This window comes from Sphingomonas changbaiensis NBRC 104936 (assembly GCF_000974765.1).
GTDB classification, from domain to species: Bacteria; Pseudomonadota; Alphaproteobacteria; order Sphingomonadales; family Sphingomonadaceae; genus Sphingomonas_B; species Sphingomonas_B changbaiensis.
Genome location: NZ_BBWU01000021.1, coordinates 1 through 115083 on the forward strand (window position 1 = coordinate 1; position 115083 = coordinate 115083).

Genomic DNA, 115083 nt, shown 5'->3' on the forward strand with positions numbered 1-115083 from the left:
CGGGGCGCCGAAGGGCTCGCTTCGCTCGCGACCCCTCCACCATCCCCGGCTTGAGGCCGGGGCTGGTCCCCCTCCCCGTTCCGGGGAGGAGTTGCGGCTCCATTCCGCAGCGCCTCCAGCGCGGCCTGGCACGCCGCCTCGTCGCGCGCAGCCTTCATGCGGTTGATGCGGGCGATCTGCGCTTCCCTCACGCGGTGGTTGTCGACCTCGAGGATCTCGATCTCGCTCTCTTCCGCGGGCCGGTACTTGTTGACGCCGACGATCACGTCCTCGCCGCGGTCGACGCGGGCCTGTTTGGCGGCGGCGGCTTCCTCGATCATCGCCTTGGGCCAGCCGGCGGCGACCGCCTTGGCCATGCCGCCTTCGGCCTCGACCCGCTCGATAATCTCCCACGCCTTTTCGGCCAGTTCGTTGGTCAGCGCTTCGATGTAATAGCTGCCGCCCAGCGGATCGACGACCTTGGTGATCCCCGTTTCCTCCTGGATCACCAGCTGCGTGTTGCGGGCGATGCGGGCGGAGAAGTCGGTAGGGAGCGCGATTGCTTCGTCCAGCGCGTTGGTGTGGAGGCTCTGCGTGCCGCCCAGCACCGCCGCCATCGCCTCGATCGTGGTGCGGATGACATTGTTGTATGGGTCCTGCTCCTGGAGCGACACGCCCGACGTCTGGCAATGGGTGCGGAGCATCTTCGAGCGCTCGTCCTGCGCGCCGAGCTTGGTCATTACCCGGTGCCAGAGCAAACGTGCGGCGCGGAGCTTCGCCACTTCCATGAAGAAGTTCATGCCGATCGCGAAGAAGAAGCTGAGCCGACCTGCAAACTTGTCGATGTCGAGCCCGCTCGCCATTGCCGCGCGAACATATTCGGCGCCGTCGGCGATCGTGAAGGCGAGCTCCTGGAGCTGCGTCGCCCCGGCTTCCTGCATGTGATAGCCGGAAATCGAAATGCTGTTGAATTTCGGCATGTTGGCCGAGGTATATGCGATGATGTCGGAGACAATCCGCATCGAGGGCTCGGGCGGATAGATGTAGGTGTTCCGCACCATGAACTCTTTCAGGATGTCGTTCTGGATCGTGCCGTCCAGTTTCTCCTGAGGGACGCCCTGCTCTTCCGCCGCGACGATAAAGAAGGCGAGCACCGGGATCACCGCGCCGTTCATGGTCATGCTGACCGACATCTGATCGAGCGGGATGCCGTCGAACAGAATCTTCATGTCCTCGACGGTGTCAATCGCGACGCCCGCCTTGCCGACGTCGCCGGTGACGCGCGGGTGGTCGCTGTCATAGCCGCGGTGGGTGGCGAGATCGAAGGCGACCGACAGCCCCTTTTGCCCGGCGGCGAGGTTGCGGCGGTAGAAGGCGTTCGATTCCTCGGCGGTCGAGAAACCGGCGTACTGGCGGATGGTCCAGGGGCGGCCGGCATACATCGACGCGCGCACGCCGCGGGTGAAGGGCGCGAAGCCGGGGAGACCGGGGTCCGGGGCGTCCTCGGCCGTGTAGAGCGGCTTGACGTCGATCCCCTCCGGCGTGTGCCAGATGAGGTCGCGGCCTTTCACTTCCTTAGCGGCGAGAGCGGACCAGTCGTCCACGGTGGGTTTGTTGCTCATCGGTCGATCTCACACACCGGTTTGGGCTGAGCTTGTCGAAGCCCTCCCTTTCTTTCCACACGCCCTAAGAAGAAGGGAGGCCTTCGACAAGCTCAGGCCAAACCGGGTGTGGGTTCAACGCCCGCTGGATTACCGCCCCTTGAACTCCGCCTTGCGCTTCTGGAGGAACGCCATGCCGCCCTCCATTGAGTCCTCGGTCCCACGCATGTCGCGCTGCACCTCTGCCTCGCGCTGGAGTGCTTCGGCGTAGGAGCCGTCCAGCGCGGCGTGCAGGTTGCGGCGAATGCCGCCGAGCGCGCGGGTTGGGCCGGCGGCGAGGCGTGTCGCCAGCGCCAGCGCCTCGGCGTCGAGCGCGTCGTCGGCGACGACCTTGTGGACCATGCCCCAATCGAGCGCCTTGTCCGCCCCCACGCGCTCGCCGAGCATCATCATCTCCGCCGCCCGCGCGCGACCGATCAGGCGCGGCAGCATCCAGCTCGCGCCGCCGTCGGGCACCAGGCCGATATTGACGAAGGCCTGGAGGAAATAGGCCGTCTCGCTGGCGACCACGAAATCCGCCGCCAGCGCGAGGGAGCAGCCGATCCCGGCCGCCGCGCCGCGCACCGCGCTCACCACCGGCACGTCGAGCTCGGCCAGCGCCAGCATCGCCGGGCTGTAATGGTCGGTCAGCGCCTTGTAGGTCGCCTCGCCCGGGTCCTGCCCCGGCGCGAGGGCCCCGCCCATCAGGTCCGCGCCGGAGCAGAACGCCCTGCCCTCGCCCGCGATCAGTACCGCGCGGGCGCCGCTCAGGTCGGCGATCGCGGCGCGAATCTCGTCGAACATCGCCGGCGGCGCGGCGTTCAGCCGGTCGGGGCGGTTGAGCGTGACGACGAGCACGTCGCCGTCGCGGTGGGTGCGGATGGTTTCAAAAGTCGACATGTGCCCTCCCATTTTCCTCTCCCTTGAGGGGAGAGGAACAGCGAAGCTTGGTAGCTTGCTGCCTAGCGCAGCTAGGAGAGGGTGGTTGGCCGTGTACCACAGGAACCCTCTCCCCGCTCAGCCCCGCAGGGCTGAGTCGCCCTCTCCCCTGAAGGGAGAGGGGCTAATGTTTCGGCGTTTCCATGATCTCGGTCAGCACGCCGCCCATATCCTTCGGGTGCACGAAGAAGATCAGCGTACCGTGCGCGCCGATCCGCGGTTCGCCGAGCACCTTGCAGCCCCTCCCCTCGAACCAGGCCTTGGCCTCGTGAATGTCGGGTACTTCGTAGCAGACATGATGCTGCCCGCCCGCCGGATTCCTGGCGAGGAAGCCGTGGATCGGCGAGCTTTCGCCCAAGGGCTCGATCAACTCGATCTGGCTGTTCGGCGTGTCGACGAAGCACACTTTCACGCCCTGCGTCGGCAGATCAAACGGCTCCCGGACCACCTCCGCCCCCATCACGTCGCGGTAGAAGGCGATCGAGTTTTCGATTGAAGGGGTGGCGACCCCGACATGGTTCAGACGGCCGAGTTTCATCAGTCTTTCCACAGTTCACAGTGATTGAGATGCACGTTTGCCGCTTCCGTCGTTCCGGAAACCATACAGGTTGCGCTAACGGGCTCACCTTTTCGCAACTGCGTCATCCCGGGTGCGGCCGGGTTGTCGAACGTGAGGAATATTCCCTTATATTCGCTGCCGGTATCGAGGGTTAGGGTCATGTCATCTTGCCCGGCACTACCTTCAAGAAAGTACTGAATAATGCCGACCAGCTTGACAGGTCTGCCCTGAAATTTGCTGCGGAATAACTGAGGGTTAGCATCGAGCGCCTTTAGCAACTCGCTGCCCGTGACTATTTCAGCGCCCGTCAATCTCCTTCTGTCGAACTTAGGCGGGTCGACCACGGCAGTTTCGGGGAATACCCTCGATCGTATGAGATAATTTACATAACCGGCAGGAAAGAATGATCCGACCAGATAACCGCTCATCCCTATGAGCAAGACTTTTAGCGATATGGCGAGTCGCTCTCTCCTGACAGACGAGCGCTGCTGGATGCCAGCATCTTCAGCTATCTCAGAGGGGGATGTTATCATGCTTTTTCCACGGATTCTCGAGCTGCTTGTTGCGCAGCTTCCGTAATCCCAGCGCGATCCGCCGGCGCGTCGAGTGCGGCATGATGACTTCGTCGATGAAGCCCTTGCTCGCAGCCACGAAGGGGTTGGCGAAGCGGGCCTCGTATTCGCGAGTGCGCTCGGCGATTTCCTCCGGCGTCTTGCCGCGGAAAATGATCTCGACCGCGCCTTTGGCGCCCATCACGGCGATTTCGGCGGTGGGCCAGGCGTAGTTGAGGTCGCCGCGCAAATGCTTGCTCGCCATGACGTCGTAGGCGCCGCCATAGGCCTTGCGCGTGATGACGGTGATCTTGGGCACGGTCGCCTCGGCATAGGCGAACAGCAATTTCGCGCCGTGCTTGATGATGCCGTTATGCTCCTGCGCGACGCCGGGGAGGAAGCCGGGCACGTCGACGAAGGTGACGATCGGGATGTCGAATGCGTCGCAGAAGCGGACGAAGCGGCCGGCTTTCTTGGACGAGTTGATGTCGAGCACGCCGGCCAGCACCATCGGCTGGTTGGCGACGATGCCGACGGTGCGCCCCTCGATCCGGCCGAAGCCGATGATGATGTTGCCCGCATGCGCCGGCTGCAGCTCGAAGAAATCGCCCTCGTCGACCGTCTTCCGGATCAGCTCGTGCATGTCATAGGGCTGATTTGCGCTGGCCGGGATCAAAGTGTCGAGGCTATCGTCGGTGCGGTCCCAGGGATCGGTGGTCGGGCGTTCCGGCACATGCTCGCGGTTGGAGAGCGGCAGGAAGTCGATGAAGTCGCGCGCGGCGAGCAGCGCGTCGATGTCGTTCTCGAACGCGACGTCGGCGACGCCGGACTTGGTGGTGTGCGTGATCGCGCCGCCCAGCTCTTCCTGCGTCACGACCTCGTTGGTGACGGTCTTCACCACGTCCGGGCCGGTCACGAACATGTAGGACGAGTCCTTCACCATGAAGATGAAGTCCGTCATCGCCGGCGAATAGACCGCGCCGCCCGCACAGGGACCCATGATCAAGCTGAGCTGCGGCACCACCCCGCTCGCGAGCACATTGCGCTGGAACACCTCGGCATAGCCGCCGAGGCTCGCGACGCCTTCCTGGATGCGGGCGCCGCCCGAATCGTTCAGGCCGATCACCGGCGCGCCGACCTTCAGCGCCATGTCCATGATCTTGCAGATCTTCTGCGCGTGGCGCTCGCTCAAGCTTCCGCCGAACACGGTGAAATCCTGGCTGAACACGAACACCAGCCGGCCGTTGATCGTACCCGATCCGGTGACGACGCCGTCGCCGGGGATGCGCTGCTCCTCCATACCGAAATCGACGCAATTGTGCTCGACATACATGTCGAGCTCCTCGAACGAGCCTTCGTCCAATAGCACCTGGAGACGCTCGCGTGCGGTGAGCTTGCCCTTGGCGTGCTGCGCATCGATGCGCTTCTGCCCGCCGCCCAGCTTTGCGGCGGCGCGGCGCCGTTCCAGTTCCTCGAGGATCGTCTGCATGGGGCCGCGTCATTCCAAGCTTTGGCGCGGAAGGCAATGGCGGCGCTGCTTGCGGTTGTTCACGCGAAGACGCGAAGACGCGAAGGGAAAAATTGTTCACGCGGAGGCGCGGAGGCGCGGAGAGTCTGTTCCAAGCGACGAAGTCGCAACCAATCCCTACCGAGAGCAATTTTGCGCTACGCGCGCGCGAGATGCGCACTCCCTCCGCGCCTCTGCGCCTCCGCGCGAACCAAATCTTTTTTCTTCTTCGCGTCTTCGCGGCTTCGCGTGAACCGATCAGACGTTCACTATCCCCTGATCGATCAGGCTGCGCGCGGTGTCGACGATCGTCTCCTCCACCGGGCGCGGTTCCCAGCCGAGCACGTCCCTCGCATGCGCGGCCGTGCTGACCTTCACGCGCCCGAGCTCGCTCGCGACCTGGCCGAGCTCGGGGATGAAGCGGCCGAGAATGCGGACCATGAAATCGGGCAGGCGGCGGGTCGGCACTTTCCGTGCCTCGGGGCCGAGCCGGTCGCGCAGGATATGCGCGATGTCGATCAGCTTCAGGAACGGGCCCGAGGCGATGAAGCGCTCATCGGCAACATCGTCGGCGGTCAGGCAGCGGACGTGCAGGTCGGCGACGTCGCGCACGTCGACGATGCCGAACCCGAGGTCCGGCACGCCCGGCATCGCGCCTTCAAGCAGCTTCTTCACCGCCTCGATCGAAGGGGAGAAATCGCGGCCGAGCACGGGGCCCAGCACGGCCGCGGGATTGACGGTCACGAACGCCATCCCCTGCCCTTCGGCCTCCATCCACTCTCGCGCGGCCCGCTCGGCAATCGTCTTGGACTTGGGGTAGGCGTAGGTGCGCGGGCTTTCGAGGTTCGACCAGTCAGCCTCGGTGAATTCGGTGCGGGAGCTGTGATGGCCATAGGCGATCGCCGCGACCGACGAGGTCATCACGAACCTCTGCACGCCCGCCGCCTTGGCGAAGCGCAGCGCGCGGAGCGCACCGTCGCGGGCGGGCACGATCAGCTCATCCTCATGGCGCGGCGCGCCGGGCGGGATCGGCGAGGCGATGTGCGCGACATGGGTGCAGCCGTCGACCGCCTCGGCCCAGCCCGGATCGCTCGTCAGGTCGGCGGCGAAGAAGCGGAGCCTGGCATTGTCGACCGCCAGCCAGTCGCGCACCTCGCTCTCCCGCGTCAGGGAGCGGACGGTGGTGTTCACGTCCCAGCCTTCAGCGATCAGCTGCCGGATGGTGAAGCCCGCGATATAGCCGCTGCCGCCCGTCACCAGCACCCGCGCCATGCCCGCCTCCCCGGCAATTAAGTTGCGGATTGAGACCCGTTTCAGACCCGCCGTCAAGACGTCTGTCGTCCGGGATCGTTTCGGAGTAAAACCGATGCGTCGCGAGAAAGCGCGGCATGGGTCCGCGCCGGCGACAGGGGAGGACCACATGCGGTCATTGGCTCTCGGCAGCATCGCTGCCGCCGTCGTGATGTACGTGTTGGGTTTCGTCTTTTTCGGCCTGCTGAGCGACCTGGCATTCGATCCGCTCGATCCGGCGAACGCGGCCGCGATTCAGGACACGCTGGGCAGCAGCCTTGCGCGTACCGGCACTTACCTCGTCCCGCACGACGAAGCCGCGTGGCGCACCGGTCCCGGCGCGATGGTCAGCTTCGTGATCGCCGGCGGCGCGCCCGGCGCAGCTGCCGCGATGATCGGCGGCTTCGTCCATATCCTCGTCAGCGCCGTGCTGATCGGCCTGGGCGTGAAGGCTGTCGGCGGCGATTTCTCGCGCCGGAGCCGGGCGGTGCTGTGGCTGGGCATTGCCGCCGCGGTGATGATGCACCTCGGCGATCCGGTGTGGATGGGCTTCGGCTGGCGGTACAGCCTCTATGCGTGCGTCGCCGACGCGGTGATGTTCGTCGCCGGCGGGCTGGTCCTCGCGCGCTGGTTCACCAGCAGCGAGGCGCCGCGAGCCCCGGTCGGGGCCGCCGCCGCCGCCGAATAACAGGGACCGGGGCGGCTTCGCGCGGCCGCCCCTTGCCTTCCATCGCCCCGCCCGCGAAAGAGTTGGTAAACACGAAGGGGGTGTGGATGGCCGATCTTTATCCGGTTCCGCCGGACTGGGCGAAGCGGGCTCGCGTCAACGCCGAGAAATATGCACAGCTCTATGGCCGCGCACTCGCCGATCCCGGCAGCTTCTGGCTGGAGCAGGCGCGGCGGCTGGACTGGATCAAGCGCCCGGAAATCGCCGGCGACTGGTCGTTCCGCCAGGAAGACTTTCACATCAGCTGGTTCCCCGACGGCAAATTGAACGCATCGGCGAACTGCATCGACCGGCATCTGAAGACGAGGCCGGACCAGGTCGCGATCCTGTGGGAGCCGGATGAGCCGGGCGAAGAGGCGCGGCGCTTCACCTACGCCCAGCTTCACGCCGAAGTCTGCCGCTTCGCCAATGTGCTGAAGGCGCAAGGGGTCGAGAAGGGCGACCGCGTCACGATCTACATGCCGATGATCCCGGAAGCGGCGTTCGCGATTCTCGCCTGCGCGCGGATCGGCGCGATCCACTCGGTCGTGTTCGGCGGCTTTTCGCCCGAAGCGCTCGCCGGCCGCATTCAGGATTGCGATTCGAAGATCGTCGTCACCGCGGACGAGGGCCGGCGCGGCGGCAAGCGCATTCCGCTGAAGGCCAATGTCGATGCCGCGGCCGCGCATGCGCCGAGCCTGCAAAAGGCCATCGTGGTCCGTGCGACCGGCGGCGATGTAGCGATACAGCCGGGCCGCGACGTCTGGTATCACGACGCGGCACGCGAGGTGGAGAGCGAGTGCCCGTGCGAGCCGATGGGCGCCGAGGACCCGCTGTTCATCCTCTACACGTCGGGCTCGACCGGCAAGCCGAAGGGCGTGCTGCACACGACCGGCGGCTATCTGGTCTGGGTCGCGCTGACCCATGAGCTGGTGTTCGACTATCACCCCGGCACGATCTATTGGTGCGCGGCCGATATCGGCTGGGTGACCGGCCACAGCTATATTCTCTACGGCCCGCTGGCGAACGGCGCGACAACGGTCATGTACGAAGGCGTGCCGAACTGGCCGACGCCCAGCCGCATCTGGGAAGTCGTCGACCGGCACGGGATCGAGATCGTCTACACCGCGCCGACGGCGCTTCGGGCGCTGATGCGGGAAGGCGACGCGCCGGTGAAGCGCACGAGCCGGGCGACGCTGAAGCTGCTCGGCACGGTCGGAGAGCCGATCAATCCGGAGGCCTGGCGCTGGTATTATGACGTAGTCGGCGACGGTCGCTGCCCGATCGTCGACACTTGGTGGCAGACGGAAACGGGCGGCACGATGATCGCGCCGCTGCCCGGCGCCACCGACCTGAAGCCGGGTTCCGCCACCAAGCCGATGCCCGGCGTCGATCCGCAGATCGTCGACACCGAGGGTGAGGTCCTGCAAGGCGCGGCCGAGGGCAATCTGGTGATCGCGAAGAGCTGGCCGGGGCAGATGCGCACCGTCTGGGGCGATCATGGCCGCTTTTTCGAGACTTATTTCAGCACCTATCCGGGCAAGTATTTCACCGGCGACGGCGCGCGCCGGGACGAGGACGGCTATTACTGGATCACCGGCCGCGTCGACGACGTGCTGAACGTGTCCGGCCACCGCATGGGCACCGCCGAGGTGGAAAGCGCGCTGGTGCTGCACCCCAAGGTGGCCGAGGCGGCGGTTGTCGGCATGCCGCACGACATCAAGGGCCAGGGCATCTACGCCTATGTGACGCTGAACGCAGGCGAAGAGCCAAGCGAGGAATTGCGCAAGGCCCTTGGTCAATGGGTGCGCACCGAAATCGGGCCGATCGCGATGCCCGACGTGATCCAGTTCGCTCCGGGCCTGCCCAAGACCCGCAGCGGCAAGATCATGCGCCGCATCCTCCGCAAGATCGCCGAGGGCGACGTGTCGAACCTGGGCGACATCTCGACGCTCGCCGATCCGTCTGTAGTCGACGACCTGCTCGCCAACCGCGCGTCATGATCGACGGGGCGGGCACGGCCCAGCGCGTGCTGCGCATCGCGCTGGTGGTGGCGCTCGCGCTGCTCGGCCTGTGGGTCGCGCTGCCGTTCGTGCCGGCGCTGCTCTGGGCCGTCGTGCTCGCGATCGCGGTGTCGCCCGTTTATGCGCGGGCCGAAGCGCGGTGGCCTGCGGGCAAGGCGGTGTGGCTGCCTTTGCTGTTCACGGCCGCGATCGGCCTGGCCGTGCTGATCCCGCTCGGGCTTGGCATCGTCCGCGCCGCGCAGGAGGCGCACGACCTGGCGGCGTGGCTCGCCTCGGCGCGCGCCAATGGCGTGCCGGAGCCGGGCTGGGCCACCGGCCTTCCCTTCCCGCACCAGGCGCTGGACGATTGGTGGGTCGCGAACCTCGGCACGCCGGAGGCGGCGCAGCGCCAATTCGGTCACTTGACCGATCCAGAGATGATCGCCCGCTCTCGCACGATCGGCGGGCATGCCGTGCGCAAAGCGATCGTGTTCGCCTTCACCCTGCTCGCCTTCTTCTTCATGCTGCGCCACCAGGACGACATCGCCGCCCAGGCGCGGCGTGCCGGCGACCGGCTGTTCGGGCCGGCCGGCGAACGGATCGGCGCGCAGATGATCCGGTCCGTCCGCGGCACGATCGACGGACTGGTGCTGGTCGGCATCGGCGAAGGCGTGCTGATGGCGATCGGCTACATCGCGGCCGGCGTGCCGCACCCGGTGCTGATGGGCGCAGCGACGGCAGTGGCAGCCATGATCCCGTTCGGCGCCGCGATCCTGATCGGCCTCGCCGCGCTGATGCTGCTGGGCCAGGGCGCGGTCGGCTGGGCAACCGCGATCGTCATTCTCGGCGCAGCGGTGGTCTTTGTCGCCGACCATTTCGTGCGGCCGGTGCTGATCGGCGGCGCGACCCGCCTCCCCTTCCTCTGGGTGCTGATCGGCATATTGGGCGGGGTCGAAGCGTTCGGCCTGCTGGGCCTGTTCATCGGCCCGGCGGTGATGGCCGCGCTGATCCTGCTGTGGCGGGAACTGGTTGCGAGCGACTGATCAGCGGCTCGCGACCTGCCGCGCGTCGAACCCATCCCTGCCATAAGCATCGTCGAGATACATGACCCTGCCATTGTCGCCCGCCTGAGCGGTCAGGTAGGTCAGATAGACCGGCACCGGCCGGGGAAGCGCCACATTCTGTTCGGGCGCGTCGCTCTCCGCCACCAGGGGCTTGCCGAACAGCCATTCGCCGAGGCGTTGCGCGTCTTCCAGGCGCACGCAGCCGGAACTGAAATAGCGCGGATTCTTGTCGAACAACGCGCGCTCCGGCGTGTCGTGGAGATAGATGCCAAGATCGTTTGGGAACATGAATTTGACCTTCCCCATCGCGTTCGACGGCCCCGGCAGCTGCCGCACGCGAAGCTGCTCCGCGCCCGACGCGACCGCCTTCCAGTCGATCGCTTCAGGATCGAGCAATTGCGGCCGGGCGCTCCAATCCGACAGCGCCTCGAAACCCGCCTTCTGCAGCGTTGCGCCGCTGAACACGCCCGATGCGGCCTTATGCTGGACCAGATCGGGCGGAACGTTCCAATAGGGATTGAGAATCGCGTATCGCACCATGCCGGCCAGCAAAGGCGTCTGCTCGCTTGGCTTGCCGACGACGACCTTCATCCGCCCTTCTTCAGTGCCGTGATCGTAATAGACGAGCTGCTGGGCGGCGGTGTTGACGGTGATGTGGCGCACGTCCGGACCGGGCAGGACGCGGGCGCGATCCAGATTGAGCGCAAGCACGCGGTCATAGAAGGTCGGGCTGCGGTTCAGCGCCGCGATCGTGCCGGCGCCGGCGACACCGTCCGGCTTCAGCCCGTGCGCAGCCTGGAAATCGGTCACGGCAGCCGCAAGCGCCTTGTCGAACCGGTCGCCGGGCGCGAGGCCCAGCCGATCGCGGAGCAGGCGGACCCGCTCGCCCTTTGCACCGGCCTTCAGCATCGGTCCATCGGAGATATCGACCGGAGGCAGCCGATTCCAGCGCGCGCGGCGATCGGCAAGGGCGCCGCGCAGGCCGGCATAGGCCGGGTCCATCCAGCCCATCTGCATCATATAGCTGTCGATGTCGGTCGCGAGGCTGGCGCCGCGCAGCGCATCGGCTTCGCTCAGCTTCTGCGGAACCAGCTCTTCGTCCAGATAGCGAATCTTGGCATTCGGTGCGCGGCGGACGTCGCGGACATAGCGTGCGAATGCCTCAGACAAGGCGAGCTCTGCCCTGGCGAGTGCTTCGGGCGAGCCGTCGCGCGCGCGATCGACCGCGCCGCGCACATCCCGCACATCGTAATTTCGCGGCTCGAGTCCGTCGAGATCGGCCGATTCCAGATACGCAATCAGCCTGTCGGCAGCCGGCGAGATCGCGCCGTCTTTCACCCAGAGCGGCCAGAAGCCGCGCGCAGCATAAACGGATTTCAGCTTTCCACCGGCTTCCGACCTGATCGCGAGCGCGACGGAATCCGGGGTGGACCGGGCCATTACGGCCGCGGGCAAGCCGCCCAGCATCAACGCGGCAAGGAACGCGCCGCAAAACCTGTTGTGCAACGTATCGACACTCCGCTTCGGACGGGAAGCGAGCGCCGCCCCCGCGAAGGGACAACGCTCGCTCCGGCGATTAGATGCCGCGCTCGCCCGACGGGGCCGGCGGCGGGGGCGGAGGCGGCGGCGGCGGGCACGGCGGCGCCTGGAACGGCACGTACATCCCGTCCCTGGTGTAATAGCCGTCCACGATGCCGTTGCCGTCGCGATCGGCGGCCGTGGTTCCCAATATCGCGCCAGGCCCGACCGGCGGCGCCGGCGCGACGGCGACTTCGTCCCTGTTGGCACATGCGGTCAGGCCGCCGGCGGCAGCTGCGAGCAGCAGAGCTATGCTTAGGACCCTCATTTTCTGTCTCCCGGAACAGCGGTCCGGCGCAAGGACGTCGGCCCGCATCAGGCGAACGTCACGCAACGAGTCTCGTTCCCAAGCGGCAACGGTGTTTCGTGCCGTTTCAGCGACGGGGCGCGACGGACGGCCTCATCGTCCAGGGCCCGTTCGGGCTGGAGATCGACGGCGAACGGTGCCAAGGGGGACCCAACAGCAGATTTTCACGTCAGAATGGCCCAAGTCCCCCTCCATCCGATGCTGCAGCAGGCGGTGCAACTCTCGGTTGCGGGCCGCAATGCGGAAGCCGTGCTGATCGTCACCCGGCTCGCCGCGCAGAACCAGCCACAGGCGCTGGCGATGCTCGCCGAGATGAAGTGGCGCGGCGGAATGGTGCCGCAGGATCCGCCCGCCGCGCGCGAACTCTATCGCCGGGCGAGCGCGCTCGGTCACGCGCAGTCGGCCGAGATCACGACCAACCTGATGGCGAACGGCGTCGCGGGCCCGAGAGACTGGCAAGGGGCGCTCGCGCGGCTCCGGACGGAAGCGCGGAAAGGGGGTGGGCGCAAGCTTGCCCTGTCATTGATCGACAAGATGGCGCTGACGGATGACGGCGATCCGGCCCGAATGCCGGAGGCTCAGACGCTCAGCGAACGGCCGGATGTGCGGCGGATCGAGCGGCTCTTCACCGCGGCCGAATGCGATTATCTCCGCCAGATCGCCGAGCCGCAGTATATGCCGTCGGTCGTCAATGATGGGATGGGCCGGCAGGTGCGCGACCCGATCCGCACGTCGGATGGCGCAACCCTTCATTGGCTGATCGAGGACCCAGTCGTCCACGCCCTCAATCGCCGGCTGGCGGCCGCGAGCGGCACCAGCTTCGAGCAGGGCGAAGCGACGTTGATCCTGCGCTACAAGGGCGGGCAGGAGTATAAGCCGCATTTCGACTTTGTCCGGTCCGAGCAGAACCAGCGGTTCAAGACGGTGCTCGTCTATCTGAACCACGATTATCAGGGCGGCGAGACCGTGTTCCCGGAGATCGGCCTAAGCGTGAAGGCCCGCAAAGGCGATGCGCTGATCTTCACCAGCGCCCTTCCCGACCGATCGGTCGACCCGCTTTCCAAGCACGCCGGCATGCCGATCACCGGCGGCGTCAAATATCTCTGCACCAAGTGGATCAGGGAGAAACGGTGGGTGGCTTAGTCCGAGCCTAAAGCCAATCGTCCGGCACCGTTGCCTGGTGCAGGATACGAGCCACCGTGATTCGTTGTCCGTCGAAATCGTAGAACAGGTGATGGCTGCCAACGCTCAGGTAGCGCACCGGCGGGCGTATGCCGGGATAAAGCGGTCCCGATTCCGGATAATCCAGCAGTCGATCGAGCGCACGTTCGATGCGATTCATATACTCGTCGGCGACGGCCACGCCGAACTCTTGGATGCTGTAATGCTCGATTGCGCGAAGATCGTCGCGGGCATCGGGTAGAATCGTCAGCTGCCTCATGCCGCTATGGAGCGGGCAGCTCGAAGTTCAGCAAAGAACTCTTTGTAATCCTGCCCCTCTCCAGACGCCCTGCCCTTATCGATTTCCGCCTGCAACCAGGCGAGTTGAGCCGCGCGCTCCTCGTCGGCCCGCAGGATCTCGCGGATATAGTCGCTGGCGCTGCTGTAGCGTCCGGTGGCGACTTGGTCGTCGACCCATTTTTTTAGGCCGTCGGGCAGCGAAACGTTGATCTGGGCCATGGCGAGCACTCCTACATTTCTGCGCAATATAGCACGCTAACGCAGCAGCACCAATTCCTCCGCCATGCTCGGGTGCAGGGCGACGGTGTCGTCGAACGCCTTTTTGTTGAGGCCGGCCTTCACCGCGACAGCGGCGGCCTGAAGGATTTCGGGCGCGTCGGGGCCGATCATGTGAAGGCCGAGGATGCGGTCGGTCTCAGGCTCGCAGATCATCTTGTAGAGCGCACGCTCGTTGCGGTTGGCGAGCACGTTCTTCATCGGCCGGAAATCCGACGAATAGACCCGCACCGCGCCGTGCTTCTGCTTTGCCTGGCTTTCGGTGAGGCCAACGCCCGCGAGCGGCGGGTGGCTGAACACGGCTGAGGGAATGCAATGATAGTCGACCCGCCAGGGCTTCTGGCCGAACACGGTGTCGGCAAAGGCCTGGCCCTCGCGGATCGCGACCGGGGTCAGCTGCACGCGATTGGTGACGTCCCCTACCGCGTAGATGCTGTCGATGCTCGACTTGCTGTCCTCGTCGACCACGACGGCGCCCTTGGCGTCGAGCGTCACCCCGGCTTCCTCGAGCCCGAGGCCCTTTGTGTGCGGCACGCGGCCGGTCGCAAAGAGGATCAGGTCCACCTCGAGCGGCTCGCAGCCGTCGAACGTCACGTGAAGACGATCGTCCGCCTTCTCGATGCTCTTGAAGCGCGAGTTGAACTGGAACTTGATGCCCTTCGTCATCGAGATCTGGAGCAGTCGGTCGCGAATGCTCTCGTCATAGCCGCGCAGGATCACGTCGGTGCGGTTGACCAGAGTCACGTCGGAACCGAGCTCGTGGAAGATGCCGGCGAACTCGTTGGCGATATAGCCGCCGCCCGCGATCAGCACGCGCCGCGGCAGGCGTTCGAGGTGGAAGACTTCGTTGGAGGTGATGCCGTGCTCCGCGCCCGGCACGTCGGGGATGGCCGGCCAGGCGCCCGTCGCGATCAGGATCACGCGCGCGGTCACCTCGCGGCCGCTCGCCAGCCTGACCTTGTGCGAACCGGCGACAGTCGCGCGCTCCAGGATGATCTCGACATGATTGTTGTTGAGCGTGGTCGTGTAGGCGTGGTTCAACCGGTCGACCTCGGCAAGCACATTGTCGCGGAGCGTCGGCCAGTCAAACGCGCATTGCGGCACGTCCCAGCCGAAGCGGCGCGCGTCCGCCAGGTCCTCCGCGAAATGGGCGCCGTAGACGAGCAGCTTCTTCGGCACGCAGCCGCGGATCACGCAGGTGCCGCCCACCTTGTGCTCTTCGGCCAGCGCAACCTTCGCGCCGTGCGCAGCCGAAACACGCGCCGCGCGCACGCCGCCGGAGCCGCCGCCGATCACGAACAGGTCATAGTCGAAGTCAGCCATGTCTCGTCCTCTGTTACCGGCGCTGGAGCCAGACCGCCTTTTGCGGAAAATCGGTCACGATGCGAAAATGCCTTAGCAGCTTCACGCCGACATTGGCGTCGGCGGCGTTGGGCTGTTCGTCGATCGCGGCGCGAACGTTACGAAAGGTGACGCCTGCCAGCCGCAACGATCGCAGGATGACGATCTTGCGCTTCACCGCTCCGCCGATCCCGCCGCCTTCTTCATGGGCCTGCGCACGATCGAGCAGCCCCAATCGCGCTGCATAATTCTTCCCGATCAGCACGTCGGAGCCGTTGCCCAGATCGAATTCCGCCCTGACGGGCCGATGGCCTTCGACGGAAATCGGGATGGTTTCGTTGCCGTGAAAGCTCTGGAGCGGCAGCTTCACGCCGCTTGGCTCGGCGCGATCGGCAACGGCGTGGATCGTGCCGCCGTCGATATCGATCGCGAGCCGCGTCGCGTCGAACAGGTCGCGGCCGACAATCGCGTCGAGCTTGCGGCCGAACAGGCGCGCGCCGACATCGTCCAGATCCATGACGGCAAGGGTGGCATCCGGCACCGCGACGCCGATGGCGTCGATCCGGACACCTTTCACCAGCCGCGCCTTGGCCGCCCCTGCGCCCGACCCGCGCGCATCGACGTTCCGGCCCCCGTCGACCCTGGCGTGCGCGGCGAATTCGTCGTCGAGCAATGAAACTTCCGCCGCCGAATCGAGCACGGCCTCGGTCTGGACGCCGTTGATCCGCGCAGGAATGTAGAGCCGGTCGCCGCGCACGGTCAGCGCCGCGGCGGCCGCAAGCAATGCTATCATCCGAATGCCCGTGCGATCAGGGCCTGGGTGGACGGATCGAACCCCTCCGTCCCTTCCTGCTCGATCGACTTCGCGATCTGCTTGCCAAGCTCGACCCCGAACTGATCGAACGGATTGATGCCGAGCAAGACGGCGTTGGCGAAGGTCCGGTGCTCGTAGAACGCGATCAGCGCGCCGAGACTCGCCGGATCGACGGCGTCGAGCAGGATCGTCGACGACGGCCGATCACCCGGATAGGCCCGCTGCGGATCGTCACTGGTCTTGCCCGCCATCAGCGCCGCGCCTTGGGCGAAGCAGTTGGTCAGCAACGCCTGGTGATGCGCTTCGTCCTGGTGATGTCCGGCCTCGACAGCGGCGACGAACTCGACCGGCACCAGCCGCGTGCCCTGGTGAAGCAGCTGGAATACCGCGTGCTGCGCGTCGGTGCCGACGCCGCCCCAGGTGATCGGCGCGGTCGGCCAGGCGATCGCCTCGCCCGCCGGGGTCACGCGCTTGCCGTTCGATTCCATCTCGAGTTGCTGAAGATACGACGGCAGCAGCCGCAGCCGCTCGTCATAGGCGAAGACCGCGCGCGTCTCGCAGTCGCGGAGCTGCGTGTAATAGAGATCGGCAAAGGCAGCGAGCACAGGCGCGTTGCGCGCCGGCTCGGCGAAGCGGAAGTGCCGGTCCATTTCCGCCGCCCCTTCGAGCAGGCTTTCGAAGGCGTCCCAGCCGAGCCCCAGCGCGACCGGGAAGCCGATCGACGACCACAGCGAATAACGGCCGCCGACGCTCTCGGCGAACGGCAGGATGCGGGTTTCGTCGACGCCCCATTCCATCGCCTTGTCGGGTGAGGCGGTGAGCGCAATTACGCGCCCATAGGGGTCTTCGACCCCCGCCTGCGCCATCCAGGCGAGCGCGCTGGCCGCATTCAGCATCGTCTCGCTGGTCGTGAACGTCTTGGAGGCGATCACCAGCAAAGTCGCGTTCGGGTCGAACCGGCGGGTCGCCTCCTCGAGCGCGGCACCGTCGACGTTCGAGACAATCGCGACGTCATAACGCCCCGTATCGCGGCCGAGCGCGTCGATCAGCAGGTCCGGCCCCAGCGCCGATCCGCCGATCCCGATGTGCAGCACATGCCGAATATCGCCGAGCGCACCGGCCTCGATCGCGTCGATCAGCGCGCGCATCCGGTTGTGGAAGGCGCGCGCGCGGGCGACGCTTTCGGGGGCGCCTTCGCCCCGCTCGGCCGTGTGTTCGGCGGGGCGGCCTTCGCTGGTGTTGACGACCTTGCCCGCGAACAGCGCATCGCGCGCGGCAGTGAGTCCGCGCTCATCCGCCAGCTGCGCGAAGTCGCCGACCAGTTGCGCGGTCAGATGAGTCTTCGACCAATCGAAATAGATGCCGGCAGCTTCGAGCGTCAGCTGCTGGAGCCGGTCCGGGTCCGCGAAAAGCTGCGTGAGCGTGTGCGGCTCGCGCGCGGTCGGCCAGGTCATCCCCATGAACAATCTCCTCGCCCGCGGCTTCTAGACAGGAGCGACGTTCATGCAAGGAGGCTCAAATGGCCAAGGAAAACGACCCCGACATCATCATCGGACGGGAGGACGCTGAAGTCGACCCGGACAAGCGGCCGCCGGATGCGAACCCGCACGGCCATCCACTGCCCGCTGCTGGCAATGCGCGGCACGGCACGATCCCCGAGCATCTGGAAAAGGACCGCGGCCACGGCGACAACTGAACGGCTGGACGCAGGCGAACCCTGGACTTAGCCTCCCCTCAAACAAGGAGGGGCAGGATGAGCGACTTGAATCGGCGGGCAGTGTTGCAGGGCGCGGCAGCGGGGGCGGCGTTGCTGTCGCCCGCATCGGCGCTGGCGCAATCGGGCGACGAGAAGGCGTTCCGCGCCGCGGTCGAGAAGGGGCATGACGCGGCGATCACGCGGCTGCAGGACTGGATCGCCCTCCCCTCTATCGCGGCCGAAAACCGCGACATGCAGAAGGGTGCCGAATATATGGCGGCGCTGGCGAAGGACGCCGGCTTCCAGACCGCCGAGATCGTCCAGACCTCCGGCCATCCGGGAGTCTTCGCCACCCTGGATGCCGGGGCGCCGAAGACGATCGGCCTGTATTTCATGTATGACGTCAAGCAGTTCGATCCCGCCGAATGGAGCTCGCCGCCGCTCGAGGCGCGGATCGTCGACAAGCCGGGGATGGGACGCGCGATCGTCGGGCGCGGCGCGACCAACCAGAAGGGGCCGGAAGCGACCTTCCTGGCCGCATTGCACGCGATCCGCGCCGCCGGGCGCAAGCTGCCGGTCAACCTGGTCCTGGTCGCCGAGGGCGAGGAAGAGATCGGATCGCCCCATTTTCACGAAATCGTGCGCAGGCCCGATATCGCGGCGCGGCTGAAGCAGACGCCATGCGTGTTCATGCCGTTCAACAGCCAGGGACCGGACGGCGAAGTCACGGTCAATCTGGGCGCGAAAGGCGTCATCGAGTGCGAGCTGGTCGCGAGCGGCGACGCGTGGGGGCGTGGACCGGCAAAGGACGTGCATTCGTCGCTGAAGGCGATGATCGACAGCCCGGTCTGGCGGCTGGTCGAGGCGATGAAGACGCTCGTCTCCCCTGACGGCAACACCGTCGTGATCGACGGCTGGGACGAGCATGTCCGCCCGCTGAGCGCGCGCGAAAAGGCGCTGATCGCGGCCGATGCGCGCGCGTCGAGCGAAGCGGACATGATGAAGGCGCTGGGCGTCAAGCATTGGATCGGCGACCTGGAATGGCTCGCCGCGAACGAGCGGCTTGTCGCCGCGCCGACCGCGAACATCGAAGGGCTGGTGGCCGGCTATACCGGGCCCGGCGGCAAGACGATCCTGCCGCACAAGGGCGTTGCCAAAATGGATTTCCGGCTGGTGCCGAACCAGACCCGCGACGATTGCGTCGCGAAGCTGAAGGCGCATCTGGCCAAGCGTGGCTTCGGCGACATCCAGGTGAACGTCTCCGGCGGCTATGATCCCACCGAGACGGCCGAGGACAGCCCGCTGATCCGCACCACGCTCGCGACCTATCAAAAGCTCGGCATCACGCCGACACTGAACCCGCGGCTGGCCGGATCCTGGCCGGGCTATGTCTTCACAGGCGCGCCGATCAGCCTGCCCGCCGGCCATTTCGGCCTGGGCCACGGCAGCGGCGCCCATGCGCCCGACGAATATTACCTGATCGAGCCGACGAATCCCAAGATCGCCGGATTCGATCAGGCCGTGATGAGCTATATCGATTTCCTCTACTCTCTCGCCGCTTCAAAGGCTTAGGCCGGGGCGGCAGGGTTTCGTTAAGCCTGTCTCTGGGCGGCCGGTTAACCCTTGGCGAGATACAAGCATCGCCATGTTCGCCGCCCGAGTTCAGCCCGAAAGACGCCAGAGCGAGCGTGACGAGGTCTTTTACCGCACCCGCGCGAGCGCGGTGGGGCTCGGCAGCTTTTCGGCACAGGTCGTCAATATCTCCGCCAACGGCTTCATGGCGCGTACCGAGGCCGAGGTCGCGATCGGGCAGACCCTGTCGATCCGGCTGCCGGTGATCGGCGAAGTGAAGGCCGAGGTGCGCTGGTCGCTCGGCGGCCGCATCGGCTGCCAGTTCGTACGGATGATCGACCTCGCCTCCTATCTCGAGCTGCTGGGCACCTTGCTCAAGGAAGCGCGCTAGCGTTCGCGCCATGTCTATCGGGGGAGGTCCGTCATGGCACTGAGACGCATCGCGCCGGAGCAGGTCCAGCTCGGGATGTATATCCAGGGCTTTGACGGCTCGTGGCTTGATCACCCGTTCTGGCGCACCCGTTTCGTGCTCGACAAGGAGCGTGACCTGATCCGGGTCCATGAAAGTGCGGTGGACGCGGTGATCATCGACGATGCGCTGGGGATCGCGCCGGAGCCGCCGCCGGCGATCCAGCGCGAACCGAGCGCGTGGCAATCCCCTGCGCGCCCGGCCGCACCGGCATGGCGTCCGGCTGCCGCGCCGGCGGCGGCCCAGCCGCAAAGCTTTGCGAGCAGCTATGCCCGCGCCGGCCGGGTGTTCGGCAAGTCGAAGCGAGTCATCAGCGCCGTGTATTCGGACGTGCGGCTCGGCAAGGCGATCAAGACCGAGAAATTGATGCCGATGGTCGACGAGATCACCAGCTCGATCGACGAGAATCCCCGCGCCTTCATTAGCATCGCCCAGCTGAAGAGCGGTCACGAATACACGTACATGCATTCGGTCGCGGTCTGCGCGCTGATGATCAACCTCGCCCGCGAATTGCGCTTCAGCGAGGCGGCGGTGCGCGACGCCGGCATGGCCGGGCTGCTGCACGACATCGGCAAGGCGCTGATGCCGGTCGAGATCCTCGACAAGCCGGGCGAGCTGACCGAGGAAGAATTCGAGATCATGAAGACGCACCCGATGCGCGGGCACGAACTGCTCGCGAAGAGCAGCGGCGTCTCTCACAACGCGCTCGAAGTCTGCCTGCGCCACCACGAGCGGTTCGACGGCCAAGGGTATCCGGACGGCCTGGAAGGCGATCGGCTGAGCCTGTTCGCGCGCATGTCGGCGCTGTGCGACGTGTATGACGCGGTCACGTCCGAACGCGCCTACAAGCGCCCCTGGACCCCGACCGAATCGGTCGCCCGGATGCGCGAATGGACCGGGCATTTCGACCCCGAGATGTTCGAGATCTTCATCCGCAGCGTCGGCATCTACCCGATCGGCGCGCTGGTGCGGCTGAAGTCCGGCCGCGTCGCGATCGTGACCGGTGAGAATCGCGAGGACCCGACCCGGCCGCCGCTGGCCTCCGTGCCGGATGCGCTGCACCCCGAGAGCGAACGGCTCGATTCCGCAGTGGAAGAGATCGTCTGCATGGAAAGCGCCGAAGGACTGAGTCTCGAAGGCTGGGAGTCTCAGCGCACCAAGCTGATCAGGCGCTTCCGTTCCTGACCTGAGACATCAGCGCCAGCGGCCGGCCTTCATTGTCGTTGAAGAAGGCCATCCATTCCTCGGTCCCATCCTCGTGCCGATGCACCAGATGCGGCGCGTTCAGGAACGTGACTCCGGCGCTTTCGAGCGCGGCGTGGCTGTGGCGGATATCGTCGACCCTGAAATAGAGGATCGATTCGCCGTCGGCGGGTTGGTCGGTCTGCGACAGGAACAGCCGCACGCCGCCGCAGTCGAAGAAGGCGAGATCGCCGAACGAGTAGAGGTGTTTGAGGCCCAGCACCTCGCCATACCATGTCTGGGCGGCGGCTATGTCGCGCACCTGGCGGGAAATCTGTCCGATCGGTCCCATAGCGAACTCCTGTTGCAGGTCGTTGGATTGGCAAGCGAGCGCGGCGCCGCGGCGGATGCCGGTCCAGTGGCGCAGCTCCATCCGGCTCGGCAGACCGAGTTTCACGAGAATGTTGGCGACGTGGAATTTGACCGCGTCCGTGCTGGTGCCCATCCGCGCCGCGATCGCCGGATTGGTGAGCCCGTGGCGGACGAACTCCACCACCCGCCATTCGCCGGGTGTAAGAACGTCGTCGTGCGGGGGGCGGCCTCGCTGCGTCATGGGAGCAAGGCTAGCCGAGTCGGCAGCGATTTACCCTACCCGCTCCGCAGCAGGTTCACGCCCGCATCGCGTTCGAACAAATAAAGCGCCAGACGCGCTGCCTGGCCGCGTTCGCCTTCGAGGCCGCCGTCGCGATCGACCAACAGGCGCGCGTCCTGCGAAGCAATCGGAAGCAGTTCGTTCAGTAGTTCGGGCGTCGCGAGGCGGAAGACGTGCTCGCCCGACTGGCGCGTACCGAGGATCTCGCCCGGCCCGCGGAGCCGCAGGTCCTCCTCGGCGATGCGGAAGCCGTCGTTCGTTTCCCGCATCAGCGCCAAGCGCGAGCGCGCCGTTTCGCTGAGCGCACCGGAGCGGAGCAGCAGGCACACCGACTTGCCCTCCCCGCGTCCGACGCGCCCGCGCAACTGGTGGAGCTGGGCGAGGCCGAACCGGTCGGCATGCTCGATGATCATCAGAGTCGCGTTCGGCACGTCGACGCCGACTTCGATCACCGTTGTCGCGACCAGCACCGACAGCCGTCCGCTGGCGAACGCCGCCATGACGGCGTCCTTCTCCGGCCCCTTCATCCGGCCGTGGACCAGCCCGATCTTGTCGCCGAAGCGCAGTTTGAGCGCCGTCGCCCGCTCCTCGGCGGCGGCGAGGTCGCTCTTCTCGCTCTCCTCGACCAGCGGGCACACCCAATAGGCCTGCCCGCCCGCCGCGATGTGCCGCCCGAGCCCCTCAGCCACTTCGGGCAGCCGTTCGTCGGAGATTACGCGCGTCTCGATCGGTTGGCGGCCCGGCGGCATCTCGTCCAGCCGGCTGACGTCCATCTCGCCATATTGGGTGAGCGTCAGCGTGCGCGGGATCGGCGTTGCGGTCATCACCAGCAGGTGCGGCGGCCGCTCCGCCTTCTGGCTCAGCATCAGCCGCTGCGACACGCCAAAGCGATGCTGTTCGTCAACGACCGCAAGGCCCAGGCGCTTATAGTTCACACTCTGCTGGAAGATCGCGTGCGTACCGACCAGAATGTCGATCGAGCCGTCGGCGAGGCCCATCAGCGTCGAATCGCGCGCGCGTCCCTTCTCGCGCCCGGTCAGGATCGCGACGTTGACCGGCAGGCCGGCGAGCATGCGGCTCAATGACTCGAAATGCTGACGGGCGAGGATTTCGGTCGGCGCGAGCAGCGCCCCCTGCGCCTCCGCCTCGACGGCGACCAGCAGCGACATTAGCGCCACCAAGGTCTTGCCGGAGCCGACATCGCCCTGAAGCAGCCGCAGCATCGGTGATTGCTGCGCCATGTCGCCCTCAACCTCCGCGATGGCGCGCCGTTGTGCCCCGGTCGGCGTGTAGGGCAGCTTGAGCTGGTCGCGCAGCCGCCCGTCGCCTTGTAGCGGCTGGCCGCGGCGTTTTCGCGTGGACGCGCGCACCAGCATTAGCGCGAGCTGGTTCGCGAACACCTCGTCATAGGCGAGTCGCGCGCGCGACGCGGCATCGGCCGGATCGGCATGTACCGAGGCGAGCGCGGCGCGCCACGGCTGCCACCCGCGCTGCTGCAGCACGCTCGGCTCGATCCACTCCGGCAGCTCCGGCGCGCGGGCGATCGACTGTTCGGCAAGCTGGTGAAGCCGGCGCGAGGTCAGGCCTTCGGACAAGGGATAGACCGGCTCGCGTGCAGCCGGCAGCTCCTCGTCCGGCTTCAACACCAAATCCGGGTGGACGATCTGCAGTTCCTGGCCGTAGCTTTCCAGCTTGCCCGACACGATCCGCTGCTCACCCAAGGGGAACAGCTTGCGGGCCCAACCGGGATTGCCGCCGAAATAGATCAGGCTGACATAGTCGCCGCCCGCATCGGTCGCGTGGACGCGAAAGGGGCCGCGTCCGCTGCCCGATTGGCGGTAGTCGACGGCCGTCAGCGGGATCGTGATTGTCCGCCCGACATCGCCCATGTCCAACCGCTCGACGCGCTTGCGATCGATCCAGCCGGTCGGCAGGTGAAAGGCAACGTCGATCGCGCGGGCGAGGCCAAGGCGCTCGAGCGGCTTCTTCAGGCCCGGCCCGATTCCCTTCAGCGCCTCCACTTCGGCGAACAGCGGATTGAGGATTTCGGGTCGCATGCCTAAGTGCCGTGTCTAACCACATTGCCGGAGCGCCCGCCAGCGCTGTCCGGCCGCTTTGCATTGGAGTTTTATGGATCGAGACGCCCGCCTGAAACGCCTGCGCTTCCGCGCCTGGCATCGCGGCACCAAGGAAGCGGACCTGCTGGTCGGCGGATTTTTCGACGCGCACGCGAGCGGCTGGAACGATGAGCAGATCGGCTGGTTCGAGGCGCTGATGGAAGAACAGGACGTCGATATCATGGCCTGGGCGATCGGCACCGCGCGGGTGCCGGAGCGGTGGCAGGGCGAAATGATGGAAGCCCTTAAGCGCCTCAACTACATTCCGATTGCCCGCTGACGCATGCCTGACCTGAAGAAAATTTTGTCGGCTGCCCAGCCGCTCACCCTCGCCTCTGCGCCCGCGGGCTTCCTTCCCTGGCTGATGGCGGATCTGGCGCGTGCGTCCCCCAAGCGCGCCGTATTCATCGCGTCGGACGAGGCGGCGATGCGGGCGCTGGTCGATGCGACGGGCTATTTCGCGCCCGAGCTGGAAGTGCTCAGCTTCCCGGCCTGGGACGTGCTGCCCTATGACCGCGCATCGCCCAGCTTGCGCATCCAGTCCGAACGGCTCGGCACGCTGCACCGGTTGCAGCAGAAACCCGGCGCCGCGCAGTTGGTCGTAACCACCGCCAATGCAGCGATCCAGCGCACGCTGACGCCGTTCCGCATCCGCCAGCTCGTCGCAAGGCTCACGCCCGGCGAGCGGATCGACCGCGACCAGCTCGCGGCGAAGCTCAACGCCAACGGCTATCAACGGGTCGATACGGTGGCCGAGGCCGGCGAGTTCGCGATCCGCGGCGGCCTGATCGACTTGTTCCCGACCGGCGAGGAATACGCGCTCCGCCTCGACTTCTTCGGCGACGAGATCGAGAGCGTCCGCCAGTTCGATCCCGCCGACCAGCGCACGATCGGCCGCATCGACGGCTTCACGCTGATGCCCGCCTCCGAAGCCTTGCTGGACGAGGACAGCATCAAGCGTTTCCGCAGCCGCTATCGCGAGGCGTTCGGGGCGACGGCGACTGGCGATCCGCTCTACGAGGCCATTTCCGATGGCCGCCGCCTCGCCGGCATGGAGCATTGGCTGCCGCTGTTCGAAGACAAGCTCGGCACGCTGTTCGATCATCTCGGCGATGACGCGGTGGTGGTGCGCGATTTCGGCTCCAGCGCCGCAGCGGACCAGCGCTTCGAGGCGATCGACGATTATTACGCCAACCGCCAGAAGGCGATGGTCGCCCAACCGGGCGGCTACCGGCCGATCGAGCCCCATGCCCTGTACCTGAGCGCCGATGAATGGCGCGAGGCGATCGAGACGCAGCCGGTGCACCTCGCCACGCCATTTGCGGCGCCTGAGAGCGAAAAGAGCCTCGACTTCGCGGTCGAAGGCGCGCGCGATTTCGCGCCGGAGCGAGCGCAGAACGCGAACGTCTACGAAGCCGTCGTCAAGCACGCGGGCAAGCTGAAGAAGGGCGGCCACAAGGTCATCCTCGCCAGCTATTCGACCGGCGCGCGCGAGCGGCTGGGGAATCTGCTCGCCGATCACGGGCTTACTGACGCGCGCCATGCCGCAAGCTGGCAGGAGGCACTGGGCATCGCCGCCAATCCTCCCCGGAACGGGGAGGGGGATCAGCCGAAGGCTGGTGGAGGGGGCCCGGACACCCGCTCTGAGACCGGGGCCCCCTCCACCACCGCTTCGCGGCGGTCCCCCTCCCCGTTCCGGGGAGGATCAATCGCGCTGATCGTGCTCCCGCTCGATCACGGCTTCACCACGCCCGACGTCGCCTTGCTGACTGAGCAGGACATGCTCGGCGACCGTCTTGTCCGCAGGCGCAAGCGCCGCAAGCAGGCCGACGCGTTCCTGAACGAACTGGCGACGCTCAGCCCCGGCGATTTCGTCGTGCACGTCGATCACGGCATCGGCCGCTACGACGGGCTGACCCAGGTCCCCGTCGCCAAGACACCCCACGATTGCGTCGCCGTTACCTATGCCGGCGGCGACAAGCTCTACGTGCCGGTCGAAAATCTCGAAGTCCTCTCCCGCTACGGTGCGGAAAGCGACGGCGTGACGCTCGACAAGCTTGGCGGCGAGGCGTGGCAGCGCCGCAAGGCGGCGATGAAGGAGCGCATCCGAGAGATCGCGCACGAGCTGATCCGCACCGCCGCCGAACGCGCGCTCCGCCCCGCCGAAATCGCCGAAGCCGAATCGAGCAGCTATCCCGCCTTCGCCGACCGCTTCCCCTACGAGGAAACCGACGATCAGGACCGGGCAATCGACGATGTGCTCGGCGACCTCTCCGCCGGCAAGCCGATGGACCGCCTAGTCTGCGGCGATGTCGGCTTCGGCAAGACCGAAGTCGCGCTCCGCGCTGCCTTCGTGGCGGCTATGGCCGGCATGCAAGTGGCGCTCGTCTGCCCGACCACTCTCCTCGCGCGCCAGCATTTCAACACCTTCTGCGAGCGGTTTCAGGGCTTCCCGCTGAACATCGGACGCCTCTCCCGCCTCGTCCCGCCTAAGGAAGCGAGGGAGACGAAGCAGGGGCTGGCCGAAGGCAAGATCGACATCGTTATCGGCACGCACGCCATCCTGGCGAAGGGCATCGAGTTCAAGCGCCTCGGCCTCGTCATCGTCGACGAGGAACAGCGGTTCGGCGTCACGCATAAGGAGCGGCTGAAGGCACTGAAGACCGACGTCCACCAGCTGACGCTGACCGCAACGCCGATCCCGCGCACGTTGCAGATGGCGATGTCGGGCCTGCGCGAGCTATCGGTAATCCAGACCCCGCCGGTCGACCGGCTGGCAGTGCGCACCTACGTGATGCCCTGGGACCCGGTGGTGCTGCGCGAGGCATTGCTGCGCGAACACTATCGCGGCGGCCAAAGCTATTTCGTCACGCCGCGCATCGCGGACCTGCCCGACATCGAGGAGTTCCTGCGCGAGGAAGTGCCGGAGGTCCGCTATGTCGTTGCCCACGGTCAGATGGCACCGACCGAGGTGGAGGAGCGCATGTCGGCCTTTTACGACAAGCGCTACGATGTGCTGCTTTCCACCACGATCGTCGAAAGCGGCCTCGATATCCCGAGCGCGAATACGTTGATCGTGCACCGCGGCGATCGCTTCGGTCTTGCCCAGCTCTACCAGCTGCGCGGTCGCGTCGGGCGGGGCAAGATCAGGGCCTATGCCTATCTGACCACGCCCGCCGACACCTCGATCACCGACACCGCAGAGAAGCGGCTGAAGATCCTCTCGGACCTCGACAGCCTTGGTGCCGGCTTCCAGCTCGCCAGCCACGATCTCGACATTCGCGGCGCCGGCAATCTGCTGGGCGACGAGCAGTCCGGGCATATCAAGGAAGTCGGGTTCGAACTCTATCAGTCGATGCTGGAAGAGGCGATCCTGGAGGCCAAGGCCGGCGGGCGTCGCGACGAGCTAAAGCGCGACGAATTCTCGCCAACCATCACCGTCGACGTGCCGGTCATGATTCCCGAGGATTATGTCCCCGATCTCGACCTGCGCATGGGCCTTTATCGCCGCATCAACGAGCTGGATTCGGCCGAGCAGATCGAGGGCTTCGCCGCCGAGCTGATCGACCGCTTCGGCAAGCTGCCATCCGCGACCGAGAACCTGATCCGGCTGATCGAGATCAAGCTGAACGCGAAAGCGGCCTGCGTAGCAAAAATTGAGACCGGCCCGCGCGGCGCCGTCGTCACGTTCCACAACGACACGCCGCCCGACGTGCCCGCGCTGCTCGGCTATGTGCAGAAGATCGGCGCGTCGGCGAAGCTGCGCCCGGATTCGAAGCTGGTGATCAGCCGCGACTGGACCAACCCGAAACAGCGGCTGAACGGCGCGCTGCAATTGTCGCGAGGATTGGCGAAGCTAGCGGCTTAGAGCCCCTCCCCTTCAGGGGAGGGGTTGGGGTGGGGCCTGTGCCCTCCGGAAAGCCTGGAGTTTTGCTCGGCCTATCGGCCGAACCCCACCCATTACCCCTCCCCTGAAGGGGAGGGGCTGGCTAATCCGACCAGCCCCTCCACACTCACAGGCCCCGAGCACAGAAATCCCTGGTACAGCGTGCAGCCCTCAGCCGCGAGCAAGGCCAGTTGCTCCTCCGTCTCCACGCCTTCCGCGATCACACCGAGGCCAAGCGCGCGGGCCATATCGATGACGCTGCGCACCACCACGCGGTCGCGCGCGGAGCCGGCGATGTCCTGACTGAGCCGCCGGTCGAGCTTCAGATAATCGAGCGGCAGTGCCTTCAGATAGGCGAGGCTCGAATAGCCGGTGCCGAAATCGTCGACGGCTGCCCGGCACCCGCCCTGACGCAGCTGCGCGAGCGCGCCCGCGGCGGCGCCCAGATCGTCGATCAGGCCTTCCTCGGTCACTTCGGCAGTCACGCGGTCGCGCGCGAAGCCGCTCGCGTCGATCCGGGCAAGCATGGCTTCGGCAAAGCCAGGCTGGGCCAGGTCTGCGGCGGTGACGTTGATCGACATTCGAAGGCTCGCGAGCTCCGCAGGCCACGCCGCAGCCGCTTCGAGCGCGCAGCGCTGGACCAGTTCGGACAAGGGCAGGACGAGCTGCGCCCGCTCCGCGGCCCCGAACAGCGCCTCGGCGCCCAGTTCGCCGAAGACCGGGTGCCGCCAGCGCGCGAGCGCCTCGACGCCATCGATGCCGCCGTCAGCGATGCGCACCTGGGGCTGGAACAGGATTTCGATCTGGCCGGCTGCCATCGCTTCGCGCAGATCGCCGGCCAATCGCTGCGCCCGTTCGGCCGCCTCCCCTGCCCCCGCATCGAGCAGGCGGATCGCACTGCCGCTCGCCTCACGCGCCTCGGCCAGGGCGGCGCTCGCCCGGCGGAGCAGCGCGCCCGCATCCTCGTTGCTGGCGATCGCACCGCCAATATCGGCGCCCAGCAGCACGGCATGGGGCGCCATCGCGATGCGACGCTCGATGGCGGCCGCGATCCGGTCTGCGACGTCGCCGAGTTCCGCAGCCGCGGCGCCGGGCAGCCCGACCATGAACTCCGTCCCGGCAAGCCGCGCGATCCATGCCTGCGCGTTCACTTCGCGGGCCGCACCCTCGATCCGGCGCGCGGCGGCCTGGAGCAGCGCATCGCCGCCGCCCCGGCCATAGGCGCTGTTGATCATCGGCAGCCGGCTGAGCCCGACCAGCAGCACGCCCGGGATCGTGTGGCCGGCCAACTGCGACGCAAGCCAGCGCCGCGCCGCGGTCCCGTCGGGAAGGCCGGTCAGCGGGTCGCGATGCAGAGGCAGCACCGCATCCTTGTCCAGCGGTTCGAGCAATCCGCTCACATCGCCGTCGCCCATCGTCAGATGATGCGCGACGCGCACGCCGCCGGGCAGCAAATGCGAGAAAGCGGTCGAGCCATAGCCCGCCTTAAGCCTTCGCCGGGCCGCGCGGGCTGCACGCCGGTCGCTCGCGCCGAGCAGCCGGTAGGCACTTCGGACGCTCAGCCGTTCCTCGTCAATCCCATAGCGCTGGCGCAGCGATGCGCTGAGCGTCAGGCCCTCCGCGCCGAAGCTCCAGCGCATTGCCTCCGCCTGCCTCAGTGCCGGGCGGCTGATCGCCCCGCCGCCGAGCCGGCGGGCATAGCGCGCGGCGAAGCGCAGCGCCTGCAACAGCTCGGCCTCGCCGAACGGACTGGCCAGATAATGCGTGCCCCCGGCAGCATAGACCTCGCCCAGCCGCGCGACGTCACCCCGCGACAGGAGCACGAGCAGCGCTGCCGCATTCGCCTCGGCGGGGTCGGCAAGCGATCGGATCGCGCCGATCGCCTCGTCAAAGGCGCCGCGCCCGTCGACGATCGCGAGCCCTGCCCCGCTGTCGATGAAGCGCCGTTCCACGCCGCCCGCGCGCCGCGCCGCGATCGCCCGCCAGCCGGCCCGGCTCGCCGCATCCAGCAGCTCGTCGCGATGCCGGAACGACAGGATGAACAGGGAAGCCCCTTCTCCCGGCGGTCCGGCGGCATGATCGTTCAAGAAGCGCTCCCCTTTTGGGCCATTCTAGCGGCCTGAGCGTTTTCGCCAATGGCTTGCCGCGCCGGACGTCGCCCCATAAGCTCACTGACCATGATCGCCGCCGATCCTGCCCTGGCCCCTTCGCTGGTCGACAGTTTCGGCCGGCGGGTCAGCTATCTGCGCGTGTCGGTCACCGATCGCTGCGATTTCCGCTGCCGCTATTGCATGGCGGAGGCGATGAGCTTCCTGCCCCGGCGCGAGCTGCTGACGCTCGAGGAACTGGCGCTGATCGTCGACCGCTTCGTCGATCGCGGCGTCACCAAGGTACGCCTGACCGGCGGTGAGCCGCTGGTGCGCCGCGGCCTGCCCGAGCTGGCACGGCGGATCGGCCGGCGAATCGGCTACGGCCTCGACGAGCTGACGCTGACCACGAACGGCGCGCGGCTGGCCGAAGCGGCGGGATCGCTCGTCGATGCGGGCATCCGGCGCATCAATGTCAGCCTCGACACGCTCGACCGCGATCGATTCGCCTATATCGCGCGGCGCGACGCCTTCCACGAGGTGCTGGCCGGCATCGCTGCTGCCAAGGCCGCGGGGCTGGCGATCAAGATCAACATGGTCGCGCTGAACGGCCTGAACGACGATGCTTTCGTCCCGATGGCGGAATGGTGCGGCGCGCAGGGCTTCGACCTGTCGATCATCGAGACGATGCCGCTGGGCCGGATCGACGAGGACCGCACCGATCGCTTCCTGCCGCTGACGTTCGTGCGCGACCGGCTGGCGCGGCGCTTCGCCTTGGCGCCATCGGACCACAGCACCGGCGGCCCGTCGCGCTACGTCTTTGTCGAGGAGCTCGGCATCCATATCGGCTTCATTTCGCCGCTGACCCATAATTTCTGCGCGACCTGCAATCGCGTGCGACTGACGGCTGAGGGCAAGCTCTATCTCTGCCTCGGCCAATCCGACTGCGTCGACCTGAAAGCGGCGCTCCGCGAAAACGGCCCCGCAGCGCTCGATGCTGCGCTCGATGAGGCGATGCGGATCAAGCCCAAGGCACATGATTTCCGGATCGATCGCCCGGCCGTCTCCCGTCACATGAGCGTCACCGGCGGATGACGCTCAAGCGCGCGCTGGTCACGTCGACGGCGGATGTCGCCCTCGAAGCCGAGGGCGAGTTGCGCCGGCGCTACGAATGGGTGGCGCTAGAAGACGCCGATATCGTCGTGGCCTTGGGCGGCGACGGGTTCATGCTGCAGACGCTGCACGCGATGCTTGAGCAGCGGCGGATCTGCCCGGTGTACGGAATGAACCGCGGGACGGTCGGCTTTCTGATGAACGACTGGGGCATGGACCGGCTCGACGAGCGGCTTGCCCGCGCCAAGCGGTTCGAGGTGTCGCCGCTCCGCATGGACACCGTCACCGTCGCAGGCGAACGGTCGACCCTGCCCGCCATCAACGAAGTGTCGCTGCTGCGCGAAACCCGCCAGACCGCCAAGCTGGAAGTAACGGTCGGCCGCCGCATCGTGCTCGACGAATTGGTCTGCGACGGCGTGCTGGTCGCGACGCCCGCGGGCTCGACCGCCTACAACCTGTCGGCGAACGGCCCGATCCTGCCGCTCGGCTCGGCGCTGCACGCGCTCACGCCGATCAGCCCGTTCCGGCCGCGCCGCTGGCGGGGCGCGATCCTGCCCGACAGCGCGACGGTTCGGTTCCGCGTGCTCGAGCCCGTCAAGCGCCCGGTCAGCGCCGTCGCCGATCAGCGCGAAGTCCGCGACGTCGCCACCGTCGAAGTGGCGATCGACCGCAGCCAGACGCTCTGCCTGATGTTCGATCCCGAACACGCGCTCGATGACCGCATTACGATGGAACAGTTCATCGCCTGACCCGCTTGCAATGGCCGAAAGGCTTGCTATAGGCCCGGCCTCGCTCGGCATTCCCCGGTAGCTCAGCGGTAGAGCATCCGACTGTTAATCGGACGGCCGCCTGTTCGAATCAGGCCCGGGGAGCCAGCGAGTGTCATCTAAGGTACTGAGAAGCGGTAGCTGACGAACCAAGCGGCGCCGTTAGGCCTCACTCCCAGCTCGCTCTGACGACCGCGAGCGACGACATCGTGTCGCCCTTGGCAGTCCCGATAAGCCGTCGTTCCGCCTATTACGCGCCGGCCATAACCGGCGTTGCATCCAGCGCATCGAATACAGGGTCGTCGAACCTGGCGAACGTGCGCCAGCCGGACAGGCGCTGCTCGGATCGAAGCAGGCAATGTGCGCCGCTGCGACGCGCCGCTTCGCCGTCGCGCTCCGCACGGTCGCCGATCAGCACTGTCTGATGCGGTTTGGCGCCTGCCAACGCCATCAGCCGCTCCAGGCCGCGGGGGTGCGGCTTGAGCATGCCTACCTCGCCGGCGCTGACAATGTGATCGGCCCGAAGCGCCAGCGCTTCAAGCTTGGCGGCGGCTGGATAGTCAGACAGGATGCCAATCGCCCGGCCCGATGTGCGTACGCGTTCGAAAAGCCGCTCGACGCCTGCGTAGCGGCAGGCCGCGAGCTGGCCCAACGGGCGCTCCTCGATCCATTCGGCTACAATCCGCTTGACCGAGTTTTCGCTGAGGCGGTGACGTCGAGCCACTTCGGCGACCAGGGCTATCTCGAACGCCTCTGTCTCCGCCTTCCCCAGCGTTTCGCGGTGTTGGCGGTAACTCTTCAGTACGGCCAGTGTTCGTCGGTCGAAGCGGGTGAGGCTGTGCAGCAATAGCCGAGCGCCCATGCGCAGCCGGAGCGAACGCTGCGCGTAGAGCGTTCCGTCAACGTCGAAGGCGACCAGTTTGATCGGGCGCCAATCAAACGGCTCAATCACCCCGGCTGATCGCGATGAACTGCTGAGAAGTCAGCCCGTCCAGGCTGGGCACGTCAATGAAGGTGAACACGGCGAACAGCATGCTGACGAACGCCACCATCACCAGCAGCCCGCTCTCCCTGAAAAGCCGCTCCGGCTTTTGGGCCGTCGATCCGGGACCCATCGAAAGTGCGAGATATTTTCCGAACAGCAGGATGATTGCCGGCAGGACGAGCAGATATTCGATCCGGTATTTGACGAGGAACACGCCGAGGAACGCCGAGCTCAGCATCGCGTAAATCAGAACCGATGTCGTCAGGCTGATCTCGGTGTAGCCCGAGAAACTTTTCCGATAGCGCGCAAGCAGATCTTTGCCGTGAGAGGCGACGATCTCGCGATATTCGGACAGCCGCTTGGCCCCCATCAGAAAGGCTCCGCCGAACCAATAGGCAAGGATGATCGAGGATGGCGGCAATGTGCTCGGGTCGAGCATCGCCCACCCGATCATCAGCCGAAATGGGTTGTTCACTGCCTCTGACAACACGTCCAGATAAGGCACATCTTTGGTACGGATCGGGCGAACATTATAGAAGATGCCCTGGCTCGCGAACAACAGCGCAATGATGAGCATCGTCAGCGAAGCAGCCCAGGCGGCGCAGAGGCCGATTGCCAGCAAAGCAAGCCATTCGGCAAACACCAGCGTGCCCGACATGGTTCGCTGCACCGCAGACCGAGCCGACTTTGTCGGGTGGTGCTTGTCCGATTCCCGGTCGAGATATTCGTTTATGGCGTAATTGGCCGATGCGATCGTGACCGCGACGACCAAACCAAGAACCGCCATTGAGACGACGCTCTCGGATCGCACGCCGCGAAGCAGCAGCGCGAGCAGGACGCCTGGCACGATGAAGACGTGCTTCGTGACGTGATCGAGACGCGCGATCGATACATAATCGGGCCAATTGGCGCGGTTTAATGCATCCGAAGATGCAAGTGAAATTCCAAGCGCTTGTGTCACACTATTCCCCCCGTTGCCGTCAGAAACCGGTCTGATCCGATCCCCGCAGCCAATTACTAATCGGTCGCTTTCACTCCATTCGCAACAGTTTTAGAGAACGCTGGAGGATGCGAGCTCATCCACGCAATGAGTTTTCAACACGTCCGGATCAACGGCCCGGCCTTCGGGCTACGGTGCTTTCGCCAACTTGCGGGCCGCCAAAAGCTGCGCGACGGCGAGGAACACGAACAGAAGGCTCACACGGGCCTGGAAGCGCCCCAAAGGAGAGGCCAGCAAACCGCAAACGATGGCGTTTGCCAAAATACCGCCGACGCAGAGCAGGACGAAGCGGCCGGTGCTTTGGTGACAGTTGATCAGATCACGACGCCTGGCCCAAAGTGCCACGAACAGCAAGGCTGCCCCGGCGAAGCCCCCGATGGACTGCACCCTGTCAAACGCGGCGAACAGATCCGGCCGTCGAACGGATCTGGTCTGTTCGATCTGCGCCATGACATTGCTGTTAAAGAGCAACCGGAGCGTCGGGATGTGCCGGTCAGGCGCAATCTCGGCCAGGTCGACAACGCCTATCTGGCGTACGCCGTCCCATAGAAACGCGCTTCCGATCTGAAGCGGGTTTGCGCGAAGCGCATCCAGGAATACACGTCCCTGTTCTTCGCTCAGCCGGTCTCTGATTGGTTGTGGCGAGGCAAAGAACACGCCTCCCCGCTCCTTCGTTGCGAACAGAAAATCGATCCAGTTGCCTTGGCTCAGGGCAGGCAGATGGTGGCACAGCTCGTACCCCGCCTGCGGGCATGCCTGAACCAGGAACTTCTCGCCCTCCGGCATGTCGGCCAGATGGGCGGAAAGGAAGGGTAGTCGCATCAACGGGCGCCCGGTCTGTGCTTTGGCGATTGAGCCAAGTAAAACCAGTCCTGCCAATCCGACCACTACCGGAAGGACGACTGCGGAGAGTCTGATACCGAGAACCGGTTCACGCCGGAACAGCGCCACCGACACGCCGGCCACGGCCATAGCGAGCGCGACAGGAATGTGACTGTCGTGGCTGACCGCCGCCAGACAAGCGATTGCGCATAGCAGCACGCGATCCAGCAGGCTCAGCTTCCCCCATCTCAAAATCAGGAGTGCCATCGACAGGATGAGGGCCGGCGCCAGGATGTCGGGCGTCAGAAAGGCGACATACACGCCCGCGCTCGTGAGCGTGGATAGCGACGCCGCCGTGGCATAGTATCGCCAGTCGAAACCAAGCCCGAAGCCGCGAGACCAAGCGAGGGCGAGCACGATCCCGAGCAGCAGGGCTTGAGCCGCCATGATGCCTGTGAACCCGGCGACGGAGTACGTAAGGAAGGCCAGGATTCCCCAATAAGGGGATCGGCCAGCCAACAATGGCGACGCGCCTTCACCCTTTCCGCCTGGAGCCGAGCTCCCGCCGCTCGACGGGTGCTCGGGCGACGCGCTGAAATCTCGGCTGAAGTCGTTGTGAAAAAGCGCTGGCGCAGCTCTGGACAGCAAGTTCGCCGGCCGGCTCAGATAATCGTGCGTGTCCGGGTAGAAGATCGGGCCCTTATTCCAGACGGCAAACAGCAGGAGAAGGAGCGCTGTAAGGGCGCCATGCAGGTAGGCGCTTTGGCGAGCTCTTCGCTGCGGAACGGGTCCGCCAGACATCACTCCAATGGCGGCGTCAGCTCCCCGGTTGCGCTCGACCATGCCCCCCTCCCCCCGCAGTGCCGGACCGGCCAAGGTAACCGGCCCAGCCTCTCGATCGTCCTTCCGCTGCAAGTCGTGATCTAAGAGGTCAGACCGGATCAGGACGGATCGGGAGCCTCTCTCGATTCTGCCGCAAATTCAAACCCTGTTCTCATTGGTACGCAAGCGGAACTTTGCTCGACGTTAAAAGTTGACCGCCTGAACAAACAATCGGCCGCTCGAGCCGGTGTCGGGAGGAATGCGGGTGCGCTGGCAGATGCGGGCGTTCGTCTTGGCGGTGTCGGCGGCGGTTCCGATCGCGCAGGCATGCGCTCAGCCGAATGCGAATGACGACGGGCAATGGACGATGCCCGCGCACGATTATGCGAGCACGCGGTTCAGCCGGCTCGATCAGATCAATCGCGACAATGTCGGCCGGCTGAAGCTGTCCTTCACCTTCTCGACCGGCATCGTGAAAGGGCACGAGGCGGCGCCGCTGGTGGTGGGATCGACGATGTACATCGTCACCCCTTACCCGAATTACATCTACGCGCTGGACCTCAGCCAGGACGGCGCGCCGCTCAAATGGAAATACGACCCGAAGGTCGCCGCCGCCGCGCAGGGGGTCGCCTGCTGCGACGTGGTGAACCGCGGCGCCTTCTATTCGAACGGCAAGCTGTTCTTCAACACGCTCGACAACCAGACGATCGCCGTCGACGCGGCAACGGGCGCCGAGGTCTGGCGCACCAAGCTCGACGACATCAATAAGGGCGCGACCATGACGATGGCGCCCTTGGTCGCCGACGGAAAGGTGCTGGTCGGCAGCTCCGGCGGCGAAATGGGTGTGCGTGGCTGGCTGGCGGCCCTGGATGAAGGTTCCGGGAAGATCGCCTGGCGCGCCTATTCCACAGGTCCGGACAAGGACGTGCTGATCGGCCCCAGCTTCAAACCATTCTATGCCACGGACCGGGGCACAGACCTGGGCGTCAAGACCTGGCCGCCCGAGGCGTGGAAGATCGGCGGCGGCAATGTCTGGGGCTGGATCAGCTACGATCCCGATCTGAAGCTGGTCTATTACGGCACCGGCAACCCTGGTCCATGGAATCCGGACCAGCGCCCCGGCGACAACAAGTGGACGACGGGCATCTTCGCGCGCGACGTGACGACCGGCCAGGCACGCTGGTATTATCAGTTCAGCCCCCATGACCTGTTCGACCATGACGGGATCAACGAGCAGATCCTGATCACGATGAAGATCAACGGCAAGCCGCGCAAAGTGCTGCTCCGGGCCGAGCGCAACGGCTTTTTCTACGTGATGGACCGCGTGACGGGCCAGGTGATCGCGGCCGATCCGTATGGCAACCTGAATGCGGCGCTGGGCGTCGATCTAAAGACCGGGCGGCTGATTCCCAACCCGGACAAGGAAACCAAGCAGGGGAAGGTGGTGCGCGGCATCTGCCCCGCCTCGCCGGGCATGAAGGACTGGAACCCGATGGCGTTCAGCCCCCGCACCGGGCTCGTCTACATCCCGCACCTCAACCTTTGCATGGACTATGGCGCGATGGAGGCGAACTATATCGCCGGCACGCCCTATGTCGGCGCGGATGTGAAGATGTACGCCGGGCCCGGCGGCAACCGCGGCGTCTTCACCGCTTGGGATCCGGGTGCCCGCAAGGCGCGCTGGGAGATCAAGGAAGACCTGCCGCTGTGGAGCGGCGCGCTGGTCACGGCCGGCGACGTGGTCTTCTACGGAACCATGGACGGCTGGTTCAAGGCGCTGGACGCGGTCAGCGGCAAGCTGCTGTGGCAGTTCAAGGCCGGCTCCGGGATCATCGGCCAGCCGATCAGCTATCGGGCTCCCGACGGCAAGCAGCATATCGCGGTGCTGGCCGGCGTCGGCGGCTGGGCGGGCGCGGTGGTCGCGGGCGGCCTCGACCCGCGCGATCCGACCGCCGCGCTCGGTTTCGCCGCCGCGACGCAGGACCTGCCGGGCAAGACCACGGGCGGAGGCATGCTGTATGACTTCGTTCTGCCATAGCTTAATCCTCCCCTCGCCATGCGAGGGGAGGGGGACCGCGCGAAGCGCGGTGGAGGGGCCGACCGCGCAGCGGGCGGAAGCACCCTCCGCTTCGCTCCGGGCCCCTCCACCGCCTTCGGCGGTCCCCCTCCCCAAGCGAGCTTGGGGAGGAATGGCGGTCGCCCTGGTCCTGCTCTCCGCCTGCGACCGTGAAGCGCGGGAGGTGCGCGGGAAACCGCTGCCGGAAACCGCGGTCGCGGCGCAGACCTCGCAGCTTTTCCCCGCCGGCGGCACGGCCGGGCCGATCGACCCGCGCGCCAAGATGTACGAGGGCAACGCCTATCACATCGCCGAAGGCGGGCGGCTCTATCGGCAGATGAATTGCGTCGGCTGCCACGCGAACGGCGGCGGCGGTATGGGCCCCGCGCTGATGGACGATCAGTGGCGCTACGGCGGCCGCATGGACCAGATCGTCGCCAGCATCGACCAGGGCCGGCCGAACGGGATGCCGAGCTGGCGCGGCAAGCTGACGCCGACCCAGATGTGGCAACTCGCGGCCTATGTCCGCACGCTTTCCGCGAACGTGGCGAAAGACGTGGCCCCCAGCCGTTCGGACACGATGTCGGCCACCTATCCGCCCACACTCGCTAAGCCGAAACCGCCGACCGACTCCGACCCAGCCGCGGTGAAGGGACCGGCGCGGTGACACGGGCGCGCCTGAGCGCAGTCTGCGTGGGCCTGTCGACCTCCGGATGCGCCGGCGTGCAGTCGATCGCGCCGTCCGCCGGCGCGCACACGTCCGCGTTCAACTCGCTGTTCGTGGTTTTCCTGGTCGTGTGCGGGTTCTTCTACCTGTTGGTGATCGGGTTTCTGGGCGCCGCGATCCTCAGGCGGCGGCGGCAAGGCGAGGACGGCGTGCCGGCGCTATTCCGGGTCTGGGTAGGACTGGTCAGCCTGTCGCTGGTCGGCCTGGCGTTGGCGAGCTGGCTGACCGACCGGGCCATGGCGAGCTACGGCGACAAGGGGCCGCCCGTGCGCATCCGCCTGACCGCCAATCAATGGTGGTGGGATGTCGAATATCTGGGCGCGAACCCGAGCGAGGCCGTGCGCACCGCGAACGAGGTCCACCTTCCCATCGGCCGACCGACGCTGATCGAGCTTCAGTCGAACGATGTCATCCACAGCTTCTGGGTGCCGAATCTTGCCGGCAAGCAGGACCTGATTCCGGGCCGGACCGAGGATATCGCATTGCTGCCGCGCAAGATCGGTGTGTTTCGCGGCCAGTGCGCGGAGTTCTGCGGGGCCCAGCACGCGCATATGGCGCTGACGGTGGTGGTCGAGCCGGAGGCGCAGTTCCGCAGCTGGTGGCGGCAGCAGCAGGCCGAGGCCCCTGCCCCGCGCACGCCAGAGCAGCTGGCGGGCATGACCTATGTGACGACGCGTGAGTGCGCGACCTGTCATGCGATCGCCGGCACCACAGCCTCGGCTTCGGTCGCGCCGGATCTGACGCATATCGCCAGCCGCAAGACGATCGCGGCAGGCACGCTGCCGATGAGCCGCGGCGGGCTCTATGCCTGGATCGCCGACCCGCAGGGCGTGAAGCCGGGCGCGCACATGCCCTATATCGGCCTGGAGGCGCGGCAGCTCGACGCCGTCGTGGCCTACCTCGAGACGCTCAAATGATCGCGCGCGACGGGCCTGAGCTGCAGGGGGCGGAGCTGCACGACCGGCTGACGCGCACCTGGAGCCGCAAGCCGGGCCTGATCGGCTGGCTTTCGACCGTCGACCATAAGGAAGTCGGCCGTCGCTATATCGTGACGGCGTTCGTGTTTTTCGTGCTGGCGGGTGTGCTGGCGCTGATCATGCGCACGCAGCTGGCGAGACCGGAGAGCGGGCTGATCACGGCCGATCGCTATAACCAGATCTTCACGATGCACGGTTCGACGATGATGTTCCTGTTCGCCGTGCCGGTGATGGACGCCGTCGCGATCTACCTGATCCCATTGATGGTCGGCGCCCGGAACATCGCGTTCCCGCGGCTGCATGCGTTCAGCTATTATATGTATCTGGGCGGCGGGCTGATGCTGTGGATCGCCTTTGCGCTGAACATCGGGCCCGATATCGGCTGGTTCGCCTATACGCCGCTCTCAGGCCCCGAATATGATCCGGGCAAGCGCGCCGACATGTGGGCGCAGATGATCACCTTCACCGAAGTGGCGGCGCTGGCCGTTTCCGCCTCGATCATCGGCACAATCTTCAAGCAGCGCGCGCCCGGCATGCGGCTGGACCGGATGCCGCTGTTCGTCTGGGCGATGCTGGTGGTGTCGTTCATGGTGATCTTCGCGATGCCGGCGATCGCCCTCGCCTCCGGCTTCCTCATCTCCGACCGGCTGGTGGGGACGCAATTCTTCAATCCCGCGGAAGGCGGAGACCCGATCCTGTGGCAGCACATGTTCTGGTTCTTCGGACACCCCGAAGTGTACATCATCTTCCTGCCGGCAACCGGCTTCGTCAGCCAGATCACTGAGACATTCTCGGGCCGCTCCGTGTTCGGCTATCCCTATATGGTGCTGGCGCTGGTCGCGACCGGGCTGCTCGCCTTCGGCCTGTGGGTGCACCACATGTTCGCGACCGGCCTGCCGCGCATGGGCTATGCCTTTTATACGGCGGCCAGCATGACGGTCGCGATCCCGTCCGGCGTACAGATCTTCTGCTGGATCGCGACGATCTGGAGCGGACGGCCGCGCTTCGGGGTGCCGATGCTATACGTGATCGGCTTCATCATCACGTTCGTGATCGGCGGGCTTTCGGGCGTGATGGTCGCAAGCGTGCCGCTCGACCTGCAGATGCACGACACCTATTTCGTCGTCGCCCACTTTCATTACGTGCTGATCGGCGGTGCGGTGTTCCCGCTGCTGGGCGTCGTGACCTATTGGTTTCCGAAGATCACGGGCAGGATGATGTCGGAACGGCTGGGCCGCTGGGCGTTCGGCATCGTGTTCGCATCGTTTCACCTGACCTTCATGCCGATGCACTGGACCGGCCTGATGGGGATGCCGCGCCGGGTCTATACCTATCCCGCCGGCATGGGTTGGGACGCGCTGAACTTCGTCTCCACGATCGGCGCCTTCGGGATCGCGATCGCTGTCATCCTGTTCCTGGTGAACGTGTTCACATCCTACTGGAAAGGTGAGCTGGCCGGCCCGAACCCCTGGGGCGGCACGAGCCTCGAATGGGCCACGACGTCTCCGCCGCCGCCCTATAATTTCGCGCACGTGCCTGTGGTGGAGAGCCGCACGCCGCTATGGGACGCGGATGGCGGCCCCTTGCCGGTCATGACCGGCCTGCGCGTCGACGAACGCGAGACACTGCTGACCACGTTGATCGATGCGGAGCCGGACGTCAGGGAAGCATCGGCCGAGCCCTCGATCTGGCCGCTACTGGCAGCGATCGCGACCTCCATCCTGTTCGTCGGATCAGTGTTCACGCCTTGGGCCGTGGTCTGGGGCGCCATTCCGGTCGCGATTGCCTTGACCGCCTGGTTCTGGCCGAAGCGGAGCAGGGAGCCGGGTGAAGAGCCGGTGATCGCATGAGCGCGCCCTATCGCTTCACGCGCGACTTGGCCGAGCTGCCGACCCACGCCTTCGGCAACCGGAGCCTCACCTGGTGGGGCGTGATCCTGTTCATGCTGATGGAAGGGTCAGGCTTCGCACTCGCCGGGGCGGCCTATTTCATCCTGAAAAGTCATCAAGGCACATGGCCGCCGGCGCCGCTCCAGCCGCCCGGCCTGCTCGCAGGAACATTGTTCACGCTGCTGATCCTGGCCAGCGAGATCCCGAACACGATCGTCAAGAAAAAGGCCGAGGCCGAAGAGATCGCGCCGGTGCGGCTGCTGCTGCCGATCATGGCCGCGATCGGCGGCCTGTTGCTGGTGATCCGCGCGTTCGAGTTCGACAGCTTGAACGTGATGTGGACCGACAACCCTTATGGGTCGATCGTCTGGGCATTGCTGGTGCTGCACACCACGCACATCCTGACCGACTGGTTCGACACCGTGGTGCTGACGGTGCTGATGTTCACGCAACATGGGCCGACGGGAAAGCGCTTCGTCGACGTGAGCGAGAACTCGCTCTACTGGCGGTTCGTCTGGCTGGCATGGCTGCCGATCTATCTGCTGATCTATTGGGTGCCGCGGTGGTGAGGCGAGAGATTGTCGATCGTGCCAAATACCTGCTCACGCCGTGGGCCGGGATGCTTGGGGCGGGTTTCGGTTGGGCGCTGTCTCATCAGGTCGGATCGGACCTGGTGCAGGACAATTGCAACATCGCCAATCCGGTCGTCATGATCCTGATCGGTGTCGTCGGACTCGCGATTGCCGCCTTCGGAGGCCTCGTCAGCTGGCGCGCGGTCGGAAGGGAAGAGGGCGGGCGAAAGTTCGTCTCCTTCGTGGGCGCGCTGATGGCCGCGCTGTTTTCGATCGCGATCTTCATGCAGACGGTGGCCAGCCTGCTTTTGCCGGGATGCTTCGGATGATCGCACTCGCGATCCTTCACGCCGGCGTGCACCACCTGCCGGACGAGGCGCCGGGCTGGACCTGGACGCCGAGCGTGACGCTGCCGCTGCTGGTGTCGGCGCTGATGTATGCGACTGGCTATATCCGGCTGCAACGCCGGGCCGAAGGCGGTCGCGACCAGAATCGGCGCAATGCCTGGAGATTTGCTGCGGGCTGGGCCGTCTTGGCGCTCGCGATCGTGTCGCCGCTGCACGAAGGCGGAGAGCGCAGCTTTACGTTGCACATGATCGAGCACGAGCTGATCATGGTCCCCGCCGCGCTGCTGATCGCGAGCGCGCGGCCATTGGCCGTCATGTTCTGGGCGATGCCTGTCACCCTGCGCCAGAGCCTCGGCGGCGGGGCGCGCTGGTGGCAGCGGCTTGCCGACCCGGTGGTCGCAACCGCGCTGCAGGCAGCGGCCCTGATCCTGTGGCACGCGCCGCCGCTGTTCGATCGCGCTCTGGGGCATGAGGGCTGGCATATTGCGCAACATCTGTCGTTCCTGATCACGGCACTCCTGTTCTGGTGGGCGATGACGCGGGCAGCGGGACGCGGAGCACTGATCGCGGCGAGTTGCCTGTTCGTGACGTCGCTGATCGGTGGCGGGCTCGGAGCTCTGATGGCGTTTTCGACGAGCCCTTGGTACGCGGGCTATGCCGCGATGGGCATGATGCCGTTTGGGCTGACGCCGGCCGAGGACCAGCAGCTTGCGGGCCTGGTCATGTGGATTCCGGGCGGGATGGCGCATGCCGGGGCGGCGCTGATCCTGCTCGCGCGGCTTTTCCGGCCAAGGAGGGAAGCCGATGCGATCGGCTAGCATCCTGGGTTGGTCGGCAGGCATAGCGGTGGTGCTGATCGCCGCCGGCTATGGCTACAACTATGTCGATGCGCAGCGGCAGGTCGCGATCCGCGCTCATCTGCTGACCGGAGGCGACCCCGTGCGCGGATGGCAGTTGATCCAGAATTACGGCTGCGGCGGTTGCCACACGATCCCGCGCGTGCCGCAGGCAGCGGGCAAGGTCGGACCGTCGCTGAAAGGCATCGGCGGCCAGGTCTATATTGCCGGGCGGCTCGAGAACCGGCCCGAAAACCTGATCGCCTGGGTCCAGCACCCGCGCGCGGTCGATCCTTTGACGGCCATGCCGGAGCTCGGCGTGACGCAGCCGCAAGCCCGCGACATCGCGGCTTATCTCTACACGCTATGATGTTCCCGCTGCTGCTGATGCTGGCCGACACCGTCTATGTGTCGAACGAGGCATCCGACGTGGTCCACGTGGTCGATGGCGCGACCGGGGCACGGCGGGGCGACATCGCCGTCGGGAAGCGGCCGCGTGGGCTGACGATGATGCCGGACGGGAAGCGATTGCTGGTGGCTGTCAGCAACGACGACGACGTGGCGGTGGTCGACCTGGCGACCGGCACGGTGGCCCGCCGCCTGCCCTCGGGCGCCGATCCCGAAGTGGTCGCGGTGACGCCGGACGGATCGACGGCGCTGGTGTCGAACGAGGAGGACAATCTCGTCTCTTTCATCGATGTCGCCAGCGGCAAGGTGACGCACGAAGTGCCGGTCGGCATCGAGCCGGAGGGCATTACGGTCAGCCCCGACGGAGCAACGGTGGTGGCCACGTCCGAAACCAGCAGCATGGCCCATGTCATCGATCGTGCCGCGGCGGCGCTGAAGCAGAATCTGCCGGTCGACTCTCGCCCGCGCTGGGCCGCGTTCACGAAGGACGGCAAGCGGCTGTGGGTCTCCTCCGAATTGGGTGGAACTGTTACCGTGTTCAACGCCGCCACGTGGCAGCCGGTCGGCAAGGTGGACTTTACCGGCATCGAGAGCGCCCAGCCCGTCGGCATCGCATTCAGCCCCGATGGCGCCCGGGCCTATGTCGCGCTCGGCCGCGCCAATTCAGTCGCCGAGGTCGACGCGACCAGCTTCAAGATTCTGCGCCGCTTCCCTGCCGGCGAACGGGTGTGGGAGCTGGCGGTCTCGCCTGATGGAACGCGAGTCTATGCGGCGAACGGGCTCAGCGGCGATCTGAGCATCATCGATCTGGCCGCGGCCAAGGTCCGATCGGTCCAGCTGGGAGGGAAGCCATGGGGCGTCGCAGTCTCGCGCTGATCCTGGCGCTCGCCGCAGCGCCCGCCGGGGCTGCAGAGCTGCGTGTGTGCGCGGACCCGAACAACATGCCGTTCTCGAATGCCAAGGGAGAGGGCTTCGAGAACAAATTGGTGGAGCGGATCGCAGCGGATTGGGGACGGACCGTCAAATATACCTGGTGGGCGCAGCGGCGCGGCAATGTGCGGAACACGCTGAAAGCCGGCGAATGCGATCTGATTCCCGGCATCGGCAGCACGGTCGAGATGGTCGCGCCCAGCCGTCCCTATTACCGCGCCAGCTATATGTTCGTGACGCGTGCGGACCGCCGGCTCGACATCGCCGATTTCGACGATCCGCGGCTCAAGACGCTGCGGATCGGCGTGCAGATGATCGGCGACGACGGCGCGAACACGCCCCCCGCGCACGCGCTCACGAGGCGCGGGATCATCGACAACGTGCGCGGCTATCTGATCTATGGCGATTATGCGCAGCCGGACCCGCAGGCCGCGATCGTGCGCGCGGTCGCGTCGGGCGACATCGACGTGGCGCTGGTCTGGGGCCCGGTCGCACGCTGGTACGCGAAAGCATCCCCTGTCGCGCTGAAGCTGACGCCCACACCATGGCTCGACGGTCCGCAGCTGCCCATGCAGTTCGACGTTTCGATGGGGGTGCGTCGCGATGACGAGCAGCTGCGCGGCGATCTCAATGCCTGGCTGGACGCTCACAAAGCCGAGGTGGAGGCGATCCTCTCGCGCTATCGCTAGGCTTTGCTACGGCTTCAGCTCGCGTTCCAGGAAACGCACGCTCGCCTGATCCGCTTTCAGCCAGTCCTGGTGGCGCAGGAAGTCGTGGATTTCGTTCGGGACGACCATTTCCTCATAGCGGACGCCCTGGGCATCGAGGCGCCGGGCCAGATCGATCGTCTGGCTGAAGCGCACGTTACGGTCGTCGTCGCCGTGGATCAGGAGCACCGGCGAGCGCCACGTCGCCACGTCGGCAACCGGTGAGCTGGTGAAGGCGGTCTTCAGCGCCGCTTCCCAATCGCCCTGTTCGTAGCGCTTGGGCGGCGTCTTCCGCTCGGCCAGCGTGCGCGACATGTCATGCACGCCGTGGAAGTCGACGCCCGCCTTGAAGATGTCGCTGTCGCGCGCCAGGGCGAGTGCGGTCAGATAGCCGCCGTACGAGCCGCCCCAGATGCCGATCCTTTGCGGATCCACCTGCTGCAGCGTCTGAAGGAAATGCGCGCCGGCGACGACGTCGCGATACTCGGAGGCGCCCGTCGCGCCGGCATCCTTCGGATGGTGGAACGGCCGCCCATAGCCGATGCCCAGTCGGTAGTTCACCGACAGCACCACGAAGCCGCGCGACGCCAGATACTGGTTCACCGCATATGCGTGGGAGTAATAGAACATGTAGGACCAACCGAGCAGCATCTGCCGCGGCGGCCCGCCATGAACGAAGATCAGCGCCGGCTTCTTCGCCTTGCCGCCGGACGCGTCGAACAGCTGGCCGTGTACGAGCACGCCGTCCGCTGCGCGGAACATGACCTGCTTGGGCACGACCAGCGGGCCGGGCGTGTAGGCGGGCAATGGCACAAGCGCGTGTTCACTGCCCCGGGCGGCCCCGCTCCAGTACACCGCGGGCGGGCGTTTCGCGGTCGCCGAGACGAAGGCGACGCCCGGGCCGGCGGGAACCGGCATCCATTCGAGCCCGTCGCCGCTGCTCAGCGCCTGCGGCGCCGCTCTGTCGACCGGAACACGGAAGATATGCCGCCGATCGTCGTCGCCGTCGGACGTGCCGGTGTTCGCGCTATAGAGCAGCGACTTGCCGTCACCGCTCAACGCGACATGCTCGACCATATAGTTGCCCGGCGTCAGCAACATCGCCTCGCCGCCCGCTGCCGGCACCGAATAGAGATGCGGCCAGCCGTCCATCTCGGCACGGAAGGTCAGGCGGTGGCCCGCCGCCCAGCGGAGCGTCGGTCCGTCCGGGACCGACGTCCAGGAGCCGTCCATCGTATCGGGGCTGCGCCAGACCTGCGCGCCCTCGCCCGTCCTCGCGTCGGCAACCCAGATCGACCAGGGTTGCTTCACTTCTTCGAGCAACGGCTCCGGCGCGCCGCCGACGCCCGGCCGCCGCGTGAAGCCGATCCGGGTGCCGTCCGGCGACCAGACCGGATTGTCGTCGCGGCCGGTCGAGGGCGCCAGCCACAGGATCGGCTGGTCCTTGCCGGTATAGATGCCGACGAAGCTATGGTCGCCACGGCCGGACACGAATGCAAGACGGCGACCGTCAGGCGACCAGGCGAGGTTCTGCACTTCGCCCCGATCGAAGAACAGGCGTTCGGGCTTCCCGCCCGGCTCCGCGACCCAGACCTTGCCGTCGCGCACGAAGGCGATCCGGCCGGCATCGGTGATTGCGGGCGCGTCGCCCTCCCCCACCTCGCGCGGTGCGCCGCCGGCCACGTCGGCGGTCCAGACCGCCAGGTGAGGCTGTTCGACGTCGCTGGCGGGATCGGGCTGGAGGCCGCCTTCGGCTTCCCAGTTCGAATCGTGGTCGCCGCCGCGCACCCAGGCGATGCGCCGCCCGTCCGGCGACAGTGCGATCGATGTGAGCTCCTGCCCGTCATCGTTCTGCGTGTCGGTCAGGCGACGTGGGCTGAAACCAGCGCCGCTTGCGACCCAGATGTTGCGGATGCCGTTCTGGCGCGCGACCCAGGCGATGCTGTCGCCATGCTCCGATGCGGTCAGCTGCTCGGCGAACGGAAAGGCAAGGGTCTGCTCAAGCCCGGGCAGCGCGGGTTCGGCCGCGATTGCGGCACCTGGCGCCAGAGTAACCAGCGCCAGGGAAACCGCCGCCAATGAAACCTGCATCTTCCACATACTGCCCCCTATTCGTTCGATCGTGAGCGCCGGCCTCAGCCGTCGCCGCCTTCTCCTTCGCTTTCGCTCTGGGCCGCATCGGCCTCGTCGTCCCGGTCGAGCTGCTCTTCCGAGACTGCTGGCGGGGTCGTGGTAAGCGCCGGCAGGCCCTTCGCTTCGAGCATCCGGTTGAAGGCCGGCAGGTCCTTGGCCATCAGGCTCGCATAATCGGCAGCGCCGCTCTTGAGCTCGCCTTCCAGCATGTCGATCATCTGCGGCGCCGTCTGGGTCGGCCGCTGTTCGGCGCTGCCCCACACGTCGAGGACGTGCCCGTTCACTTCGGCATACATCCACAGCAGGTTGAAATAGACCTTGTAGGCGGACAGGTAATATTTGTCGTCGCTGGGCGCCATGTCCTTGTTGAACAGCCGGTATTCGACGGTCTGGAGCTTCTGGTCCATCTGGTCGACGGCCTTCTTCAGCCCGGCATTCTTTCCGGTCAACTGCGGCTGCATGTCCTCCAGCTGGCGACGCAGCCATTCGATGCTGTTGACGATATCAGAGGTCTGCTTGACGTCGTCCCGGATGCGCAGCCCCAGCTTCGTGGTCGCGGCCAGATCCTCGACCGTTCCAGGGCTGTTCGGATCGAGCATGATCTCCAGCGGCGCCGTCTGCGTCTGGCCGTCCACCGTCAGCCTGACCTGATAATGGCCCGGCGGCACGATCGGCCCGCTCTGGCGGGTCGGCAAGCCCCATTGCGTCACCGTGCGATAGGCGCGGTTCTTCTTGAAGCGGGGCTCGTCCCAGATGAACGGGTTCTGCGGTGGTGTGGTGCGCAGCCGCACGTTGTCGAGCTGCGGATAGCGCATGTCCCAGACGATGCGGTTCAGCCCCGCCTTGCCCTTCTGATCGAGCGTCCGGATCACCGCGCCGTCGGCGTCGAGGATCTCGGCCTTGACCTCTTTGGCCGGGGCCGATTTCAGCGAATAGTTGATGTAGACGGCCTGGTTCCGCGACAGCCGATAGGTCGGCCGCGGATCGAACAGCCGCACGTCCGGCGACGCCTTGCCGGCGGCAAGGTCTGCCGACATCTGCTCCAGCGGCGTGATGTCCGGCAGGATGTAAAAACCGCGGCCCCAGGTCGACACGACCAGGTCATGGAAGCGCGGCTGAACGACCGTCCAGGTCACGGGCGACGGCGGCAATCCTTCCCGCAGGTGCGTCCAATGGCCGCCATCGTCCAGGCTGTAATAGAGCGCATTGCCCGTCCCTGCGAACAACAGACCCTTGGCATTGGGATCCTCGGAGACGTTGCGGACATAGGCGAGCTCGCCGCGCGGCAGATCGCCGTCGATCCGCGTCCAGGTCTTGCCCATGTCGCGCGTGCGATAGATGTACGGATCGCGATCGTCGTTGATGTGGAAATCGACCGAGATATAGGCCGTGTTCGCGTCAAACGTCGACGGCTCGATGCTGGTGATCGTGCCCCAGGCCGGCAGGCCGGTGATGTTCCTGGTGACGTCGATCCAGCGGCCGCCGCCATCGGTCGTGTACCACAGCTTGCCGTCGTCTGTGCCTGCCCAGATCAGGCCGCGCTGCTTCTTGGACGGTGCAATGGCGTAGACCACTTCGCCGTAAAACTGGCCAAGATTGTCGCCGGTCAGGCCGCCCGACGAAACCAGACGGCTCGGGTCCTGGGTCGACAAATCGGGGCTGATGACCTTCCAGCTCTCGCCCGCGTCGGTGGTTTTGAAGATCACCTGGCAGCCATAATAGACCGACTTGGGATCGAACGGATCGATCGCCAGCGGCGCCGTCCAGTGACAGCGATATTTGGTGTCGTTGGGCGCGGAGCTCAGGATGTGAAGCCACGGGCTGACTGAGCGCGCGAGCTTGGTCTTCCCGTCCCAGCGGGTCACTTCGTTGCCGTAGCAGGTCGCCCAGACGATGTTCGGGTCGCTCGGATCGGGCACGGTCCAGCCCGATTCGCAGCCGCCCATGCCGTGCTCCCAGCCGGCGCCGCTGCCGATGCCCCACGACGTCGAGCCCAGCGGAACGCTGGGGCCCCGCATGGTGCTGTTGTCCTGCATGTTGCCGTAGAAATTGTACGGAATCTGGTCGTCGACCGCGACATGGTAGATCTGGCCGATCGGCAGGTCCGTCTTGTTCCAGCCGCGGCCGCCGACCGTGGTGACGTCGACGCCGCCGTCATAGGTGATGGCGAAGTGCTCGGGGTCCTTCGGGTCCAGCCAGATGTCGTGATTGTCGCCGCCCCACCGCTCGATCTCGAAATTCTTCCCGCCATCGGTCGAGACGTGATAATTGCTGCTGGCAACGTAGACCTTGTTCTCGTCGCCCGGAGAGACGGCGATCTTGATGTAATAGCCGGCGCGCCCGATCAGGGTGCGATCCCAGGTCATCACGCGCCAGTTTTCACCGCCATCGTCCGAGCGCCAGAGCGCGCCCTGGCCGGGCGCTTCCATCAGCGCATAGATGCGCTTCGAATCGGTCGGTGCGATCGCGACATCGACCTTGCCGACCGGCTTCGTCGGCATGCCGTGGCCGACCACGCGCTTCCAGCTCTTGCCGCCGTCATGGGTGATGAACACGCCGCTGCCCGGGCCGCCGCTGAACTCACCCCAGGTGTGCATCACGACCTGCCAGGTGCCCGCGACCAGCGTGTTCGGGTCTTTCGCATCCATCGACAGGCCTGAGCAGCCGGTGTTCGGATCGACGAACAGTGACCGAGTCCAGGTCTTGCCGCCGTCAGTGGTGTGGAAGACGCCGCGCTCCTGCTGCGGTCCGGTCAGGCGGCCGGCAGCGCAGACCCAGACCTCGTCCGCATTGGTGGGGCTCGCGATCATGTGCGCAATGCGGCCGGTGCCCTTCAGGCCGACATGGGCCCAGGTCTTGCCGCCGTCGGTCGAGCGATAGACGCCGTCGCCCATCACATCCATGTCGCGGATCGCCCAAGCCTCGCCGGTGCCTGCCCAGACAACATTGTGGTTGACGGGAGAGACCGCCAGCGCACCGATCGCCGCGACGGACTGCTTGTCGAAAATCGGATCCCACTTGTTGCCGCCGTCGGTGGATTTCCAGATGCCGCCGGAGGCCGCGCCGGCATAATAGGTGGTCTTGTCGCCAGGAATGCCGGCCACGGAGGCGACACGGTTTCCGTGCGCGGGCCCGGCGAAGTGAAAGCCGAATGCGTTTGAATCCGGCGCCTCCTGAGCGTGCGCCGCAGCCGCCCCGACAATCGCCAGCATCGAGGTCGAAATCCGCACCCAGTTCATCTGCACCTGAATCTCCTAGACGAGCCGCATTCATCGTATACTAAATACGGCGACCGGAATGTCGATAGGGAACGCGGATGCGGGTGTGCACGGCCGAAATGGTTCGATCAACCGGGCCCGGTCTCGCTCCTCGTGCCCGGCTGAAATAATGATAACGCTGACGGCCTGTTTGCCTCGCCAAGGGAGTTGAGATGCACCGCGCTTCGATTGTCGCACTGATGTTGGCGGCCGCGCCTGCCACCGCCCAGGCCGCACCGGCCCCCGCTACGACCGACCAGGTCACCGCGCCGGAGGCCGTATTCGGCACCAGGACGGGCACGGATTATTTCCTCGCCGACTATACGATGATGACGCAGTGGCTGCAGAAGGCCGCGACCGAGAGCAGCCGGATGAAGCTTGTCAGCATCGGCAAGACGGCCGAGGGGCGCGAGCAATATATGGCGATCGTCTCGTCGCCCGAGAATCTCGCAAAGCTCGATCATTACCGGGAAATCTCGAAGACGCTGGCCCTGGCCAAAGGCCTGACCGACGACGAGGCTCATGCGCTCGCGAAGGAAGGCAAGCCGATCGTCTGGATCGACGCCGGCCTGCACGCGACGGAAGTCGTCAACGCCCAGACCCATCCGCAGATCATCTACGAGATGCTGACCGGCAACGACCCGGAGACGCTCCGAATCCTGGGCGACGAGATCGTGCTGTTCCCGTTCGCGAATCCCGACGGTCTGGAGCTGGTCGCCGACTGGTACATGCGTCCGGCCGACAAGCTGAAGCGGCGCACGGAAACGATCCCGACGCTGTATCAGAAATATGTCGGCCATGACGATAATCGCGACAGCTACATGTCGAACATGCCCGAAATAACCAACATCAATCGGGCCTCGTTTCGCGAATGGTTTCCGCAGATCATCTATAACGAGCACCAGACCGGTCCGGTCGGCACCGTCGTGTTCATTCCGCCTTTCCGCGACTATCCCAATTTCAACTACGACCCGCTGGTCATCAACCAGACCGATGCGCTTGCCTATCAGATGCACGGCCGGTTGCTCGCGGAAGGCAAGCCGGGATCGACCATGCGGTCCGGAGCGCCCTATTCCACCTGGTTCAACGGCAGCATCCGCACCGTCAGCTATTTCCACAACGCGATCGGCATCCTGACCGAGATCATCGGCAATCCGACGCCGATGGACATCCCGCTGGTTCCCGACAACCAGCTGGCCCGCGAAGACCTGATCGCGCCAATCGCGCCCCAGCCGTGGCACTTCCAGCAATCGATCGACTATGTGAAATCGATGGACCGCGCCGTCATGGACTGGGCGTCGCGCAACAGCTCAACCCTTCTCTACAATCGTTACGTGATGGGCCGGGACCAGATCCGGAAAGGCAGCGAGGACAGCTGGGTCATCACGCCCAAGCGGATCACGGCGCTGAACGAAGCCGCGAAGAGCGCGCCGAAGCCCGTCGACACGGGCGAGTTTCGGGGCGCGCACGTCGTCGATTCCAGGCTTTACGACACGGTGCTGCACGATCCTGTCCACCGGGCGCCCCGCGCCTATCTGATCCCGGCTGACAGCCAGCCGGACATGCCGACGACGATCCGGTTCCTGAACGCCTTGATCAAACTGGGCGTCGAAGTGCAGCAGGCGGACAGGCCGTTCACCTTCGGCGGCAAAACCTATCCCGCGGGCTCGTTCGTGGTCCGCACGGACCAGGCTTTCCGACCGCATGTGCTCGACATGTTCGAGCCGCAGGACCATCCGCAGGACTTCGCCTATCCGGGCGGGCCGCCGAACAAGCCGTATGACGTCACCGGCTACAACCTCTCCTACCAGATGAACGTGAAGTTCGACCGGGTGCTCGATGCGTTTCCCGATCAGTTTCCGGCCGTGCCCGACGAGCTGACGCCTCCGGCCGGGCACGTCATCGGGTCGGGCGGCGACGGCTTCGTCGTCAGCCACGCGACCAACAACAGCTTCACCCTCACCAATCGTCTGATGAAGGCGAAGCAGCCGGTCTATTGGATGAAGACGCCGGTGACGGTCGCCGGACAGAGTTTCGCGCCGGGCGCGCTGTGGATCCCCGCCTCGGCCGAAGCGCGCCGCATCGTGACGTCGAGCGTCGGTCCGCTCGGCATCGACGCCTATGCGGCGCCCAAGCCGCAGGCCGAAACGATAGCGATTAAGCCGGTCCGCATCGGACTGGTCGACGTCTATGGCGGCTCGATGGCGTCAGGCTGGACCCGCTGGATCTTCGAGCAGTTCGAATTCCCCTACACCAAGGTTTTTCCGCAGGAGCTCGACAAGGGCGGGCTCGGCAAGAAATATGACGTGCTGGTGTTCCAGACCGACGTGCTGGGCCGCGAAGGCCGTGCCCGCCGCCAGCCGGACGCCGCCGACATCCCGGCCGAATACCGGCCCATGCTGGGCGCGATCACGAAGGAGAAGACCTACCCGCAGATCGCCGCCTTCGCCAAGGCGGGCGGCACTGTCGTAACGGTGGGCGACGCCGGCTCGCTGGGCGAGGCGCTGGGCCTGCCGGTCAGCGATCCGCTGACCAAGATCGGCAAGGACGGCAAGCGGGTGCCGCTGCCGTCGACGGAGTTCTACATTCCGGGATCAATCCTGAGCGCCAAATTCGATGTCTCGGACCCGCTTGCCTATGGCATGCCGGAGACGGCGGACGTGTTCTACTACAACAGCCCGGTCTTCACGGTCACCAGCCCCGGCGCGAAGAAGGTCGCCTGGTTCGACAGCGAAACACCGCTGCGCTCGGGCTGGGCATGGGGACAGAAGGCCCTGAACGGCACAACCGCGATCGTGGACGCCCAATTGGGCAAGGGTCATGTCTTCCTGCTCGGGCCTGAGGTGACGTCCCGCGCGCAGCCGTTCAGCACGTTCAAGCTGCTGTTCAACGGCATCTATTACGGTCCTGCCGACGTGAAGTAGCAGAGGGCGCCGCCCCTTAGCGGAGGGGCGGCGGCGGCTGGCCATCCGGCAAGTGCTACAGCAGCCGCGGCTGCTCGGGCGGGTAGGTGATCGACCTGCCATCCACGCGTGCGAACGGCGTCAGCGCGTGCATGCGGCAACCGGTCTCGGACATGATCTCGACGACCGGCACGTCGCGCACCTCCAGCGCGTCGGCGACGAGCGACCGGTGGCAGCGCCACGGCACCGCTTCCGCGCACATGATCGCCGTGCGGCTTTGCCGGCCGATGCGCACGAGCTCGTCGACCGCGTCCTGGAACGCAGCGGTCTGCATATAGTCGGCATAACCGCGAAAGCTCTTGTTGCGCCAACCGCTGTTGAGTGAATCCCGGTGCGGGTGCCGCAAGCCGCCGAGCGCCGGCATCGGGACATAGACAATGCCCGCCGCGGCCAGGCTGTCGCCGAGCGCGTCGGCGTTGAATTGCGGATTGTGGCGCGACCGCGGCACAGTCCGGACGTCCCCCAGCCGTTCGATGCTATAAGCCTTCAGCAAGGCGACGAAACTCTCGATCGGCAATGTCGAATGGCCGACCGTGAAAATCGTGCCGTCCGGCCATTGTGCGTCAGGCGGGCATGAAGACATCTCGGTTGATCAAACGGCCGATCAGGGCCGCGGTTTCGCCTGGGTCCGCGCGAGAGGTGCTAAGCGGCGCCCCAGACCTGCAGCAGGATGCGGACAGCGACATACAGGATCAGCACCGCCGTCAAACGCCGTAGCCATGCCGGCGGCAGCAGCTGCACGCCGGCGCGGCTGCCGATCTGGCCGCCGACCAGCACGGCGAGCGCCAGCGGCCAATAGCCGGCCGCGGCGCGGATCAGCTCCGGGTGACCGGCAATCTTGGTCAGCTGCCCGCCAAGCCCGGCCAGCGAATTGGCAAGGATGAAAATCGACGCAGTCGCAGCGACACGCCGGGCGCGGTCCCAGCCGATCAGGTGCAGCATAGGCGCCAGGAAAATGCCGCCCCCGATCCCGACGATGCCGGATAGCAGGCCGAGCGGGCCAGCGACCGCCGGGCCGATGACCGTCGCGCGCCGCTCCGTCATCTCCCGCTCCGGCTGGACCAGCAGCAACACGCCCGCGACCAGCAGCGAGCTGCCGAGCAGGACCAGAAACAGGTGACGGGAGACCGGCAGCATGCCGCCGACCCAAGCCGCAGGCACCGACAGTGCGAGCAGTGGCAGCACCTTGCGCCAGGGGATCAGCCCCGCACGAGCGAAGCGGATCGTCCCGCCGACCGCGACGATCAGATTGCAGACGAGCGCGACGATCGGGAACACCCGGTGATCGACGCCGGCCAGCGCCAGCAGCGCGTTATAGGTCGACCCGCCCGCGAAACCGACGCTCGCATAGAGCACGGCAGTGAGGGCGAAGAGGACGACTAAGACCAGCAAGCGTCACCGCCCTCGGTTTGGGCTGAGCTTGTTGAAGCCCTCCCTTTTTTTCAGACATGGGTGTCTAAAGAAGAAGGGAGGCCTTCGACAAGCTCAGGCCAAACCGCGCTGTTGGACGGCCATAGCGGCCAAATCCTGGCTCAAAGCGCCCCGTGACAGTGCTTGTACTTGTTGCCCGATCCGCACGGGCACGGCGCGTTGCGGCTGACGCGGCCTTCCCATTGAGCAGGATCGTCACCCAGTTCCGCGGCCATCAGCGGCTGAGCGATCTGCAACGGCGGCAGCGTCGAGGTCATCAGCCCGCTCGCCGCATCCTGGTCCCAGCTGTTGTCGTCGCCGGTCAGCGGATCGATGTGCGTGGTCACGAACTCCGGCATCGGCGGCAGCTGCGGCGGCGCGGCCATGAACTGGGCATGGCCGAGCACGCGCGTCACGTCCTCGCGGATCGCTTCCAGCATCCGCTCGAACAACGCGAACGCTTCCTGCTTGTATTCGTTGATCGGCGTCTTCTGCGCATAGGCGCGCAGGTGGACGACCTGGCGCAGCGCGTCGAGCGTCGACAGATGCTCTTTCCAGTGATGGTCGAGCGACTGCAGCAGCACGCTCTTTTCCACCTGCATCCAGGTCGAGGGCTCCAGCTCCGCCGCCTTCGCCGCCATCACCTCGTCGGTCATGGTGCGCAGCCGTTCCTCGATCATCTCGGGATCGACGGCCTGTTCCTGGATCCAGTCCTCGATCGGAATCTCGACCGCGAGCGTATCGCGGGCGCGATCCTTCAGCCCCTGGATATTCCACTGCTCGGGATAGGTGTGCGGCGGGCAGGCTTCGCCGACCAGCGCGTTGACGGTCTCGTGCCGCATGTCCTCGACCACGTCTTCCAGCATGTCGGAGTCCATGATGTCGGTGCGCTGCTCGTAGATCACCTTGCGCTGGTCGTTCATGACGTCGTCATATTCGAGCAGCTGCTTGCGGATGTCGTAGTTGCGCGCCTCGACCTTCTTCTGCGCGGTCTCGATCGCCTTGTTCAGCCAGCGCGATCCGATCGCCTCGCCGTCGGCCAGGTTCGCGTTCATCATCTTCGAGAACATCGTGTCCGGCCCAAAGATGCGCAGCAGGTCGTCGTCCAGCGACAGGTAGAAGCGGGAAAGGCCCGGATCGCCCTGGCGGCCGGAGCGGCCGCGCAGCTGGTTGTCGATGCGCCGGCTCTCGTGCCGCTCCGTGCCCAGCACGAACAGGCCGCCGGCTTCGATCACCTTGCGCTTGGACTCCTCGACCTCGCGCTTGATGCGGGCGATCGCCGCGTCGCGGTCCGGCCCTTCCGGCATGTGCGACAGCTCGTCTTCGACCCTGAATTCGACGTTGCCGCCCAGCTGAATGTCGGTGCCGCGGCCCGCCATGTTGGTCGCGATCGTCACCGCGCCCGGCTGTCCGGCCTGCGCGACAATATGCGCTTCCTGCTCGTGGAAGCGGGCATTGAGCACGTTATGCGGCACATTCAGCTGGCGGAGATATTGCGACAGCAGCTCCGACTTCTCGATCGACACGGTGCCGACCAGCACCGGCTGACCACGCCCGCTATGCTCTTCGATCGATTTCGCAATGGCGGAGAATTTGTCCTTGATATTCTTGTAGAACTGATCGTCCTCGTCGACGCGCTTGACGGGCAGGTTCGTCGGGATGGTGACGACGTTCAGCTTGTAGATGTCGTGGAACTCGCCCGCTTCGGTCGCGGCCGTGCCGGTCATGCCGGCAAGCTTCGGATACATGCGGAAGTAATTCTGGAAGGTGATCGAGGCGAGCGTCTGGTTCTCCGGCTCGATGTTGACGCCTTCCTTGGCCTCGACCGCCTGGTGCAGGCCGTCGGACCAGCGCCGCCCGTCCATCATGCGACCGGTGAATTCGTCGATGATGACGATCTTGCCGTCCTTCACGATGTAATCGGTATCGAGCTTGAACATCGCGTTCGCGCGCAGCGACTGGTTCAGGTGATGGACGACCTGGGTGTTCTCGAAATCGTACAGATTGTCGCCCTGGAGCAGGCCCGCAGCCTCGAGCATCCGCTCGGCCTTTTCGGTGCCGTCTTCGGTCAGGATGATCGTCTTCTGCTTCTCGTCCAGTTCGTAATCGTCAGGGACGAACTGCTTCACGACCGCATCGACCTGCTTGTACAGCTCGGACTTGTCGTCGGTCGGACCGGAAATGATCAGCGGCGTGCGCGCTTCGTCGATCAGGATCGAGTCCACCTCGTCGACGATCGCGAAGTTGAACGGGCGCTGCACCATCGACTCGCGCTCGTACTTCATGTTGTCGCGCAGATAGTCGAAGCCGAATTCGTTGTTGGTGCCGTACGTGATGTCCGCGGCATAGGCGTCGCGGCGCTGCTGGTCCGTCAGGTTGGGGATGATCACGCCCACGGTGAGCCCCAGGAAGCGATAGACGCGCCCCATCCACTCGGCGTCGCGCGAGGCGAGATAGTCGTTGACCGTCACGACATGGACGCCCTGGCCTGGCAGCGCGTTCAGATAGGTCGCGAGCGTCGCGACCAGCGTCTTGCCCTCGCCGGTGCGCATCTCGGCGATCTCGCCCCGATGGAGCACGATACCGCCGATCATCTGCACGTCATAATGGCGCTGGCCGAGCGTCCGCTTGGCGGCCTCGCGCACCGTGGCAAACGCTTCGGGAAGAAGGCTGTCGAGGCTTTCGCCATTCGCGAGCCGCTCACGGAACAAGATCGTCTGATTGGCCAGATCCTCGTCGCTGAGCGCGGAGATATTGGCTTCGAAGCCGTTGATCCGGTTAACGGTCGACTGAAGCGACTTGACGTAGCGTTCGTTCGAAGAGCCGAAAATAGCCTTGGCGACTGCGCCGAGCATGGGAATACCTATCGATAATGGAGATCAGATCGGGCGGATGCCGCGCCCGGCGGTGAAGAATAAGCGCCGCGGGCGCTATTCGATCCGGCGCTCGTCGACCGGGTGCGACTGAGGCGTGAGGACCTGGCGGCCGATATCGGGCGCGTTCGTCGCTTCGACGAAGCTGACCAACGCGGGTGCCAGGCGTCGGACGGCCGCCGATTCGCTTGCCTGCTCGACTGCGCCGGGCAGCGCGGACGCGATCACGATCGGCTCGCTGGCGCGCGCAGCCGCAGGGCCGGCGATCAAGCCGGTGATGCCCGCGATCAGCGCCAGAAGGTGCACCAGAAAACGCAAACGATGTCCGTTCAACAACAAGAATTCGGCAGTGCCGCGTGACATAGTGTCGACCCGCGGGCGCGTCCACTACCCACGATCGACGTTTGCCACGTCTAGCATCGTGGTGGGCGGGTGAGTATCGGCTGAGCCATGCCCGACCGCTCTCCTCTCGCCCGCCCCTTCCCCGACCTGCCGCCGCTTGCCGGCGCCCGCCCAGCGGTCGCGCGGGCGCGATACAAGGAATGGGATCGGTGCGACCTGACCTTCGTCGCACTGGACGAGGGCACGGCGGTCGCGGGCGTGCTGACCAACAGCAAATGCCCGTCGCCCGAAGTCGAATGGTGCCGCAAGGCACTGACGCTCGGCCAGGCGCGGGCGCTGGTCGTCAATGCGGGTAATTCGAATGCTTTCACCGGCAATCGCGGCAGGGCTGCGGTCGAGGCGATCGCCGCGCGGGCGGCGGCGCATCTCGGCTGCCAGCCGTCGGACATATTCATCGCTTCAACGGGCGTAATCGGCGTGCCACTGCCGATCGACAAGGCGGAAGCCGGCCTCGACGCCGCGTTTGCTGCACCCGCGTGCGACTGGCTGGCCGCGGCCGAAGCGATCGGCACCACCGATACTTTCCCCAAAGGCGCGGTCCAGACGGCGGTGATCGGCGGCCGAATGGTCACGCTCGCTGGCATCATCAAGGGCTCTGGCATGATCGCGCCGGATATGGCGACGATGCTCGGGTTCATCTTCACTGACGCCGCGGTTGAGCCCGGCTTCCTGCAGCAGCTGCTGGCGGCAGCGAACCGGCGGACCTTCTCCTGCATCACCGTCGACGGCGACACATCGACGTCCGACACCGTGCTCGCTTTCGCGACGGGCAAGGCGGGCAATGCGCCCCTCGCCTCGTTCGACGATGCCGGCGCGGATGCCTTCGCGGCCGCGCTGGAAGCATTGTGCCTGAAACTCGCCCAGCTCGTGGTGCGCGACGGCGAAGGCGCGTCGAAGTTCATCGAAGTGCAGGTGACCGGCGCCACGACGGACGGCAGCGCCCATCGGATCGCGATGAGCATCGCCAACTCGCCGCTGGTCAAGACCGCAGTCGCGGGCGAGGACGCCAATTGGGGCCGCGTGGTGATGGCGGTCGGCAAGGCCGGTGAGCCTGCCGACCGCGACAAGCTTTCGATCCGCTTCGGCAACACCATCGTCGCAGACGGCGGCTGCGCGGTCAGCGGCTATGATGAAACGCCTGTCGCCCAGCACCTGAAGGGCGAGGAGGTCGAGATCGGCGTGGACCTCGGCCTCGGCGCCGGCCGCGCGACGGTTTGGACCTGCGACCTGACGCACGGCTATATCTCGATCAACGCCGATTACCGGAGCTAAGCGATGGCGGAATGGACGGGCGGCTGCGCGTGCGGAACGGTGCGGTACCGGCTGAACAGCGCGCCCTCCGACGCCGGATGGTGCCACTGCCGCACCTGCCAGCTGAACTCCGGCTCCCCTGCAATGGCGTTCGCGACCGTGCCGTTCGACGATTATGAGATCGTGAAGGGAACGAGCAGCGTGAGCCGCTTCGCCTCAAGCGACTTCGGCTGGCGCATCTTTTGCGGCGAATGTGGCACGCCGCTTGGCATGCATGTGCAACACCAGCCGGATACGATCGACTTCAGCGTGGCGACCTTGGACGAACCGGGCCGCCTCGCGCCTGGCTTCCACATTTTCTACGCCAGCCGCATTCCTTGGGCGGAAGCGTGCGATGACCTTCCGCGCCACGATCGCTTCCGCCCGGATACGCGAGGGCTCAGCGGAACCGAGCCGCCTCTGCAAACACCTCTCCCGTAGGGAGAGGTCGAGTCAGGCGTCAGCCTGACCGGGTGAGGGGATACGGAGGCTGATTTCCAAGCACCGATCCCCTCACCCCGCTCGCGGCATTGCCGCGAGTTCGGATGAGATTGTGTCCCCCGGACACAATCTTCGGCTGTCCGGGGGACAGCCGAAAATCCGAACTCCCTCTCCCTATGGGAGAGGGGATTTTCTTAAAGCTCGCCCTCCAGCCAACCCTTGATGTGGCTCTTGGGCGCGGCGCCGACCTTGGTGGCCGCGGGCACGCCGCCCTTGAACAGGATCATCGTCGGAATGCCGCGCACGCCGTAGCGGACGGGGGCGTCGGGATGATCGTCGATGTTGAGCTTGGCGATCGTCACGCGGTCGCCGAGTTCGCTCGCGATCTCTTCGAGGGCCGGGCCGATCTGCTTGCACGGGCCGCACCATTCCGCCCAGAAATCGACCAGCACAGGCTTGTCGGCCTGAAGCACGTCGGTCTGGAAGCTCGCGTCGGTGATCTGCTTGGTGGCCATGCGTTCAACTCCTTGTTCGCGACCTACTTAGGGATGCCGCGGGGAGCGCTCAACTGCCCCGCGCGGCAAAGATTGTTACACCTCCGCAAAGCCGGGCTTGAACCGCGCCAGTGTGTCGGCATCGAGCGGCAGCAGCACTGGCCCGGCGGTATAGAGCAAAGCCGCCTCGACCGGCCGATCGGGAAAAACACGGGCGAGCGCCGCGGCATAGGCGGCCATCTGTTTCAAATGGGATTCGGGCGCCTCCGCAAGAGTAGCGGGCGCGCGGCGATTGGTCTTGAAATCGACGACCAGCACGCGCTCGTCCGACACGTGCAACCGGTCGACCTTGCCGGCGATGACCTGCCCTTCAACCACGGCTGCCAACGGCACTTCCGCCAGGGCATCGGGCGCGAACACGGCGGCAAAGCGCGGATCGGCGATGACGGCGCAGCTCACCCCGATCAATTCGGATCGAAGCTGCGGATCGGCGACACCGCCCGCCCCCGCCAGCCAGCGCTCGCCGGCCTCGGCGCGGAGCTCGGGTTGAATCGAGGGCAGCCGCTCGAACAACGCATGCAACAGCCGTCCCCGCTCCGCCGCGGCGCGCATTTGCGGCGAAGGCGGCGGATCGGCGGCATCGTCCAGCCCGATCGACGACGGCGCGAGCGGCCGCGGCGGCCGCGCCTCCTGCGGTGCCGGACTGCGGCTCCATCCCGGCAAGGGCGCCGATGGAGGCGCAACCGGTTTTTCCGCGGGCTTCGGCCTGGCCACTGGTTGCGGCGACCGGCCTGCCCATTCGAGCCGCCCGTCATCCAGCGGTTCGGCGCCGAGCGCCTTCAGCCCCCGCTCGACCGCGGCGTACCAGCTGTCCTCCGGCGGCACGCCTTTCGCCCGCGGGCCGAGCGCGCCGCCGACATACAGCCGCTCCTCCGCACGCGTCATCGCCACGTAGAGCAGCCGCCAATGCTCCTCGCGATCCTTTCGCTCGGCTTCGGCAAGATCGTCGGCGAGCGAACCGGCCAGTTCGTCCTTGCGCGGGCGGAACAGCGGCAGCGGCTCGTCCAGCCCTTCGACGCGCCAGTCGAGGCGGTTGCGGCGGTTGGCGCCCGGATCGGTGGTCGCGTCGGCCAGGATCACCAGCGGCGCCTGCAAGCCTTTGGCGCCGTGCGCGGTCATCACCCGCACCGCATCGAGCGGCTGCGACGGATCGCGCACGATATCGACATCGCCGCGATCGAACCAGTCGAGGAAACGTTGCAACGACGGCGTCGCCTGCCGCTCGAACGCGAGCGCCGCGGACAGCAATTCCTCGACCGGATCGCGCGCCTCCTCGCCCAGCCGCCCGAGCAGCTTGCGCCGGCCGTCGAGCGGGCCGGACAGGATGCCTTCGAAGAAGCGGTAGGGCGTGGTGAAATCGGCGGCGTTGAGCATGGTGGTGAGCTGTTCGACTGCACCTTTCATCCGTTCGCTTCGAGCGAAGTCGAGAAGCGCTAGCTCGGAGCAAGTGGATGCACGTTTCTCGACTTCGCTCGAAACGAACGGATGTTTGTTTGCCAGCTCGCGAATGTGCCGCCACAAACTCCCCTTGCGCGGCACGGCGTGCGCCAGCAGTTCCTCCTGGCTCCAGCCTATCAGCGGCGAGACCAGCAGGCTGGCGAGCGTCAGATCGTCATCCGGCTGCAGCGCGAACCGCGCCGCCGCGAGCAGGTCGCGCACGGCGAGCGGCGCGTTCAGCCGCAGCCGGTCCAAACCCGCAACCGGCACGCCCTCGGCATAGAGTCGGGCAACGATCGTGGAGGCAAGGTCGCCGCGTTTCCTGACCAGCACCATGATGTCCTGCGGCCGGAGCGGCCCTTTGCCGAGCATCATCGGCTCGGCGAGCCAGGTCTTGATCTGGCGGGCAAGGTCGGTCGCGAAACGCCGCTGGGCGTCGTCGACCCAGCCCTCCTCACCGTCCTCGTCCTCCGCCTGCTCGGCCGAGACCGGCTTCCAGAGCGTCACCAGCCCCGGCCCCGGCACGCCGCTTCGGTGCGGCTCGATCCGCACGCCCGCTCCGAGTGCGCTTTCGGGCAGGCCGGCGATCGTTGCGTCCACTGCTTCCAGCACCGGGGGCGTCGAGCGGAACGACCGATCGAGCGACAAGTCCTGAAGGCCCTTTCGCTTCTTTACGCCCGCCGCCTGACCCGCGAAGTAATCGCGTGCCGCAGCGAAAAAGATCGGGTCAGTTCCTTGGAAGCCAAAGATCGCCTGCTTGTAATCGCCGACTGAAAAAATCGTGCGAATCTTCAAGCCATCGGCACCGTCCCCGGCGAAGAACTCGTCCGCGAGTGCTTTGATGATGCGCCATTGATTGACGTTGGTGTCCTGTGCCTCGTCGACCAGGATATGATCGGTCGCCTGATCGAGCTTGAAGCGGATCCACTCGCCCATGCCGGGCTCACCCAACAGCCGCACCGTCGCGCGGATCAGGTCGTCAAAGTCGACGACGCCAGCCGCTCGCTTTGCTTCGGCATAGGCGCGGGCATAGGCGCGGCCCGCCTCCAGCGCGGCGGCGAACAGGTCGGCAAGCCGTGCGCGGACGCGGAGCTCGATCAGCTCCTTGCAGCGGCCGTGCAGCCGCGACGCGAGCTCGGCATAGCCGCCGGTCTGCGGCGCCTGCCCCTTGCCGAACGAGCGCGGATCGCCCTTCGCCGTCGCCCAGACGCTGTGCAGTTCTTCCAGCGCCAGCGCGCGGTCGCCGGGCGACAGACCGCGCCAGCGGCCGATGATCCCAGCGCGATCCAGCCCCTTGGCCGTGCCCCAGTCGCGATTGTCGAACGCGACCTGTTCCAGGCTGGCGAGGTCGAACAGCGCGTCGCCGCACTGCTCGGCGATGTGCGCCTCGATGTCGTCGATCGGAATCTCGAGCGCGCGGCGGACGAACGGCGCGATCCCGGATGGCAATTGCTCCATTGCATCCGCGGCGCGGGCGCAGTCGCGAAGGAACATCTCCGCGCCTTCTTCGCCCAGCCGCCGGCTCAGCGCCTGCAGGTCGGCGATCAGCCCGCGGCGCCCTTCGCGCTCCGCCTGGAGCACCAGGTCGGCGAGCACGCGCCGGGCCAGCGCCGCTTCCTCGCGTCCTTCCAGCGGCCGCATGCCGGGCGCGAGGCCGGCCTCCAGCGGAAACGACGCCAGCAGCGCCTGCGCGAAGCTGTGGATCGTCTGGATGCGCAGGCCGCCGCCGCGCGCGTCGAGCACTCGCGCGAACAGCCCGCGCGCCTGGGTCTGCGCGGCGGGTCCGAAATCCTCGCCCAGCGCTTTCAGCTCGGCTGCCAGTTCCGGCCCCGGCAGCCGCACCCAATGCGCCAGCCGCTCACTCAGCCGGTTCGCCATTTCCGCGGCGCCGGCCTTGGTGAAGGTCAGGCACAGGATCGACGACGGATCGGTGCCGGGGCGGAGCAGCAGCCGCAGCACCCGCGCGACCAGCACCTGCGTCTTGCCGGTCCCGGCCGACGCCGACAGCCACACCTGCGCGTGTGGGTCCGACGCAGCGAGTTGCTCATCCTTAAGCCGAGGAAGCGGCCGCATCAGCCCCTCTCCCCTTGCGGGAGAGGGAGGGGCCCGCTCGCCGCAGGCGAGTGGGAGGGAGAGGGACTGAGCTTTTCCACGCTCGCTGCGCTTCGCTCTGCCCCCAGCATCGGGCCGGAACTGCCCCCGGCAGTTCCTGGACCATGCGGGGCATGGTCCACCCGATTGCTCCCGCTCGGCTTCGCCGAGTCGCCCTCTCCCGCAAGGGGAGAGGGGCTAGCGTCCCGCCCATACCATTCGTCCAGCCGCATCAGCTGGTCGTAATCCCCGTACGGGGCATGTTCCGGGTGCAGCTTGGCGGTGAACGGCTCCGCGCCGGTCAGCCAGCGTTCCACCGCGCCCTGCAGGTTGCTCGCCGCACGCGCGACGAACTGGTCGGTGAAGATGCGGCCGCCCTTCCCCGCCGGATCGACCGGCGACACGATCTTGCCGAACCCATCCTGCGTGTTGCGGGCGAGCGACCAATATTCGAACGCGCCCGCGGTGCCCGACACGCCGTCGAACGCGCCGCGTTCCGCCATCAATCCGATCAGCCCAAGCTGCTGGGCATAGCCGCTCGAGACTTGCTTCGGCGACGGCGCATTGCCGGTCTTGTAGTCGATGATGACAAGACTGCCGTCCGGGCGGCGGTCGATGCGGTCGGCGATCCCTTTCAGGGTGACGCCGAACACGTCTAGCTCGCCCTGGCACTCGACCGCGAGCACTTTGTGCCCCTCGGCCTTGCGCTCCGCCATTTCGGCCGCGATCCAGTCGATCGCCTCGATGAGCCGCGGCTCCCACAGCGCGCGCATCAGCGGGTGCGCGTCGGCGCCGGCCAGGAACGCCTCCGCGCGCGGGCGAAGCTTTGTCGGGTCGCAATCATCCTCTTCCGCCCATTGCTGGAGCACGAGGTGAACGGCCGTCCCGCGCCAGGCGGCGGTCGGGTCGGCATCGACCATGTCGAGCGGGAACAGCCGCAGCATCGCCTTGGCGTAGAATGCGAAGGGATCGGCCTTGAGCCGGTCGAGATCGGTGACGGAGAGGCGCTTCGGCCGGTCCCCCACCGGCGGCGCGGGCGCCGGACGTGGTGATGGACGCGGTTCCTCCACGCCGTCGAGCGCCTGCGCCCAATGCTTGAGCCGCTCGGCGCGGGGCAGGCCGCCGGTCAGCGCTTCCAGCCGCAGCCAGAAGCGCGAGGCGACCGCCGGCCCGCGCGCATCGCGCCGGGCGCGCGTGATCAGCACCTGCGGCGCCCCGAGCGCACCGGCGAAACTGTGGGCGGCAAGGCCGATCCGCGTCTCCAGCCCCGGCAGGCCGAGTTCGGCGCGGATGCGGGGCGCCAGCCACGGATCGGGCGACGGCAGCGCCGGCCATGTGCCTTCGTTCAGGCCGGCCAGGATCGTCAGGTCCGCCTGCTGCAGCCGCGCCTCGATAAGCCCCCGGATGAAGATGCGCGGATGCCCACCCTGCGGCGGCCGCACCGCGACGCCGTTCATCAGCTCGGTCAGCATTGGACCGAGCGCATCGGTTTCGATCCGCCCCGGCCCCTCGGGCCCATATTCTTCAAGTCCGGTGAGCAACTCGGCAGCAGCACGCCCCGCCGGCTTGGCCCAGACCTCGTCGCCTGCGAGCCGCTCCGCCGTCTCGCGAACGGCCGCGAGCAGCGAGACCAGCGAGTTCTCGCCGGAGAACGCGTCCTCAAGGGGCCCGAGCCACGCCCGCGCGCGCTCGGTCGCAACCGTCTCCGGCAAATGCGCGAGCCCCGGCGCCGGCCTCGGCCCCCGCAATTCCCGGTCCAGCCGGCGCACCTGTTCCAGCCATTCCGCCCTGCCCTCACCCGCCTGCACGAGCGGATGCTTTAGCAGGGCCAGCAGCGGCACCGGCGCGAACCGCTCGGCCGCTGCTTCGACGATCGCCAGCAGTAGCGTGCCCGGCGGCGTCACCGACAGCGGCACGCCCGCCGAATCGTCGGCGTCGATCCCCCAGCGCTTCAGATGCGCCGATACGCGCTGCGCCAGTCCGCGATCCGGCGTCACCAGCGCCGCCGTGCGCCCGGGCGTCTCGAGTGCCCCGCGCAACGCCAGCGCGACCGCCTGCGCTTCATCGGCAGGCGTTGCGACCTCAAGCAACTCGACACCCGATCGATCGCGCTCCTTGCGCGGCAGATCAGTCCATTCCGTGGTGAAGCGCGCCGGGGCGAGCGCGTTGGAGATCAGCCGGCTTCGCCCGGCGCGCGCAGCATGGCCACCGCCCCACCGCCAGCGCTCGACCTCGCCGCGCGAAACGCCCATCCGGTCGAGCAGCAGCTTCAGGTGATATTGCGGATGGGTTTCGACCGGTCGCTCGGCGATCCCCGTCTCCGGGTCGGGACGATGCGGCCCGAGCGTCGCCCATTGCACCTCCGGCATCGCGGTATCGAGCGCATCGAAAATGAGGCGGCCGTTCGGCATGAAGGCGATCGTCTTGAGCACCCCTGCCACGGCCGGAGCAGCCGTCGAGATACCGGCCGCAACGACGAACCCGGCCGGCGGCGCGGTACGCCAGCGCTTCGCGACCCGCTGCAGCAGCCGATTGCGCCGCTCGGCCAGGTCGATCCGCCCGAGCCGCGCCAGCTCCTTCGGCCAGCGGTCGAGCACCAGTTCGAATAGCTGAAGCGACCGCGCCCAATGCTCGGTCAGTTCGCCGACATCGACCTCACGCAGTCGCTGCGGCGGGACGTCTTCGACATAGAGCTGGTCGAGGGTGCGCGCGAGTTCGGCGGCCAGCCGCATCGCTTCGCCGCCCCGCGCCCCGCCGCTCTCCTCGATCAGGCGGGCGAGGATCAGCTGGCGTTGAAGCGGATCGACGGCCGGCGGGATCGGCTCCTCGTCGATCGGATCGAGGAACGCGCCGATCCGTTCGTCCAGCTCCGGATCGCCGATCGGCACCAGCCGCGGCAGCAAAAGCCCGCCATCCGCTCGCCGCACGAAGGCGTCCTGAATCGCCCGTGCGGCACGATTGTTCGGCACCAGCACCAGCCCGCGCGCGAGCGTCAGCCGGTCCCGTCCCTCGCGCGCCATCAGCCCGGCCGCAAGCGCGTCGGCGAAGCTTCGATGCGGGGGGATGGTATAGACGGACGGACGGATCACAGTGCCAACCGTAGCTGCTCAAACGCCGGTGTCGAGCCGAACAAGTCCTCCCCTTAGAGGGGAGGTGGCGCGCGCAGCGCGACGGAGGGGTGTCAGCGCTTCAGAACAGGACTCCAACTGCGACACCCCTCCACCACGCGCTGACGCGCGCGCTCCCCCTCCCCTTCCAGGGGAGGATTTATCCGCTGGCCAGGATCGCTTCCGTGCGCTTGACTGCCGGCGGCGTGCCGACGTCGAACCACAGGCCATTGTGCACCAGCCCGAATGCGCGGCCTTGGGCAATCGCGCGGTCCCAGAGGATATTCAGCGAGAACGGCTCCGCCTTGGCGCCTTCGAAAAGCCGCTTCGACACGATCTGGACCCCGGTGAACACGAAGGGCGCCACGCGGCCCGGCTTGCGGCGGCTGAGCCGGCCGGAGCCGTCCATGTGGAAATCGCCGCGGCCGGTGTGGCAGTTGGCGCGCGCGAGCGGGACGAGCAGCAGCAGCGCGTCCATCTCCGCGTCGTTCCAGCGCGCCGCGAGCGCCCGAATCGAGTCGGCGGGACCATCGACCCACAGATTGTCGCTGTTGACGACCAGAAACGGGTCTTCGTCGATCAGCGGAAGTGCCTTGACCAGCCCGCCACCGGTTTCGAGCAGCTGCTCACGCTCGTCGGATACAATGATCTCAATGCCTTGAACGCGCCGCTTCAGATGGGCTTCGAGCGCATCGGCCAGATAGTGGACGTTGACGACAGCGCGCTTCACGCCCGCCGCCTTCAGGCGATCGAGCGCGTGGTCGAGCAGCGGCTTGCCGGCTACGGGCACCAGCGGCTTCGGGCGCGTCGCCGTCAACGGCCGCATGCGCTTCCCCAGCCCGGCCGCCAGCACCATCGCCGTATCGAGCGGCGGCGCCTTTGGTTGCGGGCGAAGCGCAAGCGGCTTCTTGTAGCGGCTCATGCGATCGTCGCGCTTCCACGCTTGTCGGCAGGAATGTTGGCGTCGAACCAGGCCTTGACGGGCGCCAGCGCGGGCTGCGCCAGGTCGCGCTCCAGATAGTCCCAGACCCGCGGCAGGTAGGAAAGATAGCGCGGCTTCCCGTCACGCTTGTACAGGCGCGTGAAGATGCCGACGATCTTGGCGTTCCGCTGCGCGCCCAACAGCCAGTAGGCATCGCTGAACCCGTCAGCTGGCCGCGCCGTTTCCAGGTAGCGGTTCAGCATGTCGGCCTCGAGCGCTTCGGGCACGTCGCGCCGCGCGTCCTGCAGCAACGACACGAGATCATAGGCGGGGTGGCCGGCCAGCGCGTCCTGGAAATCGAGCAGGCCCAGGCCGTCGGTCCCCTCCCGGCCGTCGATCAGCATGATGTTTTCGGCGTGATAATCGCGCAGCACCGTCACGGATCGGTCGTGGAGCAGCGGCGCCAGCGCTTCCCTCCAGGCCGCGCGATACCCGTCGGCATCCACATCAAGGCCAAGTGCGGGCGCGTACCATTCGGTCAGCAGGCCGGCCTCGCGCAGATATTCCTTCTCGTCATAGGGCGGCAGGTCGGCAGCGCGGTGCTTGTGCAGCTTTGCAAGCAGGTCGACCGCGTCCGAATAAATGCGCAGCTCTGCTTCCGGCGCGGCGTCGAGCACTTCGCGCATCCGCGCATCGCCGAAATCCTCGAGCAGGACCAGGCCATGCTCCAGGTCCGCGGCGAGCGTGTGCGGCGCCGAGAAGCCGAGCGCGATCAGATGCTCGGCAATCGTCAGGAACGGCCGCGGGTCCTCGTGCGGCGCGGGAGAATCCATCAGCACCGCATGCCGTCCGGGGGCTTCGACGCGGAAATAGCGACGGAACGAGGCATCGCCGGCCAGCGGCAGGATTTCGGCATCGTGCCAGCCGGCGCGCTTCAGGAATTCGGGCGCGGCGGCGGGCGGAGTCATCGGGGCGACCATCGCGCCTCCCATGACGGCGGCACGTCGGCTGTCAAGCGCCGCCCGCCTTCGGGCACGGCTTCGATCCGCAGCTTCAGGGCATCCCGCCACCAATCCGCGCCCAGCCGTTCGGGCCATTCGACCAGCAGCACGTGATCGGCGCTCAGCTCGTCCAGCCCTAGTTCCTCCGCCTCGCCCGCATCCTCGATCCGGTACAGGTCGACATGCGCGACCGGCAGCCGCGTTTCGGGCGGCGCATAGGTCTGGACGATCGCGAAGGTCGGGCTCGGCGCCTCGCCTTCGAGTCCGAGTGCCGCGAGCAGGCCGCGCGCGAGGGTCGTCTTGCCGGCGCCGAGATCGCCGGACAGGGTGACGACGTCGCCGAGGCGCACGAGCGCGGCAAGCCCGGCGCCGAATGCAAGCGTGGCGGCCTCGTCGGGCAGGTTCATATCTGTTCCCCCGCTCGGCTCGGCCTGAGCTTGTCGAAGGCCTCCCTTCCCTTTGGAACAGCCAAGCCAAGAAGGGCGGGCTTCGACAAGCTCAGCCCAAACCGGCATTCGGGTTTCAGACCCGCCACGATCACTTCCGCGGCAGCTCGACCGTGACCGCGGTCCCCTGCCCCGGTTCCGAAGCGAGGGTCAGCGATCCGCCGTGCGCCTCGACGAATTGGCGCGCGAGCGGGAGGCCCAGGCCGAGCGAGCTGCCACGCTCGCCTTCGTCCGTGCTGCGGCTGAACCGGTCGAACGCGCGCGCCTGTTCCTTGGAGGTCATGCCGGGGCCGCTGTCCGAAATGACGATCCGCACCGTCTCCTCATAGCCTTCGCCACGAAGCAGGATCTGGCCGCCGGGTGGCGTGAAGCGGATCGCATTGGCAAGGAGATTGTCCAGCACCTGGCGGATGCGCCGGGCATCGCCGTTCATCGTACCGAGAGTCTTTTCGATCTCGACCGTGAATTCGATCGACTTCTCCGATGCGGCGGCGTCGGTCGCCTTGGCCGCCTCGCGCACGATGCGGCGCACATCGACGGACTTCTTCTCCAGCGGCAGCCCGCCCGCCTCGCTCTGCGTCAGGTCAAGCACGTGATCGATAAGCGTGCTCAGCCGCGCCACCGAATCGAGGATCGCGCGCACATATTCGTCGGCGGTGGGCGCGAGCTCGCCGGCATAGCCGCCCGCCAGCATTTCCGCGAACCCGCCGATCGAGGTCAGCGGAGTCCTCAGCTCATAGCTCATGTTGGCGACGAACGCGGTCTTGACCCGGTCCGCATCCTCCAGCGCCTCGTTGCGGTCGCGCAGCGCCGCTTCAATGCGCCGGCTGTCGGAGATATCCAGCATCGTGAACAGCGCGTTGCCGTCCGGCAGCGGCACCGCGGCGAACTCGAAGTGCCGTCCGTTCTTCAGCGCGACACGGCCGCTCCGCTGCTTCCGGTCCTGGGTGGCAACCCGCACCAGCTCGCGGATGACAGCCGCACGGGAGGGATTGGCGAGCTGGCGTCCGGCCGCTTCGGCCAGCTGATCGACGCGCGGGTGCTTCGACAGGAACGCTTCGTCCAGGTCCCACACGTCGCGGAATTTCTGGTTCCAGAGCTGCAGCCGCCCGTCGGCGGCGAACACGCCGACCGCTTCGAACAGATTGTCGAACGTGGCCGCCCGCACGCGGAGCAGCGTGTCGCGCGCGCTTGCCAGTGCGACCTGCTCGGTCCGGTCCTCGAAAATCAGCAGCAGCCCGCCATCGGGAAGGGGCTGCGCGACGACGCGCAGATGGACGCCGCCCGGCAGCATCCAATTCTCTTCCTGGCCCTCGTCGGCGGCGGTGAACCAGCCGCGCCGCTCGTCGCGCCAGGCGCGGAAGTCGCGGACTTCAGGGAGCCGCCCGGTTTCCCGCATCCGTTCCAGCACGCGGTCGAACTCGGGGCCTTCGGACAGCCATTCGGGCTTGATTGCGAACAGCCGCATGAAGGCCTGGTTATAAAAGCTCAGCGACCGATCCGCCGCGAACTGCGCCACGCCCGCGGACAAGCGGTCGAGCAGATCGCGCTGCGCGTCGGCGAAGCGCCTGAAGGCCAGGCGCGCCTGCTCCAGCTCCTCGACATCGATTGCGTAGCCGGCCACGCCGGCATTGCCGAGCGGCACGTCGACGACCGAAAGGCTGCGCCGTTCGCCGCCGACCGTGGCGGGCAGCACGCGCGAGCTCATCAGGCCGCTTTCCCGCGCGGCCGCCGCTGCGGCGATCGGGTTGCGTCCGGGCGCGGCCTCGACCAGTTCGACCCCGCGCGTGATGACGTCGGCTGCGTCCTCCGCCTCGACCGCCTTCACGTAGGCGCTGTTGACGAGCGTCAGCTTCAGGTCCGGCCCGCGGTGCCACATCGGGATCGGTGAAGCCTCGATCAGTCCCGACAGCGCATCGAACGCCTTGGCCAGCCGATCGGCTTCGTCCGACAGCCGGGCAATCTCGGTCCGGACCTCGGTCGCATCGAAAAGATAGAGAATCGCCGTGCCCGATTCCGCGACCCCAGCCGGCGCCGGCCCGCCTCGCACCGTGAAGTTGCGTTTCGATTGCTGCGGACGAATCGTGCGATGAAAGCTCTTGCCGGTCGATTGGGCGAGGCGAATATCGTCTTCGAGCGCGGAGAGGTCGCTTTCCCACAGCCCGCGCCCCGGCCCGCACAACGCGCCGAGCGTCGCCGGCTGTTCGTCCAGCCCCAGCCAGTCGGCCAATCTCTCGGACCCTTCGAGCGCGCCGTCCGCGTGGACCAGCACGATCAGCGCCGGCGCCGAGCCGATCAGCGCGTGCAGGCGACTGCACCTGAGCTCCGCCTCCTGCGCGCTGCGCCGAAGCCGGAGCCCGGTTGCAAGCGCCCAGACGGCGGCCCCGAGCCACAAGGCCAGGAGCGCGCCGATGATGGCGGCCTCAGGGGTCGTCAGCGCGAGCACGCGAGCGTCTTAGCGGGACTTGGCCGGATCAGATATCCCCATCGCTGTGCGACGCCCCGGCCTTGCCGGCAGACGCGGTTCCGGAGGCTTCCCACCAATAGGGCTGGCGCTTCCACGTGCCGGTCCCGACCTCGTTCATCGTCATCGGGTCGTACATCCGCCCGCCCAGCATCACCCTGCTGATCTTTTCGGTGTTGCGGATGTTCACCGTCGGATCGGCATCGAGCACGATCAGGTCGGCGAGCTTGCCGACCTCCAGCGAGCCGACATCCTTCGCGTAGCCGAGCGACGTCGCCGGCATGATCGTGCCGGCGCGGAGCGCGTCGATCGGCGACCAGCCGCCGCGAACGAACGACCACATTTCCCAATGCGGCCCCATGCCGGCCTGCTGGCCGTGCGCGCCGATCGACACCTGGATGCCCTTGTCGGCCAGCTTCTTCGCCTCGCGCGCACTGTCGTCGTCGACATAATCCTCTTCCGGCGCGATCTCGCGGCGCGTGTTCTGGGAAGCGAGGACGCCGGGCGGAATGTGCCGCATCAGCACCGGCTGGCGGAAGACGTCGGTGTGCGACCGCCAATAGGGATCGCCCGCCGGACCGCCATAGGTGACGACCAGGGTCGGCGTGTAGTTGGTCTTGGTCTGGGTCCAGAACTGGATCAGGTCGTCGTAGAAGATATCGAGCGGGATGTTGTGCTCGACGGTCGAGTTGCCGTCCTGGATGTGGGTGACGTCCAGCGCGTAGAGCGACCCGCCTTCCGGCACGACTTCCATGCCCTCGGCCTGCGCCGCGCGCACGATCATCTGACGCTGCTCGCGCCGCGGCTGGTTGTAGTTCTTGACCGAATGCGCGCCCTGCGCCTTCAGGCGCCGCACGTCCGCCAGCGCATCCTCATATGTGTTGATCTCCGCGTAAACATCGGGCGCCTTGGCGCCATAGATGATCTCGCCGGTCGAGAAGATGCGCGGCGCCAGCACCTTGCCGGCCCGCTGCATTTCCGACGTCACGAAGATTTCCGACGCGCGCGCCGAAGGATCGTGGATCGTCGTTGCGCCCATCGCCAGATTGACGATATCCGACCAATTCTGCTGCGGGACGAGCCCATCCTCGCCCTGCGGCCCATGCGCGTGCGCGTCGACCAGCCCGGGGATGATCGTCTTGCCAGCGACGTCGATCGTCTTGACGCCGGCCGGGATCGGGGTCGAGCCGCGCGGGCCCACCGCGACGATCCGGTCGCCCTGGATCACGATCACGCCATCATCGATGATGCCGCCGTCCTTGCTGGCCATCGTCACGATCTTCGCGCCGGTCAGCGCGAAGGTGCCGGTCGGCTTGTCGGCCGCGACCTGCATCGACAGGTCGGTGCCGGTCCGCGGCGGCTGGAACTTGGGCGCATTCTCGCCCGACGGCGCTGAGTTGAAGAAGCCGGAGGATTCGGCGGTGAACACGGTCGGCCCCATGCTCCAGTGGAGCTGGCGGCCGTCGTTCGACCAATGGATGAAGTCGGCGCCCTCGGCGCTGACGCGCGTGACCGGCATCGGTCCGCCCTTCTCATCCGCCGACACGTCCTGCGTGCCCGGCATCAGCGGCATCACGAACGCCTCATAATTCTGGCGGAACGCGACGAAGCGGCCATCGGGCGAGACTTCATAGTCATTGACCAGATCGCCGGTCGCATGGACGCGCTTCGCCTGGCCGGAAAGGTCGGACGAGACGAGCTGGCGCTTGCCCTTCTCGCTCATGATCATGAACACGCGGTCGCCCGAGGCGCCGAACTGCGGCACGGCCCCGTCCTTCGCGACGCGCACCGGCGCGCCGCCCGAGGCCGCGACCTTGTAAACGCCCGGATCGTTCGACCATATGTCGGAAGTCAGGAAGCCGCCCTCGACGCGCTCGAACACGATCGTCTTGCCGTCGGGCGAGAATTGCGGCCGCGCATAGTGCCCCGGCTGCGTGGTCACGTCCTTTGCCGACCCGCCGCTTGCCGAGACGGTGCGGATGCGGCCGAGACCCAGGTCGGTCCAGTCGACGAATGCGATCGTCCGCCCGTCGCGCGACCAGGTCGGATACATCTCGAAACTGTCGTCCTTGGCACTGGTCAGCCGCCGCGCCGCGCCGCCCGACATCGGCTTGATCCAGAGCTTGCCCAGCGTCTCGAACACGACCTGCCGCCCGTCCGGAGAAACGGTCGGCCAGCGCGGCATCTTGGTCGTGAATCTGTCGGGCGCGACCTCGACCTGCGGATGCGTCGCGTCGATCACCACGCGCGTATCCTGCACATGGAACGGGATGTCCGCAGCGCCCGTGCCGTCCGCGTTCACGCGCCGGATCTTGCCGCCCGCCCAGAAGACGACGCTCTTCGCATCCGGCGTCCACGCCATATTCGGGTACACGCCCGTCACCGCCCAGGTCTCCTGCACGTCCTGGTCGAGATCGTCGTAGATCTTGCGCTCTTCGCCCGAAGCGAGATCGCGGACATAGAGCTTGGACTTGGCCCGCTCGCGCCGCACGAACGCGATCTTCTTGCCGTCCGGCGACGGGGTCGGCCGCACGGACCCGCCGGCGCCTGAGACGGTCGTCGTCACTTCGCCGGTTTCGAGATTATAGTTCTCGATGTGGAACAGGTCGGTGTTCGAGTTCTGCGCATACTCGAAGATCGGCCCCGGCGTGACGTTGCGCTCGTAATAGATGCTCTTTCCGTCGGGCGCGTAGATCGGCTCGCCCAGTTCCTTCTGCAGCACCTCGCTGGCGCGCTTGACCAAGGGCACGCCGCCGCCCCCCGAGACATGGTACAGCCAGACCTCGCCGGTGCCCAATGAACGGCCGGTCGTGAAATGCTTCTTGGCGACGATGAAGCGGCCGTCCGGGCTCCAGCTCGGCTGGTTCAGCAGGCGGAAATCCTCCTTCGTCACCTGCCGCTTGTCGGAACCGTCGACGTTCATCACCCAGATATTGTCGCCGCCGCCGCGATCGGAGACGAACGCAATCCGCTTGCCGTCGGGCGAAAAGCGCGGCTGCTGCTCATAGGCGAGCCCTTCCGCGATCCGCGTCGGCGTGCCGCCCGCGATCGGCATCGTGTAGATGTCGCCCAGCAGGTCGAACGCGATCCACCGCCCGTCGGGCGACACATCGACGTTCATCCAGCTGCCTTCGCTGACATTGATCGGAATCTGGTGCGTGACCATGCCCGGCGGCGCGTTCACGTCCCACTTCTCGGACTTGGCCGGATTGATCGCCGGAGTTTTAGCGCCAGCCGGCGGCAGCGGCGCACTGCGCTGCTCCGGATTGAGGACCTGGTTCTCGGGTGCCTGCGTCTCCTGGACCGGCTGCGGCGGCGTCGGCGTCTGCGCGAAGGAAGAGGTCGTCGCCAGCAAGCCGGCGACCAGCGCGGTCAGTCGAATCGTCATGTAATGAGCATCCCCAGGATTTGTTCTGGTCCAATGCTCTAGAAGCGAACGGTCGCGCCCCACAAGGGACACGACCGCTGCTTTTCGATGAACGTCGTCAATGCGCTTGGAGCATCACGTCAGCCGGCCTGAAGCGGCTTTGCACTCTTGCTGCCTGGCCGAACGCTGAAGATGGCGCGCGCCGCTTCGCGCGGCGTGAGGCCGGGGAGCATCGCGGCCTGCTGCATGTGATCGGCCTCGGTGCCGCAGGCGAATTGCGCGACCGCGGAGATTTCGTCCGTTGGCGATCGCGCGCCACAACGCCCGGTCCAGGTCGCCGTGCTGACCGTCCCGTCGCGCGCGATCCGGACGGCGTTCACGCTGGCAGTCATTCCCGCATGCCGAACCGTATCGCCATCGACGAACACGGCTGCATCATCGCCGGAATCCCCCGCGACCCACCACCAGTCCGCCGCATGCGCCGGGGCGGCAAGCGATGCGGAAAGGAAAAGCGCGGCTGCGATCGTCTTCATGTTCAACTCCCTGGCCCGTGCGGGCATTGTCGGAAGAAGAACGATCGGGCCGCATCGCCCGATCCGTGGCAAGATGGTTAACGCCTTCGAAGCAAACGAGCCCGCCCCCTTTCGGGAATGGGCTCGCCGCCATTCAACGCCTGTCTGCGATCAGAACTTCACAGTCGCGCCGACATACATGAAGCGGCCGACATTGTCGTAGATCGCGTCGTCGCCATTGCCGAGCAGCCCCAAGGGCGGCTGCTTGTTGGTCAGGTTGTCCACGCCGCCATAGAAGGTGAAGCGCTTGTCGACGTCCAGCGACGCCCGGATGTTGTGGTAGACAACGGCCGGATAATAGACCCGATCGGCGTAATAGGGATTGAGCGCCGGCACGCCGTTGGTGTCGTGCTGGGCTTCCCAATCGGTGATCGACTGCTTGCCGATATAGCGGAGCTGATAACCGACCGTCAGGTTCTTGTGGGTGTAATCCGCCGACAGGTTGAACTGATAGACGGGGTCGCCCAGCTCACCCTTTACCCGCTCCGGCTGGGTCGGTGCATCCAGATACGGATAGTCCGTCCGGTTGCGGACCCAGTTGCCGACGAACCGCAGCGCCAGCTTGTTGTCCGCGTCAAAGCTGTGATTGTAGGCGATATCGAGGTCGATGCCCTTGGCCTGAAGCGCCGAGAAGTTCACGGTGCTCTGGAGCAGGGCCGGACGCGCGAAATAGCCGTTCGCCTGGCGCGGATTGATCAGCTTGCAGAACTGGTTGTCGAGCGTCGGCGCGTCGTAACACGCGTCGAGGATCGTCTGCGCGTCGACCGCATTGATCACGTTGTTGATGCGGATATCATAGTAATCCGCCGTGATCGCCAGACCCGGAATGAAGGATGGCTGCACGATCACGCCATAGGTCCAGCTCCGCGACTTCTCCGCCGTCAGGTTCGGATTGCCGCCCGACAGGAACTCGGTCGAGCTTGCCCGCGCAACGTCGTTGACGAAGCCGGCCGGAACGCCCGCCGCCGCACAATTCGCAGCCCGCGTGGATTTGCCCTTGTCGATGAAGTTCACATCGCAAGGATCGTCCAGCAGGTCGAAGTTCTGCGAGGGCGAGTTGTAGAGGTCCGTGAGGGTCGGCGCCCGCACCGAACGCGAATAATTCACACGGAACTTCACGTCGCGGATCGGGGAGTAGATGCCGCCGGCGTTCCAGGCGAACACCGTGCCGGTCGAGCCCTTATAGTCGGCAACGCGGCCGGCGCCGTTGAGCGTCAACTCTTGCGCGAACGGCAGATCGCGAAGGATCGGCAGCTCCAGCTCGCCATAGGCTTCCTTCACCGCGAACGAGGGCGGACGGAAGTCCGGGATCGCGTTGAAGAAGGTGTCGCCGCCCTTGACGCTGTCGTCATAGACGTACGACGCCGTCTCGCGCCGATACTCGCCGCCGATCGCGAAGCGGACCGGCCCACCCGGCAGCTCGAACAGCTGCGAGCTGTCGCCGACCAGGTTCGCCACCACATCGAGCTCGCTCGCGCGGCCGCGGCCATGCGAGGTCGTGTTGATGTAGTTCAGCGCGGCCTGGCTGGGTGCGCCATTGCCGAAGATGTTCAGCGGCACGCACGACGGATCGGTGACGCTGGTCTGGTTGATCCGGCAGACGATCTGGCCATCCGCGTTCCGCACCGCGTCGACCGCGTTCAGGAAACGCGACTCGTAACGGTTGTTGTAGAAATTGGATCGGCTCCAGAACCGGCCGTAGTTGACCGAGACGTCGTACTTCCAGTCGTCGTTGAAATTGCCTTCCACGCCGCCGACGATGCGGAAGGTGTCGCGCTGGTCGAACTCGTCACGCGTACCGAAGTCGACATTGTTGCGGTTGACGCGGAAGAAGGTCGATCCGGCGGGAAGCAGGGACTGGATCGTCGCCGCAGCCGCCGGGTTCAGGAAGGCGTTGTCAAAGAAGATCGGCGTGCCCGAACCCAGATAGGTGTCGGGATCGGCGCCACTGCCCTGGGGTCCGCCCTGACCGAACGTCGGAGCGCCCTGGTTGAAGCTCTCGACCCGGACGAACTTCGCCTCGATGAACGGCTTGAACGCGTCGGACACGTCGAAATGGCCGAGCACGTTCGCGACATAGCGCTTCAGGCGCGGATAGAGCGTGCCGGTATCGTTCAGCGTCGCGCCGTCGCCGCCCTGGTTGTTGCCGGAGCCGGCGGGACGGAAATCGGTGCCGTAATTATACTCGTAGAGCGTCCCGTCCGGATGGAAGCCGAACACGCGCGGCGCGCCGTTGTCGCGGCAGGCGGCGGCGATGCCACCGGCTCCGCACTTGAGCACGCTGCTGCCGTTATAGGCGATGAAGTTGCCGCCATTGTCATAGCCGAAGCTGTGGACGCCGGTCAGGAAGGTGCGATCCGGGATCGTGTTGTCGTTCTTCGGGCTGTCGACCAGCTGGAACTGACGGCGACCGGCATAGGCTCCGGTGAGGCCGGGCCGGTCGGCATAGGTCAGCAGGTCCGACTGGTTATATTCCAGGCTGACGGCGACGTTGCCGCGGCCGTCCGCGAAATTCTTGCCCCAGGTCGTCGACAGCCGATAAGTCGGCCGGTCGCCATGGCTGGTGATGCCGGCCTGCGCGTTGGCCGTGAACCCGTCGAAATCGCGCTTCAGCACGAAGTTGACGACGCCCGCCATCGCGTCCGAACCATAAACGGCCGAGCTGCCGCCGGTGACGACGTCGACGCGTTCGATCAGGTCGGTCGGGATCGTGTTCGTGTCGACCAGGAAGTCGCCGGGCGACGAGGTGATGTGGCGCCGGCCGTTGACCAGCACCAGCGTGCGCGTTGTACCCAGGCCGCGCAGATCGAGCAGGTTGAGGCCCGAGGTGCCGATATACTGGGTCGAGTTCGCCTGGCTGTACGTCGAACGCAGCGACGGCAGGTCGTTGAGCACGTCGCCGACCGCGACCTGGCCGGAACGGGTCAGGTCGGTCGCGGTCACCGTGGTGACCGGAATCGGCGAATCGAGCGTCGGCCGCGAGATGCGCGAGCCGGTGACGACGATGTCCGCGCCCATGTCGGCGGAGGCGTCAGCCGTCACCAGCGGAGCCGCGGCTTCGGGGGTCGCGGTCTGGGCAAAGGCTGCTGATGAAAGAGAGGCAGTTAGGATCGATACACTGGTAAGAAAACAAGCACGCTTACTGATACGCATTCCAAGCTCCTGAACCACCCACGTCCAGTCGCTCCCCGCGCGCCTCCTTGCTGCCGCCGCCCGGTGCGGCAACCGTAATTCCCGCAATCCGAACCGAAAATCGCGAGTTTGGCATGAAAAAGGGGCGGCGCGATCCTTCGATCGCCCGCCCCTCTTTTCAACGGCTTGTCGTCAGTAGCGATAATGGTCCGGCTTGAACGGCCCCTCAGTCGAGACGCCGATATAGTCGGCCTGCTTCTTGGTCAGCTTGGTCAGCTTCACGCCCAGCTTTTCGAGGTGCAGCATCGCCACCTTCTCGTCGAGGTGCTTCGGGAGGACATAGACTTCGTTCTTGTAGTTGGCGTGGTTCTTCCACAGCTCGATCTGGGCGATCGTCTGGTTGGTGAATGACGACGACATCACGAAGCTCGGGTGCCCGGTCGCGCAGCCCAGATTCACCAGCCGCCCCTTGGCGAGGACGATGATCTTCTTGCCGTCCGGGAACTCGACCTCGTCCACCTGCGGCTTGATCTCGGTCCACTTCATGTTCGCCAGCGCGCCGATCTGGATCTCGCTGTCGAAGTGGCCGATGTTGCACACAATCGCCATGTTCTTCATCTCGCGCATGTGATCCAAAGTGATCACGTCGGCGTTGCCGGTCGCGGTCACGAAGATGTCGGCGCGCTTGGCGGCCTCCTCCATCGTCACGACTTCATAGCCTTCCATCGCCGCCTGCAGCGCGCAGATCGGATCGATTTCGGTGACGAGCACGCGCGCGCCGCCGTTGCGGAGCGACGCGGCCGAACCCTTGCCGACGTCGCCGAAACCGGCAACCGCGGCGATCTTGCCGGCCAGCATCACGTCCGTTGCACGACGGATCGCGTCGACCAGCGATTCCTTGCAGCCATAGAGATTGTCGAACTTCGACTTGGTGACGCTGTCGTTGACGTTGATCGCCGGGAACGGGAGCTTGCCCTTCTTGGCGAGTTCATAGAGCCGGTGGACGCCGGTCGTGGTTTCTTCCGACACGCCCTTGATCGTCTGGACGGTCCTGGTGAGGTAGCCCGGACGCTCGGCGAGAAAGCGCTTCAGCGTCGCGACGAAGATTTCCTCTTCATCATTGGTCGGCGCGAACAGCTCCTCGCCGGCCTCAACGCGCGCGCCCCACAGCGCGAACATCGTCGCGTCGCCGCCATCGTCCAGGATCATGTTGCAGGTCTGGTCCTGCCCCCAATCAAAGATGCGGACGACATAGTCCCAATATTCCTCGAGCGTCTCGCCCTTCACCGCGAACACCGGCACGCCCGACTTGGCGATCGCCGCGGCGGCGTGGTCCTGGGTCGAAAAGATGTTGCAGCTTGCCCAGCGCACCTGGGCGCCGAGCGCCGTCAGCGTCTCAATCAGCACCGCGGTCTGGATCGTCATGTGCAGCGACCCAGTGATGCGCGCGCCCTTGAGGGGCTGCTCGGCGCCATATTCCTCGCGCAGCGCCATCAGGCCCGGCATTTCGGTCTCGGCGATCTCGATCTCCTTGCGGCCGAAATCGGCAAGGCTCAGATCGGCGACGACATAATCTTTGGCTTCGAGAACGGTGGCCACGGGCAATCTCCGGCAGAAGAACAAACCGGCCGCCCACACTCTCGCGGACGGCCGGGTTGCCGGTGCCTTTAGCGCCGTGGAGCGCTCAAAGCAAATATAAAGATATCTTTATATGCACCCCAGGGGAAGCCGGGCGGGGCATGTTGTTCAACGGCGCGAAGCGATATCCAGCGGCGCCTTCGTCACGCCGCGGCAGCGCGAACCGTCGAGGGCCGGCTCAAGATTGGCGTCGAGCGCGACCTGATAAAGCTTCTCGGCCGAGCCATTGGCGGCGAGCCCTGCGCGCACCACCGAGGCGACATCGCCGCAGTCCATCCCGTCCGTGCCCGCGCCGTAGCGATTGGCCACCGTCGTCATGTAATTATCGTATGCATTGAGGCCGCCGAAATGGGCCTTCAGCTCCGCATTGGCCTTGATCAGCGCCGGGCGGCTGACCTGGACGAACCGGTTGTAGCTGCTGAGAAAGCTCGCCGATGTCTTGCGGCACCGAAGCGCCTGGACCATCAGCATCGTGTCGAGTTCGCGAACCTGGGCGGCCTGGTAGGCAGCCTGAGTCCAGCAGGCGGCGTTCGCCGAGCCTGCAAGCATCGCCGTCGCCGTGGCAGCAGCGAGCGCCTTGTTGATGATCCCCATAATATTCCCCGATCGTGCGGCCGCATCAGCGCGGCCGATCCCCATCCTGCGGGAGAGAGTTGTCGGGAATCTTTTGAGATCTGGTTAACGGCCCGGAAAACCTGTGTCTTTTCAGGCACTCCGTTCGAGCAGCACCAGCTCCTTGCCGCGGTAGGACCCGCGTTCGAATTCCGCATAGCCGAGCGCTTCGGCCGTGCGGATCGACGGCGTGTTCTCCGGATCGATCATGCACACGGTCCGCGACCAGCGATGTTCCGACTCGCCCCAGCGCAGCGCCGCGTTCATCGCCTCGCGCGCATAGCCTTTGCCGTGCCCGATCGGCAGCAGCACCCAGCCGGCCTCGGGCGCGCCATCGAAGCGCTCGCCCAATCCGCGCCGGCCTTCGAATAGCCCGACATCCCCGATGAAGCGACCGGTCGCGAGTTCTTCAACCGCCCACAGGCCGTATCCATTCACTGCCCAATGGCCGACATAGCGCAGCAACCGGTTCCAGCAGTCTTCTTCCGCGACCGGCTGACCGCCGAAATGCCGCACCACGACCGGGTCCTGCCAAAGCTCGATCAGGCGCGGCGCGTCGTCACGCCGGTGGGGACGGAGGCGGAGCCGCTCGGAGCGGACTTCGGGGGCGCTTCTGTGGATCATCGGCTCTGGCTAGTGGCAAAACAATCACCACATCCCTAAAGAGCGCGCAACGATTCCCGCCAGGAAGCCGCCATGACTCGCATCGCCATCGCCTCCGATCACGCCGCCGTCGAGCTGAAGACGATGCTGCGCGACTGGCTCGGCGAGCGCGGCCACGAGGTCCTGGACCTCGGCACCGCGACCGAAGCATCGGTCGACTATCCCGATTTCGGCTATCGCCTTGCCGCGGCGATCGAAAAAGGAGAAGCGGAGCAAGGCGTCGCGCTGTGCGGATCGGGGATCGGCATTTCGATCGCGGTAAACCGCAACCACGCCTGCCGCTGTGCGCTCGTCTCCGAGCCGCTGTCGGCCCGGCTGGCCCGCGAGCATAACGACGCCAACGTGATCGCGATGGGCGCGCGGCTCGTCGGCCCGGACATGGCAAAGGCCTGCATCGAGACCTTTCTTTCCACCGACTTCCTCGGCGGGCGCCATCAGCGCCGCGTCGACAAACTCTCCGCATCCGCCAGGGAACCCGCATGAGCACCAATCCACAGACGCTTCACGACGTCCAGTTCGAAGGCTTTTTCACACGCGACCTGGCCGACGCCGACCCGCAAGTCTTCGCAGGCGTCCAGCACGAGATCGCGCGCGAGCGGTATCAGATCGAGCTGATCGCGTCCGAGAACATCGTCTCCAAGGCGGTGCTGGAAGCACAGGGCTCGGTGTTCACGAACAAATATGCCGAGGGCTATCCGGGCAAGCGCTATTACCAGGGCTGCGCGCCTTCCGACGAAGTCGAGACGCTGGCGATCGAGCGGGCGAAGCAGCTCTTCGGCTGCGGCTTCGCAAACGTTCAACCGCATTCCGGCGCGCAGGCGAACGGCGCGGTGATGCTGGCGCTGACCAAGCCCGGCGACACGATCATGGGCATGAGCCTCGATGCCGGCGGCCACCTGACCCACGGCGCGAAGCCCGCCATGTCGGGCAAATGGTTCAACGCGGTCCAGTACGGCGTGCGCCCCGACGATCATCTGATCGACTTCGACCAGGTCCGAGACCTCGCCAAGCAGCACCAGCCGAAACTCATCATCGCGGGCGGCTCGGCCTATCCGCGGATCATCGACTTCGCGGCCTTCCGCCAGATCGCCGACGAAGTGGGCGCGCTGTTCATGGTCGACATGGCCCATTTCGCTGGCATCGTCGCGGGCGGGCTGCACCCCTCCCCGTTCGAGCACGCGCATGTCGTCACCACCACCACGCACAAGACGCTGCGCGGCCCGCGCGGCGGCATGGTGATGACCAATGACGAGGCGATTGCGAAGAAGATCAACTCGGCCGTATTCCCGGGCCTTCAGGGCGGGCCGCTGATGCACGTCATCGCCGCCAAGGCGGTCGCGTTCGGCGAAGCGCTGCGCCCCGACTATCGCAGCTATATCGCCGCCGTGGTCGAGAACGCGAAGGTGCTGGCCAGCCGGCTGAAGGAGCGCGGCGCCGATCTCGTCGCGGGCGGCACCGACACGCATCTGGCGCTGATCGACCTGCGTCCGCTGGGCGTCACCGGCAAGGATGCCGACGAAGCGCTGGAGCGGGCGGCGATCACCTGCAACAAGAACGGCATCCCGTTCGACCCACTGCCGCCGGTCAAGACCAGCGGTATTCGCGTCGGCTCCCCCGCCGGCACCACGCGCGGCTTCGGGCCCGCCGAGTTCCGCGAGATCGGCGACATGATCGCCGACGTGCTGGACGGACTACGCCAGAAGGGCGAACACGGCGATTCCGCGGTCGAGGCCGACGTTCGTGCCCGCGTCCGCGCCCTGTGCGAGCGTTTCCCGATTTATCCGGAGCTCTGACCATGGACCTGAAACGCCGCCCGGACGGCAGCATGTCGCCCGACACGAAGGAGCTGATCACCGGCGCCGCGATCGGAGCCGTGATTGGAATGCCGCTGCCCGTCCTCACATGGCTGACCGGCGGCCTGATCGGCGGCGCCATCGCCGCGTATCGCATCCACAAGCGGCGGGGCTGAATTGCGCTGCCCCTATTGCGGACACGAGGACAGCCAGGTCAAGGACAGCCGGCCGACCGATGACGGCGCGGCGATCCGCCGCCGGCGCCAGTGCGAGGGCTGCGCGGCCCGCTTCACCACCTTCGAGCGCATCCAGCTGCGCGACCTGACGGTCGTCAAAAGCGAGGACCGGCGCGAGCCGTTCGACCGGGAAAAGCTCGCCCGCTCGGTCGCGATCGCCTGTCGCAAGCGACCGATCGATCAGGTCCGCGTCGAACGCCTGATCAGCGGCATCCAGCGCCAGCTCGAAACCAGCGGCGAAAGCGAAGTTCCCGCCAAGCAGATCGGCGAATTGGTGATGGAGGGTCTGCGCGGGCTCGACAGCGTCGCCTATATCCGCTTCGCGAGCGTCTATAAGGAATTCGCCGAAGCGCGCGATTTCCACGAATTCGCGGGCGCCGTGGCGGAAGCGGGCGAGAATTGACTGCTCCCGTCATCGTGCTCGTCCGTCCGCAGCTTGGCGAGAATATCGGCAAAGCGGCGCGGGCGATGCTCAATTTTGGGCTCACGGAGCTTCGACTCGTCGCGCCGCGCGACGGCTGGCCGAACCCGTCCGCCGGGCCGGCCGCGTCCGGAGCCGATATCGTGCTGGAGAATGCTCGTGTGTTCGGCACGACCGCGGAAGCGGTCGCCGATTGCGCGCACGTGTTCGCGACAACGGTGCGCAAACGCGGCGTCACCAAACCGGTGCTCACCCCCGAGCAAGCCGCCGGCGATATCCGCTCCGCATCCGGCCGCAGCGCGATCCTGTTCGGCGCCGAGCGATCGGGCCTCGATACCGAAGACGTGGCGCTGTCGCGCGCGATCGTGACGGTCCCGATCAACCCCGAGTTCGGGTCGCTGAACCTTGCCCAAGCCGTGATCCTGCTCGCCTATGAATGGTCGAAAGGTGCGAACCTGATTCAGCCGACCGCGACCGAGGCGCTGCCGCCCGCGCCTCAGGCAGAGCTGGAAGCGCTGATCGAGCATTTCGAGATGCTGCTCGAGCCGACTGGCTATTTCACCCCAGCCGAGCGCGTGCGGGCGACCAAGCGCACGCTGCGCGGCGTGCTGACGAAACCGGGCTGGAACAGCCTTGAAATCCGGACGCTAAGGGGTGTGCTTAGCGCGCTCGCCCGGCGTTAGGCGCGGATGCGGTCGAATTTCTCGAATTCGTAAGCGATCGATGCTTCGATCAGCCGGTCCCATAGCTCCGCGACCGGCTGTTCCGGGATGCCCGCCTCGGCCGCATGGCGCCGCACATTGGCGATCACCTGGGCTTTGCGCGGCTCGTCCCGCACCTGGTCACGCTCCGGTTTGATCCGCGCGGCTGCATCCATGTAGTCGAACCGGCGCTTCAGCAGCTGCACCAGTTCCCTGTCCACCGCATCCACCCCGGCACGCACTTCAGCCATGGTCTGGCAATCCTCGGCGTCGAGCAACTGTTACAATCCCTTTGCGATATCGCGATCTCGCGTTAGCCTTAGCAACGAGAGTCGAAGCAAAACAGGGGTTCCCCATGCGTATTGCGCTTTTGATCGTCGCCGTGGCCGTGAGCGCCCCCGCCCTTGCCGCCGATGCCTCGAAGCCCGCCACGGCCCAACCCGGTGCTGACAAGGACAGGCTGATCTGCCACCGGGAGGTTCCGATCGGATCGCTGATCGCGAGCCGCAAGGTCTGCCTGACCAAATCCGAGTGGGAAGCGCGCGCACGCGACGGCAACGAAGAAGCGCGCAAGCTGGTCTATGACAATCAGACGAAGCCGAGCGGTCAGTAGATTCGCCGGGGACTCGGGGCCGCGGCCCTGCCCGGCTGATGTTATTTCGGCGATAGCCGCCGCCACCCTTGACCTGAAACCCGCGCTCCTATAGGCGCGCGCCCTTCGCAATTGGCCCCGCATTCCGGTGAAGCGGTGGCCCTGCCCTCCTGGAGCCAGCAGGCGAGACCGGAAGCAACGTTAGAGCAATTGGAGATTACGAATGTCGAAGCGCCATAGCGCCAAGCACAAGCTCGACCGCCGGATGGGCGAGAACATCTGGGGTCGCCCGAAGTCCCCGGTCAACAAGCGCGAATACGGCCCCGGCCAGCACGGCCAGCGCCGCAAGGGCAAGATGTCTGACTTCGGCCTGCAGCTCCGCGCCAAGCAGAAGCTGAAGGGCTATTACGGCGACGTCACCGAAAAGCAGTTCAAGAAGGCCTATGAAGAGGCCTCGCGGATGAAGGGCGACACCTCGCAGAACCTGATCGGCCTGCTCGAGCAGCGCCTGGACATGATCGTCTATCGCGCCAAGTTCGCGCCGACGATCTGGGCGGCGCGCCAGCTGGTCAGCCACGGCCATGTCCGCGTGAACGGCGTCAAGTGCAACATCGCGTCGCGCCGCTGCTATGTCGGCGACGAGATTTCGCTGGGCAACAAGGCGCAGGAAATGGCGCTGGTGCTGGAAGCGCAGAGCCTCGCCGAGCGCGACATCCCCGATTATGTGGCGCCCGACGGCAACGCCAAGGTCACCTTCACCCGCGTGCCGACCCTCGACGAGGTGCCGTATCCGGTGAAGATGGAGCCGAACCTGGTCGTGGAATTCTATTCGCGCTGAGGCTCCGATTCGATCGCGCAACGAAGGGCGGGTTTTTCCCCGCCCTTTTTTGTGCCTGCGCTATGTTGCATCGCAGCAACATTGTCGCTCCAAATGTCACATTCGTCGCGCAACCATTTGATTCTACGCTGGCCAGGCGCCATGCCGCACCGCGTCGAAAGACACCCTTCAACAACATCAAAAGAGCATAAGGGGCTTTTCCTAAGATGCGTAAGATTTCCGTTCTGCTGACCGCCGTCGCGGCAGCCGCTTCCGCGCCCGCCTTTGCGGCCGACCTGACCGGCCCGCGCGTCGAGGCGGTGCTCGGCTGGGATCACGTCCGCGCCAACGCTGCTGGCGTCGGCCACGCGAACACCGACGGCTTCCTGTATGGCCTCGGCCTCGGCTATGACTTCGGCGTCGGCAACAACGTCGCGTTCGGACTCGACGCCGAGATCTCGGATTCGACCGCTGATTTCGACGTGACATCCGGCACGACCCGCGCGCGCCTCTCCGCCGGACGCGACCTTTATGCCGGCGGCCGCATCACCGGCGCGGTTTCGGAGAAGTTCAACGTCTACGCCAAGGTCGGCTATACGAACGCTCGCCTGAAGGGCAGCGTAACCACCGGCACGACCACCACGAGCGCGTCGGGCAATGCTGACGGCGTCCGCGCCGGCTTGGGCGCGCAGTACATGCTGGGCACCAACGCCTATTTGGGCGCGGAGTATCGCTATTCGAACTACGAAGCCGGCCTGTCGCGCCACCAGGTCGCCGGCACCATCGGCTACCGCTTCTAAACGACGGCCCATCGGCACAACGAAGGGGCGGCCCGAAACGGCCGCCCCTTTTATTTGATGCGAAGACTCGCCCGCAGGAACGCGTCGCTCTTGGCGAGCATATCGGCGCGAGTGTTCGCGTCTTCGAGATAGTGATCGAGCTTTGGATAGAGCGTCAGCTGGACGTTCTTGCCTGCATCGCGCAGCCGATCCGCCATCAGGCGCGATTCGACCACGCGCACGTTCCGATCGAGCTCGCCGTGGAACAGCATTACCGGAGCCTTGATCGCAGCTGCATTCTGCGCCGGGGAGCCTTCGTGGATATGCGGCCCTGACCCGACAAAGTCGCGGATCACCTTCTCTTCGCCGGTGTCCTGGTACTGCTTCTTCAACTCGTCCAGGTCCGTCACCGGTGCGACGGCGACGATCGCCTTGAATAGGTCCGGGGCGAGAACGCCCGATTGGAGCGCGGCATAGCCGCCATAGGACCAGCCGAAGATCGCCAACTTCGACGGATCGGCGATCCCTTGCGAGACGAGCCAGCGGCCGCTGTCGGCAACGTCGCCGATCGCCGTCTTCCAGGATTGAAAGCCATTATTCTTGAACCACTGGTCGCCATAGCCGGTCGAGCCGCGGAAGTTCGGCTGAAGGACGGCGTAGCCTTTGGCCGCGAAATATTGCGAGAGCCAGTCGAAGCCCCATTCGTCGCGCGCGCCAGGGCCGCCATGCGGCATCACGATGGCGGGCAATCCCTTGCCCGTCGAGCCGACCGGAAGCGTCAGATATGCCGGAATCAGAGCGCCGTCCGATGCCTTCACCTGCACCGCCTTGACCGGCGCCAGCGTGTAGCCCTCCAGCTCAGGCCGGCTGAGCAGCAGCGGCCGCATCTGCTTTGTCGCGCGATCGAGCAGGTAGTAGCGGCCCGGATCGGTGTCGCTGCCGGCCCAGATCAACAATCGTTGTTCGTCATCGCTGGCGCCTTCGAAGCTGATCAGCGGCGATCCGGGCAGGGCCTTCGAAAGCGATGCCGCCAGGCGCTCCATTGCCGGATCGAAGTAATGGGCCTGCCGCTTCTCTGTCGCGAAGCTCGCCCCGATCACGCGCCGCTTCCGGCCGAGCGTCAGCGGACCATCGATGTCGACATCGGGACGCGAAAAGACCTCGGTTTCGGTATTGGTGCCGTCCAATGCGCGCTTGAACAATGCCAACCGGCCATTGTCCTTCTGCAGCCCATAGGCGACGTCGGTCGTCGGATCGACGATATAGGGATTGAAACCCTCGTTGGTCCGCGTGTCGAGCGTTCCGAGATCCTTCCAGTCGCTGCCGCCTTTCGGCCGGTACATGTATTTGACCAGACCGGTTTGGACGTAATCTCCCGTCGTCTGGGAAATCCCGGCAATCCGTACCTCGCCGCTTCCGTCGCTGATGAACTCGGTCGCGCCGATCATGGGGCGCACGACTGGCTTCGTCTGCAGCGTGCGCGTATCGACGCGCTCCACGCCATAGCCTTCCTTGGTCTTGGTGATCAGCGATCCGGCCTTGGATTCCGGCGTGTGCCAGCGCCCCATCAGGATTGTGCCATCTTGGCCAGGCAAGAGGTCAACCACGGCTCCGCCGAAGCCGTTGAAATACCAGGCCATGTCGGAATCGCGCTGGCTCACCATCTTCAGGTTGCTGCCGGTCGCATCGACCGCAATCTGGCGCGACATGCTGACCAGGTAGCCGGATTCCTGACGCAAGGTGAACACATTGCAAACTAGGCGATCGTTGGCGACCCAGCTGCAGCTGGAGAGCCGTTCGGGATCGCCGCTCGCCATGATCGCGCGCGTGGGCGCGGCGCTTCCATCGACGGGCACCGTGAACAGCGCATTGCCTTGCATCGCTGCCGGCGCAAGGAACGCCATCGTCTTGCCATCCGGCGACAGGCTGGCATCGGTGACGGACTCGCGCGCGCCGAACGCCTTTTCGGGCGGGACCTGCTGTGCAAGCGCAAGTGAGGATGCTCCCGCAGCGAGCAGCGCTGCGAGCATCGGAACACGACCAAGCTTCATTCTTTCCCCCCTGAACGGACCTGCCTATAGCAGCCCGTCTTGCGACCGAACGCAACCCCCTCGATCCGTTTCGGAGTTGAAAACAATGGCTAAAACCTCATGAATCGGATCGAACGCCAGCCACCGGAGTGGGCACCGCACGAAAGCGTCTGGATCGGCTTCCCGAGCCATGCCGAGCTCTGGGAAGACGATCTCGATCCGGCGCGCGCCGAGGTTATCGCCTTTGCCGATGCCGTGCATGCAGGCGGCGCAGGCGAGACGGTGCGCCTGGTCGCGGCCGACCGGGAGTCTGCGGAGGTCGCCGCGCGCCTTGCCCCGGCCGGAGTCGAGATCGTCACCGCCCCGTTCGGTGACATCTGGCTGCGCGACACCGGACCGATCATCGTCTCGAACGGCGAACGCCGCGCCGCGCGCTCCTTCCTCTTCAACGGCTGGGGCGGGAAATACCGGCTGGAAGGCGACGACGATCTGGCGCTGCGCCTTGTGGAATCCGGCGGCTTCGGTGAAGCGCGTCGCTGCAAATATGTGCTCGAAGGCGGCGCAATCGACGTCGACGGCACCGGCCTTGCCGTCACCACCGAGCAGTGCCTGCTCAACCCCAATCGCAACCCGGACCTGAGCAAGGCCGAGATCGAGGCGCGGCTGCTCGGCGACCTCGGGCTCGACCGCATCCTGTGGCTCGGGAACGGGCTGCTGAACGACCACACCGACGGCCATGTCGACAATCTGGCGCGCTTCGTCGGCGAAGGGCGCATCGCGATCCCTGAACGGGCCGGAGAAGACGACCCGAACGCGGCGGTCTACCGCGACGCGCAGGCCCGTGCTCGCGCCTTTGGCCTGGACGTCGTCCCGCTTCCCTCGCCTGGCCGCGTGCTCCGCGACGGCGAGATCATCCCGGCCAGCTACATGAATTTCTATATCGGCAATGCCGCCGTCGTGGTGCCGCTCTACGGCGCGCCGAACGATCAGGCTGCTATCGCCGCGATCCAGCAGCTGTTTCCGTCGCGCAGGGTTGTTGGCTTCCGCGCCGACCATATCTTGACCGGCGGCGGCAGCTTCCACTGCATCAGCCAGCAAGTGCCTTCATTGTGACCGTCATGCCGGACTTGATCCGGCATCCACCTTCTTCTTACGGCCGCAGTCAAGGAAAGGTGGACCCCGGATCAAGTCCGGGGTGACGACCTGAGGAGTGAAGATGACCGAACTGACCGTCGCCGCCCTGCAACTCGGGCTGCCCGGCCCCGAGGCCGACAACATCGCGCACGTCTCGGAGCTGGTCCGCGAGGCGGCGGCGAAGGGCGCAAAGGTCATCCTGCCGCCCGAGCTGTTCGAAGGGCCTTATTTCTGCCGGGTCGAGGACGAGGGCCTGTTCTCGAACGCCCGCCCGACGTCGGAGCACCCGTCCGTCGTCGCCATGCAGAAGCTCGCGGCGGAGTTGGGCGTCTACATCCCGACCAGCTTTTTCGAATGCGACGGGCCGCATCATTACAACAGCCTGGCGATGATCGACGACAAGGGCACGATCATGGGCCTCTACCGCAAGAGCCACATTCCGGACGGCCCCGGATATGAGGAAAAATTCTACTTCCGCCCCGGCAACACCGGTTTCAAGACTTGGCAGACGCCGCAGGCGACGCTGGGCGTCGGCGTGTGCTGGGACCAATGGTATCCCGAAACCGCGCGCGCGATGATGCTGATGGGCGCGGAAATCCTGTTTTACCCGACAGCTATCGGCTCGGAGCCGCACGATCCCGATCTCGACACGAGCCGGCTCTGGCGCCGCGCGATGATCGGCCATGCGGTCTCGAACGTCGTCCCCGTGGTCGCCGCCAACCGCATCGGCACCGAGGACGGCCAGCGCTTCTACGGCCACAGCTTCATCTGCGACGAACGCGGCGACATGCTGGCCGAGTTCGGCGCGACCGAAACCGGCGTCCTCACCGCCACGCTCGACCTCGACCAGGTCAAGCGCCACCGCGCCGCCTTCGGCTTCTTCCGCGACCGTAGGCCGGAGCTTTACGGCCGGCTGGTCGAGGATCGGTAGGATAAGATCGCGCGAGAGCGGTTTGCGACAGAACCAACCCGCTCGTCCCGAGCGAAGTCGAGGGGCGCTGCACTGCGCCCTTCGAGTACGCGCTTCGCGCTCCGCTCAGGACGAGCGAGTCTATTTGGGTCCGAACAGCTTTAGCGCCGCCGCGCCCGTTCCTCGCTCACCTTCACCGGGCGGACGCAGCCATTCTCCGTGCGCATGACGGTCAGATAAGCTTCGGCCGGCGGCATTTTGTCGAGACGCTTCAACTTCGCCTGTTCGGCAATATCGACCGGCGTCGGCTTCTCCTGCCCGCAGATCGGCAACGCCTGTGCGCTTTGCGCCAGGGCGGCGGCGGACAGGGCAATCGCAATCAGGCTCATCGCGACTCTCCTTGAGACGTCGCGAAGATATTCCTTTCCGCCGCCTCGGCAAAGTTCAGGGCCGGAGCTGCAGCGCCCGTTCGAACACCGCTTCGAACATCTCGCGCGTCAGCCTCCCGGTGTTCTGATTGTAGCGCGAGCAGTGGTAGCTATCGATCAGCACCTCGCCGCCCGCAAAGCGATACTCGGCCAGATGCCCGAATTTGCACTCCGACAATTTGCCGCCGAGCGTTCGGACCGCCGATTGATGCGCGATCTGGCCGAGCGCTATGTACACGCGCGCGTTCGCCACGGCGTCGATCTGCGTCGCCAGAAATGGGCGGCAGTTCGCGATTTCCTGCGGCAGCGGCTTGTTCTCGGGCGGCAGGCACTTGACCGAGTTGCAGATGATGATGCCGTGCAGGGCCAGGCCATCGTCAGGATCGGCCCGATACGTGCCGCTCGCAAAGCCGTATTTCAGCAGCGTCTCGAACAGCAGGTCGCCCGCATAGTCGCCGGTGAACGGACGACCCGTCCGGTTGGCGCCATGCTTGCCGGGCGCGAGACCGACGATCGCCAGCCACGCATCCGGGTCGCCGAACGCAGGCACCGGCGCGTTCCACCAATCGGGATGCTCGACCCGCAGAGCCTCGCGAAAAGCGACCAGCCGCGGGCAGCGCGGGCAGTCGAGCGGCGGCTCGGTCTCAGGAATGGGGCTGACGAAAGGCACGCGAAGCGGATAGGCGGATTGCCGTGCCCACCTCAAGCTACGTGATCGCGATCGGCTCCAACCGCCCGCACCACCGCCACGGCGATCCGGCCGGCGTGGTTCGGGCGGCGGCGCATGCGCTGGGGGAGTTCGGCACCGTTCGGGCTCGCTCGCGCATTTTTGCGACTGCGCCGCTCGGCCCTGCCGGCCGCAGCTTTGGGAACGCGGTCGCGATTCTGGAAACAGAGCTCGCGCCCCCTGCCCTTCTCGATGTCCTGAAGCAGCTCGAGCGTCGGTTTGGCCGCCGCCGCGGCCGCCGTTGGGGCGCACGCGTGCTCGATCTCGATATCATCCTCTGGTCGGGCGGCAGCTGGGCCGGGACCGGCCTCACCGTCCCCCATCCCGAGTTTCGCAAGCGCCGCTTCGTCCTCGCCCCGCTTGGGCAGGTCGCGCCGCATCTGCGCGACCCGCTGACCGGCCGAACGATACGGCAACTGCTCCACGCGGTTGACCGCCGCCGCCCTCGCGCTTAGGCAGCACCGGCCTCCAGGGGGCCCTTAGCTCAGTCGGTAGAGCAACTGACTTTTAATCAGTAGGTCGCTGGTTCGAATCCAGCAGGGCTCACCATCGTTTCACACCCGCTGCGCGCCGGCCGCACGCACGGCATCCAGCGTCGGATAGCCGTTCACCGCCATCAGCAGGTCCGCTTCGGCGAGGATCGCGCGGAGCACCGCTGCCGCGCCTTCCGCGCCCGCCAGCGCCATGCCATAGGCATAGGGCCGGCCGATGCCGACTGCCGTTGCGCCAAGCGCAATCGCCTTGATCACGTCGGTGCCGGAGCGGATGCCAGAATCGAACAGCACCGGCGTCTTGCCCGCTGCCTCCACGACCCCCGGCAGCATGTCGATCGCGGCGATCCCGCCATTGGCCTGCCGCCCGCCATGGTTTGAGACGTAGATCGCATCAGCGCCCGTATCGATCGCCCGCCGTGCGTCGTCCGGGTGGCAGATGCCTTTCAGCACCAGCGGCAGCTTCGTCATGCTCCTGAGCCAGGGCATGTCGTCCCAGGTCAGCACCTTGCCGAACACGGCCGCCCAGGCGCGGATCGCCGCCGCCGGATCTTCCTCGGGCGGCTTCGGCAGGCTCGCCCGAAAGACAGGGTCGCTGAAATAATTCATCAGCACCGCACCGCGAAGCTGCGGGAAATTGGCCGTGTTCAGGTCGCGCGGCCGCCAGCCGGTCACCCAGGTATCGAGGGTGACGACGATCGCCTTGTAGCCGGCGGCTTCGGCGCGCTTGACCAGACTTTCGGCCAGCGCCTCGTCGCGCGGCGTGTAGAGCTGGAAAAAACCGGGCGTCGCGCCCTGCGCTTCCGCGACTTTCTCCAGCGGATCGTTGGAGAGCGTCGAAGAACAATAAGGCACGCCTGTCAGCGCCGACGCGCGCGCAGCAGCGAGGTCGCCATGCTGGTCTGGCGTCATGATGCCATTGACGCCGATGGGGGCCATGAACAGCGGGCTTTTGAGCTTTTGCCCGAACAGCTCGACCGAGAGGTCGCGCTTCGTGCAATCGACCATCATCCGCGGCACCATGCCCCAGTGGCGAAAAGCAGCCGCGTTCTGGTCCTGCGTCCATTCGTCGCCGCATCCGCCTTGGACGTAGCTCAAGACATGTGGCGGCAGCGCGGCCTGGGCGCGCTTTTCCAGCGTCGCGAAATCGACCGGGATGGTCGGCAGGATGCCGCTCAGCCCCGCGCCGTAGATCGCGTTCTGCAAATCCCCGAAATGCCCCTCGCCGCCCGCATAGGCCATCGCCGTCTCCCGCCTTGTTCACGGCAGGATGGGGGATCGGCAGGAACTCGGCAAGACGGCAGAAAAACAGGCGCGGCGATCACAGTCAGCGTCAACCGACGCGCGTCTCCGAACGACCAGTTTCTTCGCCCGCGATCAGCAATGCGCCCGCCAACCCCGTGTCATCGCCCAGCGCCGGCGGCACGACAAAGCCGGGCGCTTCGACTTCGGGATAGATCGCATAGCCGTTCAAGCTGCGGGCCAGTACTTCCCGCACACGCGCGTGCAGGCCAGCCGCTTTCGCGACACCGCCGCCAAGGACGATGCGGCGAGGCGCGGCGATCGAGACGATGCCGGCAAGCAGCTGGCCAAGATAGCCGGCGATCAGTGCGTGGCCCGGATGGTCCGCCGGCAGCAGATCGAGGCTTGCGCCGAACCGCCGCCGGATCGCCGGCCCGCTCGCCAGCCCCTCGGCGCAATCGCGATGATAGGGGCAGACCGACGGAAAGTCGTCCGCCGGCGCGCGCACCAGCGCGACATGGCCCATTTCCGGATGACTTGCCCCGGGCGCGGGCCGCCCGTTCAGGATCAGCGCGCCGCCGATGCCGGTACCGACGGTCAGGTAGACGCCGCAATCTGCTCCACGCAGCGCGCCCAGCGCCGCTTCCGCCCGTCCGGCGACGTTGACGTCCGTATCGAGCAGGAGCGGCACGCCCAGCACCGCCATCGCCGCGCCGATATCGAAGTCCCGCCAGCCGGGCTTCGGCGTCCCGCGCAACCGGCCATAATCGGGATCGTCCCGGCCGATCGCGACCGGGCCGAATGCGCCAATCCCGATCGCGGCGATCGGGGAGCCACGGCGAAAATAGCCGACGATCCGCGCGAAGCTTTTATCCGGCCCTTCGGTGGCGAACGTCTCGCTTTCGCCGATCCGGCCGTCGGGCGTCCCGCGACCGACGCGGATCTTCGTGCCCCCCAGTTCCACTCCACCGACCAGCACGCTCGCGACCGCTTCCCTTACCGTCCGGCCTCACGGCCTAGCCGCAACAGCGGGGAACGCAAAGCAGACAGGCAACGATCGTCGGACCGGCCGGTTTTGAGCTTATGCAGGATTCGCTTTCCGGACCCAGCACGGCCGGTGACGCCGTGTTTCGCTTGCCCCTGTTCTCGGACCTGACGCCCGAACTGGCCAATCGCCTCCTCGCCCGGGCACAAATGGTTCGCCGCCGCAAGGATGCGATCCTCTTTGCGGAAGGTGCGCCGGCCGATCAGGTCTTCATCCTGATGCGCGGCAGCGTGGAGCTCACGAAGCTCGACGGAGGCAGCGACTGCGGCGTCATGCTGCTGTCGCGCGGCGACATATTCTCGCTGGGCGCCGCGATCAGCGATGAGCCCCACCTCACTTCGGCGCGCGCGCTCAGTCCCGTGATCCTCCTTTCGATGCCGGCCGAGGCTTTGCGCGAGGAAGCGTCGCGCTCGCCCGCGATCGCGCTTCGCCTGCTTATCACCCTCTCGGGACAGTGGCGGACGGCGACACGCCACATCATCGACCTCAAATGCCGCACCGCCGCGCAGCGCGTCGGCGCCTTTTTTCTGCGCCTGGTCGACAATCGTGGCGAAAGCGCCGACCGAGCGGAGTTGCTCGTTCCGAAGTCGCGGGTGGCGGCGCGATTGGGAATTTCGCCCGAGACGTTGTCGCGCAGCCTGCACACGCTCGCGGAGAAAGGTCTGGTTGTGCGCGGTCCCCAGATCCGCGTCACCGATCGAGCGGCGGTCGAACATTTCTGCGCTCTCACTGAACTGGACGGCGGCGAAGCGCACCTTGGCGTCCGCGCGCTTTGAGCGCTTGACCCAGGTCAATTCTGGGAGCGGCCGGGCGCGCCCGCCGTTGACTTAGTGCAAGCCGATAGCGCGGCGTCACGCTGCCGCATGGCGCACAATCAAAGGAGATGTATCATGAACGGACTTCTGTCCGCGATCCTGCTCGCCGCATCCGCCCAGACACCGCCGCTCGCACCGCAAGCGAGCACGGTCGTCGAACCTGTCCTCCCGCCCGCGACCGTGGTCAAGCAGGTGGCACCGGACGCCTTCACGGTCACGAACATCCCCGGCCTGGCCGTCGCCAAGCGCGTCGAGATTCAACGCTTTTCGGACTATGACCTGAACCATGACGGCTCTTACGGCCCGATGGAGTTTGCCCAGGCGGCCTATTTCCTTGCGACCGGCGATCCGGTGCCCGGCACCACAGCCATCCCTCGCCCCGGCCAGTATCTGCCGCACCTCGCCTACGCCCATATGAACCCGAAGTTCGCCGCAGCGCTGCTGAATGCGACGTCCGACGAGTTCACCGCGATCGACAGCAATCACGACTGGCGGGTCACGCCGGCGGAACTGGACCGATACGCGCGGGGCTGAGGGAGGTTTGACATGAAACATGTTCGATTGGCCCTGACGTCGCTCGTTGCCACCGCCGCGCTCTGCGGCTGCAGCGAGGCGAACAAGGCTGCGGCAGCGCCTTCACCGGCGCCGACCGGCAATGCGCAGGCGACCCGGCTGGCGAACTCCGCCAACAACAGCTGGATCACCCTCAATGGCCGCGTGGTCTCGACCACGCCCACCAGCTTCGATCTCGATTACGGCTCGGGCCGTGTCACGGTCGAAATGGACGATTGGGACTGGTTCCAGGAAGGCCGCGCCCTGAAACCCGGCGACCGGGTGATGGTCAGCGGCAAGATCGACAACGATCTGTTCGAAAAGAAGAAGATCGAAGCCGCGAGCGTCTATGTGAAAAATCTGGGCACCCACTTCTTCGCCAATCCCAACGACGAAGAGGATCTTGCGCGGACCACGATCGTGATCCCGAACGAGCAGGCCTTTGTGGGCGCATCCGGCGTCGTGACCGAAAAGGAAGGCACCGAATTCCAGATCGGCGGCCCGACCGGCGTCCGCGTCGACACCGCAAAGATGGCCGATCATCCGCTCGACAACAAAGGGCTGGTGCAAGTGAAGGTCGGCGATCGGGTTCAGGCCTGGGGCGACTTCAATGCCGATCCCGACGAACGGCCGGAGATCATGGCCAAGGGCCTGATCGTGCTGAGCCAGGATCGCGCCAAGACCGCACCGGGCTAAGGCCCCTTCAGACGGGCCAGCACGAGGTCGGAAAGGGCCGCGGCCATGGCGGCAAAGCTCTGCTCGCCTTCGGCCGGGCTGGCCCGGCTCGGGCTGCCGAAATAAGCGTCCGGCCCACCGGCTTCGGCGAAGGTCGTTGCACCCCGGGCGAAAGCCTCGACGAGGCTTGAGGGGTTGTCGGGAAGCGCCGCCCCGGACGGCCGGTCGACCAGATCGGCGCGGTCGGCGAGCACCAGGCTGGTTTCGAACTGACCCGCGTGGCAGGCGCCGGACTGGAATTCGTCGGTGAGCGTCGTCGCCAGTGCGCGGCGCGTGAAATCCGGGAACGCGACCGGCAATCCAAGTTCTTCAATCTCCGCCGCTGCCGCGCGCAGCATCGTGACGTTGGCCGGGTCGAAATGACTGTTGGCGAACGCGAGGCAGGCAAACCCCTGGTCCTTCAACGCGCGAGCGATATCGATCAGCACGGCCTTGGCCGTCGTCGCGCCGATCGAGATCGTGCCGGCGAACTCTGACGCATAGCCTGCCGGCGCATAGGCGATGGGCGGCAACACGAAGGCGTGGACGCCTTGCGCGTTCAGCATCGCCGCCGCGCGCGTGGCCATGCCGTCGCTGATCACGACATCCGTGCAGAGCGGGAGATGCGGACCGTGCGCTTCCACCGCGCCCAGCGGCAGGATTGCGGCAACCGGTCCGCCGCTTGCGAGCGCATCGCGCACGGTGGTCCAGGGTCGTTCGCCCAGATTCATGCGAAACGCGCCCTCAGCGCCTTGCGGTCGAGCTTGTCACGATCGTTGCGGGGCAGCGCCGCCTCGGCGAAGATCACTTCGCGGGGCGCCTTGTAATGGACCAGCCGCTCTCGCGCGAAGGCGATCAGCTCTTGCGCCAGCTCCGGCGATGCCGTGGCCCCGGCGCGCGGAAAGACGATCGCGACCGGCTTCTCCAGCCCCGCGCCATCCTTCTTCCCCGTCACGCAGCACTCGCCGACCGCCTGGTGCTGGGCGAGCACGTTCTCCACCTCGATCGGGCTCACATAGATGCCGCCGCTCTTGATCAGGTCGTCACCCCGGCCCTCATAATACCAATAGCCGTCTTCATCCTGCCGGAATTTGTCGCCGCTGACGATCCAGCCGCCGCGCAAATGCTCGACCGATTTGGCATAGTCGGCATGATAGCAGAGCGCTGCCGATGCCCCCTTCAGCCACAGGGTGCCGACATCCCCTTTCGCCACCTCCCCGCCCTCGTCGTCAAGCAGCCGCGCCTGATAGCCGGGCACCAGCCTGCCCAGGCTGCCGGGCCGGATGTCGTCGGGGTGATTGCTGATGTAGATATGAAAGCTCTCGGCGCTGCCGATACCGTCGATGATCGGGACGCCGAATGCCCGGTCCCAGCGCGCGTGAAGTTCCTTGGGCAGCGCCTCCCCTGCGCTCCACATGAAGCGGAGGCTGGAGAGATCGGCCGGACGCCCGCTTTCCAGCATCTTGTGAATGAGGGTCGGCACGCTGGTGAACACGGTCGGCCGGTGCTTTTCGATCAGGTCGAACAGCTGCTCCGCGCTCGGCTGCTCGCGGAACAGCACGGTGGTCGCGCCGACCGCGAACGGGAACATAAGGTTGGTGCCCGTCGCATAGCCGAAATAAAGCCGCGCGCCGGAGATGGTCACGTCATCCTCGCGCATGCCGATGAAGCGTTTGGCATAGACTTCGGTATTGAAGGGGAAGTGCGCGTGCGTATGGACCGCGCCCTTGCTCTTGCCGGTCGAGCCGCTGGTGAACAGCCACACCGCCGGATCGTCCCTGCGCGTCGGCCAGGGCTCGGCATCGGGCGCGACGGGGCCGGCGAGCCAGGCGCCGAAATCGGCAATCATGTTGCGTCCGTGCCGCGACCGCTTCGCCGCCGCACCGAACGCCTCCGCGCTCGCCGCGTCGACGAACGCGAACTGCGGCTTCACATAATCGAGGTAATAGGAATAATCTGCCTCGGGCAGCAGCGGGTTGATCTGGGTGACCACCGCGCCCGCCTTGATCGCGCCGAACCAGGTATAGGCGAACTCCGGGCAATCGCGCATGCAGACCAACACGCGCTGTTCGGGCAGCAACCCTTCCGTGATCAGCCGCCGCGCGACGCGGTCCACCTTCTGGCGTAGCTCGGCATAGGAAATCCCCTGGTCCTCGAAGAGCATCGCAGTCTTGTCCGGGGCGCCTGCGGCCAGGAACCAGTCGGCCATGTTGAAGTCGTCTGGACAGACGGGATCATCCATGCACCTGCTCCGCATGCTGGTAGTGGCGGCGATTGGGCCGCGCGCGGGCGTTCAGCTCGGCCTGCTTCTCGTTCGCTTTCTCTGCCTCGCGATACAGCTGATATTCGCCGGAACGCAGCTGCACCGGCCAGTCGAGCGGCACGCCGCACGCGGTCCTGACCCCGTAATGCCCCGCCGCCTGCCGGGCGAAGAACGGGTTGTTCAGCATCGGCCGCGCGAGCGCGCACAGGTCGGCCCGGCCGGCGGCGACGATCGCGTTGATCTGCTCGGGCAGCGTGATGTCGCCGACGGCGATCGTCGGGATATCCGCAGTCAGGCGAATGAACTCTGCGAACGGCGTCTGCCACATCCGGCCATAGACCGGCTTCTGCCAGGGCACCGTCTGGCCGGACGAGGCGTGGATGATATCGACGCCCGCCGCCTTGAACGCTTTCGCAATCGTCGCGAGATCGTCGAGGCACAGGCCGCCCTCGGCCCAGTCGCTGCACGACAGGCGCACGGACATCGGCCGATCCTGAGGCCACGCCTCCCGCATCGCCATGAACACTTCGAGCGGGAAGCGCGCGCGGTTGAGCGCGCTGCCGCCATAGTCGTCGGTGCGCCGGTTGGTGAGCGGCGACAGGAAGCTCGCCAGCAGATAGCCGTGCGCCGCGTGCAGCTCGATCATGTCGAACCCCGCGCGCGCGCCGCGCCGGGCAGAGGCGACGAAGCTGTCGCGAATATCGTGCATCGTCGCGCGGTCGAGTTCGATCGGGACCTGCGACGCGTTGTCGAAATAGGGAAGCGGAGACGCCGACCAGACCGGCCAATTGCCTTTTGCCATCGGCACATTCTCGCCCAGCTCCGGCACATTGGTCGAGCCCTTGCGGCCGGCGTGGCCGAGTTGGAGCGCGACCTTGGCGGGGGTCGTCGCATGGATGAAATCGACCAGCCGCGCCCAGTCGGCTTCCTGTTCGTCATTCCACAAGCCAGTGCAGGCGGTCGTGATCCGTGCGTCGGGCGTGGGGCACGTCATCTCGGTGAAGATCAGCCCCGCCCCGCCCAGCGCCCGCGCGGTATAATGGCTGAAGTGCCAGGGCGTCAGATCGCCGTCGATCGCGCTGTATTGGGCCATCGGCGCCATCACGATCCGGTTGGGCAAAGTCAGCCCGCGCAGATCGAAGGGCGTGAACATCGGCGTCGGCCGGTCGGACGTGTCGCGGCCGGTCCGGCGTTCGTAGCGGGCGTAGAATTCGTCCTCGACGTGGGCGAGGAACACCGGATCGCGCAAGGCGATATTGTCCCAGGTCAGCGCCTTGGCCCGCGACATCAACGAGAAGGCGAACTGATAGCGCGGCTTCTCCCAATGAAGCGGCATGTCCTCGAACCAGCGCAGCGACACCTGGGCATTGTGCTGGGTGATCTCGACCGGGGTACGCCTAGCCTTCTCGTAAGCCTTCTCCACGGCCTCGAGATCGTCACCATGCGCCACGACCGCATCCGACAGCGCCGCCGCGCATTCCATGGCGAGCTTGGTGCCGGAGCCGATCGACCAGTGCGCAGTCGCTTTGGCGTCGCCCAGCAGCATCAGCTTGCCCTGCCGCCATGACGAGCAGCTGATCGTCTGGAAACTGCGCCAGATCGAGCGGTTCGTGATGAAGCGGTGGCCCTGCAGCGGCCCGGCGAAGATCGCCTCCAGCGCTCGCGCGCTTTCCTCTTCGCCCATGCCGTCGAAGCCGTGCGCGGCCCAGCTCTCGGGCGTGGTTTCGATCACCCAGGTCGAATGGCCGGCCTCATACTGATAGGTATGCGCGCAGAAATGGCCCCGGTCCGTCTTCACGAAGAAGAAGGTGAAGGCATCCAGCGGACGCGCGGAGCCGAGCCAGCAGAATTTGTTGCGCGTCTCGACCGCGCGCACGCCGAACGCGTCCGCATGGGCAGCGCGGACCGGGCTGTTCACCCCTTCCGCGGCCACAACCAGGTCGCAATCGGCAAAGCGGGTCTCGACCTCGCCCGGATCGACATGGGTCGAGAAATGCAGCCCGACGCCAAGTTCGGCGCAGCGTCCTTGCAACAGGCTCAGCAACGTTTGGCGCGAGCAGCCGGCAAAGCCGTTGCCGCCGACGACAGTACGGTCGCCGTCATGCTCGATGACGATATCGTCCCAATAGGCGAAGCTGGACCGGATCGCGTCGTAGGAATCCGGATCGGCCGACAGGAACTCGTCCAGCGTCTCGTCGGAAAAGACGACGCCGAAACCGAACGTGTCGTCGGCGCGGTTCTGTTCGTAGACGTCGATCGTGCAATCGGGCAGCCGCTTCTTCGTCAGCAGCGCGAAATAGAGCCCACCGGGCCCGCCACCGATCACTGCGATCTTCACGGCACCACCGCCGTCGTTTCGATCTCGACCCGGGCGGCGTCCTCGACCAGCCCGGAGACCTCGACCACCGCCATGCAGGGGAACACCTTCCCCAGCACCTCGCGCCACGCCTCGCCGATCGCCGCGCGGCTGGCGAGATATTCGCGCTTGTCGGTCACGTAGCAGGTCATGCGCACGATATCGGTGGGCTCGGCGCCGCCTTCGGTCAGGATCGCGCGCGTATTGAGCAAGGCCTGACGGAACTGGCCGGCGAGGTCTGCATGCTCGAACTCTTCGTTTGCGTTCCAGCCGATTACGCCGGCGGTGAACACCATCCGCCCGCTCGCGGCGATCCCGTTCGCATAGCCTTTGGGGCGCGGCCAGCCGGACGGTTGAAGCACCTCGCGCATGCTCAATCCCCCTCGAACACCGGCTTCTCTTTCGCGACGAACGCGTTGTAGGCCCGCTCGAAATCCCTGGTCTGCATGCAGATCGCCTGCGCCTGGGCCTCCGCCTCGATCGCCGTCTCCAGGCTCATATTCCATTCCATGTTGAGCTGGTTCTTGGTCATGCCGTTCGCGAAGCTGGGGCCCGTCGCGATCCGGCGTGCCGCCTCCATCGCGTGCTCATCCAGCCGATCGGCGGGCACCACCTCGTTGAACCAGCCCCACGCCTTTCCTTCCTCTGCGCTGAAGCTGCGGCCGAAGAACAGCAGCTCGCTCGCCCGGCCGTGACCGATGATCCGCGGCAGCATCGCGCACGCGCCCATGTCGCAGCCGGCCAGCCCGACGCGATTGAACAGGAAGGCGGTCTTCGCTTCCGGGCTCGCACAGCGAAGATCGGATGCCATCGCGATGATTGCGCCGGCGCCCACGCAAACGCCGTCGACCGCGGCGACGATCGGCTGCGGGCAGGCGCGCATCGCCTTGACCAGATCGCCGGTCATGCGCGTGAAATCGAGCAGTTCCGGCATCGACATGCGAGTCAGCGGCCTGATGATCTCGTGCACGTCGCCGCCCGAGCAGAAATTGCCGCCGGTGCTGCCGAACACCACCGCTTTCACGTTTCGCGCATACGCAAGCGCCCGGAACGCGTCGCGCAACTCTGCATAGGACTCGAAGGTCAGCGGGTTCTTGCGCTCGGGTCGGTCGAGCGTGATCCGGGCGACGCCGGCATCGAAGGACCAGCGAAAGTGCTGGGGCGAAAAGCTCTCCGGATTCATGCCGCTTCCTTTTCGGTCGGCGGCACGATCCCGGCAAGCAGCCGGCGCAGTGCCGCGATATCGCTTGAACCCAGGCCCGCAAAGGCGGAGTCGATCCAGCGCCGGTTCTCCGCCGCCATTGCCGCAAATCGAGCGTGGCCCTCGTCGCTCAACCGGAAGATCGCGACCCGGCCGTCATCGGGATCGCGTGCACGCTCGACCAGCCCGGCCGAGACCAGAGGGGCCGTGACCTGGGTCGTATTGCCTTCGGTCACCCTGAGCCACGCGGTCAGTTCGCCCGCGCTCAATCCAGCCTCGCCCGCCCGGTCCAGGGCGGCGAGCACATCAAATCGCGCGATCGACAGCCCGAAGCGCTGCCTCAAGCGCATGTCGACCCCCTTCTTGATCGCGTTGGCGGTCCCAAGCAGCGCCAGCCAGGCGCGGAGTGCGTCGCGATCATCGCTCATGCGGATTCGCCGCCGTCGATCGGGATGGCTTGCCCGTTCACGCCGGCGGCCGCGTCGCTCGCCAGCCAGAGCGCGGCCGCCGCGACTTCTTCCGGCGCGATCAATCGTCCCATCGGATTGGCCTTGGCGAAGGAGGCTTCCGTATCTGTCCTGCCCGTCTTCGCCGTGACCCGGTCCATGGCCTCGCGCAGCATCGGCGTGTCGGTATAGCCGGGGCAGATCGCATTCGCGGTTACGCCCGTCCTTGCCAGCTCCAGCGCAAGCGAGCGCACCATGCCCAACGCGCCATGCTTGGCTGCCGCATAGGCGCCCGCATAGGCATAGCCCTTGATCGCCGCCGTCGAGCCGATCGCGATGAACCGTCCCCAGCCGCGCTCGACCATCGGCGGGATCGCCGCCCGCGCGCACAGCCAGACGCTGGTCAGGTTGAGCGCGATCATCTGGTCCCAATCCGCAGGCGCCATCTTCAACAGCGGCGCAGTCACTGCGCCGCCGGCATTGGCGACGAAGACGTCGACCGGCGGAACGGATGCGATCGCGCGCTCCACCGCGGCGCCATCGCAGACGTCGAGCTCGACATGCGCAAAGCCGCTTGCTTCCAGCGAAGCACGGTTCCGTCCGGCCACCCAGACGTCGTGACCGGCATCGGCGAAGCCACGGGCGATCGCGAGTCCGATCCCGCTTCCGCCGCCGGTCACCAGCACGCGTCTGCTCTGCCCTGCCATGCCCGTCAGCCTAAGATGTTTTAGGATTAAAGCAAATGGGCGCCAACTTGCGTCGGCTGCGTTGGGTATGCACAAGCGGGTGCGCCGATGCGATCAAGTGCAAGTCTTTGATGCTGAACTTTCTTCAGCCTGTGCTCGAAACCGCGTTGGACGCGGTGGTCGCCATGGCACCGGATGGTACCGTCGCCGCCTGGAACGCGGTGGCAGAGCAGGTCTTCGGCTGGACGGAAGCGGAAGTGCTCGGCAGGCCGCTCGCCGATCTGATCATCCCGCAGCAGCATCGGGAGGCGCATCGAGCGGGACTGGAGCGTTACAATCGGACCGGCCGGGAGACCATTCTCAACCGGCGGATCGAGATCACCGCGGTCGACCGGGCGGGCCGGGAGTTTCCGGTCGAGCTGTCGATCACGACCGCGCCGGACCGGCTGCTGTTCATCGGATTCCTCCGCGACATCACCGCCAGGCGCGAAGCCGAAGCGCGACTGCAGCGGCAAGCGCGCGAAGCCCAATTGCTATTCGAAGTCGCGAGCCTGGCGACGTCCACGAATTCGTTCGAAGACGCGCTGCGCGCCTGCCTCAACGCGATCTGCGATCTCACCGGCTGGCCACTCGGTCACGCCCTTCTGCTGATCGGCACCGAGCTCGTCTCGATGTCGGTCTGGCATGACGACACGAAGGGGGCCGCCGACGCACTGAGGGAAGCGACCGAGCAGATCCGGTTTACGTCCGGCGTCGGGTTGCCGGGCATGGTGCTTGCGGCTGGAGAGCCGATCTGGATCGCCGACGCGGCCGAAGCGTCCCAATTCCCCCGCAAGGGCCTGGGCCTCGGCGCCGCCTTCGGGTTTCCGCTGAAGAGCGAGGGCCGCATCATCGCGGTGCTGGAATTCTTCACCTACGACAGGGTTCGCCCCGATCCGGAACTGATGCTGGTCGTGCGCACGCTTGGCGAGCAGGTCGGCCGGGTGCTCGAACGGAAGCGCACCGAGGATCACCAGGAACTCTTGCTCCACGAGCTCAATCACCGCGTCAAGAACATGCTTTCGATCGTCCAGAGCGTGGCGATGCAGACGTTCAAGGGCGCGGCGCCCCGCGAGGCGATCAGGACGTTCGAGACCCGGCTGGGCGCACTCGCAGCCGCGCACGACCTGTTGATCGCCGAGAATTGGGAAGCGGCGTCGCTGCAGGAGATCGTGAGCAAGGCGGGGCTGGGCTGCGGCGCCGACCGGGACCGGATCAGGACGGAGGGTCCGGAGCTTCGCCTCCATGCGCGCGCCGCCGTGTCCCTGTCGCTCGCGTTGCATGAACTGTGCACCAACGCGGTCAAATATGGGGCGTTATCGACTGAAGGCGGACGCATTCATATCGCGTGGCACATCGTGCACGACGGCACACGGCTGTGTCTCGTCTGGCAGGAACAGGGCGGACCGGCGGTCCAGCCCCCGCAAGCCCGCGGCTTCGGCAGCCGGATGATCGAGCGCGCGCTCGCCGCGGAGCTGGGCGGCAAGGTCGAACTCCACTTCCTGCCGGAGGGGCTCCGATGCGTGATCGAAGCCCCGTTGCCGGCCGAGGATCGCTAGGCCTATTTGCCGTCGATCACCGCCCGCGCCTGATCGAGCCGCGCGGAATAGGCGTCGAGCACCGCGGCCGTGCGCCCGGCATATTCGTTCGCATCGGTAAAGCGCCGTTCCTCGATCGCCTCGCGCACGCCAGGCAGCGTTTTTGCGCCATAGCCGGTGAACCGGCCCGGTGCGTAGACCAGGTTGCGGAACCAGGGCCGCCCCGGCAGCCCGCGCGGATCGAGCAGCAGCTGGTCGATGTTGGCGAGCAGGCTGTTCAGCTTGTTCCGCTGCTGCACCGTCAGGCTGGCGCCCTTGGCCGCATAAGCCGCGTCATACGCGGCGGCACTGGCCTTCAGCCGGTCGACCGAATTCTCGAGCGCAGCCAGCTCGATGTGCGGCGTCGCGGCTTCTGCCTCGGGCGGTCCGACCGGCTTCAGCGGATCGCTCGCCAGCCGGAAATCGCCCGCTGCCTTGAGCTTCACGCGCTTCTCGTCCTCGGCGCGGCGGTCCGCCTCCAGCTTCTTCACTTCGGTCAGGTAGCGCGCGACGGTATCGGCGAAGTCGCCGAACCGCTGCGGCGGCGTGTCCGCGTCGGCCATGCGCATGACAATCCGGCCGACCGTCTTCGACAATGCCGCGCCATATTTCAGGCCGGGATCGTCGAACGTCGTCATGTGGTGGAAGCTGTCGTAGATCGAGTGATAGACGCCGTCGCTCTCGTCCTCGCCGCCATAGCCCATGTTGAGCGCCGGGATGCCGACATGCTGCAGCATGCCCGAATAGTCGGAGCCAGAGCCGAGCGGCCCGATCGGCAGGTCTGCGCCTTTTTCTGCAGCGGCGATCAGCGTCTCGTCGCGCCTACCGATCTTGTCGTAGGCGTTCGCCAGCACCGCGCCGCGCCGCCGTGCGTAGACGGTTGCGCCCGTCTCCGGATCGGTCACGTCGTGCGTGACCTCGTTCACCAGATGCTGGAAGTCGTGGCTGCCGGAGGCATTGAAGAAGCCGCGGCCGTTGCCGTCCGTGTTGATGTAGAGCAGCGCCTTCTGCTTCAGCTCGGCTTCATGGGCTTCCGCCCATTCGGTCGAACCGAGCAGGCCCGGCTCCTCGCCGTCCCAGCTGGCATAGACGATCGTCCGGTCGGGCCGCCAACCCTGCTTGTAAAGCGCGCCGAGCGCCTTCGCTTCGGATTGCATCGCGACATTGCCCGACAGCGGATCGCTCGCGCCGAACACCCAGCCGTCGTGATGATTGCCGCGGACGATCCATTGGTCCGGATAACGCGCGCCCTTCAGGGTCGCGATCACGTCGTAGATCGGCCTGGTCGACCAGTCGGACTTGACCGCAAGATGCACCTTCACGGCGCCGTTCCCGCCCATGTGGTAGGTGACCGGCAGCGCGCCGCGCCAATGATCCGGCGCGACCGGACCCTGAAGCTTGGCCAGGAGCTTCGAGGCATCGCCATAGGACATCGGCAGGGCCGGAATCTTGAGGATCGTCGGCGCCGTTTCGCGGGTCAGCCGCTTGGCGTTTGCGGTCGCGCCGACTCCGGGCGTCAGCGGATCGCCGGGCGAAATCGCCATGTCCTGCACCGATCCGCGCTGCACGCCCTCTGGCGGCCGCGTGCCGCCCTTCGGATAGATATCGCCCTGCGCATAACCGTCATCGGCCGGATCGGAATAGATGATGCAGCCGGCGGCGCCGTGATCCTGCGCCAGCTTCGGCTTCAACCCGCGCCAGCCGCCGCCATAGCGGGCGATGATGATCTTGCCTTTGACGTCGATGCCGCGCCGGGCGAGCGCCTTGTAATCCTCCGGCATGCCGTAGTTCACATAGACAAGGTCGGCCGTGACGTCGCCGTCGCCCTGATAGGCGACATAGGGCGGCAGCGCCCCGGCCAGGTTGGACGAGGTCGGATCCGCGGCCAGCGCCGGCTCCTGCCCGCCCAGCACGACATGGTCCGGCGCGATCATCTCGACGGTGGTCGAGATCGGCGTGGGATACAGCACGTTGAAGGTCTCGATGTGCGCGTCCCAGCCCCAATCCTTGAAATGGGCGAGGAGGAACTCTGCATTGGCCTTGTCGTGCGGCGAGCCGACCTGGTTGGGGGCGGACGACATTTCCTTCAGCCAGCCGAGCTGATCCTCGGAACTGATGCTCGCGTCGAACGCGGCTTCGAGTTTTTGTCTATCCGCGGGCACCGCCGCGGCAGCCGCCGAAGCAAAGGCAACGCAAGCGATCGTCGAGAGCAACAGATGCCGTCCGGTCATTCAGGGGGTCTCCTCTTCCGAGATCCTTCCTAATTAACCTGCGTCAAAGCGCAAATCGGAACTCGGGTCAGCGCGCAGGAATACGAGTCACCTGCACATAAACCACCTGCCAGCGGCCGCCCTGGCGGCGGAAGGTGTCGGCATAGCGGAAATGGTCCGCGAAGCGCTTGCCACCTTCAGTGCCGTCGATCAGCCCCTCCCCGGTCACGACCGCCGCATCGGGTCCAAGCGCGATCACGCGGCGGTCCTTGATGACGAAGGGGTCGAACACGACGCCCGGCGCGGTGAAGCCTTGCTCGAACGCCGTCTTGCCCGCGGTCTCGCCGGAGCCGCGGACATAGACCAGCTCGTCCGCCAGAAACGCGGCGATCGCGCCCGCATCGTGCCGGAACTGCGCCTCGTCGAACGCATGCGATGCGGCATCGAGGCATGAATCCGTACCTTCGGGCACGGGCGCGGCGAACGCGACGTTGCGCACGATCCGCCAGTCCCGCTCCGGCGCTTTGCGCCACCAGGTGACGTAAGGGCCGGCGGACGATTTCGTGGCCCCGTCCGCCCCGCGCACAGTCGCTCGGCCATAGCCCCATTCGAGCACCTCCCCCGGCGACGAGGCCAGCCGCCCGCAGCTGGTTATCCCGCCATCCACGATCTGGCTCCGGCCCGCGGATCGGCGCGCATACATCGCCTCGACCGCGGCCCGCCCGATCACGCTGGTCCCGTCGGGCAGCACGAACACGCCATCTTCGGCATAGGGCGCGGCGACCCGCGCCGCGTCCCCGGCCTTGATCGCCGGCAACCACTCCGCGTTCGCTTGCTCGATCGCCTTGACGGCAGCCGGATCGACCGCCGGCTGGCCGGCAGCCGCCAGGGCCGGCGCAAACGCGGCGCTTCCAAGCGCAAGACACATGACCCGCTTCATTTCCGCCCCCCTTCAGCCGAACCTCGCCTGGCCCGAACTCGCGCGATCATTGCAAGCCGCCGGACCCCGAGCAAGGTGGGTTCGACCGCCGCTCGCCGTTTGCCGCGCGTGTGCGGCTGGGCTACGGACGCCCGTCGATCGCCGAAGCCGGACCCTGGTGCGAACATTTCTTCTGATTCTCGCAAGCATCCGCCGCCTGGCCCGGACCAGCGAGGCCGGGCTGATCGTGGTGGCGATCCTGGTCGGCAGCGCCGCGGGGCTGCTCGCGGCGTTTCAAGGCGCGATTGCGCACGGACTGCAAACCTTGCTCTATGGCTTGGGCGTGGAACGGCTGAGCGCCGTCGAAGCGGTCGATCCCGTCCGCCTCCTTGCACTGCCCGTGGGCGGGTTGTTGCTGACCGGCATCGCCTATCTCGCGCGGCGGCGGCGGGCACCGATCGACGTGGTCGAAGCCAACGCCCTTCACGGCGGCGCGATCCCGGCAACCGACTCGCTGCTGGTTTCGGCGCAGACGATCGTCTCCAACGGGTTCGGCGCATCGGTGGGTCTCGAAGCGGCCTATGCGCAGGCGGGTGGCGGGCTCGCCTCGGTGCTGGGCACGGGGCTCAAGCTCAGGCGATCCGACCAGCGGATCCTGGTCGGCGCCGGCGCGGGCGCGGCGATCGGGGCCGCCTTCGGCGCGCCCCTGACTGGCGCCTTCTACGCATTCGAGATCGTGATCGGCGCCTATACGCCCGCCGCGATCGCCCCGGTCGCGGCGGCGGCATTGGCGGCGGTGCTGGTCGTCCGCGGACTGGGCTTGCCTGCCTATCTGACGGTCCTTCCCGGTGCCGAACCGATCGGGGCGGCCGATTACGTGCTGTACTCGCTGCTCGGCATCGTCTGCGCAGTGATGGGCGTTGCGTTGATGCGGGCCATCACGACGCTTGAGCGCGGCGTCAGGCGATCGCCGATCCCGGAGCGCTGGCGGCCTGTGTTGGGCGGCGCGCTGCTGATCCCGCTTGCCCTCATGTCGCCGCAGGTACTTTCGGCCGGACACGGCGCGCTGCACCTCGACATGACGATGGGCGTCGCGGTCGAGTTTCTGGCGAGCATATTGGTGCTCAAGATGCTGGCGTCGGCGGTGTCGCTCTCGTTCGGGTTCCGCGGCGGCCTGTTCTTCGCGTCCCTGTTCCTGGGCTCGCTGACCGGACAGATTTTCGCGGCGCTCCTCCCTACCCTGCCTGGGCTCGGTGCGGTCGACCCGACCGATGCCGCCCTGATCGGCATGGCGTCGTTCGCCGTCGCGGTGGTCGGCGGCCCGATGACCATGTCTATGCTGGTGCTGGAGACGACTCACGATTTCGCGCTGACCGGCGTCGCGATCACGGCCGGCCTGTGCGCAAGCACGTTCGTTCGCCAGACTTTCGGCTTCTCCTTCTCCACCTGGCGCCTGCATACGCGCGGCGAGACGATCCGGAGCGCGCGCGACGTCGGCTGGGCGCGGACGCTGACGGCGGGCCGGATGATGCGAAAGGGCGTCGCGACCGCCGAACAATCCATCACCATCGCCGAGTTCCGTAGACGGTTCCCGCTCGGCTCGACGGGCCAGGTCGTGTTGGTCGACCATGTCGGCCACTATGCCGGGCTGGTGCCGACATCCTCCGCCTATGCTTCGGAACTCGACGAAGCGACGCGAGTCTCGTCGCTCGCGACCCTGACGGATGTCGCATTGCGACCGGAGGCGGATGTCACCGAAGTCATGAAGACATTCGAGGCGACTGAATCGGACGATCTTGCCGTGATCGACGAGCAGGGCTGTCTGCTCGGTCGCTTGAGCGAACGCCATGTGCATCGCCGCTACACGGATGAGCTGGAGAAGGCGCAGCGCGAGCTGTTCGGAGAAGGCGAGAGATGACCGATCCCGCGCCTCCCCGCTGGCACCGCCCGGCTCTGGTCGCGGGCGGTATCGTGGGCGTGCTGATCCTGTCGATCATCGGCGGATATTTCGGCGCGGGGCTGCGCTCGACGCCCGCAGCTCGTGCGGTGAGGCTGCCGTCGATCGTTCAATTGGTGCCGCGCAGGCCGGACGCGCCGAGCGATGCCGATCTGGTCAAATCGGCTTGCCCGTCAGTGGTGAAGGTCACGACCGGACAGAGCGGGGTCAATCCGGTGTCGGTGCCGGGCGTGATCGTATCACGCCAGGGGGCCATCCTCACATCGGATGCCGGGAACGCCACGGATCAGGCGACGGTCCTGTTGAGCGGCGGCGACACGCTGCCGGCAAAGCTGCTGGCGACCGATCCGCTGGCCGGCCTCGCCCTTTATCAGATCGATCAGGACGCCTCACCGGCGCTCGACATACCGGCAGTCGAATTTCCGCCGGTCGGCACCCGTCTGCTTGCCCTTGCCGCCCCGAACGGCAGCGGCTGTGCGATGGCGCCGCTGACGGTCGGCAGCGACTTCATCACCGACGGCGGAGCGCTTCAGGTCTACCTCGCCCCGATACCGGTTCCGCCGGCCGCGTTCGCCGGCGGTCCGGTGATCGATGGCAATGGCCAGCTTGCCGGAATGCTGGTCGCGTCCGACGACACCGGCGGCGCCCGGATTCTGCCCGCGACGGTGTTGGCGCCGATCGTCTCCGAGCTGCTCCGCACGAGGGCGGCAGGCCCGAACCGGATCGGACTGGAAATTGGCGAGATCAGCCCGGCGCTTGCCGACCGCCTCGGCTACGGTCGGCGAAGCGGGGCGATGGTGGCGATTGCGGACGACAAGGGTCCGGCAGCAAAGGCGGGCTTACGTGCCGGCGACATCATTCTCAGCATCAACGGCCAACCCGTCTCAAGCGCTTCCGAAGCCGGCCGGGCCCTGGTCGACACTGGCCCGATTGCCATCGAGGCGCTGCGCGGAACGCAACGCCTCGATGTGACGCTCGGCAAGCCTGCCGCATCGGCCAGAGCCCGGCGGCGATAAGTCTCAGGCCATCGCGGCTGGCACTTCGGCGCTGAACAGGGCCGCATTGCCGCCGGCCGATGTGGTGTCGATCGAGATCGCGCGCTCGGTCACGAACCGTAGCAGGTAATGCGGCCCGCCGGCCTTGAAACCGGTTCCCGACAGTCCCTCGCCGCCGAACGGCTGCACGCCGACCACGGCGCCGATCGTCGAGCGATTGACGTAGAGGTTGCCGACCTTCGCGCGTGCCCGCACGATGTCCATCGCCGACGCAAGCCGGCTGTGCAGCCCCATCGTCAGGCCGTAGCCGTTGGCGTTGATGCGATCGACCAGCGCTTCGAGTTCGCCCGCCTTCCAGGTGACCACGTGCAGCACCGGCCCGAACACTTCCGTGGTCAGCTCTTCGGGCGTGTCCAAACGGATGATGGTCGGCCCGACGAAATGACCGCCGGGCGCGTCGTCCGTCGGCAGCGATGCGATCACGCGCGCCGCGTTGGCGTCGATATAGCCCTGCACCCGCCCGCGCGCCGCCTCGTCGATCAGCGGCCCGACATCGGTCGAGGCCAGCGCCGGATCGCCCAGCTTCAGCTCGGCCATCGCGCCCTGCAGCATCTCGAGGATCCCGTCGGCCACATCTTCCTGAAGGCACAGCAGGCGAAGCGCCGAGCAGCGTTGGCCGGCGCTGCGGAACGCGGAATCGATCACGTCCGCCACGACCTGTTCGGGCAGCGCGGTCGAATCCACGATCATCGCGTTGATGCCGCCGGTCTCCGCGACCAGCGGGGCAATTGGCCGCAGGTCGTCGTCCAGGATCGAGCGTGCGATCCGCTTGGCGGCGCCCGTCGATCCGGTGAAGGCCACACCCGAGACACGGCGGTCCGCAACCAGCGCCGCGCCCACGTCCGCGCCGCCCGGCAGCAGCTGCAGCACATCGCCCGGCACGCCGGCGCGGTGAAGCAGCCGCACCGCGCGCGCGGCGATCAGCGGCGTCTGCGGCGCAGGCTTCGCGATCACCGCGTTGCCGGCGACCAGCGCGGCCGTGACCTGCCCGAGGAAGATCGCGAGCGGGAAATTCCATGGGCTGATACAGGCGAACACGCCGCGACCGCTCAGCCGCATTTCGTTGCACTCGCCGGTCGGCCCGGGCAGCACATGCGTGACCAGCAAGCGCCGGGCTTGGGCGGCGTAATAGCGGCAGAAGTCGACAGCTTCGCGCACTTCGGCCACGGTGTCGGGCAGGCATTTGCCCGCCTCGCGCACCGCAAGCGCGAAGAAGGCTTCCTTCTCTTTTTCCAGCAGGTCGGCGGCGCGTTCCAGGCAGGCAGCGCGCTCCTCGACCGGCAGCGCAGCCCAGGCCGGCGCGGCGCGGCTGGCGCGCTCGATTGCCACGCGCACCTGGTCCGGCGTCGCATCGACGACCTCGCCTACGACATCGTCCGGATTGGCGGGGTTGACGACCGGGGTCGCCGCCCCGGCGGCTTCCTGGCCCCCGATCAGTGGGCCGGCGCGGCGGTCTTCCGGCGCGGTCGCAACGACGCGCGCTTCCAGTGCGCGCAACACCTCACGGTCCGACAAGTCAGTTCCTTCCGAATTGAGACGCTCGGCGCCGAACAGGTCGGCGGGCATCGAGATGATGGGGTTCGGCGCGCCGCCATTGGCTTCAACAAGGGCGACCGGATCGGTCGCGAGCGCGTCGATATCGCGGCTGGTATCGCCGATCTGATGGACGAAGCTGCTGTTCGCCCCGTTCTCAAGCAGCCTGCGGACCAGATAGGCGAGCAGATCGCGATAACCGCCGACCGGCGCGTAGACGCGAACCTGATGGCGCCCGTCCTTCAACGCTTCGGCATAAAGCGGCTCGCCCATGCCGTGCAGACGCTGGAACTCGATATCGTCGCGGTTGCCCGCCCAGGTCATCAAGCTGGCGACGGTCAGCGCATTGTGCGTCGCAAAGGCCGGCGCGATGTTCTCCGCCGCCAGCATCCGCCGCGCGCAGGCGAGATAGGACACGTCGGTGGCCTCCTTCCGCGTATAAACCGGATAGCCGTCGAGCCCTTCTTCTTGGGCATGCTTGATCTCGGTGTCCCAATAGGCGCCCTTCACCAGCCGCACCTGGATCCGGCGGCCGGTCGCGGCGCCAAGTGCGTCGGCCCATTCGATCACGCCCATCGCGCGCTTCTGATAGGCCTGGATCGCCATGCCGAGCCCGTCCCAGCCGGCAAGCGCCGGGTCCGCGGCGACCGCGGCAATGATGTCGAGCGACATTTCCAGGCGATCCGCCTCTTCGGCGTCAATGGTCAGGCCGATGCCGTGCCGCTTCGCCCGCTTGGCGAGCGTAATGACGGCCGCTGACAATTCGCGCACCGCCCGCTCCGCCTGCCCCGCTTCGTAGCGCGGGTGAAGGGCCGACAGTTTGATCGACACCGAATGTCGCTTGGAGAGCGGCGCATCCTGGGAAGCGGCGGTACCCACCGCCTCGATCGCTCCCTCATAAGCTTCGAAATAGCGGCGGGCGTCGGCGGCGGTGAACGCCGCTTCGCCGAGCATATCGAACGAGCAGATCGCGCCTTCGCGTCGCGCCCGGGCAAGGGCTTCGTCGATCGTGCGGCCGAGCACGAACTGGCCGCCCATCAGCTGCATCGCCGCGGCGACCCCCATCCGGACGAACGGTTCGCCCATGCGTGCTATGAGCCCGCGCAGCGCGCCGGCACCGGGCGCAGTGAGGGTTTTCGTCAGGATCAGGCCGAACGTCGCCGTATTGACGACTGCAGAGGGCGCGCGACGGCCGTGCGACGCCCAGTCGCCCATCTGCACCTTGTCCTGGATCAGCAGGTTGGCCGTGTGCGGGTCGGGGACGCGCAGATAGGCTTCGGCGAGCGACAGCAGCGCGATGCCTTCCTCGCTGCTCAGCGCATATTCGCGCATGAACCGCTCGACCAGGCCCGCATCGGGGTGGCGCCGCAGCGCCTCCAGCAGCGACCGTGTCGTCTCCTCCACGCGCGGCTGTTCGGCGGACGTGCTGCGCGCGAGCGGGAGGAGCTGGGCGAGCGCGACCTGCTCTTCGATGCGGTGGCGACTGGCGATTGCGGCGCGATATTCGGCAAGGGATTGCATGTTCAAATCAGGACTCGCGTTCGGTTCTGGAATTCGGCGCGTGGGCCGGCATAATGACGGGCTTCACATAGAAGGCCCGGAGAAGCATCGATGCTGAACGAGACCGACCGCCGGATTCTCAGGACCATCCAGAAGGACGGCCGGATCACCAACCAGGAGCTCGCCAATCGCTGCGGACTCTCGCCATCGGCCTGTTTCGATCGGCTGAGGCGGCTGCGCGAACAGGGCTACATCACCGGCTTTTCCGCCCATCTCGACCCGGAAAAGCTGGACCGCGCGCTTCTGGTCTTCATCGAGGTGCTGCTCGATCGCACCACCGGTGAAGTGTTTTCCAATTTCGCCGAAGCCGTGCGCGGCAAGCCGGAGATCATGGAATGCCACATGGTTGCCGGCGGGTTCGACTATCTGCTGAAAGTGCGCATGAAAGACATGGCGGCCTATCGCGCCTTTCTCGCAGACTCGCTGGTGGGCATGCCGGGGGTTC

Annotated in this window: 97 protein-coding genes and 2 tRNA genes (1 of these 99 only partly in view); 45 read left to right on the top strand and 54 right to left on the bottom strand. The window is 66.4% G+C overall.

Annotated features, from left to right (window positions below; translation table 11 throughout):
- From scpA to SCH01S_RS04885, 6 genes are all read right to left on the bottom strand, one after another.
- On the bottom strand, positions 1 to 1601 hold a 1601-nt coding region (gene scpA, locus SCH01S_RS04860; RefSeq protein ID WP_052733783.1), incomplete at its 3' end, for a methylmalonyl-CoA mutase.
- A 129-nt stretch (positions 1602 to 1730) separates the two neighbouring features.
- A complete protein-coding gene (locus SCH01S_RS04865) occupies positions 1731 to 2519 on the bottom strand; it encodes an enoyl-CoA hydratase-related protein (RefSeq protein WP_046347663.1) in 789 nt (262 codons plus the stop codon).
- A 163-nt stretch (positions 2520 to 2682) separates the two neighbouring features.
- Positions 2683 to 3096, bottom strand: a complete 414-nt coding sequence (gene mce / locus SCH01S_RS04870) for a methylmalonyl-CoA epimerase (protein ID WP_046347664.1) — start codon at positions 3094 to 3096, stop codon at positions 2683 to 2685.
- A complete protein-coding gene (locus SCH01S_RS04875) occupies positions 3096 to 3545 on the bottom strand; it encodes a hypothetical protein (protein ID WP_157032804.1) in 450 nt (149 codons plus the stop codon). Before SCH01S_RS04875 ends, mce begins: the two co-directional genes overlap by 1 nt.
- Before the next feature lie 85 nt (positions 3546 to 3630).
- A complete protein-coding gene (locus SCH01S_RS04880; protein WP_046347666.1) occupies positions 3631 to 5157 on the bottom strand; it encodes an acyl-CoA carboxylase subunit beta in 1527 nt (508 codons plus the stop codon).
- Positions 5158 to 5433: 276 nt separating this feature from the next.
- Positions 5434 to 6447 (bottom strand): NAD-dependent epimerase/dehydratase family protein, encoded by a 1014-nt coding sequence (locus tag SCH01S_RS04885; protein WP_046347667.1) that lies wholly within the window; start codon positions 6445 to 6447, stop codon positions 5434 to 5436.
- 148 nt (positions 6448 to 6595) lie between these two features.
- Between SCH01S_RS04885 and SCH01S_RS15715 the strand changes: the two genes are divergently transcribed.
- The 3 genes from SCH01S_RS15715 to SCH01S_RS04900 all read left to right on the top strand — a co-directional run bounded on the left by SCH01S_RS15715 (position 6596) and on the right by SCH01S_RS04900 (position 10217).
- A complete protein-coding gene (locus SCH01S_RS15715) occupies positions 6596 to 7153 on the top strand; it encodes a hypothetical protein (protein WP_157032805.1) in 558 nt (185 codons plus the stop codon).
- A gap of 86 nt (positions 7154 to 7239) precedes the next feature.
- Positions 7240 to 9174 carry an acetate--CoA ligase gene (gene acs / locus SCH01S_RS04895; RefSeq protein WP_046347668.1) on the top strand — a complete coding sequence of 645 codons (1935 nt, stop codon included), beginning with the start codon at positions 7240 to 7242 and terminating at the stop codon, positions 9172 to 9174.
- Positions 9171 to 10217: an AI-2E family transporter gene (locus SCH01S_RS04900; protein ID WP_046347669.1), complete on the top strand. Its 1047-nt coding sequence runs from the start codon at positions 9171 to 9173 to the stop codon at positions 10215 to 10217. The genes acs and SCH01S_RS04900 overlap by 4 nt, the downstream gene beginning before the upstream one ends.
- On the opposite strand, the gene SCH01S_RS04905 is transcribed toward SCH01S_RS04900, so the two are convergent.
- Together SCH01S_RS04905 and SCH01S_RS04910 are read right to left on the bottom strand one after the other, a co-directional pair.
- Complete coding sequence (locus tag SCH01S_RS04905; RefSeq protein WP_245612159.1) at positions 10218 to 11678, bottom strand: L,D-transpeptidase family protein; 1461 nt, start codon at positions 11676 to 11678, stop codon at positions 10218 to 10220. It abuts the gene before it with no gap.
- 136 nt (positions 11679 to 11814) lie between these two features.
- Positions 11815 to 12084: a hypothetical protein gene (locus SCH01S_RS04910; RefSeq protein WP_046347671.1), complete on the bottom strand. Its 270-nt coding sequence runs from the start codon at positions 12082 to 12084 to the stop codon at positions 11815 to 11817.
- Positions 12085 to 12297: 213 nt separating this feature from the next.
- On the opposite strand from SCH01S_RS04910, the gene SCH01S_RS04915 reads away from it, so the two are divergent.
- On the top strand, positions 12298 to 13266 hold the full coding sequence (locus SCH01S_RS04915) for a 2OG-Fe(II) oxygenase (protein WP_084689396.1): 969 nt from the start codon (positions 12298 to 12300) through the stop codon (positions 13264 to 13266).
- Positions 13267 to 13273: 7 nt separating this feature from the next.
- Here SCH01S_RS04915 and SCH01S_RS04920 read toward each other — a convergent pair whose 3' ends face one another.
- Genes SCH01S_RS04920 through pgi form a run of 5 tightly spaced genes read right to left on the bottom strand, consistent with a single transcriptional unit; the run spans position 13274 to position 17475 of the window.
- Complete coding sequence (locus SCH01S_RS04920) at positions 13274 to 13564, bottom strand: type II toxin-antitoxin system RelE/ParE family toxin (RefSeq protein WP_046347673.1); 291 nt, start codon at positions 13562 to 13564, stop codon at positions 13274 to 13276.
- Entirely contained in the window at positions 13561 to 13803 is a 243-nt protein-coding gene (locus SCH01S_RS04925) for a type II toxin-antitoxin system ParD family antitoxin (protein WP_046347674.1), read from the bottom strand. The genes SCH01S_RS04920 and SCH01S_RS04925 overlap by 4 nt, the downstream gene beginning before the upstream one ends.
- A gap of 36 nt (positions 13804 to 13839) precedes the next feature.
- Positions 13840 to 15183 (bottom strand): glutathione-disulfide reductase, encoded by a 1344-nt coding sequence (gene gorA / locus SCH01S_RS04930; protein WP_046347675.1) that lies wholly within the window; start codon positions 15181 to 15183, stop codon positions 13840 to 13842.
- 13 nt (positions 15184 to 15196) lie between these two features.
- On the bottom strand, positions 15197 to 15994 hold the full coding sequence (locus tag SCH01S_RS04935; protein WP_046347676.1) for a pepsin/retropepsin-like aspartic protease family protein: 798 nt from the start codon (positions 15992 to 15994) through the stop codon (positions 15197 to 15199).
- A complete protein-coding gene (pgi, locus tag SCH01S_RS04940) occupies positions 15991 to 17475 on the bottom strand; it encodes a glucose-6-phosphate isomerase (protein ID WP_046347677.1) in 1485 nt (494 codons plus the stop codon). Before pgi ends, SCH01S_RS04935 begins: the two co-directional genes overlap by 4 nt.
- Positions 17476 to 17534: 59 nt before the next feature.
- Between pgi and SCH01S_RS16330 the strand changes: the two genes are divergently transcribed.
- From SCH01S_RS16330 to SCH01S_RS04955, 4 genes are all read left to right on the top strand, one after another.
- Complete coding sequence (locus tag SCH01S_RS16330; protein ID WP_157032806.1) at positions 17535 to 17711, top strand: hypothetical protein; 177 nt, start codon at positions 17535 to 17537, stop codon at positions 17709 to 17711.
- A 57-nt stretch (positions 17712 to 17768) separates the two neighbouring features.
- On the top strand, positions 17769 to 19283 hold the full coding sequence (locus tag SCH01S_RS04945; RefSeq protein ID WP_046347678.1) for a M20/M25/M40 family metallo-hydrolase: 1515 nt from the start codon (positions 17769 to 17771) through the stop codon (positions 19281 to 19283).
- A gap of 73 nt (positions 19284 to 19356) precedes the next feature.
- Entirely contained in the window at positions 19357 to 19674 is a 318-nt protein-coding gene (locus tag SCH01S_RS04950) for a PilZ domain-containing protein (RefSeq protein ID WP_046347679.1), read from the top strand.
- 33 nt (positions 19675 to 19707) lie between these two features.
- On the top strand, positions 19708 to 20937 hold the full coding sequence (locus SCH01S_RS04955; protein ID WP_046347680.1) for an HD-GYP domain-containing protein: 1230 nt from the start codon (positions 19708 to 19710) through the stop codon (positions 20935 to 20937).
- Here SCH01S_RS04955 and SCH01S_RS15720 read toward each other — a convergent pair.
- Positions 20918 to 21547, bottom strand: a complete 630-nt coding sequence (locus tag SCH01S_RS15720) for a LuxR C-terminal-related transcriptional regulator (protein ID WP_084689397.1) — start codon at positions 21545 to 21547, stop codon at positions 20918 to 20920. The two genes, SCH01S_RS04955 and SCH01S_RS15720, sit on opposite strands and share 20 nt — an antisense overlap.
- Before the next feature lie 35 nt (positions 21548 to 21582).
- The gene (recG, locus tag SCH01S_RS04965) at positions 21583 to 23643 is read right to left on the bottom strand and encodes an ATP-dependent DNA helicase RecG (protein WP_046347681.1); all 2061 of its coding nucleotides are present in this window, start codon (positions 23641 to 23643) and stop codon (positions 21583 to 21585) included.
- Positions 23644 to 23716: 73 nt separating this feature from the next.
- Here recG and SCH01S_RS04970 point away from each other — a divergent pair, with 73 nt between their 5' ends.
- Together SCH01S_RS04970 and mfd are read left to right on the top strand one after the other, a co-directional pair.
- Complete coding sequence (locus SCH01S_RS04970; RefSeq protein WP_046347682.1) at positions 23717 to 23983, top strand: FAD assembly factor SdhE; 267 nt, start codon at positions 23717 to 23719, stop codon at positions 23981 to 23983.
- Between the two features lie 3 nt (positions 23984 to 23986).
- Positions 23987 to 27571 carry a transcription-repair coupling factor gene (gene mfd, locus SCH01S_RS04975; RefSeq protein WP_046347683.1) on the top strand — a complete coding sequence of 1195 codons (3585 nt, stop codon included), beginning with the start codon at positions 23987 to 23989 and terminating at the stop codon, positions 27569 to 27571.
- A 92-nt stretch (positions 27572 to 27663) separates the two neighbouring features.
- Here mfd and SCH01S_RS04980 read toward each other — a convergent pair whose 3' ends face one another.
- Positions 27664 to 29676: a putative bifunctional diguanylate cyclase/phosphodiesterase gene (locus tag SCH01S_RS04980; RefSeq protein WP_245612160.1), complete on the bottom strand. Its 2013-nt coding sequence runs from the start codon at positions 29674 to 29676 to the stop codon at positions 27664 to 27666.
- Between the two features lie 90 nt (positions 29677 to 29766).
- Between SCH01S_RS04980 and moaA the strand changes: the two genes are divergently transcribed.
- From moaA to SCH01S_RS04995, 3 genes are all read left to right on the top strand, one after another.
- A complete protein-coding gene (gene moaA, locus SCH01S_RS04985; protein ID WP_046347684.1) occupies positions 29767 to 30771 on the top strand; it encodes a GTP 3',8-cyclase MoaA in 1005 nt (334 codons plus the stop codon).
- A complete protein-coding gene (locus SCH01S_RS04990; protein ID WP_046347685.1) occupies positions 30768 to 31538 on the top strand; it encodes an NAD kinase in 771 nt (256 codons plus the stop codon). The genes moaA and SCH01S_RS04990 overlap by 4 nt, the downstream gene beginning before the upstream one ends.
- Before the next feature lie 51 nt (positions 31539 to 31589).
- Positions 31590 to 31664 (top strand) — tRNA-Asn (locus tag SCH01S_RS04995).
- A gap of 142 nt (positions 31665 to 31806) precedes the next feature.
- On the opposite strand, the gene SCH01S_RS05000 is transcribed toward SCH01S_RS04995, so the two are convergent.
- The 3 genes from SCH01S_RS05000 to SCH01S_RS05010 all read right to left on the bottom strand — a co-directional run bounded on the left by SCH01S_RS05000 (position 31807) and on the right by SCH01S_RS05010 (position 35206).
- On the bottom strand, positions 31807 to 32508 hold the full coding sequence (locus tag SCH01S_RS05000) for an HAD family hydrolase (protein ID WP_046347686.1): 702 nt from the start codon (positions 32506 to 32508) through the stop codon (positions 31807 to 31809).
- Positions 32501 to 33502, bottom strand: coding sequence for a UbiA family prenyltransferase (locus SCH01S_RS05005; RefSeq protein WP_052733786.1), 1002 nt, complete (start codon positions 33500 to 33502; stop codon positions 32501 to 32503). The genes SCH01S_RS05000 and SCH01S_RS05005 overlap by 8 nt, the downstream gene beginning before the upstream one ends.
- A 168-nt stretch (positions 33503 to 33670) precedes the next feature.
- Entirely contained in the window at positions 33671 to 35206 is a 1536-nt protein-coding gene (locus SCH01S_RS05010; RefSeq protein ID WP_157032807.1) for a hypothetical protein, read from the bottom strand.
- Between the two features lie 256 nt (positions 35207 to 35462).
- On the opposite strand from SCH01S_RS05010, the gene SCH01S_RS05015 reads away from it, so the two are divergent.
- The 10 genes from SCH01S_RS05015 to SCH01S_RS05060 all read left to right on the top strand — a co-directional run bounded on the left by SCH01S_RS05015 (position 35463) and on the right by SCH01S_RS05060 (position 44616).
- The gene (locus SCH01S_RS05015; RefSeq protein WP_217995415.1) at positions 35463 to 37223 is read left to right on the top strand and encodes a methanol/ethanol family PQQ-dependent dehydrogenase; all 1761 of its coding nucleotides are present in this window, start codon (positions 35463 to 35465) and stop codon (positions 37221 to 37223) included.
- Between the two features lie 151 nt (positions 37224 to 37374).
- Positions 37375 to 37908, top strand: coding sequence for a c-type cytochrome (locus SCH01S_RS05020; protein WP_046347689.1), 534 nt, complete (start codon positions 37375 to 37377; stop codon positions 37906 to 37908).
- A complete protein-coding gene (locus tag SCH01S_RS05025; RefSeq protein WP_046347690.1) occupies positions 37905 to 38885 on the top strand; it encodes a cytochrome c oxidase subunit II in 981 nt (326 codons plus the stop codon). The genes SCH01S_RS05020 and SCH01S_RS05025 overlap by 4 nt, the downstream gene beginning before the upstream one ends.
- Positions 38882 to 40795 (top strand): cytochrome c oxidase subunit I, encoded by a 1914-nt coding sequence (ctaD, locus tag SCH01S_RS05030; RefSeq protein WP_046347691.1) that lies wholly within the window; start codon positions 38882 to 38884, stop codon positions 40793 to 40795. Before SCH01S_RS05025 ends, ctaD begins: the two co-directional genes overlap by 4 nt.
- A complete protein-coding gene (locus tag SCH01S_RS05035) occupies positions 40792 to 41403 on the top strand; it encodes a cytochrome c oxidase subunit 3 (protein ID WP_046347692.1) in 612 nt (203 codons plus the stop codon). The genes ctaD and SCH01S_RS05035 overlap by 4 nt, the downstream gene beginning before the upstream one ends.
- On the top strand, positions 41358 to 41735 hold the full coding sequence (locus SCH01S_RS05040) for a hypothetical protein (protein WP_157032808.1): 378 nt from the start codon (positions 41358 to 41360) through the stop codon (positions 41733 to 41735). Before SCH01S_RS05035 ends, SCH01S_RS05040 begins: the two co-directional genes overlap by 46 nt.
- Complete coding sequence (locus SCH01S_RS05045; protein ID WP_052733787.1) at positions 41732 to 42571, top strand: cytochrome c oxidase assembly protein; 840 nt, start codon at positions 41732 to 41734, stop codon at positions 42569 to 42571. Before SCH01S_RS05040 ends, SCH01S_RS05045 begins: the two co-directional genes overlap by 4 nt.
- Positions 42558 to 42959: a c-type cytochrome gene (locus tag SCH01S_RS05050; RefSeq protein ID WP_046347694.1), complete on the top strand. Its 402-nt coding sequence runs from the start codon at positions 42558 to 42560 to the stop codon at positions 42957 to 42959. The genes SCH01S_RS05045 and SCH01S_RS05050 overlap by 14 nt, the downstream gene beginning before the upstream one ends.
- The gene (locus tag SCH01S_RS05055; protein WP_046347695.1) at positions 42956 to 43873 is read left to right on the top strand and encodes a PQQ-dependent catabolism-associated beta-propeller protein; all 918 of its coding nucleotides are present in this window, start codon (positions 42956 to 42958) and stop codon (positions 43871 to 43873) included. Before SCH01S_RS05050 ends, SCH01S_RS05055 begins: the two co-directional genes overlap by 4 nt.
- Positions 43849 to 44616 (top strand): quinoprotein dehydrogenase-associated putative ABC transporter substrate-binding protein, encoded by a 768-nt coding sequence (locus SCH01S_RS05060; protein WP_046347696.1) that lies wholly within the window; start codon positions 43849 to 43851, stop codon positions 44614 to 44616. Before SCH01S_RS05055 ends, SCH01S_RS05060 begins: the two co-directional genes overlap by 25 nt.
- 6 nt (positions 44617 to 44622) lie before the next feature.
- Here the strand turns inward: SCH01S_RS05060 and SCH01S_RS05065 are convergent, their stop codons facing one another.
- Both SCH01S_RS05065 and SCH01S_RS05070 read right to left on the bottom strand, forming a co-directional pair.
- Positions 44623 to 46734 carry a S9 family peptidase gene (locus SCH01S_RS05065; RefSeq protein ID WP_217995416.1) on the bottom strand — a complete coding sequence of 704 codons (2112 nt, stop codon included), beginning with the start codon at positions 46732 to 46734 and terminating at the stop codon, positions 44623 to 44625.
- 35 nt (positions 46735 to 46769) lie between these two features.
- Complete coding sequence (locus SCH01S_RS05070; RefSeq protein ID WP_157032809.1) at positions 46770 to 50012, bottom strand: exo-alpha-sialidase; 3243 nt, start codon at positions 50010 to 50012, stop codon at positions 46770 to 46772.
- Between the two features lie 185 nt (positions 50013 to 50197).
- On the opposite strand from SCH01S_RS05070, the gene SCH01S_RS05075 reads away from it, so the two are divergent.
- Complete coding sequence (locus SCH01S_RS05075) at positions 50198 to 52948, top strand: M14 family metallopeptidase (protein WP_084689399.1); 2751 nt, start codon at positions 50198 to 50200, stop codon at positions 52946 to 52948.
- A gap of 55 nt (positions 52949 to 53003) precedes the next feature.
- Here SCH01S_RS05075 and SCH01S_RS05080 read toward each other — a convergent pair whose 3' ends face one another.
- The 4 genes from SCH01S_RS05080 to SCH01S_RS05095 all read right to left on the bottom strand — a co-directional run bounded on the left by SCH01S_RS05080 (position 53004) and on the right by SCH01S_RS05095 (position 57576).
- Positions 53004 to 53570: a DUF488 domain-containing protein gene (locus SCH01S_RS05080; protein WP_046347697.1), complete on the bottom strand. Its 567-nt coding sequence runs from the start codon at positions 53568 to 53570 to the stop codon at positions 53004 to 53006.
- 59 nt (positions 53571 to 53629) lie between these two features.
- Positions 53630 to 54379: a sulfite exporter TauE/SafE family protein gene (locus SCH01S_RS05085; protein WP_046347698.1), complete on the bottom strand. Its 750-nt coding sequence runs from the start codon at positions 54377 to 54379 to the stop codon at positions 53630 to 53632.
- Between the two features lie 140 nt (positions 54380 to 54519).
- A complete protein-coding gene (secA, locus tag SCH01S_RS05090; protein ID WP_046347699.1) occupies positions 54520 to 57252 on the bottom strand; it encodes a preprotein translocase subunit SecA in 2733 nt (910 codons plus the stop codon).
- 75 nt (positions 57253 to 57327) lie between these two features.
- Entirely contained in the window at positions 57328 to 57576 is a 249-nt protein-coding gene (locus SCH01S_RS05095) for a hypothetical protein (RefSeq protein WP_169746356.1), read from the bottom strand.
- A 144-nt stretch (positions 57577 to 57720) separates the two neighbouring features.
- Here SCH01S_RS05095 and argJ point away from each other — a divergent pair, with 144 nt between their 5' ends.
- Both argJ and SCH01S_RS05105 read left to right on the top strand, forming a co-directional pair.
- A complete protein-coding gene (gene argJ, locus SCH01S_RS05100) occupies positions 57721 to 58944 on the top strand; it encodes a bifunctional glutamate N-acetyltransferase/amino-acid acetyltransferase ArgJ (protein WP_046347701.1) in 1224 nt (407 codons plus the stop codon).
- A gap of 3 nt (positions 58945 to 58947) precedes the next feature.
- Complete coding sequence (locus SCH01S_RS05105; protein ID WP_046347702.1) at positions 58948 to 59403, top strand: GFA family protein; 456 nt, start codon at positions 58948 to 58950, stop codon at positions 59401 to 59403.
- A gap of 194 nt (positions 59404 to 59597) precedes the next feature.
- Here the strand turns inward: SCH01S_RS05105 and trxA are convergent, their stop codons facing one another.
- The 13 genes from trxA to SCH01S_RS05170 form a co-directional block, all read right to left on the bottom strand.
- The gene (trxA, locus tag SCH01S_RS05110; RefSeq protein WP_046347703.1) at positions 59598 to 59918 is read right to left on the bottom strand and encodes a thioredoxin; all 321 of its coding nucleotides are present in this window, start codon (positions 59916 to 59918) and stop codon (positions 59598 to 59600) included.
- Between the two features lie 75 nt (positions 59919 to 59993).
- Positions 59994 to 63467, bottom strand: coding sequence for a double-strand break repair helicase AddA (addA, locus tag SCH01S_RS05115; RefSeq protein ID WP_046347704.1), 3474 nt, complete (start codon positions 63465 to 63467; stop codon positions 59994 to 59996).
- Complete coding sequence (locus tag SCH01S_RS05120; RefSeq protein WP_245612161.1) at positions 63467 to 66574, bottom strand: PD-(D/E)XK nuclease family protein; 3108 nt, start codon at positions 66572 to 66574, stop codon at positions 63467 to 63469. Before SCH01S_RS05120 ends, addA begins: the two co-directional genes overlap by 1 nt.
- Positions 66575 to 66752: 178 nt before the next feature.
- The gene (locus SCH01S_RS05125; protein WP_046347705.1) at positions 66753 to 67514 is read right to left on the bottom strand and encodes a nucleotidyltransferase family protein; all 762 of its coding nucleotides are present in this window, start codon (positions 67512 to 67514) and stop codon (positions 66753 to 66755) included.
- Positions 67511 to 68482, bottom strand: coding sequence for an aminoglycoside phosphotransferase family protein (locus SCH01S_RS05130; RefSeq protein ID WP_046347781.1), 972 nt, complete (start codon positions 68480 to 68482; stop codon positions 67511 to 67513). The genes SCH01S_RS05125 and SCH01S_RS05130 overlap by 4 nt, the downstream gene beginning before the upstream one ends.
- Positions 68479 to 68922 carry a tRNA (adenosine(37)-N6)-threonylcarbamoyltransferase complex ATPase subunit type 1 TsaE gene (gene tsaE / locus SCH01S_RS05135; protein WP_046347706.1) on the bottom strand — a complete coding sequence of 148 codons (444 nt, stop codon included), beginning with the start codon at positions 68920 to 68922 and terminating at the stop codon, positions 68479 to 68481. The genes SCH01S_RS05130 and tsaE overlap by 4 nt, the downstream gene beginning before the upstream one ends.
- A gap of 130 nt (positions 68923 to 69052) precedes the next feature.
- Positions 69053 to 71407 (bottom strand): sensor histidine kinase, encoded by a 2355-nt coding sequence (locus SCH01S_RS05140; protein ID WP_046347707.1) that lies wholly within the window; start codon positions 71405 to 71407, stop codon positions 69053 to 69055.
- 28 nt (positions 71408 to 71435) lie between these two features.
- On the bottom strand, positions 71436 to 74813 hold the full coding sequence (locus SCH01S_RS05145) for an amidohydrolase family protein (protein ID WP_046347708.1): 3378 nt from the start codon (positions 74811 to 74813) through the stop codon (positions 71436 to 71438).
- A 119-nt stretch (positions 74814 to 74932) separates the two neighbouring features.
- Positions 74933 to 75325, bottom strand: coding sequence for a hypothetical protein (locus SCH01S_RS05150; RefSeq protein WP_046347709.1), 393 nt, complete (start codon positions 75323 to 75325; stop codon positions 74933 to 74935).
- Positions 75326 to 75475: 150 nt separating this feature from the next.
- Positions 75476 to 78406 (bottom strand): TonB-dependent receptor domain-containing protein, encoded by a 2931-nt coding sequence (locus SCH01S_RS05155; RefSeq protein WP_245612162.1) that lies wholly within the window; start codon positions 78404 to 78406, stop codon positions 75476 to 75478.
- Positions 78407 to 78688: 282 nt separating this feature from the next.
- Positions 78689 to 80095 (bottom strand): adenosylhomocysteinase, encoded by a 1407-nt coding sequence (ahcY, locus tag SCH01S_RS05160; RefSeq protein ID WP_046347710.1) that lies wholly within the window; start codon positions 80093 to 80095, stop codon positions 78689 to 78691.
- Positions 80096 to 80242: 147 nt separating this feature from the next.
- Positions 80243 to 80728, bottom strand: coding sequence for a hypothetical protein (locus SCH01S_RS05165; protein WP_046347711.1), 486 nt, complete (start codon positions 80726 to 80728; stop codon positions 80243 to 80245).
- Between the two features lie 111 nt (positions 80729 to 80839).
- On the bottom strand, positions 80840 to 81370 hold the full coding sequence (locus SCH01S_RS05170; RefSeq protein WP_046347712.1) for a GNAT family N-acetyltransferase: 531 nt from the start codon (positions 81368 to 81370) through the stop codon (positions 80840 to 80842).
- Positions 81371 to 81442: 72 nt separating this feature from the next.
- Between SCH01S_RS05170 and rpiB the strand changes: the two genes are divergently transcribed.
- From rpiB to SCH01S_RS05190, 5 genes are read left to right on the top strand one after another with little or no spacing between them, the layout of a single operon-like run.
- Positions 81443 to 81892 (top strand): ribose 5-phosphate isomerase B, encoded by a 450-nt coding sequence (rpiB, locus tag SCH01S_RS05175; RefSeq protein WP_046347713.1) that lies wholly within the window; start codon positions 81443 to 81445, stop codon positions 81890 to 81892.
- Positions 81889 to 83202, top strand: a complete 1314-nt coding sequence (gene glyA, locus SCH01S_RS05180) for a serine hydroxymethyltransferase (RefSeq protein ID WP_046347714.1) — start codon at positions 81889 to 81891, stop codon at positions 83200 to 83202. Before rpiB ends, glyA begins: the two co-directional genes overlap by 4 nt.
- A gap of 2 nt (positions 83203 to 83204) precedes the next feature.
- On the top strand, positions 83205 to 83378 hold the full coding sequence (locus SCH01S_RS16335; RefSeq protein WP_157032811.1) for a hypothetical protein: 174 nt from the start codon (positions 83205 to 83207) through the stop codon (positions 83376 to 83378).
- 1 nt (position 83379) lies between these two features.
- Positions 83380 to 83841 (top strand): transcriptional regulator NrdR, encoded by a 462-nt coding sequence (nrdR, locus tag SCH01S_RS05185; RefSeq protein ID WP_046347715.1) that lies wholly within the window; start codon positions 83380 to 83382, stop codon positions 83839 to 83841.
- The gene (locus tag SCH01S_RS05190; RefSeq protein WP_046347716.1) at positions 83838 to 84542 is read left to right on the top strand and encodes an RNA methyltransferase; all 705 of its coding nucleotides are present in this window, start codon (positions 83838 to 83840) and stop codon (positions 84540 to 84542) included. Before nrdR ends, SCH01S_RS05190 begins: the two co-directional genes overlap by 4 nt.
- Here the strand turns inward: SCH01S_RS05190 and SCH01S_RS05195 are convergent.
- Positions 84539 to 84811, bottom strand: a complete 273-nt coding sequence (locus tag SCH01S_RS05195; protein ID WP_046347717.1) for a chorismate mutase — start codon at positions 84809 to 84811, stop codon at positions 84539 to 84541. The genes SCH01S_RS05190 and SCH01S_RS05195 overlap by 4 nt on opposite strands.
- 104 nt (positions 84812 to 84915) lie before the next feature.
- Between SCH01S_RS05195 and SCH01S_RS05200 the strand changes: the two genes are divergently transcribed.
- The 3 genes from SCH01S_RS05200 to SCH01S_RS05210 all read left to right on the top strand — a co-directional run bounded on the left by SCH01S_RS05200 (position 84916) and on the right by SCH01S_RS05210 (position 86769).
- Complete coding sequence (locus SCH01S_RS05200) at positions 84916 to 85173, top strand: hypothetical protein (protein ID WP_046347718.1); 258 nt, start codon at positions 84916 to 84918, stop codon at positions 85171 to 85173.
- A gap of 202 nt (positions 85174 to 85375) precedes the next feature.
- Positions 85376 to 85990, top strand: a complete 615-nt coding sequence (gene rpsD, locus SCH01S_RS05205) for a 30S ribosomal protein S4 (protein ID WP_046347719.1) — start codon at positions 85376 to 85378, stop codon at positions 85988 to 85990.
- Between the two features lie 206 nt (positions 85991 to 86196).
- Positions 86197 to 86769: an outer membrane protein gene (locus tag SCH01S_RS05210; protein WP_046347720.1), complete on the top strand. Its 573-nt coding sequence runs from the start codon at positions 86197 to 86199 to the stop codon at positions 86767 to 86769.
- Between the two features lie 50 nt (positions 86770 to 86819).
- Here the strand turns inward: SCH01S_RS05210 and SCH01S_RS05215 are convergent, their stop codons facing one another.
- Positions 86820 to 88799 carry a S9 family peptidase gene (locus SCH01S_RS05215; protein ID WP_046347721.1) on the bottom strand — a complete coding sequence of 660 codons (1980 nt, stop codon included), beginning with the start codon at positions 88797 to 88799 and terminating at the stop codon, positions 86820 to 86822.
- 99 nt (positions 88800 to 88898) lie between these two features.
- Between SCH01S_RS05215 and SCH01S_RS05220 the strand changes: the two genes are divergently transcribed.
- Both SCH01S_RS05220 and aguB read left to right on the top strand, forming a co-directional pair.
- Positions 88899 to 89891, top strand: coding sequence for an agmatine deiminase family protein (locus SCH01S_RS05220; RefSeq protein ID WP_046347722.1), 993 nt, complete (start codon positions 88899 to 88901; stop codon positions 89889 to 89891).
- Positions 89892 to 89994: 103 nt separating this feature from the next.
- Positions 89995 to 90843 (top strand): N-carbamoylputrescine amidase, encoded by an 849-nt coding sequence (gene aguB / locus SCH01S_RS05225; protein ID WP_046347783.1) that lies wholly within the window; start codon positions 89995 to 89997, stop codon positions 90841 to 90843.
- Between the two features lie 140 nt (positions 90844 to 90983).
- On the opposite strand, the gene SCH01S_RS05230 is transcribed toward aguB, so the two are convergent.
- Together SCH01S_RS05230 and SCH01S_RS05235 are read right to left on the bottom strand one after the other, a co-directional pair.
- Positions 90984 to 91211 carry a hypothetical protein gene (locus SCH01S_RS05230; RefSeq protein WP_046347723.1) on the bottom strand — a complete coding sequence of 76 codons (228 nt, stop codon included), beginning with the start codon at positions 91209 to 91211 and terminating at the stop codon, positions 90984 to 90986.
- Positions 91212 to 91266: 55 nt separating this feature from the next.
- Positions 91267 to 91920, bottom strand: a complete 654-nt coding sequence (locus SCH01S_RS05235; RefSeq protein WP_046347724.1) for a uracil-DNA glycosylase — start codon at positions 91918 to 91920, stop codon at positions 91267 to 91269.
- A 23-nt stretch (positions 91921 to 91943) separates the two neighbouring features.
- Between SCH01S_RS05235 and folK the strand changes: the two genes are divergently transcribed.
- Both folK and SCH01S_RS05245 read left to right on the top strand, forming a co-directional pair.
- Positions 91944 to 92432 carry a 2-amino-4-hydroxy-6-hydroxymethyldihydropteridine diphosphokinase gene (gene folK / locus SCH01S_RS05240; protein ID WP_046347725.1) on the top strand — a complete coding sequence of 163 codons (489 nt, stop codon included), beginning with the start codon at positions 91944 to 91946 and terminating at the stop codon, positions 92430 to 92432.
- An 18-nt stretch (positions 92433 to 92450) separates the two neighbouring features.
- Positions 92451 to 92526, top strand: a tRNA-Lys gene (locus SCH01S_RS05245).
- Positions 92527 to 92531: 5 nt separating this feature from the next.
- On the opposite strand, the gene SCH01S_RS05250 is transcribed toward SCH01S_RS05245, so the two are convergent.
- Together SCH01S_RS05250 and SCH01S_RS05255 are read right to left on the bottom strand one after the other, a co-directional pair.
- Positions 92532 to 93710: an alpha-hydroxy-acid oxidizing protein gene (locus SCH01S_RS05250; protein WP_046347726.1), complete on the bottom strand. Its 1179-nt coding sequence runs from the start codon at positions 93708 to 93710 to the stop codon at positions 92532 to 92534.
- 91 nt (positions 93711 to 93801) lie between these two features.
- Positions 93802 to 94689: an ROK family protein gene (locus tag SCH01S_RS05255; RefSeq protein ID WP_046347727.1), complete on the bottom strand. Its 888-nt coding sequence runs from the start codon at positions 94687 to 94689 to the stop codon at positions 93802 to 93804.
- 146 nt (positions 94690 to 94835) lie between these two features.
- Between SCH01S_RS05255 and SCH01S_RS05260 the strand changes: the two genes are divergently transcribed.
- The 3 genes from SCH01S_RS05260 (at position 94836) to SCH01S_RS05270 (ending at position 96818) form a co-directional block, all read left to right on the top strand.
- The gene (locus tag SCH01S_RS05260; RefSeq protein WP_169746357.1) at positions 94836 to 95531 is read left to right on the top strand and encodes a cyclic nucleotide-binding domain-containing protein; all 696 of its coding nucleotides are present in this window, start codon (positions 94836 to 94838) and stop codon (positions 95529 to 95531) included.
- A gap of 114 nt (positions 95532 to 95645) precedes the next feature.
- Positions 95646 to 96104 (top strand): hypothetical protein, encoded by a 459-nt coding sequence (locus SCH01S_RS05265; protein ID WP_046347729.1) that lies wholly within the window; start codon positions 95646 to 95648, stop codon positions 96102 to 96104.
- A 12-nt stretch (positions 96105 to 96116) separates the two neighbouring features.
- The gene (locus SCH01S_RS05270; RefSeq protein ID WP_157032812.1) at positions 96117 to 96818 is read left to right on the top strand and encodes an OB-fold nucleic acid binding domain-containing protein; all 702 of its coding nucleotides are present in this window, start codon (positions 96117 to 96119) and stop codon (positions 96816 to 96818) included.
- Here the strand turns inward: SCH01S_RS05270 and SCH01S_RS05275 are convergent.
- Genes SCH01S_RS05275 through SCH01S_RS05305 form a run of 7 tightly spaced genes read right to left on the bottom strand, consistent with a single transcriptional unit; the run spans position 96815 to position 103809 of the window.
- Positions 96815 to 97567 (bottom strand): creatininase family protein, encoded by a 753-nt coding sequence (locus tag SCH01S_RS05275; protein WP_046347731.1) that lies wholly within the window; start codon positions 97565 to 97567, stop codon positions 96815 to 96817. The two genes, SCH01S_RS05270 and SCH01S_RS05275, sit on opposite strands and share 4 nt — an antisense overlap.
- Entirely contained in the window at positions 97564 to 99078 is a 1515-nt protein-coding gene (locus SCH01S_RS05280) for a benzoate-CoA ligase family protein (RefSeq protein ID WP_046347732.1), read from the bottom strand. Before SCH01S_RS05280 ends, SCH01S_RS05275 begins: the two co-directional genes overlap by 4 nt.
- A complete protein-coding gene (locus SCH01S_RS05285) occupies positions 99071 to 101437 on the bottom strand; it encodes an oxidoreductase (protein WP_046347733.1) in 2367 nt (788 codons plus the stop codon). The genes SCH01S_RS05280 and SCH01S_RS05285 overlap by 8 nt, the downstream gene beginning before the upstream one ends.
- The gene (locus tag SCH01S_RS05290; RefSeq protein WP_046347734.1) at positions 101434 to 101826 is read right to left on the bottom strand and encodes a RidA family protein; all 393 of its coding nucleotides are present in this window, start codon (positions 101824 to 101826) and stop codon (positions 101434 to 101436) included. The genes SCH01S_RS05285 and SCH01S_RS05290 overlap by 4 nt, the downstream gene beginning before the upstream one ends.
- Before the next feature lie 2 nt (positions 101827 to 101828).
- Positions 101829 to 102638 (bottom strand): enoyl-CoA hydratase family protein, encoded by an 810-nt coding sequence (locus SCH01S_RS05295; protein WP_046347735.1) that lies wholly within the window; start codon positions 102636 to 102638, stop codon positions 101829 to 101831.
- Positions 102635 to 103084 carry a MarR family winged helix-turn-helix transcriptional regulator gene (locus SCH01S_RS05300; protein ID WP_046347736.1) on the bottom strand — a complete coding sequence of 150 codons (450 nt, stop codon included), beginning with the start codon at positions 103082 to 103084 and terminating at the stop codon, positions 102635 to 102637. The genes SCH01S_RS05295 and SCH01S_RS05300 overlap by 4 nt, the downstream gene beginning before the upstream one ends.
- Positions 103081 to 103809 carry an SDR family NAD(P)-dependent oxidoreductase gene (locus tag SCH01S_RS05305; protein WP_046347737.1) on the bottom strand — a complete coding sequence of 243 codons (729 nt, stop codon included), beginning with the start codon at positions 103807 to 103809 and terminating at the stop codon, positions 103081 to 103083. The genes SCH01S_RS05300 and SCH01S_RS05305 overlap by 4 nt, the downstream gene beginning before the upstream one ends.
- Positions 103810 to 103919: 110 nt before the next feature.
- Between SCH01S_RS05305 and SCH01S_RS15725 the strand changes: the two genes are divergently transcribed.
- Positions 103920 to 105386: a sensor histidine kinase gene (locus SCH01S_RS15725; protein WP_052733793.1), complete on the top strand. Its 1467-nt coding sequence runs from the start codon at positions 103920 to 103922 to the stop codon at positions 105384 to 105386.
- Between the two features lie 2 nt (positions 105387 to 105388).
- On the opposite strand, the gene SCH01S_RS05315 is transcribed toward SCH01S_RS15725, so the two are convergent.
- Both SCH01S_RS05315 and SCH01S_RS05320 read right to left on the bottom strand, forming a co-directional pair.
- Entirely contained in the window at positions 105389 to 107635 is a 2247-nt protein-coding gene (locus SCH01S_RS05315) for a transferrin receptor-like dimerization domain-containing protein (protein ID WP_046347738.1), read from the bottom strand.
- A 67-nt stretch (positions 107636 to 107702) separates the two neighbouring features.
- Entirely contained in the window at positions 107703 to 108554 is an 852-nt protein-coding gene (locus tag SCH01S_RS05320) for an SgcJ/EcaC family oxidoreductase (RefSeq protein ID WP_046347739.1), read from the bottom strand.
- Between the two features lie 157 nt (positions 108555 to 108711).
- On the opposite strand from SCH01S_RS05320, the gene SCH01S_RS05325 reads away from it, so the two are divergent.
- Together SCH01S_RS05325 and SCH01S_RS05330 are read left to right on the top strand one after the other, a co-directional pair.
- Positions 108712 to 110451 carry a chloride channel protein gene (locus tag SCH01S_RS05325; protein WP_245612163.1) on the top strand — a complete coding sequence of 580 codons (1740 nt, stop codon included), beginning with the start codon at positions 108712 to 108714 and terminating at the stop codon, positions 110449 to 110451.
- Positions 110448 to 111506, top strand: coding sequence for a S1C family serine protease (locus SCH01S_RS05330; RefSeq protein WP_046347740.1), 1059 nt, complete (start codon positions 110448 to 110450; stop codon positions 111504 to 111506). Before SCH01S_RS05325 ends, SCH01S_RS05330 begins: the two co-directional genes overlap by 4 nt.
- A gap of 3 nt (positions 111507 to 111509) precedes the next feature.
- On the opposite strand, the gene putA is transcribed toward SCH01S_RS05330, so the two are convergent.
- A complete protein-coding gene (gene putA, locus SCH01S_RS05335) occupies positions 111510 to 114599 on the bottom strand; it encodes a bifunctional proline dehydrogenase/L-glutamate gamma-semialdehyde dehydrogenase PutA (RefSeq protein WP_046347741.1) in 3090 nt (1029 codons plus the stop codon).
- Between the two features lie 90 nt (positions 114600 to 114689).
- Here putA and SCH01S_RS05340 point away from each other — a divergent pair, with 90 nt between their 5' ends.
- On the top strand, positions 114690 to 115083 hold the 5' portion of the coding sequence (locus tag SCH01S_RS05340) for an Lrp/AsnC ligand binding domain-containing protein (RefSeq protein ID WP_046347742.1). 62 nt of this gene lie beyond the right edge of the window; only the first 394 of its 456 coding nucleotides appear in the window; its start codon is at positions 114690 to 114692; its stop codon lies beyond the right edge, outside the window.

Excerpts from the sequence above, each read along its gene's own strand:
- SCH01S_RS05040 (WP_157032808.1), top strand. The coding sequence starts at position 41,358 with ATGGCTGCCGATCTATCTGCTGATCTATTGGGTGCCGCGGTGGTGAGG.
- SCH01S_RS05200 (WP_046347718.1), top strand. The coding sequence starts at position 84,916 with ATGCGTATTGCGCTTTTGATCGTCGCCGTGGCCGTGAGCGCCCCCGCC.
- SCH01S_RS05080 (WP_046347697.1), bottom strand. The coding sequence starts at position 53,570 with ATGTCTTCATGCCCGCCTGACGCACAATGGCCGGACGGCACGATTTTC.
- SCH01S_RS15725 (WP_052733793.1), top strand. The coding sequence starts at position 103,920 with ATGCTGAACTTTCTTCAGCCTGTGCTCGAAACCGCGTTGGACGCGGTG.
- SCH01S_RS05280 (WP_046347732.1), bottom strand. The coding sequence starts at position 99,078 with ATGGATGATCCCGTCTGTCCAGACGACTTCAACATGGCCGACTGGTTC.
- SCH01S_RS05210 (WP_046347720.1), top strand. The coding sequence starts at position 86,197 with ATGCGTAAGATTTCCGTTCTGCTGACCGCCGTCGCGGCAGCCGCTTCC.
- SCH01S_RS04970 (WP_046347682.1), top strand. The coding sequence starts at position 23,717 with ATGGATCGAGACGCCCGCCTGAAACGCCTGCGCTTCCGCGCCTGGCAT.
- secA (WP_046347699.1), bottom strand. The coding sequence starts at position 57,252 with ATGCTCGGCGCAGTCGCCAAGGCTATTTTCGGCTCTTCGAACGAACGC.
- aguB (WP_046347783.1), top strand. The coding sequence starts at position 89,995 with ATGACCGAACTGACCGTCGCCGCCCTGCAACTCGGGCTGCCCGGCCCC.
- SCH01S_RS04915 (WP_084689396.1), top strand. The coding sequence starts at position 12,298 with ATGGCCCAAGTCCCCCTCCATCCGATGCTGCAGCAGGCGGTGCAACTC.
- SCH01S_RS05125 (WP_046347705.1), bottom strand. The coding sequence starts at position 67,514 with ATGAGCCGCTACAAGAAGCCGCTTGCGCTTCGCCCGCAACCAAAGGCG.
- rpsD (WP_046347719.1), top strand. The coding sequence starts at position 85,376 with ATGTCGAAGCGCCATAGCGCCAAGCACAAGCTCGACCGCCGGATGGGC.
- SCH01S_RS05045 (WP_052733787.1), top strand. The coding sequence starts at position 41,732 with ATGATCGCACTCGCGATCCTTCACGCCGGCGTGCACCACCTGCCGGAC.
- SCH01S_RS04990 (WP_046347685.1), top strand. The coding sequence starts at position 30,768 with ATGACGCTCAAGCGCGCGCTGGTCACGTCGACGGCGGATGTCGCCCTC.
- mce (WP_046347664.1), bottom strand. The coding sequence starts at position 3,096 with ATGAAACTCGGCCGTCTGAACCATGTCGGGGTCGCCACCCCTTCAATC.
- SCH01S_RS05215 (WP_046347721.1), bottom strand. The coding sequence starts at position 88,799 with ATGAAGCTTGGTCGTGTTCCGATGCTCGCAGCGCTGCTCGCTGCGGGA.
- SCH01S_RS04920 (WP_046347673.1), bottom strand. The coding sequence starts at position 13,564 with ATGAGGCAGCTGACGATTCTACCCGATGCCCGCGACGATCTTCGCGCA.
- SCH01S_RS05020 (WP_046347689.1), top strand. The coding sequence starts at position 37,375 with ATGGCGGTCGCCCTGGTCCTGCTCTCCGCCTGCGACCGTGAAGCGCGG.
- SCH01S_RS05300 (WP_046347736.1), bottom strand. The coding sequence starts at position 103,084 with ATGAGCGATGATCGCGACGCACTCCGCGCCTGGCTGGCGCTGCTTGGG.
- SCH01S_RS16335 (WP_157032811.1), top strand. The coding sequence starts at position 83,205 with ATGGACCTGAAACGCCGCCCGGACGGCAGCATGTCGCCCGACACGAAG.
- SCH01S_RS05195 (WP_046347717.1), bottom strand. The coding sequence starts at position 84,811 with ATGGCTGAAGTGCGTGCCGGGGTGGATGCGGTGGACAGGGAACTGGTG.
- recG (WP_046347681.1), bottom strand. The coding sequence starts at position 23,643 with ATGCGACCCGAAATCCTCAATCCGCTGTTCGCCGAAGTGGAGGCGCTG.
- glyA (WP_046347714.1), top strand. The coding sequence starts at position 81,889 with ATGAGCACCAATCCACAGACGCTTCACGACGTCCAGTTCGAAGGCTTT.
- SCH01S_RS05075 (WP_084689399.1), top strand. The coding sequence starts at position 50,198 with ATGCACCGCGCTTCGATTGTCGCACTGATGTTGGCGGCCGCGCCTGCC.
- SCH01S_RS05050 (WP_046347694.1), top strand. The coding sequence starts at position 42,558 with ATGCGATCGGCTAGCATCCTGGGTTGGTCGGCAGGCATAGCGGTGGTG.
- SCH01S_RS05230 (WP_046347723.1), bottom strand. The coding sequence starts at position 91,211 with ATGAGCCTGATTGCGATTGCCCTGTCCGCCGCCGCCCTGGCGCAAAGC.
- SCH01S_RS05290 (WP_046347734.1), bottom strand. The coding sequence starts at position 101,826 with ATGCGCGAGGTGCTTCAACCGTCCGGCTGGCCGCGCCCCAAAGGCTAT.
- SCH01S_RS05270 (WP_157032812.1), top strand. The coding sequence starts at position 96,117 with ATGAAACATGTTCGATTGGCCCTGACGTCGCTCGTTGCCACCGCCGCG.
- SCH01S_RS05265 (WP_046347729.1), top strand. The coding sequence starts at position 95,646 with ATGAACGGACTTCTGTCCGCGATCCTGCTCGCCGCATCCGCCCAGACA.
- SCH01S_RS05330 (WP_046347740.1), top strand. The coding sequence starts at position 110,448 with ATGACCGATCCCGCGCCTCCCCGCTGGCACCGCCCGGCTCTGGTCGCG.
- SCH01S_RS16330 (WP_157032806.1), top strand. The coding sequence starts at position 17,535 with ATGGCCAAGGAAAACGACCCCGACATCATCATCGGACGGGAGGACGCT.
- SCH01S_RS04925 (WP_046347674.1), bottom strand. The coding sequence starts at position 13,803 with ATGGCCCAGATCAACGTTTCGCTGCCCGACGGCCTAAAAAAATGGGTC.
- acs (WP_046347668.1), top strand. The coding sequence starts at position 7,240 with ATGGCCGATCTTTATCCGGTTCCGCCGGACTGGGCGAAGCGGGCTCGC.
- SCH01S_RS05295 (WP_046347735.1), bottom strand. The coding sequence starts at position 102,638 with ATGAATCCGGAGAGCTTTTCGCCCCAGCACTTTCGCTGGTCCTTCGAT.
- moaA (WP_046347684.1), top strand. The coding sequence starts at position 29,767 with ATGATCGCCGCCGATCCTGCCCTGGCCCCTTCGCTGGTCGACAGTTTC.
- SCH01S_RS04935 (WP_046347676.1), bottom strand. The coding sequence starts at position 15,994 with ATGATAGCATTGCTTGCGGCCGCCGCGGCGCTGACCGTGCGCGGCGAC.
- SCH01S_RS04865 (WP_046347663.1), bottom strand. The coding sequence starts at position 2,519 with ATGTCGACTTTTGAAACCATCCGCACCCACCGCGACGGCGACGTGCTC.
- SCH01S_RS05275 (WP_046347731.1), bottom strand. The coding sequence starts at position 97,567 with ATGAATCTGGGCGAACGACCCTGGACCACCGTGCGCGATGCGCTCGCA.
- mfd (WP_046347683.1), top strand. The coding sequence starts at position 23,987 with ATGCCTGACCTGAAGAAAATTTTGTCGGCTGCCCAGCCGCTCACCCTC.
- SCH01S_RS05065 (WP_217995416.1), bottom strand. The coding sequence starts at position 46,734 with ATGTGGAAGATGCAGGTTTCATTGGCGGCGGTTTCCCTGGCGCTGGTT.
- SCH01S_RS04885 (WP_046347667.1), bottom strand. The coding sequence starts at position 6,447 with ATGGCGCGGGTGCTGGTGACGGGCGGCAGCGGCTATATCGCGGGCTTC.
- SCH01S_RS05220 (WP_046347722.1), top strand. The coding sequence starts at position 88,899 with ATGAATCGGATCGAACGCCAGCCACCGGAGTGGGCACCGCACGAAAGC.
- SCH01S_RS05060 (WP_046347696.1), top strand. The coding sequence starts at position 43,849 with ATGGGGCGTCGCAGTCTCGCGCTGATCCTGGCGCTCGCCGCAGCGCCC.
- SCH01S_RS05250 (WP_046347726.1), bottom strand. The coding sequence starts at position 93,710 with ATGGCCTATGCGGGCGGCGAGGGGCATTTCGGGGATTTGCAGAACGCG.
- putA (WP_046347741.1), bottom strand. The coding sequence starts at position 114,599 with ATGCAATCCCTTGCCGAATATCGCGCCGCAATCGCCAGTCGCCACCGC.
- SCH01S_RS05315 (WP_046347738.1), bottom strand. The coding sequence starts at position 107,635 with ATGACCGGACGGCATCTGTTGCTCTCGACGATCGCTTGCGTTGCCTTT.
- SCH01S_RS05320 (WP_046347739.1), bottom strand. The coding sequence starts at position 108,554 with ATGAAGCGGGTCATGTGTCTTGCGCTTGGAAGCGCCGCGTTTGCGCCG.
- SCH01S_RS05015 (WP_217995415.1), top strand. The coding sequence starts at position 35,463 with ATGCGGGCGTTCGTCTTGGCGGTGTCGGCGGCGGTTCCGATCGCGCAG.
- SCH01S_RS05105 (WP_046347702.1), top strand. The coding sequence starts at position 58,948 with ATGGCGGAATGGACGGGCGGCTGCGCGTGCGGAACGGTGCGGTACCGG.
- SCH01S_RS04950 (WP_046347679.1), top strand. The coding sequence starts at position 19,357 with ATGTTCGCCGCCCGAGTTCAGCCCGAAAGACGCCAGAGCGAGCGTGAC.
- SCH01S_RS05010 (WP_157032807.1), bottom strand. The coding sequence starts at position 35,206 with ATGGTCGAGCGCAACCGGGGAGCTGACGCCGCCATTGGAGTGATGTCT.
- SCH01S_RS04900 (WP_046347669.1), top strand. The coding sequence starts at position 9,171 with ATGATCGACGGGGCGGGCACGGCCCAGCGCGTGCTGCGCATCGCGCTG.
- SCH01S_RS05055 (WP_046347695.1), top strand. The coding sequence starts at position 42,956 with ATGATGTTCCCGCTGCTGCTGATGCTGGCCGACACCGTCTATGTGTCG.
- rpiB (WP_046347713.1), top strand. The coding sequence starts at position 81,443 with ATGACTCGCATCGCCATCGCCTCCGATCACGCCGCCGTCGAGCTGAAG.
- SCH01S_RS04905 (WP_245612159.1), bottom strand. The coding sequence starts at position 11,678 with ATGGCCCGGTCCACCCCGGATTCCGTCGCGCTCGCGATCAGGTCGGAA.
- SCH01S_RS04880 (WP_046347666.1), bottom strand. The coding sequence starts at position 5,157 with ATGCAGACGATCCTCGAGGAACTGGAACGGCGCCGCGCCGCCGCAAAG.
- SCH01S_RS05145 (WP_046347708.1), bottom strand. The coding sequence starts at position 74,813 with ATGACGATTCGACTGACCGCGCTGGTCGCCGGCTTGCTGGCGACGACC.
- SCH01S_RS04875 (WP_157032804.1), bottom strand. The coding sequence starts at position 3,545 with ATGAGCGGTTATCTGGTCGGATCATTCTTTCCTGCCGGTTATGTAAAT.
- tsaE (WP_046347706.1), bottom strand. The coding sequence starts at position 68,922 with ATGAACCTGCCCGACGAGGCCGCCACGCTTGCATTCGGCGCCGGGCTT.
- SCH01S_RS05035 (WP_046347692.1), top strand. The coding sequence starts at position 40,792 with ATGAGCGCGCCCTATCGCTTCACGCGCGACTTGGCCGAGCTGCCGACC.
- SCH01S_RS15720 (WP_084689397.1), bottom strand. The coding sequence starts at position 21,547 with ATGACGCAGCGAGGCCGCCCCCCGCACGACGACGTTCTTACACCCGGC.
- argJ (WP_046347701.1), top strand. The coding sequence starts at position 57,721 with ATGCCCGACCGCTCTCCTCTCGCCCGCCCCTTCCCCGACCTGCCGCCG.
- pgi (WP_046347677.1), bottom strand. The coding sequence starts at position 17,475 with ATGGGGATGACCTGGCCGACCGCGCGCGAGCCGCACACGCTCACGCAG.
- SCH01S_RS05305 (WP_046347737.1), bottom strand. The coding sequence starts at position 103,809 with ATGGCAGGGCAGAGCAGACGCGTGCTGGTGACCGGCGGCGGAAGCGGG.
- SCH01S_RS05170 (WP_046347712.1), bottom strand. The coding sequence starts at position 81,370 with ATGATCCACAGAAGCGCCCCCGAAGTCCGCTCCGAGCGGCTCCGCCTC.
- SCH01S_RS05150 (WP_046347709.1), bottom strand. The coding sequence starts at position 75,325 with ATGAAGACGATCGCAGCCGCGCTTTTCCTTTCCGCATCGCTTGCCGCC.
- SCH01S_RS04955 (WP_046347680.1), top strand. The coding sequence starts at position 19,708 with ATGGCACTGAGACGCATCGCGCCGGAGCAGGTCCAGCTCGGGATGTAT.
- SCH01S_RS05130 (WP_046347781.1), bottom strand. The coding sequence starts at position 68,482 with ATGACTCCGCCCGCCGCCGCGCCCGAATTCCTGAAGCGCGCCGGCTGG.
- SCH01S_RS04910 (WP_046347671.1), bottom strand. The coding sequence starts at position 12,084 with ATGAGGGTCCTAAGCATAGCTCTGCTGCTCGCAGCTGCCGCCGGCGGC.
- ctaD (WP_046347691.1), top strand. The coding sequence starts at position 38,882 with ATGATCGCGCGCGACGGGCCTGAGCTGCAGGGGGCGGAGCTGCACGAC.
- SCH01S_RS05165 (WP_046347711.1), bottom strand. The coding sequence starts at position 80,728 with ATGGGGATCATCAACAAGGCGCTCGCTGCTGCCACGGCGACGGCGATG.
- gorA (WP_046347675.1), bottom strand. The coding sequence starts at position 15,183 with ATGGCTGACTTCGACTATGACCTGTTCGTGATCGGCGGCGGCTCCGGC.
- addA (WP_046347704.1), bottom strand. The coding sequence starts at position 63,467 with ATGCGGCCGCTTCCTCGGCTTAAGGATGAGCAACTCGCTGCGTCGGAC.
- trxA (WP_046347703.1), bottom strand. The coding sequence starts at position 59,918 with ATGGCCACCAAGCAGATCACCGACGCGAGCTTCCAGACCGACGTGCTT.
- SCH01S_RS04945 (WP_046347678.1), top strand. The coding sequence starts at position 17,769 with ATGAGCGACTTGAATCGGCGGGCAGTGTTGCAGGGCGCGGCAGCGGGG.
- SCH01S_RS15715 (WP_157032805.1), top strand. The coding sequence starts at position 6,596 with ATGCGGTCATTGGCTCTCGGCAGCATCGCTGCCGCCGTCGTGATGTAC.